Annotated in this window: 93 protein-coding genes and 2 pseudogenes; 56 read left to right on the forward strand and 39 right to left on the reverse strand. The window is 41.5% G+C overall.

Annotated elements, in window-relative coordinates; genetic code table 11:
* Positions 1-22 precede the first annotated feature (22 nt).
* The 6 genes from C9J12_RS10290 (at position 23) to C9J12_RS10315 (ending at position 7,973) form a co-directional block, all read left to right on the forward strand.
* Entirely contained in the window at positions 23-1,237 is a 1,215-nt protein-coding gene (locus C9J12_RS10290; protein ID WP_107242628.1) for an AAA family ATPase, read from the forward strand.
* Positions 1,238-1,245: 8 nt separating this feature from the next.
* Complete coding sequence (locus tag C9J12_RS10295) at positions 1,246-2,220, forward strand: ParB/RepB/Spo0J family partition protein (protein WP_107242629.1); 975 nt, start codon at positions 1,246-1,248, stop codon at positions 2,218-2,220.
* Positions 2,221-2,361: 141 nt separating this feature from the next.
* Positions 2,362-4,494, forward strand: coding sequence for a tRNA(Met) cytidine acetyltransferase TmcA (locus tag C9J12_RS10300; RefSeq protein ID WP_107242713.1), 2,133 nt, complete (start codon positions 2,362-2,364; stop codon positions 4,492-4,494).
* A gap of 12 nt (positions 4,495-4,506) precedes the next feature.
* Positions 4,507-5,247 carry a phosphatase gene (locus tag C9J12_RS10305; protein WP_107242630.1) on the forward strand — a complete coding sequence of 247 codons (741 nt, stop codon included), beginning with the start codon at positions 4,507-4,509 and terminating at the stop codon, positions 5,245-5,247.
* A gap of 260 nt (positions 5,248-5,507) precedes the next feature.
* Positions 5,508-5,903, forward strand: a complete 396-nt coding sequence (locus tag C9J12_RS10310) for a hypothetical protein (RefSeq protein ID WP_107242631.1) — start codon at positions 5,508-5,510, stop codon at positions 5,901-5,903.
* A 408-nt stretch (positions 5,904-6,311) separates the two neighbouring features.
* Complete coding sequence (locus C9J12_RS10315) at positions 6,312-7,973, forward strand: DUF342 domain-containing protein (RefSeq protein WP_107242632.1); 1,662 nt, start codon at positions 6,312-6,314, stop codon at positions 7,971-7,973.
* A 65-nt stretch (positions 7,974-8,038) separates the two neighbouring features.
* Here the strand turns inward: C9J12_RS10315 and C9J12_RS10320 are convergent, their stop codons facing one another.
* The 3 genes from C9J12_RS10320 to C9J12_RS10330 all read right to left on the reverse strand — a co-directional run bounded on the left by C9J12_RS10320 (position 8,039) and on the right by C9J12_RS10330 (position 13,612).
* A complete protein-coding gene (locus C9J12_RS10320; protein ID WP_227876323.1) occupies positions 8,039-10,021 on the reverse strand; it encodes a bifunctional diguanylate cyclase/phosphodiesterase in 1,983 nt (660 codons plus the stop codon).
* Positions 10,022-10,442: 421 nt separating this feature from the next.
* Positions 10,443-11,795, reverse strand: a complete 1,353-nt coding sequence (locus tag C9J12_RS10325; RefSeq protein WP_107242633.1) for a sigma-54-dependent transcriptional regulator — start codon at positions 11,793-11,795, stop codon at positions 10,443-10,445.
* Complete coding sequence (locus C9J12_RS10330) at positions 11,792-13,612, reverse strand: sensor histidine kinase (RefSeq protein WP_227876324.1); 1,821 nt, start codon at positions 13,610-13,612, stop codon at positions 11,792-11,794. The genes C9J12_RS10325 and C9J12_RS10330 overlap by 4 nt, the downstream gene beginning before the upstream one ends.
* A 214-nt stretch (positions 13,613-13,826) precedes the next feature.
* On the opposite strand from C9J12_RS10330, the gene pdxH reads away from it, so the two are divergent.
* Positions 13,827-14,462 (forward strand): pyridoxamine 5'-phosphate oxidase, encoded by a 636-nt coding sequence (gene pdxH / locus C9J12_RS10335; protein ID WP_107242634.1) that lies wholly within the window; start codon positions 13,827-13,829, stop codon positions 14,460-14,462.
* Between the two features lie 103 nt (positions 14,463-14,565).
* Here the strand turns inward: pdxH and C9J12_RS10340 are convergent, their stop codons facing one another.
* The 4 genes from C9J12_RS10340 to C9J12_RS10355 form a co-directional block, all read right to left on the reverse strand.
* Positions 14,566-14,733, reverse strand: a complete 168-nt coding sequence (locus tag C9J12_RS10340; RefSeq protein WP_107242635.1) for an addiction module component — start codon at positions 14,731-14,733, stop codon at positions 14,566-14,568.
* A gap of 203 nt (positions 14,734-14,936) precedes the next feature.
* Complete coding sequence (locus C9J12_RS10345) at positions 14,937-15,647, reverse strand: helix-turn-helix transcriptional regulator (RefSeq protein ID WP_107242636.1); 711 nt, start codon at positions 15,645-15,647, stop codon at positions 14,937-14,939.
* A 502-nt stretch (positions 15,648-16,149) separates the two neighbouring features.
* Positions 16,150-17,337 (reverse strand): putative manganese transporter, encoded by a 1,188-nt coding sequence (locus C9J12_RS10350; RefSeq protein WP_107242637.1) that lies wholly within the window; start codon positions 17,335-17,337, stop codon positions 16,150-16,152.
* A 129-nt stretch (positions 17,338-17,466) separates the two neighbouring features.
* On the reverse strand, positions 17,467-18,369 hold the full coding sequence (locus tag C9J12_RS10355) for a LysR family transcriptional regulator (RefSeq protein ID WP_107242638.1): 903 nt from the start codon (positions 18,367-18,369) through the stop codon (positions 17,467-17,469).
* 130 nt (positions 18,370-18,499) lie between these two features.
* Here C9J12_RS10355 and C9J12_RS10360 point away from each other — a divergent pair, with 130 nt between their 5' ends.
* From C9J12_RS10360 to C9J12_RS10370, 3 genes are all read left to right on the forward strand, one after another.
* Positions 18,500-18,913, forward strand: coding sequence for a VOC family protein (locus C9J12_RS10360; RefSeq protein ID WP_107242639.1), 414 nt, complete (start codon positions 18,500-18,502; stop codon positions 18,911-18,913).
* Positions 18,914-18,929: 16 nt separating this feature from the next.
* Complete coding sequence (locus C9J12_RS10365; RefSeq protein ID WP_107242640.1) at positions 18,930-19,451, forward strand: NADPH-dependent FMN reductase; 522 nt, start codon at positions 18,930-18,932, stop codon at positions 19,449-19,451.
* A 167-nt stretch (positions 19,452-19,618) separates the two neighbouring features.
* The gene (locus tag C9J12_RS10370; protein ID WP_107242641.1) at positions 19,619-21,043 is read left to right on the forward strand and encodes an MATE family efflux transporter; all 1,425 of its coding nucleotides are present in this window, start codon (positions 19,619-19,621) and stop codon (positions 21,041-21,043) included.
* A gap of 33 nt (positions 21,044-21,076) precedes the next feature.
* Here the strand turns inward: C9J12_RS10370 and C9J12_RS10375 are convergent, their stop codons facing one another.
* Positions 21,077-22,030 carry an AEC family transporter gene (locus C9J12_RS10375; RefSeq protein ID WP_107242642.1) on the reverse strand — a complete coding sequence of 318 codons (954 nt, stop codon included), beginning with the start codon at positions 22,028-22,030 and terminating at the stop codon, positions 21,077-21,079.
* Between the two features lie 927 nt (positions 22,031-22,957).
* On the opposite strand from C9J12_RS10375, the gene C9J12_RS10380 reads away from it, so the two are divergent.
* The 6 genes from C9J12_RS10380 (at position 22,958) to C9J12_RS10405 (ending at position 31,073) form a co-directional block, all read left to right on the forward strand.
* Positions 22,958-23,755 (forward strand): AraC family transcriptional regulator, encoded by a 798-nt coding sequence (locus C9J12_RS10380; RefSeq protein WP_107242643.1) that lies wholly within the window; start codon positions 22,958-22,960, stop codon positions 23,753-23,755.
* Between the two features lie 421 nt (positions 23,756-24,176).
* On the forward strand, positions 24,177-27,302 hold the full coding sequence (putA, locus tag C9J12_RS10385) for a bifunctional proline dehydrogenase/L-glutamate gamma-semialdehyde dehydrogenase PutA (RefSeq protein ID WP_107242644.1): 3,126 nt from the start codon (positions 24,177-24,179) through the stop codon (positions 27,300-27,302).
* 34 nt (positions 27,303-27,336) lie between these two features.
* A complete protein-coding gene (locus C9J12_RS10390) occupies positions 27,337-28,032 on the forward strand; it encodes an aldehyde dehydrogenase family protein (RefSeq protein WP_107242645.1) in 696 nt (231 codons plus the stop codon).
* A gap of 166 nt (positions 28,033-28,198) precedes the next feature.
* Complete coding sequence (putP, locus tag C9J12_RS10395) at positions 28,199-29,695, forward strand: sodium/proline symporter PutP (RefSeq protein ID WP_107242646.1); 1,497 nt, start codon at positions 28,199-28,201, stop codon at positions 29,693-29,695.
* 304 nt (positions 29,696-29,999) lie between these two features.
* Entirely contained in the window at positions 30,000-30,764 is a 765-nt protein-coding gene (locus C9J12_RS10400; protein ID WP_107242647.1) for a hypothetical protein, read from the forward strand.
* A 102-nt stretch (positions 30,765-30,866) separates the two neighbouring features.
* Entirely contained in the window at positions 30,867-31,073 is a 207-nt protein-coding gene (locus tag C9J12_RS10405) for a DUF3283 family protein (RefSeq protein ID WP_006228647.1), read from the forward strand.
* Positions 31,074-31,240: 167 nt separating this feature from the next.
* On the opposite strand, the gene C9J12_RS10410 is transcribed toward C9J12_RS10405, so the two are convergent.
* Positions 31,241-31,531, reverse strand: coding sequence for a DUF3303 domain-containing protein (locus tag C9J12_RS10410; RefSeq protein WP_107242648.1), 291 nt, complete (start codon positions 31,529-31,531; stop codon positions 31,241-31,243).
* A gap of 170 nt (positions 31,532-31,701) precedes the next feature.
* Here C9J12_RS10410 and C9J12_RS10415 point away from each other — a divergent pair, with 170 nt between their 5' ends.
* The 5 genes from C9J12_RS10415 (at position 31,702) to C9J12_RS10435 (ending at position 38,905) form a co-directional block, all read left to right on the forward strand.
* Complete coding sequence (locus C9J12_RS10415; protein WP_107242649.1) at positions 31,702-34,614, forward strand: hypothetical protein; 2,913 nt, start codon at positions 31,702-31,704, stop codon at positions 34,612-34,614.
* Between the two features lie 374 nt (positions 34,615-34,988).
* A complete protein-coding gene (locus C9J12_RS10420; protein WP_107242650.1) occupies positions 34,989-35,918 on the forward strand; it encodes an LpxL/LpxP family Kdo(2)-lipid IV(A) lauroyl/palmitoleoyl acyltransferase in 930 nt (309 codons plus the stop codon).
* A 188-nt stretch (positions 35,919-36,106) separates the two neighbouring features.
* On the forward strand, positions 36,107-37,249 hold the full coding sequence (locus tag C9J12_RS10425) for a glycosyltransferase family 4 protein (RefSeq protein ID WP_170111754.1): 1,143 nt from the start codon (positions 36,107-36,109) through the stop codon (positions 37,247-37,249).
* Between the two features lie 39 nt (positions 37,250-37,288).
* The gene (locus C9J12_RS10430) at positions 37,289-37,975 is read left to right on the forward strand and encodes an acyltransferase (RefSeq protein ID WP_107242652.1); all 687 of its coding nucleotides are present in this window, start codon (positions 37,289-37,291) and stop codon (positions 37,973-37,975) included.
* A 57-nt stretch (positions 37,976-38,032) separates the two neighbouring features.
* On the forward strand, positions 38,033-38,905 hold the full coding sequence (locus C9J12_RS10435) for a phytanoyl-CoA dioxygenase family protein (protein WP_107242653.1): 873 nt from the start codon (positions 38,033-38,035) through the stop codon (positions 38,903-38,905).
* Between the two features lie 90 nt (positions 38,906-38,995).
* Here C9J12_RS10435 and C9J12_RS10440 read toward each other — a convergent pair whose 3' ends face one another.
* The 5 genes from C9J12_RS10440 to C9J12_RS10460 form a co-directional block, all read right to left on the reverse strand.
* Positions 38,996-40,498: an efflux transporter outer membrane subunit gene (locus tag C9J12_RS10440; protein ID WP_107242654.1), complete on the reverse strand. Its 1,503-nt coding sequence runs from the start codon at positions 40,496-40,498 to the stop codon at positions 38,996-38,998.
* Positions 40,485-43,547 carry an efflux RND transporter permease subunit gene (locus C9J12_RS10445; protein ID WP_107242655.1) on the reverse strand — a complete coding sequence of 1,021 codons (3,063 nt, stop codon included), beginning with the start codon at positions 43,545-43,547 and terminating at the stop codon, positions 40,485-40,487. Before C9J12_RS10445 ends, C9J12_RS10440 begins: the two co-directional genes overlap by 14 nt.
* Before the next feature lie 10 nt (positions 43,548-43,557).
* Complete coding sequence (locus C9J12_RS10450; RefSeq protein ID WP_107242656.1) at positions 43,558-44,754, reverse strand: efflux RND transporter periplasmic adaptor subunit; 1,197 nt, start codon at positions 44,752-44,754, stop codon at positions 43,558-43,560.
* A gap of 98 nt (positions 44,755-44,852) precedes the next feature.
* Entirely contained in the window at positions 44,853-45,734 is an 882-nt protein-coding gene (locus C9J12_RS10455) for a LysR family transcriptional regulator (RefSeq protein ID WP_107242657.1), read from the reverse strand.
* A gap of 69 nt (positions 45,735-45,803) precedes the next feature.
* Entirely contained in the window at positions 45,804-47,234 is a 1,431-nt protein-coding gene (locus tag C9J12_RS10460; protein ID WP_227876325.1) for a sigma-54 interaction domain-containing protein, read from the reverse strand.
* A 283-nt stretch (positions 47,235-47,517) separates the two neighbouring features.
* Between C9J12_RS10460 and ddaH the strand changes: the two genes are divergently transcribed.
* Complete coding sequence (ddaH, locus tag C9J12_RS10465; RefSeq protein WP_107242658.1) at positions 47,518-48,282, forward strand: dimethylargininase; 765 nt, start codon at positions 47,518-47,520, stop codon at positions 48,280-48,282.
* Positions 48,283-48,329: 47 nt separating this feature from the next.
* Positions 48,330-49,751 carry a basic amino acid/polyamine antiporter gene (locus tag C9J12_RS10470; RefSeq protein ID WP_107242659.1) on the forward strand — a complete coding sequence of 474 codons (1,422 nt, stop codon included), beginning with the start codon at positions 48,330-48,332 and terminating at the stop codon, positions 49,749-49,751.
* Positions 49,752-49,857: 106 nt separating this feature from the next.
* On the opposite strand, the gene C9J12_RS10475 is transcribed toward C9J12_RS10470, so the two are convergent.
* Positions 49,858-50,250 (reverse strand): cystatin domain-containing protein, encoded by a 393-nt coding sequence (locus tag C9J12_RS10475; RefSeq protein WP_107242660.1) that lies wholly within the window; start codon positions 50,248-50,250, stop codon positions 49,858-49,860.
* A 344-nt stretch (positions 50,251-50,594) separates the two neighbouring features.
* On the opposite strand from C9J12_RS10475, the gene C9J12_RS10480 reads away from it, so the two are divergent.
* Complete coding sequence (locus tag C9J12_RS10480; protein WP_107242661.1) at positions 50,595-51,371, forward strand: AraC family transcriptional regulator; 777 nt, start codon at positions 50,595-50,597, stop codon at positions 51,369-51,371.
* A 49-nt stretch (positions 51,372-51,420) separates the two neighbouring features.
* Here the strand turns inward: C9J12_RS10480 and C9J12_RS10485 are convergent, their stop codons facing one another.
* A complete protein-coding gene (locus C9J12_RS10485; protein WP_107242662.1) occupies positions 51,421-52,200 on the reverse strand; it encodes an AraC family transcriptional regulator in 780 nt (259 codons plus the stop codon).
* Positions 52,201-52,282: 82 nt separating this feature from the next.
* Between C9J12_RS10485 and C9J12_RS10490 the strand changes: the two genes are divergently transcribed.
* Positions 52,283-53,284, forward strand: a complete 1,002-nt coding sequence (locus C9J12_RS10490) for a bile acid:sodium symporter family protein (RefSeq protein ID WP_107242663.1) — start codon at positions 52,283-52,285, stop codon at positions 53,282-53,284.
* A 1-nt stretch (position 53,285) separates the two neighbouring features.
* On the opposite strand, the gene C9J12_RS10495 is transcribed toward C9J12_RS10490, so the two are convergent.
* Together C9J12_RS10495 and C9J12_RS10500 are read right to left on the reverse strand one after the other, a co-directional pair.
* On the reverse strand, positions 53,286-54,218 hold the full coding sequence (locus C9J12_RS10495; RefSeq protein WP_107242664.1) for a lipase secretion chaperone: 933 nt from the start codon (positions 54,216-54,218) through the stop codon (positions 53,286-53,288).
* A 2-nt stretch (positions 54,219-54,220) separates the two neighbouring features.
* Positions 54,221-55,162, reverse strand: a complete 942-nt coding sequence (locus C9J12_RS10500; RefSeq protein ID WP_107242665.1) for a lipase family alpha/beta hydrolase — start codon at positions 55,160-55,162, stop codon at positions 54,221-54,223.
* A gap of 372 nt (positions 55,163-55,534) precedes the next feature.
* Between C9J12_RS10500 and C9J12_RS10505 the strand changes: the two genes are divergently transcribed.
* Positions 55,535-55,945 carry a winged helix-turn-helix domain-containing protein gene (locus C9J12_RS10505; RefSeq protein WP_107242666.1) on the forward strand — a complete coding sequence of 137 codons (411 nt, stop codon included), beginning with the start codon at positions 55,535-55,537 and terminating at the stop codon, positions 55,943-55,945.
* 187 nt (positions 55,946-56,132) lie between these two features.
* On the opposite strand, the gene C9J12_RS10510 is transcribed toward C9J12_RS10505, so the two are convergent.
* Positions 56,133-56,426 carry a hypothetical protein gene (locus tag C9J12_RS10510; RefSeq protein ID WP_407675677.1) on the reverse strand — a complete coding sequence of 98 codons (294 nt, stop codon included), beginning with the start codon at positions 56,424-56,426 and terminating at the stop codon, positions 56,133-56,135.
* On the opposite strand from C9J12_RS10510, the pseudogene C9J12_RS31070 reads away from it, so the two are divergent.
* Positions 56,410-56,607: pseudogene (locus C9J12_RS31070) on the forward strand (IS110 family transposase); the annotation flags it as partial. The gene C9J12_RS10510 and the pseudogene C9J12_RS31070 overlap by 17 nt on opposite strands.
* A gap of 15 nt (positions 56,608-56,622) precedes the next feature.
* On the opposite strand, the gene C9J12_RS10520 reads toward C9J12_RS31070, so the two are convergent.
* The 8 genes from C9J12_RS10520 to C9J12_RS10555 all read right to left on the reverse strand — a co-directional run bounded on the left by C9J12_RS10520 (position 56,623) and on the right by C9J12_RS10555 (position 66,363).
* A complete protein-coding gene (locus C9J12_RS10520; protein WP_107242668.1) occupies positions 56,623-56,784 on the reverse strand; it encodes a SirB2 family protein in 162 nt (53 codons plus the stop codon).
* Positions 56,785-56,843: 59 nt separating this feature from the next.
* Complete coding sequence (locus C9J12_RS10525; protein WP_107242669.1) at positions 56,844-58,349, reverse strand: hypothetical protein; 1,506 nt, start codon at positions 58,347-58,349, stop codon at positions 56,844-56,846.
* Between the two features lie 345 nt (positions 58,350-58,694).
* On the reverse strand, positions 58,695-61,790 hold the full coding sequence (locus C9J12_RS10530) for a beta-galactosidase (RefSeq protein ID WP_107242670.1): 3,096 nt from the start codon (positions 61,788-61,790) through the stop codon (positions 58,695-58,697).
* Between the two features lie 464 nt (positions 61,791-62,254).
* Entirely contained in the window at positions 62,255-62,464 is a 210-nt protein-coding gene (locus C9J12_RS10535; protein WP_107242671.1) for a hypothetical protein, read from the reverse strand.
* A 338-nt stretch (positions 62,465-62,802) separates the two neighbouring features.
* Positions 62,803-63,015: a transcription antiterminator/RNA stability regulator CspE gene (gene cspE, locus C9J12_RS10540; protein WP_006228716.1), complete on the reverse strand. Its 213-nt coding sequence runs from the start codon at positions 63,013-63,015 to the stop codon at positions 62,803-62,805.
* A 487-nt stretch (positions 63,016-63,502) separates the two neighbouring features.
* A complete protein-coding gene (locus C9J12_RS10545; protein WP_107242672.1) occupies positions 63,503-63,799 on the reverse strand; it encodes a PAAR domain-containing protein in 297 nt (98 codons plus the stop codon).
* A 9-nt stretch (positions 63,800-63,808) separates the two neighbouring features.
* On the reverse strand, positions 63,809-64,372 hold the full coding sequence (locus C9J12_RS10550) for a DUF6931 family protein (RefSeq protein ID WP_107242673.1): 564 nt from the start codon (positions 64,370-64,372) through the stop codon (positions 63,809-63,811).
* A complete protein-coding gene (locus tag C9J12_RS10555) occupies positions 64,372-66,363 on the reverse strand; it encodes a type VI secretion system Vgr family protein (RefSeq protein WP_107242716.1) in 1,992 nt (663 codons plus the stop codon). Before C9J12_RS10555 ends, C9J12_RS10550 begins: the two co-directional genes overlap by 1 nt.
* A gap of 683 nt (positions 66,364-67,046) precedes the next feature.
* On the opposite strand from C9J12_RS10555, the gene C9J12_RS10560 reads away from it, so the two are divergent.
* From C9J12_RS10560 to C9J12_RS10665, 22 genes are all read left to right on the forward strand, one after another.
* Positions 67,047-68,450 carry a type VI secretion system protein TssA gene (locus C9J12_RS10560; RefSeq protein ID WP_107242674.1) on the forward strand — a complete coding sequence of 468 codons (1,404 nt, stop codon included), beginning with the start codon at positions 67,047-67,049 and terminating at the stop codon, positions 68,448-68,450.
* 34 nt (positions 68,451-68,484) lie between these two features.
* On the forward strand, positions 68,485-69,018 hold the full coding sequence (locus tag C9J12_RS10565; RefSeq protein WP_107242675.1) for an Hcp family type VI secretion system effector: 534 nt from the start codon (positions 68,485-68,487) through the stop codon (positions 69,016-69,018).
* A gap of 71 nt (positions 69,019-69,089) precedes the next feature.
* A complete protein-coding gene (gene tssB, locus C9J12_RS10570; RefSeq protein ID WP_107242676.1) occupies positions 69,090-69,599 on the forward strand; it encodes a type VI secretion system contractile sheath small subunit in 510 nt (169 codons plus the stop codon).
* Positions 69,599-71,077 (forward strand): type VI secretion system contractile sheath large subunit, encoded by a 1,479-nt coding sequence (gene tssC, locus C9J12_RS10575; protein WP_107242677.1) that lies wholly within the window; start codon positions 69,599-69,601, stop codon positions 71,075-71,077. The genes tssB and tssC overlap by 1 nt, the downstream gene beginning before the upstream one ends.
* A gap of 48 nt (positions 71,078-71,125) precedes the next feature.
* Positions 71,126-72,487, forward strand: coding sequence for a type VI secretion system contractile sheath domain-containing protein (locus C9J12_RS10580; protein ID WP_107242678.1), 1,362 nt, complete (start codon positions 71,126-71,128; stop codon positions 72,485-72,487).
* A complete protein-coding gene (gene tssE, locus C9J12_RS10585) occupies positions 72,484-72,909 on the forward strand; it encodes a type VI secretion system baseplate subunit TssE (protein ID WP_107242679.1) in 426 nt (141 codons plus the stop codon). The genes C9J12_RS10580 and tssE overlap by 4 nt, the downstream gene beginning before the upstream one ends.
* The gene (gene tssF / locus C9J12_RS10590) at positions 72,902-74,680 is read left to right on the forward strand and encodes a type VI secretion system baseplate subunit TssF (protein ID WP_107242680.1); all 1,779 of its coding nucleotides are present in this window, start codon (positions 72,902-72,904) and stop codon (positions 74,678-74,680) included. The genes tssE and tssF overlap by 8 nt, the downstream gene beginning before the upstream one ends.
* The gene (locus C9J12_RS10595; protein ID WP_107242681.1) at positions 74,662-75,645 is read left to right on the forward strand and encodes a type VI secretion system baseplate subunit TssG; all 984 of its coding nucleotides are present in this window, start codon (positions 74,662-74,664) and stop codon (positions 75,643-75,645) included. Before tssF ends, C9J12_RS10595 begins: the two co-directional genes overlap by 19 nt.
* A gap of 8 nt (positions 75,646-75,653) precedes the next feature.
* Positions 75,654-78,266: a type VI secretion system ATPase TssH gene (gene tssH / locus C9J12_RS10600; RefSeq protein ID WP_107242682.1), complete on the forward strand. Its 2,613-nt coding sequence runs from the start codon at positions 75,654-75,656 to the stop codon at positions 78,264-78,266.
* A 154-nt stretch (positions 78,267-78,420) separates the two neighbouring features.
* Positions 78,421-79,575 carry a D-alanine--D-alanine ligase family protein gene (locus C9J12_RS10605; RefSeq protein WP_107242683.1) on the forward strand — a complete coding sequence of 385 codons (1,155 nt, stop codon included), beginning with the start codon at positions 78,421-78,423 and terminating at the stop codon, positions 79,573-79,575.
* Positions 79,576-79,583: 8 nt separating this feature from the next.
* Positions 79,584-81,782 (forward strand): MFS transporter, encoded by a 2,199-nt coding sequence (locus tag C9J12_RS10610; protein WP_107242717.1) that lies wholly within the window; start codon positions 79,584-79,586, stop codon positions 81,780-81,782.
* Entirely contained in the window at positions 81,779-82,927 is a 1,149-nt protein-coding gene (locus C9J12_RS10615) for an ABC transporter substrate binding protein (protein WP_107242684.1), read from the forward strand. The genes C9J12_RS10610 and C9J12_RS10615 overlap by 4 nt, the downstream gene beginning before the upstream one ends.
* Positions 82,924-83,691, forward strand: a complete 768-nt coding sequence (locus C9J12_RS10620; RefSeq protein WP_107242685.1) for a substrate-binding periplasmic protein — start codon at positions 82,924-82,926, stop codon at positions 83,689-83,691. The genes C9J12_RS10615 and C9J12_RS10620 overlap by 4 nt, the downstream gene beginning before the upstream one ends.
* A gap of 1 nt (position 83,692) precedes the next feature.
* A complete protein-coding gene (locus tag C9J12_RS10625; protein WP_107242686.1) occupies positions 83,693-84,673 on the forward strand; it encodes a type VI secretion system-associated FHA domain protein in 981 nt (326 codons plus the stop codon).
* Positions 84,670-85,134 (forward strand): type VI secretion system lipoprotein TssJ, encoded by a 465-nt coding sequence (gene tssJ / locus C9J12_RS10630; RefSeq protein ID WP_107242687.1) that lies wholly within the window; start codon positions 84,670-84,672, stop codon positions 85,132-85,134. The genes C9J12_RS10625 and tssJ overlap by 4 nt, the downstream gene beginning before the upstream one ends.
* A gap of 2 nt (positions 85,135-85,136) precedes the next feature.
* Positions 85,137-86,453, forward strand: coding sequence for a type VI secretion system baseplate subunit TssK (tssK, locus tag C9J12_RS10635; protein WP_107242688.1), 1,317 nt, complete (start codon positions 85,137-85,139; stop codon positions 86,451-86,453).
* A 7-nt stretch (positions 86,454-86,460) separates the two neighbouring features.
* Positions 86,461-87,603 (forward strand): type IVB secretion system protein IcmH/DotU, encoded by a 1,143-nt coding sequence (icmH, locus tag C9J12_RS10640; RefSeq protein ID WP_107242689.1) that lies wholly within the window; start codon positions 86,461-86,463, stop codon positions 87,601-87,603.
* Between the two features lies 1 nt (position 87,604).
* Positions 87,605-91,060, forward strand: a complete 3,456-nt coding sequence (gene tssM, locus C9J12_RS10645; protein ID WP_107242690.1) for a type VI secretion system membrane subunit TssM — start codon at positions 87,605-87,607, stop codon at positions 91,058-91,060.
* A 12-nt stretch (positions 91,061-91,072) separates the two neighbouring features.
* The gene (locus C9J12_RS10650; protein ID WP_107242691.1) at positions 91,073-91,696 is read left to right on the forward strand and encodes a protein kinase domain-containing protein; all 624 of its coding nucleotides are present in this window, start codon (positions 91,073-91,075) and stop codon (positions 91,694-91,696) included.
* Positions 91,697-91,748: 52 nt separating this feature from the next.
* The gene (locus C9J12_RS10655; protein ID WP_107242692.1) at positions 91,749-93,026 is read left to right on the forward strand and encodes a hypothetical protein; all 1,278 of its coding nucleotides are present in this window, start codon (positions 91,749-91,751) and stop codon (positions 93,024-93,026) included.
* A 140-nt stretch (positions 93,027-93,166) separates the two neighbouring features.
* The gene (locus C9J12_RS10660) at positions 93,167-93,829 is read left to right on the forward strand and encodes a hypothetical protein (protein ID WP_107242693.1); all 663 of its coding nucleotides are present in this window, start codon (positions 93,167-93,169) and stop codon (positions 93,827-93,829) included.
* A 73-nt stretch (positions 93,830-93,902) separates the two neighbouring features.
* On the forward strand, positions 93,903-94,841 hold the full coding sequence (locus C9J12_RS10665) for a hypothetical protein (RefSeq protein WP_107242694.1): 939 nt from the start codon (positions 93,903-93,905) through the stop codon (positions 94,839-94,841).
* A gap of 95 nt (positions 94,842-94,936) precedes the next feature.
* On the opposite strand, the gene C9J12_RS10670 is transcribed toward C9J12_RS10665, so the two are convergent.
* From C9J12_RS10670 to C9J12_RS10680, 4 genes and pseudogenes are all read right to left on the reverse strand, one after another.
* Entirely contained in the window at positions 94,937-96,973 is a 2,037-nt protein-coding gene (locus tag C9J12_RS10670; protein WP_107242695.1) for a methyl-accepting chemotaxis protein, read from the reverse strand.
* A 361-nt stretch (positions 96,974-97,334) separates the two neighbouring features.
* Positions 97,335-97,448 (reverse strand): annotated as a pseudogene (locus tag C9J12_RS30665) (GFA family protein); the annotation flags it as partial.
* 76 nt (positions 97,449-97,524) lie between these two features.
* Complete coding sequence (locus C9J12_RS10675) at positions 97,525-98,688, reverse strand: glutathionylspermidine synthase family protein (protein ID WP_107242696.1); 1,164 nt, start codon at positions 98,686-98,688, stop codon at positions 97,525-97,527.
* Positions 98,689-98,836: 148 nt separating this feature from the next.
* A complete protein-coding gene (locus tag C9J12_RS10680; RefSeq protein WP_107242697.1) occupies positions 98,837-99,445 on the reverse strand; it encodes a TetR/AcrR family transcriptional regulator in 609 nt (202 codons plus the stop codon).
* A gap of 108 nt (positions 99,446-99,553) precedes the next feature.
* Between C9J12_RS10680 and C9J12_RS10685 the strand changes: the two genes are divergently transcribed.
* Together C9J12_RS10685 and C9J12_RS10690 are read left to right on the forward strand one after the other, a co-directional pair.
* Positions 99,554-100,717 (forward strand): MBL fold metallo-hydrolase, encoded by a 1,164-nt coding sequence (locus C9J12_RS10685; protein WP_107242698.1) that lies wholly within the window; start codon positions 99,554-99,556, stop codon positions 100,715-100,717.
* Positions 100,718-100,818: 101 nt separating this feature from the next.
* Positions 100,819-101,247 carry a GNAT family N-acetyltransferase gene (locus C9J12_RS10690; RefSeq protein ID WP_006228723.1) on the forward strand — a complete coding sequence of 143 codons (429 nt, stop codon included), beginning with the start codon at positions 100,819-100,821 and terminating at the stop codon, positions 101,245-101,247.
* 98 nt (positions 101,248-101,345) lie between these two features.
* On the opposite strand, the gene C9J12_RS10695 is transcribed toward C9J12_RS10690, so the two are convergent.
* Positions 101,346-102,287, reverse strand: a complete 942-nt coding sequence (locus C9J12_RS10695) for a LysR family transcriptional regulator (protein WP_006228724.1) — start codon at positions 102,285-102,287, stop codon at positions 101,346-101,348.
* Positions 102,288-102,454: 167 nt separating this feature from the next.
* Between C9J12_RS10695 and C9J12_RS10700 the strand changes: the two genes are divergently transcribed.
* The 5 genes from C9J12_RS10700 (at position 102,455) to C9J12_RS10720 (ending at position 109,698) form a co-directional block, all read left to right on the forward strand.
* Positions 102,455-103,927, forward strand: a complete 1,473-nt coding sequence (locus C9J12_RS10700) for an aspartate ammonia-lyase (RefSeq protein WP_227876326.1) — start codon at positions 102,455-102,457, stop codon at positions 103,925-103,927.
* Positions 103,927-105,285, forward strand: coding sequence for an MmgE/PrpD family protein (locus C9J12_RS10705; protein ID WP_107242700.1), 1,359 nt, complete (start codon positions 103,927-103,929; stop codon positions 105,283-105,285). The genes C9J12_RS10700 and C9J12_RS10705 overlap by 1 nt, the downstream gene beginning before the upstream one ends.
* A gap of 25 nt (positions 105,286-105,310) precedes the next feature.
* Positions 105,311-106,615 carry an anaerobic C4-dicarboxylate transporter gene (locus C9J12_RS10710; protein WP_107242701.1) on the forward strand — a complete coding sequence of 435 codons (1,305 nt, stop codon included), beginning with the start codon at positions 105,311-105,313 and terminating at the stop codon, positions 106,613-106,615.
* 203 nt (positions 106,616-106,818) lie between these two features.
* Entirely contained in the window at positions 106,819-108,039 is a 1,221-nt protein-coding gene (locus C9J12_RS10715) for a hypothetical protein (RefSeq protein ID WP_107242702.1), read from the forward strand.
* A gap of 303 nt (positions 108,040-108,342) precedes the next feature.
* Positions 108,343-109,698, forward strand: a complete 1,356-nt coding sequence (locus tag C9J12_RS10720; RefSeq protein ID WP_227876327.1) for a cytochrome-c peroxidase — start codon at positions 108,343-108,345, stop codon at positions 109,696-109,698.
* Positions 109,699-109,758: 60 nt separating this feature from the next.
* Here the strand turns inward: C9J12_RS10720 and C9J12_RS10725 are convergent, their stop codons facing one another.
* The 7 genes from C9J12_RS10725 to C9J12_RS10755 form a co-directional block, all read right to left on the reverse strand.
* The gene (locus tag C9J12_RS10725; protein ID WP_107242704.1) at positions 109,759-110,382 is read right to left on the reverse strand and encodes a DUF1190 family protein; all 624 of its coding nucleotides are present in this window, start codon (positions 110,380-110,382) and stop codon (positions 109,759-109,761) included.
* An 11-nt stretch (positions 110,383-110,393) separates the two neighbouring features.
* Entirely contained in the window at positions 110,394-110,810 is a 417-nt protein-coding gene (locus C9J12_RS10730) for a DUF350 domain-containing protein (protein ID WP_107242705.1), read from the reverse strand.
* Positions 110,811-110,841: 31 nt separating this feature from the next.
* Complete coding sequence (locus C9J12_RS10735) at positions 110,842-111,477, reverse strand: YjfK family protein (protein ID WP_107242706.1); 636 nt, start codon at positions 111,475-111,477, stop codon at positions 110,842-110,844.
* Positions 111,478-111,520: 43 nt separating this feature from the next.
* Complete coding sequence (locus C9J12_RS10740; protein ID WP_107242707.1) at positions 111,521-112,546, reverse strand: potassium channel family protein; 1,026 nt, start codon at positions 112,544-112,546, stop codon at positions 111,521-111,523.
* 51 nt (positions 112,547-112,597) lie between these two features.
* The gene (locus C9J12_RS10745) at positions 112,598-113,284 is read right to left on the reverse strand and encodes a PspA/IM30 family protein (protein ID WP_107242708.1); all 687 of its coding nucleotides are present in this window, start codon (positions 113,282-113,284) and stop codon (positions 112,598-112,600) included.
* Positions 113,284-113,682, reverse strand: a complete 399-nt coding sequence (locus C9J12_RS10750) for a DUF2170 family protein (protein WP_107242709.1) — start codon at positions 113,680-113,682, stop codon at positions 113,284-113,286. The genes C9J12_RS10745 and C9J12_RS10750 overlap by 1 nt, the downstream gene beginning before the upstream one ends.
* A 471-nt stretch (positions 113,683-114,153) precedes the next feature.
* Positions 114,154-114,863 (reverse strand): transketolase-like TK C-terminal-containing protein (locus C9J12_RS10755; RefSeq protein WP_322348872.1); only part of this gene is annotated, 710 nt, incomplete at its 5' end.

The raw sequence follows: 114,863 nt of genomic DNA on the forward strand, positions 1-114,863 counted from the left end.
ACAGTAATGGCGAATAATAAAAATGAATAGGGAAAAGACGATACAGAATTTGCTCAATATTGCTGAGCAAACAAAACAGGTTCAAGCTGATCGAATTGAGATCGTATTAGAAGAACGCCGTGATGAACACTTCCCTCCAATGTCAAAAGCATTGATGGAAACGCGTTCTGGATTAACGCGCAGAAAGCTTGACGATGCAATTTCTCGTATGGAAGCAACGGGGCATCAATTTACAAAGAACAATGCCAATCATTATTCAATCACGTTAGATGAAGCGCATAAGTTAATGACGGCTGCTAAAAAGCCTGCTTTTCATGAACGTGAAGGTGCGGGAAGAAAGCCTTGGGTTGTTAACGTCCAAAACCAAAAAGGCGGTACCGGTAAATCAATGACTGCCGTTCATATTGCGGCTTGTTTGGCGCTTGATCTTGATAAGCGTTACCGTATCTGTTTAATTGACCTCGATCCACAGGGGTCATTGCGTCTATTTTTGAACCCATTAATCAGTGTTGGCAAGCAAGATACCATCTATTCTGCCGTCGATGTAATGCTTGGAAATGTGCCGGAAGGTCAAGAAATGGATAGGGATTTCTTGATGGATAATGTGGTATTACCTACCCAATATCCTAACTTAAAGACGATTGCAGCCTTCCCAGAAGATGCGATGTTTAATGCGGATGCATGGCAAGATCTGGCGGTAAATCAAGACTTAGATATCGTTCGTTTGCTAAAAGAGCGCATGCTCGATCCTATTGCTGATGAATTCGATATCATCATGATTGATACTGGCCCACACATTGATCCACTTGTTTGGAATGCGATGTATGCATCAAATGCACTGATTATTCCATGTGCAGCTAAACGTCTTGATTGGGCTTCAACTGTTAACTTTTTCCAGCATTTACCGACTGTTTATGAAATGTTTCCGGAAGAATGGCATGGCCTTGAGTTTATTCGACTTATGCCAACAATGTTTGAAGATGACAATAAAAAGCAAGTATCGGTATTAACCGAGATGAATTACCTGCTTCAAGAGCAAGTAATGATGGCGACAGTTCCTCGAAGCCGTGCTTTTGAAACATGTGCTGATACATATAGTACTGTTTTTGATCTAACAGCTGCTGAGTTTGAAGGGGGTAAGAAAACTCTTTCAACAGCACAAGATGCAATTCAGCGTGTTGGTTTGGAATTAGAGCGAGTGATGCATAGTCACTGGGCAAATTTAAACCAGGAGTAACATAACAGATGGCGATTAAAACCAAAGATCTTAATGCTCGTCTGTTTGGTAAAGCGGATAAACGCCGTGCAACCAATGTGACAGAAGCACAAACAGCTGCAAAAGATAAAGCCGCTGTGATTGAACTTGCGATTGCAGGTGAAGAAACGGTTGCTTTTGAGCTGATTAAAATTAATGCCGCAGAAGTAAAAACGAAAACACAGGTTTTTTCACAAAATGCACGTGAGCAAGCGTTTTTAACTGAGCATGCACTAGCCGATATTCTTACTACATTAAAAGATCGTGGTCAGCAGTATCCTGCTGTTGGTCGCTGGCTTGAAGATGGACAAATTGAAGTACTCGACGGTAGCCGTCGTCGTATGTCATGTATTTTAGCTGAAAAAGACTTTCTGATTTATGTCGCAAAAGGCATTAATACAGAACATGCTAAATTTCTATCTGATGTCGCAAATGCACATAAACCTTTGTCATTATTTGAACGCGGCAAAGAAATGCAGGTGCTGCTTGATAATGGCAAAGTCTCTGATCAAAAAGAGCTCGCTAAATATTGTCAGTGTAGTGAAGCATTGGTAAGTGGTGCATTAAAAGCGGCAAGTTTGCCAATGGAATTGTTACTGGCATATCCAAGTGTTGGTGAATTAGGTCGACCGACCATCGTTAAACTACACCGTATTTACTTTGGCCTTGCAGGGCAACAGCAGCAGCAGCTAATCGAACAATTAACGTCTGCTGACAGTGCGATGTGGAAACGAATTGATGCGCAGGGCATCACTCGAATTACGCGAGAAGTCACGATTCAACTTGAACAAATGGGGGACTCACTACAGCCCAAGCCTTTAGTTGAAAAGGCAAAAGCCCAAGAATTGGTTAAAGGAAAAGTGACCTTTACTCGTGATGGTGACAAGCTTCAACTTAAACTAAAAAAAATGAGTGATCGCCAAGTCGAAGATATTTTGGCTTATTTAAATGATTATTTAAAATAAGCTATTTTGATTTTTATTTAAAGCCACGTCAGTCGACGTGGCTTTTTTTATACCTGATATTTAACTAGATTAGATAGCGGTCTAGCTTGGGTATATCATCGGGTGCTATGATCAATAGGTTGTTGTTTTATGAGTATGACCATGTCTAATTTATTGCCTTTTTCATCACAATTAATAGCTCAAGCAAAGAACGCTAATTGCCGTCATTTAGTGGTATTAGCGGGTGACCTTGTGTGGGGAGCTGAATCTGCTAATTCCTTTACTTCAGGTTACCCAAGCTATTTTTGGGTGGGGGAGAATGCGCCTGAAAACGCTGACTCATTATCGATTAAAAAAGCAAAAAAGCTCTTAGGGCAAGAAACGCATTGTTTAGTCTTTAATGCGCACAACGGCTTTGACGCTGATGCATTTGGCGCACTTTCTGGCACTGTTATTGGGGGGGGCTTATTACTGTTATTAGTACCGAGTTGCTGGTTTGATGATACGCAAACACAATTGCCTTTTATTCAGCGCTTAGTTCGGTTGTTATCTCAACCTGAAGTTTTGCTTATTCAGCAGTCAGAGACTTGCCTTCCAGAACTTCCTGCTTCTTATTTTTCTAGAAATGATTATCAAGATTTACGCTTCAGTTGTTTAACTCAAGAGCAAACATTGGCGGTTGAAGCGATTAAAAAAGTGGTGACTGGACATAGAAAACGTCCTCTTGTTTTAACTGCTGATCGAGGCCGAGGGAAATCGTCTGCGTTAGGTATCGCTGCTGCAAGTTTAATGACAGAACGTAGAATTCGTATTGGGGTGACATCGCCAAGTTTTGCGAATGTGAATACTTTATTTACCAGAGCCGCAGATGCATTAGGTATCGATTATCATCAACAAAAGAGCCTATCGTTTGAATCTGGCAACATGGTTTTTTTCGCCCCTGATACATTACTGACAGCACTTCCCGACATAGATTTCCTGATTGTTGATGAAGCCGCCGCCATTCCAGCACCTTTACTTTCACAGATGTTGACGCATTATAATCGCGTGGCTTTTGCAAGTACGATTCATGGTTATGAAGGAACAGGGCGAGGTTTTGCAATTAAGTTCCGTCAACAACTTGATCTGCAAACACCACAATGGCGTCAGTTATCGATCACTCAGCCTATTCGTTGGGCGATTAACGACCCCCTAGAAAATTGGGTATTTAGTGCTTTATTACTCGATACTGATGTTATGCCAAGGCATCGCTTATCTACAAAAGCGAGTTCAGAAATTACGTATCGCACGGTGCCAACGAAAGAACTCATTGTTGATGAAGCTTTGTTATCTTCGTTGTTTGGGCTTTTAATTAATGCGCATTATCAAACGTCTCCTAATGATATTAGCCAACTGCTTGATGATGCCAATATACAGTTATTAGTGGCAGAGTTGAAGAATGACGTGGGTGATAGTGAACAGGCAGCAAGCATTGTTGGTTGTTGTTTAGTTTCTCTTGAAGGCGGTTTCGATATTGAATTAGCCCAGCAAGTTATGCTAGGCAAGCGGAGAGTAAAGGGACATTTATTAGCGCAATCAATTGCGGCTCATATAGGAATTCCTCAAGGGGCTACTCAGTATTGTGCACGTATACTTCGTATTGCTGTGCATCCTTTTTTACAACAACAAGGCATTGGTTCATCATTATTAGGCTTTACTCAAAAATGGGCTGGTCAACAACAGTTAGATTATATCGGAACCAGTTTTGCTGCTGCCCCTGAGTTGGTGTCTTTTTGGCGTAAAGCTGGTTTCTTACCTATTCGTTTAGGTGTCACCAAAGATGCTTCTAGCGGTACCCATTCTTTATTAGCTGTTCAACCAATATCTGACGCGGCGAAATCTTGGCAGCAATGTGCTGTTTCACTGTTTGCTGCAAACTTCTTAAGTCAACGAGTAGAGCAATTTAACAACCTTGAGAGTGAATTATTCATTTCTCTTTTTCAATACTCTTCTGCGCAGTTAGATATTGCGAAGTATATGCCGTTGCCATCATTGTTTCGTGACCTTCAATTAAGTTGTTATTGTCGAGGAGGGTTAGGGTATGATTTGGCTATCGCGAGTATTGAATCTTGGTTATCTGAATGGGTCACTTCAGACGATTTTATTCATGATCCTACTGCGGCTTTAGCTGTGGTTAAAGTGCTTCAGAAACAGAGTTGGAATACGGTTGTTGCGCAGTTTTCATTACCAAGCCGAAAACATGCAGAGCATGCTTTACGTTCTTATATTACCCAGCATTATCAATCTTCATTGTAGGAAAAGGACATTATGCAGTTTCTTGTTGATACACATACGCACACAATTTCTAGCGGCCATGCATATAGTACGGTATTGGAAAATGCCGCGGCAGCCTCGCAAAGAGGGTTGGAAATGTTCTGCGTGACAGATCATGCCCCGACGATGCCTGGAGCTCCGCATTTTTGGCATTTCGCAAACCAACGGGTTATCCCTCGTCTTCTTCATGGGGTTGCTGTTCTACGTGGCGTTGAAGCGAATATTTTAAACATTGAGGGAGAGATTGATTTAGATGAGCGCATTATCAATCAATTAGATTGGGTTATGGCGAGCTTTCATGAACCCGTGTTTAGGTACACCAATAAATCAGATCATACCCAAGCATTGTTAAACGTTATTCGATCTGGGCGTGTTGATGCGATTGGGCATCCTGGGAATCCCAATTACGATTTTGACTTTGAATCTGTTTTTAAAGAAGCGGCTAAGCACAACGTTGTGATGGAAGTAAATAATTCATCATTAAGTGGTTCACGTGTTGGTAGCGAAATCCGCTGTGAAGACATAGCAATGTATATAAAAGAAATTGGTGGTCGTATTACAACGGGATCTGATGCTCACTTCGCTGCTGATGTGGGTAACTTTGAAAGTGTTGAACCATTATTGAAAAAAGTTAACTTCCCAATCGAGAGTATTATAACTCGTCATCCTCGATCTTTTCTGAACTTCCTTGAAGAGAGAGGTAAAAGTACGATTTCAGAGTTGGCTCACCTCTAACGTGTTTCTATTTACAGTGTAAATTTTTATTCTATAAAATCTATTTACACTGTAAATCCTCCTCTCTTATTTTTAATACAACCAAATGTATTAACTGCAAAAAATTACTTTGTCGTCAATTTATAGTCTACAGTTAAGATCTTGAGGGTTGTTTTGACTAGCATTATGTCTTGCGAGAAACAGAACCTTTTTTAAATCATGTTTCATGCTTACAAGGGATTTCGAGATACAAAAGGAATCATTGTATTTAGGAGAGAGTCATGAGTTTAGTCAAAATTCAAAGTAAAGCGCTTAAGCAGCTATCGGACCCTATTCATTCGATAACTAGAGCAAACATTTCTTATACATTAAGCAATGGTGGTGTGGCTGCACGTTTATATAAACATGTGATGTTCACTGATTCACATGTATATGATGTGGGGCTTAAAGTATCGATTGTTCGTCTATGCCGTAATAGTATGATAATAGCTACTGACCGTGAATTAGATGTATTGGGATCTTACGAGCTGAGTTTGCAAGGCATTCATCAAATGAACGGTTATATTACAATGCAAGAAATGGCTAGTGATAGTGCTGATTCTTATACATATGAATTCCATCAAAATGACAGATTAACAGATCAAGAACTGAGTTTGCTGATTGCAGATCTAATCTAATTAAGCGGCTATATTGTTTGCTAACACGCCCTGAATAGTCAGGGTAATAAAATTCCTTCTTTACCTCTGCTTTATATGCATATGCCAATTCATTTAATGGTATTTTTAATTCGTTTATTTGTACCTAACACTACGATATACAAAGCATTACAAATGCTTCCTCTGTGGATCATGGGAATTATTAATGTTTATATTCTATATTTTTAGCTTCCCTACAGAACAGTGGTTTGAGTTATGACGATAGAGAGCCTTCAATGATATTCTCCATTGTCTCTCATCCCGAATTGTGACTCGTCTACTCCTGTTATACTGATTGTTAGGTTAATATGTAATAGTTGAAGTTTGACTGAATATCACGATTTATGGCTTTTAAACGAATGGATATAATTTAGAGTGAAGGATCCCGCTATGTCACAACAGCCTCTCCAGCTGTCTCAGCAAGGTCATACTGTCTCTTTACGTGTAGAGCCGTTGGATGATGCTGAAATGGAGGTGTCGAGAGGGGATGTATACGCTGCACTTTCAAATATTAATGCGAATCAATTTTTTATCTTTGAAAATGCTATTGATTCTGCACTTGAAGTTCTCAACAGTGACTCTGCATCGAATATTTCAGTTGAACCTAAAACCATTATTATTGCAGAAAAACGCTCTGCGACGCTAATTGTAAAAACATCGCCAGACCTAATGACAGCTTCAATGACTATAGTTGGTGCTTACGGTGGCAATCGGATGACTGCGAAAGAGCTACTTTCGGCACTGAAAGATAATCATATTATTAAAGGTATTCGCAAAGTTCAGCTGCAAGAGTTACTAACAAAAGGGCAATCACTTGTCTCTGGAGAGAAGCTGACTTTGACCGTTGCCTTTGGTAAACCAGCAGAAAATGGGACCGATAGCCAATTTAAGCCCTTAGTTGAAGATATCAGTCAGCGTGTATTACGACCGCAGCATAAGGCTGATGGTACCGTCGATATGCTTAACCTTGGTGAAATGGTAACGGTTACAATAAGCCAAGCAATTATGCGGCGTATGCCAGCAACGCCTGGTGTGGTCGGTTTTAATGTTATTGGTAATGATCTTGATTGTGTTGCTGGGCAAGAAGTGCCGTTTACGGTAGGTGACGGTACCGCTATTAGTGATAATAATGAAAATTTATTAGTCGCAACTAAATCAGGTATCCCTTTAATTACAAAGAATGGGATGCAAGTTGATGATGCCTTAATTGTTAAAGGTGTGAATGCCACAACTGGACACATTAATTTTGATGGTAGTGTTGTTGTACAGGGTGATGTTACGTCTGGGATGAAAGTGACAGCGACGGGTAATATTTCAGTGAGTGGCTTTGTTGAACTTGCTGAATTAAATGCTGGCGGTGATGTCGTCGTTATTAATGGTGTTATTGGGAAGCCGCAGCATAGTAATGATGGGCATCTAGCCTGTTATATTAAAGCAAAGGGTAAGGTAACCAGCAAATTTGCCCAATATGTTGATATTGATGCTGGAAGCAATGTGGAATTATCTCTCCATGCGCTACATTGTCATATCCGTTCTCAAGGCGAAGTCATTGTACTCGATCAGTTCAAACGCCATGGAACATTGAGTGGTGGGATTATCGAGGCGGCTTACAGTGTTAAAGCACTTAATATTGGTGCCTTGGCTGGTACACCGACAGAAATCTCAGCCTTTAGTAAATGCTATGATTTGCGTAACCAGTTAAATGATACTTTTAAGTTGCTTGAAGACGAACAAATTCAAAAGAATAAAATTCGTGAGGTCGAACTTAAATTGCTGCAGATACCGAGTACCAAAAGGCCAAGTGAACTTGTAACGAAGGTGATGGAGACGAAGGAGAAGCACGTAAATAAAATGTCCTCGTTAAAAGAACATTACCGAAGCCTTCAAAGCGAATATGAAGAGGTGCGTGGTGCTGTGTCTATTGCTGCGCTTAACCACTTCTTTTCTGGTGTAAGTTGCCGTTTAGAAAGATTAACAATGAATGTTAACGAAGAACACGGCCCCTGTAGTATTAAGTACTCAGCTAATAAACTAGAAATTATCCCTCTTTAATTGCCTAGTTTACACTGTAAATTCGCTTTTGATTATTTTGCTTTACACTGTAAATTGAAGTCTACTTATAGCACCTTAATACTATTAGGGGCTGTTGAACTACCAATCATATTTTTTTCAACCAATACTCCATTTCTTTTTTCGATAATATAGCCTTGAAATCCGTTAACAAATAATTCGGAAAGCCTTTCTAGCTGTGTTTCTGTCTCAACCCTTGTTGCGATTGTTTTGATATTTAATCGGTGAGCTGTTCGTGAAATAGAGGCTAACAAATCCGACTTAGTTTGATCATTTAATTGATGCGTATAAGCAAAATCGATTTTGACGTAATTAGGGCGGAATTCATTAAGGTAATCTAGTGATTTGAAATGACGTCCGTAGTTATCGACGCCAAACCCAAACCCATTAAACTGAATGGCTGAGCACAATAAACCGGTTGCATCGGGTTGTCTAATAAAACTGGATTCTGGTATTTCGAAATATAATCGCCCAGCAAGTGCTTTGTTATTTTGAAGTAGGCTGCCTAGCCATCTGATGAAGGTTGGATCACTTATACTGCTATAAGTCAGGTTTACAGCGAGGGGACCTAGCTTTCTGTTGTGATTTAATTTTTTAATAATATCTTGTATAACGTGTCGATCAAATAAGCTTCCAATCCCAAGATCTTCAAGTGCACCCAAAAACTGTCCTGCGCTAAATTCTTCTTTTCCCTTTTTTATCGATGTTAACACTTCAAAATGGTAAATATCTGCTTCTTTAAATATGACGGGCTGAAAATGAAATGCAAAGTAATTATTGGCAATGGATTCTAACAAGAGAGATTTCCATTGCTGTTTCCCCAGTGCTGTTTCAGTTTGAGATCCTTTAACTAACACCGCTGGCTGCTGAGGATCCTGTGCTGCTTTTGATAATGCATTGTCGAGCTGAGTGAGCAAAGTTCCTGCTGTGGTGGGTATATCGTTTAGTAGCAATCCAACACGGGTAGATTGCTCGTCTTGAATAGATGAATCAAGTTGTACCTTTTCGACAACACTTAATATTGTTTCACCCATTAATTTTAATTTTTCGACGGTAATGTTAGGCACTAAAATAGCAAATTCATCAATGGATAAACGAGCAAGAATTAAGTCTGAATAAATGATGGATTCATTAAGTTTAGATGCGATTTGTTTAACGAGGCTGTCGCCAGATTCATAACCGAAGTTGTGATAATTATCATCAATAAGGGTCGTCTTTATTATTGCCAGCCCGCCGTTATGTGATTTTTTAAGCCAAGAATTTAATTCGTTAATAAAAAAAGTACGATTCCCAAGCCCTGAAACTTCGTCACGGTACGCGCGCTCTCGTAATTTGACGGCTTCGTGAGCTTGCTCTTTGAAGTTAACTTCTAGATGGGCGTGCATCTGATTCATCATTTTGACAATTGTTCGTAAATCTTGCTGCGGTGGTAATGAGATTGACTGGTAAGGTAGTCGAGCAGAATATGCCGTGATTTTTTTTAATGCGCGCAAACCATAAGTAAGTAAAGGTATGGTCAAGAAAAGGCTAATGAAAAAAAGCACGAATGCTATGAATCCACTGTGTAATGTCTTTGACCACAGTTGCTGGTATGAATATGCTGAGTTGGTGGTAATCGTTAGTGTTACGAAAGGGTCTATTCGCTGCTTAGATACCGTTAATGAGTTAATCGGAAAGATGAATTTAAACCACGCTGGCATGCTAGCACGAGTGTTGTTTTGATTGTTATTCGTTAAATTTTTATCAAAAGAATTTGAATTTACTTGGAAACTCGCGCTACTGATCATAGGTTGATCTAGGAGGCTATTTAAGACTGACTCAATGAGTTGTGTTTTTTCTTTTTGGGGAATATCACGGTTTATTATTGATGTTAATACTGTGATATTTGACGATAGTATTTGTTCTATATAGTTTTCTTGTTGGTTCTTTAATACTGTAGTATTTGAGAAACACAGAACCATAAATAAAATTAAGCACACCGTAAAGCTACAAGCGATTGCACCTAAAGTAAGTTGTTTGTATAAAGTCATGCTATTTCAACCATCGTGATTAAGATTATTTTTAGCTGGCCGAATCTTGAAACGCCAATACGCCCTAGTATTGAATCGTTTTTCTCATACTAAAATTGAGATTAAATGATTGAATTGAAGGTAGTACGAGATAGATAAATATAATTTAGCAAATCTACTTCCAATCATTCACACAGTTTTTTCTAATGACGTCATTTTCGATATATGAGTCGAATACAAAATGTAAGAAGAGGCAGTTACATGTAAATTATGGGGTTATTTTAGGATTCTAGAGTGAACTGATAGGCTGTTGTTGTTTGAAGTTTCTAGGCTGGAAGTGCTGGGTTTATGAGGACTAATGAGCCATTAAGGATATTGGTAATACTACCGAGCGAACAGTATTACCCATTGCGAGTGAAGTAACGGCTAACGCCAGTATAATTTAATGCGTTACTTTAAAATCGTATTTATCAATACCGTGTTTCTTCATTTTGTCGTATAGCGTTTTTCTTGCTAGGCCGAGTTCTTCTTGCGCCTCTTTCAAACACCCATTATGGCGTTTTAACGCATCGCAAAGTAATGTGAATTCAAACCGGTTCACGCGATCGCTCAGGGTTAAATTAAATTGCTCATCACTTATCTCCCCCTCTTTGCTCAGGCTTACCGTGTCTCCCATTAAAACGAGGCGTTCAGCAAGGTTCCGTAATTCACGCACATTTCCCGGCCAGTCATATTCGAGCAGTTTAGTTTGTTGTTCTGGGCTAATTACTGGGTGCTCAATACCATAGCGTGTTGATGCCGTACGTGTGAAATTTTGAAATAAGATCAATAGGTCATCTTTTCTGTCGCGTAAAGGGGGAAGGTTCACACTCACAACATTTAGGTGATAATAAAGGTCTTGATTGAATTCACCCCGTTCACTCATCACTTTTAAGTCTTTCTTGGTTGCACTAACAAAGCGAATATCAAGATCCATCATTTGATTGATGGCTGAAGGTTCAACATTTCTATTCTCCAAAACGCGTAACAGTTTTTCTTGAAGAGGCGCAGGCATCGATTCAATTTCATTTAAGAAAAGTGTTCCTCCATTCGCATGCGCAAGCTTTCCTGAACGTTTTTTTTGTCCGCTCGAAAATATGCTGGATTCAAAACCAAATAATTCACTTTCGATCATCGTTTGCGGTATGGCGTTACAGTTGATTGTGATAAAAGGTTTATTTTGTCGGGCACTATGATCATGTAGGAAGCGGGCTACAAGCTCTTTTCCAGTTCCATTTTCACCCTGAATGATTACATCGGCAGCGGTATCTTTTATATGACTTAGAATTCGGCGTAATTGTTTTATTTGTGGGTTACTGCCTAGAATTCGGGGCCCAGGACCACTTTGTGCTTCTAATTCACGGCGCAGTTCTCTATTTTCTAAAATAAGCTCGCGCTTATCGCCTGCTCGTTTCACTACGTCGAGTAATGTCTCCGTTGAAAAAGGTTTTTCTAGAAAGTCATATGCGCCGATCCGCATGGCATCTACGGCCATGGTTATATCACCATGGCCAGTTAAAAGAATGATAGATAGTTCCGGATCTATGGCTAAGGCGCGCTTTAAGAAGGTTAAGCCATCAATACCTGGCATATTGATATCTGAAATGATTACGCCTGTATAATGATTATCGATAATATCTAATGCTGGTTTTGCACTTGAAAATAAATTTACATCGTAATCTTCGAGTTCTAATGTTTGCCCTAGTGCATCACGAATTGGCTTCTCATCATCAATGAAAATAACATGTTTGTTCATTGTACATCCTTAGTAATGCAAGGCAGGCTGATGATAAATTCTGCACCACCTTCACTATGATCTTGAATGATCAGGCTTCCAGAAAATGAATCGATGATCCTTTTCGAAATAGTGAGTCCCAAGCCTAATCCATCTTTTTTTGTGGTAAAGAAAGGGGTGAAAATACGTTGTTTCTGAGATTCATCGAGACCCGGACCGTTATCCCAGATACGAATTTCAACACTGTCACCTTGATCAGTTAACTGTATACCGATTTGAGGTGAGTACGTATGTTCTAGTGCTTGAATAGCATTGTGCAATAGGTTGATAAGCACCTGTTCTAATTGAACGGCATCTGCGTTAACTTGTATGTTATCTGGTAGTTCGCCTAAGCGTAAAATCACCCCGCCTTTGATCAGTTTATTGCGTAATAAACTAATAGATGAACGTATTGAGTTAGCAGCAACAGTACAACTATTGGTTTCTATTGATGTTTTTCGCGCAAAAATTTTAAATCGAGCAATGATTTCAGACACCATTATATTAAGCTTAATTATCTTATCGATGTTGTTCGCGACAGAATCATAGCGCTCTTTTATCAAAAGCTTGCGGCTATTTTCCGCATAGGTGCGCATTGCAGCTAATGGCTGATTGATTTCGTGGTTTATACTGGCAGAAAGCTCGCCGAGCATCGCTAATTTTGCGGCTTGTACTAATTCATTTTGAGTTTGTCTTAATTCTGCTTGGCTACGCTCGTATTGTTCAATAGTATCGCGTAGTTGTTGGTTGGTTTCTAATAAGTTATGTGTTCGTTCAATGACTAGCTGTTCTAATTTATCATTGAGTTGTGCTAATTCTTTTTTAGTCAGTATGGTTTGTAACCAAGACATAAGGGCAAAACATAGCAGCATATAAAAAGCAGTAAAGATGACGATAGCTTGCATAACATATAGATAGGCAGTATTGATTGGGCTAAATCCATAAATAATCCAACCCGCTTTATCCATGCTGTGGTGCGCAATAATATAGGCGTCTTCTTTTCCATTATCAGGCGTTTTTATACTGCTTATTTCTTGGCGATCAAAGGTCGCTAAATCTTGGTATTCACTGAGTGCATTGAGCTCTGTTTCACCATACTGGCGTGAAGCAACGACTTGTTTTCGCTGTTGGTCATCTAAAATAGTTAGTGAACGATATAACCAGTTATCTTCAGAGCTATAAAATATGACGCCTTGCTGATCGGCAATAGCATACTCAATTTGATCGTATTGCCAAATATCTTCTATTAAAGACAAATCGACTTTGATCACCAATACGCCAATAATGTTATCTTGCTCATAAACGGGGGCTGAAAAATAATAACCGCGTTTCTGCGAGCTGATGCCTAGAGCAAAATATTGACCAAGATTTCCAGCTATCGCCTCTTTGAAATAAGGTCGGTAGCCGTAGTTTTGAGCAACAAAGCTTTTGTCACTTTGCCAGTTACTGGCCGCAATCGTATTACCATCTTGGTTAATGAGGTAAATGGTATCTGCGTTTATATTATCAGCCCATGTTTGTAATAGACGGCTGGTTGTTTGATATTGCTGCGAAATAGGAATAGCCGATGTTTTATCTGAAATAAGCGGTGCTAATAGTCGTGGGTCGTTAGATAGCACCTCGGGTAATTGGCTATAACGCGATAGCTGGGCATCTAACTTTTCACCAAGTTGGTTTACATCATTGATAATTTTATCGGAAAGGTGTGTTTTTGCTTGCTGATAAGTCACATTGGCTATTAGTCCACTAAGCAGCAGCCCAATAATGATGAGTAAAGTGAGGTATTTTTTCTTTTGCACGTTAGCACCTAGCTTTTATTTAGAATGAAACGCTAACAAATTTTAGGTCTGGAAAACAAGAAGTCGCTTGCAGAGATCTAACATCATAGTATATATCAGGGATAAATTATTGAAGAAAAGAAGCAAAGGTTAGGCTGGTACTTGTTTTTCGTATTAGCAAAGCGCACAATTTCTATCATTGTATATAGGCTTGAGCCAATAAACGGAGATAACAATGGATTTGTCTGATATTCGTCGTGAGTATACGCGAGGTGGACTACGTCGTAATGATTTACCAGATGAACCACTACCTTTATTTGAGAAGTGGTTGCAGCAGGCGATAGATGCCAAAATTGCTGATCCAACGGCGATGACTGTTGCTACTGTCGATGAATCAGGTCAACCTTTTCAACGTATCGTTTTACTGAAACATTTTGATCGTGATGGCTTTATTTTTTATACCAACTTGGGTAGTCGTAAAGCACTTCATTTAAGCCATAATTCAAAGATAAGTCTGCATTTTCCATGGCATGCTATTGAACGCCAAGTTCATATTACAGGCGAGGTCGAAAAACTGTCTTCGTTAGAGGTTATGAAATATTTTACCTCTCGCCCTAAAGAAAGCCAAATAGCGGCTTGGGCAAGTAAGCAAAGTAATCGAATTTCTGCACGACAAGCATTAGAAGGCAAATATTTAGAATTGAAACAAAAATTTGCCCAAGGTGAAGTACCTGTACCTACTTTTTGGGGTGGGTATCGTGTGAAAATTAACTCGATTGAGTTTTGGCAAGGTGGAGAAAACCGTCTGCACGATCGTTTTATATATTCCCATGAATCATCACATTGGAATATTGATCGTCTAGCACCTTAAATGTAACTAAATGTTATAAAATAGAAGTGTAGTGAAATAACTACACTTCTATTTGTTTTATTTGAATATACTGCGCTTTATATTGATCAAAAATATTGTTAACTCAATACTGCTCATTTGAAGTCACGATGCTAACCCCTTCAGGGTGGCGTGTACTTAATGTCTCTTCCGCATTTTTGATCGAATCAATTTCAGAGGTCGCTGAAATGTTAAATTTAAACGGTATATTAAAGTGTGGATGTATTACGTAAGTAATTGTAAATTGTTTCATATTCTTCCCAATGATAATCAATAATCTGATGCACTAATTGTATTGCTTCAGCTTTTATTGCCATATTGTATGGCTGGCTCATGGGACGTATCTTAGCGTTATCTAAGTGAGTTAAATTTGATCTAATAATTGATTATTTAAAGGTATAGCTTCATTCAAGTAAACTTAGATTTATAGATTATGTGAAATATTTCTGTTTTTTATTATTCTTTAAGTATTACAGAGAGTTGGCGTTTTAACATGCTTTCTGGAATATGCGATCCAAAACCTAAATCTAATGCTAAATCGATTAATTCTGCTTTGGAGTTGGCGTTAAATTTTTCACGTAACCGCAGCACATAGTTTTCTACTGTTTTTACTGAGACATTAAGTACCTTTGCAATGTACTGAGGCTTTTTTCCGTAAAGTAATAAAAAAAGTACTTCAGATTCACGAGTATTAATGGCTACTTTTTGATTATGTAAATCTAAGCTAAATGAAGCCTGATCATTTTTACTAATACCTGCGGCTCGGCAAATCCAATGTCCGACTTCTAGAATCGCAGTATCTGTTAGTTCTACACCTGAAAAAATAGTACCAACCGTTTTATTCTCTTCATTCTTCCACGGTGTTTTTGTGAATAAGTGTGCACGCCAACTTCCGTCGGAATAAGGGTGTATATCAAGCACTCGCATGCGCAGACCAGATGTCATTACTTGCAAATCCTGTTCTTGAAATGACGGAGCATATTCAATGGTTGGGCTTGGCATGTCATAATCAGTGCGACCAATACAATCTAAATGATGCTCAACACCAATTATTTTCCCGTATTCTGAATTAGCGTAAACAAAGACAGAATCTTCATCTTTACACCCCCAGCAGCCAGGAAGTTGATTAAAAATATGGAGCAAGGATGGGTCAATGTTGTCTTTCACTGGTTTAGCCTAGCAGTATCAGGATTAAATTGAGAATGAGAGTTAGTCTAATAGATAGCAGAAATGTTACAACCAGAAGCAGAGTGTTTATTAAACAAAATCGTAAATAAAAGTAAAAAAAAGCCGGTCATAAGACCGGCAAAGACAAGAGCTTGACTCCGAAGAGCACAATCCTGTACGACGTGTAGAAGAGGTATCCAATAAAGTTCATATCTAAAATATGAGGGTATATATAAAAGTAAACTCTATTGGCATGTATCCAAAGTTGGATACTGCAGACCGAAAGCAGTGAAGTATGCTCCCTGTCTACGAAAGAAACTATAACCGAGAGAGAACCAACAAAGAAGGGGGGAAATCACCTATTGACACCTCGGCTAATATTTGTTTGTCGTATTTATATCTTAATTTTTGCTATTTTATTGCCTGAATATACGTATTTATTGACGGCTAATTGATTAACTTGCCGTGCAAAATACGTGAAAAATTCATATTTAGTGATTTCTTATTCGAAAAGGTAGTAATAGCCGTAAGCAACAATCACTGCTGGGATCGATGAATATATCGTTGCCATCAGGGCTGCTTTAGGTGCAAGTACAATCGCTGGAAACAAAGCATCACCGTCATTGCTGATTGAATTGCCCAACTGTGCAGACAGTGGCACTGCACCACTGATATAGAGGCTGGTGACTAATATTTGAGGACCACAACCTGGCAGTAAACCAATAACAACACCCATTAGGGGAATGTAAGCAGACCATTCTGTAAATGCTGATGCTAAATTGATTCCGGTCCAATACATCGTTAATTCAAATAATAAGAAAGCACAAATTACCCAGCTTGTTACAAAGTTGGTATCTTGGGCGACTCGTTGAAAAAGGGTATTGGTTTGCTCTTTGGGATCTTCGGATACCGCAGATTCATAATCTGTAATGTCTCGGCTTATCGCCCACAAAATAATAGAAACAATGGCCGCAGCTGCACCAATAATGTTGATCGTACCTGCTTCAAGATGAAAAAAATGATCAATGTTAATTTGGAATGACCCCATAATGGCAATAACCGAGGCTGGTATTAACAGCCACTTCCAAAAGTGACCTTGTAACTTTAGTGGGGGTTGATGTGCTTCCTTTTTATTAGCACAAGATGGGATAGGTGCGTCTTTAATGGCTGGTCGCATGAAATGCTCACCGTGAATAGCATCGACAATCCAACCAGAGAGCAAACCTACAACAAATCCTATGCTGATAACCAATAAGCCAGTTTTAGGTTGGGCTGCAAGCAATAAAAAGGCTGCATCTCCCATGGTTGCGGTGAGTACGGCAACAACGGAACCAAAACTGAGTCGACCTTTTACATATTGCGTAATAACAACAATCGCCCCCCCGCACCCTGGTAAAGCCCCCATAGAGGCAGAAAATAAAACCTGGAAATAAGCACTTCTATTGAGTAACCCAGTCAGCTTATTGGTATTACTTAATCGTGATGAAATCGCATGGTAGATAGCAAGGGTAGCTGCAACATAAGTTGCGACTTGCCAAAAAGCATCAGATAAAACAGAAATAGTGATCTCTCTGGTATTCGTCACCACGAGTAGAGCAAGCAAGACAATAGGAAGGATGAGGCGTTTATTTGTTAAGCGCCATTTTGTATGCTCTTGTAGCTGGCTTGGTTGTTTGATCTGCGATGCCATAAATAGCTCCGAAATGTTCAATCGCGAAAAAGAAAAGTATCGGTATATTTAAATGCAAATGAGAATTATTATCAAGTGTTTGTGGTGTGTTATTTGAGATGGGTTATCTGTTGTAAAGGCTAGGTAACCTTAATCCCCTAAATGTTCCATAATGAAATCTAAAAAACACCGTACTTTAGCAGACATATGCTTACGACTTGGATACACCATAAAAATATCAATCGGCAGGCGAGGAAAGTCAGTGAAAAGAGCAACTAGCTTTCCTTGTTCTACTTCATCGTGTAAGTGAAAATGCGGCAAGATTGTGATCCCTTGGCCTGCCATACACAATGCTAATTCCATGTAGGAATTATTGGTCACCACTTGGCTTTTAATGGGGATATGAATTGTTTGCCCGTCTTGGTCTATTAAATCCCAAGAGTTACCTTGGCGAATATAACTATAACTAATGGTTTTATGTTGTGATAATTCACTTGGGTGCTTGGGGGTACCGTGTTTTTGTAGGTAATCAGGAGAGGCAATAACAACAGCATAAGAACGCCTTATTCGGCGGCTAATCAAACTCGAATCATCAAGCTGCTTTGAGGCACGTATTGCGACATCGTATCCTTCAGCGACAATATCAATTTTTCTATCGTTTAAATCCAATTCTAAAACTATTTCAGGGTATTGCTCGGTAAATTGAGACAGAATTGGACGTAGATTTGATAAACCAAAGCTGACAGGACAACTGACTTTTAAACGCCCTTGCGGTTTTTCTTGTTGGCCTGTAATCGCATTCTCGGCGACTTGTGCATCTTCAATGAGCTGCAGGCATTGCTGAAAGTAGAGCTCACCTTCAGGGGTTAGGCTTAGAGTGCGCGTTGTACGATGAAGTAACCTTATTCCTAAACGGGCTTCTAGTTTATTAATCTCTTTGCTGATGTAAGATGTCGAATGACCACTGTTTAACGCAGCTTGTGTAAAGCTGCCACTGTTCACCACTTCTGTAAAAACCACCATGCCATCAAACAAAGCCGCGTTAAAAGCCATTGAATCTATCTCTTTATTTTTTATTAGAAGTCATATGGAAATAATCATTACACATTTAGGCTATTAATCAACATCTGTGTATAAAGTATAGTTAGTCCATGGAACAAACAGGCATAGAAAGGATCATATGATGAAACAGATTACCCGCATTAATCATATTGGCTTACGTGTTCGTAATTTTGAAATCGCGCGAGATTTCTATGCCAAGTTAGGGTTTGAATATATTACGGGTCCTAGCGGTTCAGAGCCTGTTGCGATTGTTGAACACCCTGCAGGTATCAATATTAACTTTATTCTTAATGTGGATCAGAATGATGATGTTAATCAGCTGATGGATATTGAGACCAAACATACAGGGTATACCCATGTTGCGATAGAAGTCGACAGTATGGTGGATACCTTAGCTGAACTTAGCAAGCTGGATATACCTTTAAGTGGTCAAGCAATGAAGCACCCTACAGGCGTATCTTGTTTTATCCGAGACCCAGATAAAAATGTTATTGAGTTCATTGAATATATCGGACTGAATGCGTTTAAAAAATAAATATAAAGGAATCATCATGAAAGTATTAGCTTTAGCGGCAAGCAGCAGCTCAACATCTATCAACAAACAATTGGCAACTTACGCAGCAAGCTTAGTTGAAAATGCAGAAGTAGAAGTCTTGGATTTAAATGATTTTGACATGCCAATTTTCAGTGAAGATAGAGAAAAAGAACTGGGACAGCCAGAGCCTGCACAACGTTTCTACAAGAAACTAGGCGAAGCTGATGCCATCATTATTTCTTATGCCGAGCACAATGGTTCATATACAGCAGCATTTAAAAATGTGTTTGATTGGACGTCTCGTATCGACATGAAAGTCTACCAAGGTAAGCCTGTTATTATGCTAGCAACATCGCCGGGTCCTGGTGGTGCATCGTCTGTATTGGCGGCGGCGACAGGTTCAGCGCCGTATTTTGCGGCCGACGTGAAAGGCTCTTTATCGATACCTAGTTTTTACGATAACTTCGATATGGCACAAGGCAAGCTAACGAATGCTGAACTGCAAGATAAGCTAGCAACAGTAGTTGCTCAGTTATAGCTGAAGCGGCATGTTTTATTAAAAGCATTTTAGCTGAATAACCGACTGTTTAGTTAACACTGCAAGGGCGTATTTTACGATTCTAGTGCCAACAAAGATCGTATAAATACGCCCTTTTTGTATCTGAAATAGAAAAGCAAGTAATAGAAACATAGAGAGAGGGCACCATGGATACGGGACTTCTAAATAAACCAGTAAAAAAGACATTGATATCAATGGCGGCGCCCGCAGCGTTTGGGATGTTAATGACCTTTCTCTTTCAACTGGTTGATACCTACTTCATTGGTCAGCTTGGCACGAAAGAACTTGCCGCGATTAGCTTTTCTTATCCGATCTATATCTTTATTGTCAGTTTCTTCATGGGAACGGCTGCTGGCGTGTCTTCTGTGGTAGGCAAGGCGTTAGGAGAAGGGGATTCAAGCAAAGCACAATCACTAACAACCCTTTCAATTCTTGTCTTTATGCTTTTCAGTGTATTACTTGCTGTGGTGGGAACCTTCACGATTCAGCCTACTTTTTCATTGCTTGGTGCGACAGCTGAAACCATCGCGATGATTTCAAGCTACATGTTGCCACTGTATATTGGCATGTTTGCATTAGTCGGTACTTTAATTGGCAATGCCGCGCTGATGTCAAAAGGCATCATGATTCAAACAACCGTTATTATGGCGATTGGTGGGATCATCAATGTTATTTTTGATTACTTTTTGATTTTTGGTATTGGATTATTTCCTGCTTTAGGCTTGCAAGGGGCTGCGGTAGCGACACTCATCTCTTGGGTGAGTATTTTTGTGTTAATGCTTTTAGTATTGATTAAAGAAGGTTTGTTTTCTCTATCATCACTGCATTCTTTTTCGCAAGCGAAAGTCTATTTTAAAGAAATTATGCTCATCGCATCCCCCGCGATTGCTGCACAGATTCTAAACCCAATAGCCATTGCGGTGATCACTCGCATGGTCTCTCAATATGGTGATAATGCCATTGCAGCTTATGGGATTGTAACGCGCATTGAATCACTTATCTTAACTGGAATACTGGCGTTGAGTGTTATCGTAACGCCACTTGTTGCCCAGAATTATGGTGCTAAAGCGTACAAGAGATTAGATCAAGTGATTGCGTATTCCGGCAGAATGACGGTCTATTGGGGATTATTCTTTTTTGCCATTATGGTGCTATTTTCTCAGCCTATTATTGGTATTTTTACAGACAGCAAAGAAATTATTGAATATGGGCAACTGTACTTCAATCTTGTGGGTTTATCTTTTCCTGCTTTTGGATTGGCGCTTATCACGACATCATTTTTTAATGGGGTTCAGCAAGCAAACTTGTCGCTACGTTTAACCTTAGTGAAAGCCATCATCTTTACTCTTCCCCTTGCGGTTGTAGGAGCTTGGATAGGGCTCACATTTATTTGGATTGGGATCGCAATAGCGAACGTACTGGCTGCTGTTTATGCGAAAAGATTACTAAATGGGTGGTTGGAAGCAAATCATTCTGAGCTCTTAATGGCTTCTCCTTGCAGTGATTACCTTAACGACATTAAATCATTGTGGTCGAAGCGTCGCTTTAGCCAAAAGTCACAAGCGAAATGATCAAAGAGAATAAGCGTTAATAATCACACTGGTTTATAGGTTGAAACTGTTGAGAATAGTTATTCCTAAGCTGCACGAAAGCAGTGATCCTACCGTTGTAAGGGCAATAATATTGGCGGCTAGCTTAGCGTTTGCCCCCATTGAACGTGCCATTACATAACTTGCTGCTGCAGTTGGTGCGGCACTCATCAAGAAAATAACCCCTAGCTCTAATCCTCTAAAGCCCAATATATAGCCAGCAAGCGAAATTAATCCCGGAGCGATGATCAAGCGCCCGTAGGTTGAATATTTTGCATGAGTAGAATCTTGGCGCAGTTGTTTCAGATCCAAGCTTGCCCCAGTGCACAGTAGCGCCAAGGGCAGTGTCATATCAGCAAAATAGCTCCCTGATTTAAGGAACACCTCTGGAATGTTGATATTTAAATAGGAAAAGGGAACGGCAGCACAAATGCCGATAATTAAAGGATTTTTTACAATAGAACGTAATAAATAGCCAGTATTCAGTGATTGGTTGCCAGGGGAAGATCGCGTTAGCGTTATTACGGCAAGAATATTGTAAAGTACCGTTATTACAGCAACATATAATGAGCCAACCACTAAGCCATTTTCGCCATAGGCATTGGAAACATATGCCAGACCAATTATTCCGGTATTTGCACGAAATGCCCCCTGAACAATTACGCCTCTTTCTGCTTTATCTTTTACTAACCAATGCGCTAAACACTCAAAAATGATGAAAGTAGCGGTGTTTGCCGCTAAAGCAAATAGCAATAGGTTGATATTTCCCACTTGCGCTAAGTCTGCTTTTACCACACTTAAAAATAATAGCGCTGGCAGCGTGACGGTAAAGACGAGTTTCGACCCCGTTTCAATGAACTTTTCTTCAATGATCCCCCAGCGTCTAAGAGCAATACCGAGACCGAGCATGATAAAAATAGGTCCAGTGACAGAAAATGAGTATTGCAGTTGGATCCAGAATTCGTTCATTTCAATATCCTTATTAATCGAACTATTTGTAACACAAAAAGAGCGACGAATGGATATTTCAATCTATAATGTATTGATATTTTGGCTAAGCATTTGTTTTTAAAAGCTTATGTTGGAGTTTGAATTATTGTTGAGTACTCTGTTTGCTTACGGAACAATGATCAAGTAGCGCGAATTAACGGGGGGTGTCATTTCAATTGGAACGATGATCAAGAAGGATCCTATGTTTAGATCGTTAACGATTCGGATCAATGATCAAGGGCAGATCTTATTTTCATCTCAAGTTTAGAGCTCTTCTTTCTTATGCCACTAAAAAGCTGGAACGATGATCAAGTATGTAATCTATTTAAGTTATTGATTTTACTTATCTATGTGAATTTTAGGTACATTTTACGGTATTTTATCGATATGCTTTCGAGTGAGGCATAATGACCAGTGAGCCCTTGTAGCATAAGGGAATAAGCGCGATCGTTGAAATTGAAATCACACTGCCCGTAAAGAATGCTATCTTGATCACTTTTCCGGTGTGTTTACGTGGCGAAAGCACTATACCCAAGCTACCTCAAGATGCTCGTTTCAGCGAGAATTTGTTGGGCTCTAGGTAAGGCACTTATTTATAGACCTAGTGGTTCTACGTTGAAAATAAGTAACACCGCATAGAGCCCAACAAAACTCGCCCTTCGGGAGTGATTCAGCGTATCTACTTCTGTGTCAAATGTGTTGCACTTATTGTATTACTCCAGCGGAATGCCATTCCTACACACATTTTCCTTGAGTTAAATACGCTGATATCACTCTGAATCCTGCATCTTGAGGTCGCTTGGGTATATATTTAGAAGAGAGATTGTTCATTAAGAGAAAAGAAACTAGAGTGTAGGCACGGTTACTGAGACAATGGTTTATTCATTATTGGTTTATTTGTTATAGATGAATACTAAGTTTAGACATTCAGAAATTGTCATACTGCCAGAACAGATGGAACACCATAATCATGGTTATAACCAAGTTGTGATTGGTCTATCTGGACAGACAGAATTTGATATCGAAGGCTATGGTAATCTTGTTTGCCCTGGTCAGGGGTGTTTAGTGACCGCCGATTCTGAACACGCATTCTCTGGTTTAGGTCGAAATGAAATTCTGGTCCTGAATATACCCGTATCTCAACACTCGTTTGAAGAAACCTACGGTTATTTACAACCTTCTTATGCAATGGATCGTGTCGAGCGCTTATTTGATCAGTCGAGCTATTTTCATCTTGATACCCAAGCTCAAAATCTTATTAACGCACTCACCGTTGAAATGACAGCACATCCTGATGATCTGTTATTAAGTAAAGCATGTACCGATACACTGATGTGCGTATTGCAGCGACATTTTAAGCCGTTAGCATCTGATCGCCATAGTGCACGTTTGAATATGGATATTGTCGATCAATATATTATTCAGCATCTAACGCGTAAAATTTCTGTAACACAATTGGCGGGACAGGTTTTTTTAGGTGAAAGCCAATTTCATTTATTGTTCAAGAATCAAACAGGTGTAACACCCCATCAGTATGTTTTAAAAAAGCGTCTCGAAACGGCAAAACAATTGATGGAAGAATCACAGTTAAGTTTAGCTCAGGTGGCACAAAGCTGTGGATTCTCGGGTCAGAGTAGCTTTACCCAAGCGTTTTCACGTTTATACGGCATGCCCCCCGCGCGTTTTAAAAAAAATAACGTATAACATCATCTATTAGATTAATAGTACGGCAGTTTTTATATTTCATTTAATTCAAAAGCTTAGTTAAAAATTTCGCTCTTTTTATTGCTTACATTCAGTATTTATTTAGCTCTTCTCAGTATCTCTTCTTATCTAGCCTCTTTCGTTATCATATTCATACTTACGTAGGAATATTCACTGTTTTTACGTAAATTTTCATGTTCATTTTTTGCAGGTATTTTACTTTAATCTGTATGAAACAAGGTTTTTTGATGATGTTTTGTGTCTAATTTTGTTAAAAAACGGACTTTTTCTAAAAATTAACGGAGAATATGACAAGACTAGAAGAGCCGTGGAAAATAGAATCCCCTCAATAGTAACACTGGTGTAACATTTATCCTGAGGGTATCGATAAACTTCAGGATTCATTATTGAGGGAATGATTATGTTCAATGCGGCAGATGTACTTCAGCCATCCTTTATTGAGCGTCCGTTAAACGAAATCTGGACACTGATTTCGCCGCTCTATTCTGTTGATGAGTCGTTATGGCTAGAGCAGCTATTACCTTTGGCTGAGCCGTCAGATGTAGAACGTAAACACACGACAGACAATGCTGCTGAACTTATTCAGCGCGTACGTGCTGATAAAAATGCGATTCAAATGATTGATGCATTGTTATTGGAGTACAGCCTAGATACCAAAGAAGGTATTTTGCTGATGTGTTTAGCAGAAGCCTTGATGCGTATTCCTGATGCCGCAACGGCTGATGCCCTTATTCGTGACAAGCTAAGTGTTGCTGATTGGAAATCCCACCTTAAAAATTCTGATTCTCTGTTTGTTAATGCCTCTACTTGGGGTCTGATGCTGACGGGGAAAGTGGTCACAATGGATGCCAAAGAAGACGGTAAACCATCTCATGTGATTAATCGCTTAGTTAATAAAATGTCTGAGCCTGTGATTCGTCAAGCGATGAATCAGGCGATGAAGATCATGGGTCACCAGTTTGTACTGGGGCGTACGATTTCAGAAGCAATGAAAAATGGTAAGAGTAACCGTGACAAAGGTTTCACTTATTCATTTGATATGCTGGGCGAAGCGGCATTAACGGCACAAGATGCTCAAAAGTATTTTAAAGATTACATCATGGCGGTTGAATCTGTTGGTCGTGATGGGTATGCAAGCCAAAAAGGCAGCAATCAACAATCGCCGGATCCAACCGTTTCTATCAAGCTATCTGCTTTGCACCCGCGTTACGATGTAGCGAATGAAGCCCGCGTATTAGATGAAATGTATGAATCAGTGCTTACATTACTTTCACGAGCGCGTGAATTGAATGTGGGTATTACGATTGATGCAGAAGAAGCCGATCGTCTTGAGTTGTCATTAAAGTTATTTGCAAAGCTATACCGTTCAGATGCAGTAAAAGGCTGGGGTCGATTTGGTATCGTTGTTCAGTCTTACTCTAAGCGTGCACTACCTGTATTGGCATGGTTAGCGGCCTTAAGCAAAGAGCAAGGCGATGTTATTCCTTTACGCTTGGTGAAAGGCGCCTATTGGGACAGTGAATTAAAGCTTTCTCAGCAAAGCGGTTTTAGTGACTACCCAGTATTTACCCGTAAAGAGTCAACAGATAGCGCATACCTTGCGTGTGCTCGTTTCTTATTGTCTGAACATTTACGTGGTGTGATTTATCCGCAGTTTGCGAGCCATAACGCACATACAATTTCAGCTATTGTAGCGATGACTGATCACCGCGATTTTGAATTCCAACGTCTGCATGGCATGGGTGATGCGCTTTATAATCATGCAATGGACATGTACCAAGCGAATGTACGTATTTATGCGCCTGTTGGCAGCCATAAAGATTTACTTCCTTACCTTGTACGTCGTTTACTTGAGAACGGTGCTAACAGCTCGTTTGTTCATCGTTTGGTTGATGCCGATTGCCCGATTGAATCATTAACAGAGCATCCGGTAGATACCTTGCGCTCTCGCCCTTCGTTAAATAACAGCCTTATTCCACTGCCCCCACAGATTTTTGGTAAGAGCCGCAAAAACTCTGCCAGCATCAATATTGATATTGAATCTGAGTGGACACCGTTCAATGCTGCTATTCAGGCATTTAGTCAGCATCAATGGCAGGCTGGTCCTATCGTAAATGGCGTAACGCTTGATGGCGAACAACACGCCATTACCGCTCCTTATAATCGTGCTGAAAGTGTAGGACAGGTTGCATTTTCCAGTGCAAGCCAAGTTGCTCAAGCAATTGATGTAGCAAGTGAAGCCTATCCAGAATGGTCACAAGTTGCTGCTTCAGAACGTGGTGAGTGCTTACAGCGTTTAGCTGATTTGCTTGAACTTCATACCGGTGAGCTGGTTGCCCTTTGTCATCGAGAAGCGGGTAAAACAATTCAAGATAGCATTGATGAAATTCGTGAGGCCGTGGATTTCTGTCGCTTCTATGGTGAACAGGCATCATCTGAATTAGCCAGTGCAAAATCAATTAAAAGTTTTGATGGTTCAACCAAACAGCTGAGCTATCAAGGCCGTGGTGTATTTGCGTGCATTAGCCCATGGAATTTCCCTCTAGCGATTTTCTTAGGGCAAGTGTCTGCTGCATTGGCTGCAGGTAATACTGTTGTTGCTAAGCCTGCTGAACAAACCTCGTTGATTGCTTACCGTGCGATTGAATTAATGCTAGAAGCGGGTATTCCTGCTGGCGCAATTCAATTATTACCAGGTACGGGTGCTGAAGTGGGCGCAACACTCACAACGGATGTGCGTATTGCTGGCGTGGCGTTTACCGGTTCAACAGAAACAGCCCAACGTATTAACCGTTCTTTAGTCGCACGCGATTGTGAAGCGGTTCCGTTTATTGCTGAAACTGGCGGGCAGAATGCGATGATTGTTGATAGTACCGCGTTGCCAGAGCAAGTGGTGCGTGATGTGGTGCGATCTGCATTTGCGTCTGCTGGGCAGCGTTGTTCTGCGTTACGGGTGTTATTTGTTCAAGCCGATATTGCGGATCGCATAATTACTCTTATCAAAGGTGCGATGGCTGAGCTATCTGTCGGACGCCCTGAGTTACACAGTACTGATGTCGGCCCTGTTATTGATATCGCGGCAAAAGAAAAGCTGTTAACTCACATTGAGGCATTAAAAAGTCAATCGAAACTAGTGGCTCAAGCTCAGCTGAGCGATGAATGTAAGTTGGGTGACTTTGTTGCACCAACAGCATTTGAAATTAGCAGTATTGATATTTTGAAAAATGAAAACTTCGGCCCAATTCTTCACATTGTTCGTTTTAAAGCGAATGAAATCGATCAGGTTGTTGATCAGATTAATCACACAGGGTTTGGTCTAACGCTGGGTGTTCACAGCCGTAACGAGCGTACTTATTGCCGTATCGAGCAACGCGCTCGGGTGGGTAACTGCTACATCAATCGTGATCAAGTCGGTGCTGTGGTGGGTGTTCAGCCGTTTGGCGGACAAGGCCTATCGGGCACAGGTCCAAAAGCGGGTGGCCCACACTACCTATACCGCTTCACGAAAGATGTACTGAGTGCGTAATAGCCGCTGTGTCTGAATTGAGAAGGAAGAAGTTATGACTACAAATATTCAAACCATGGTGGATAGCAGCCTATCAACATGGGAAAGCTGGAATGGTTTAGGTTACAGCGAGCGTACTGCCATTTTAACGCAGTGGGCTAGCCAGCTAGAAGCCAATGCGAAATCGATGGTGGAGTTTCAATGCCGCAATGCGTTAGAGCATGTGGGGGAAACACTATTAATGCCAGGGCCAACAGGTGAAACCAACGAACTGTACAGTGCAGGTCGTGGTGCATTTGTGGTAACGGCTGATATTGATGCACCTGTTACGGCAATTGTCGGGCAAATTACAGCGGTATTAGTGACAGGCAATACCCTGTTTATATGCTTGCCAACTGGCAGTGCGTTATCAGGCAAAGAACTGGTATCACAGCTTGAAAAAGCAGGCTGTCCGCACGGTGTTACCGTCGCGGTAGATTGTGATCAACTCGCTGATTTGGCCAGCCATACTGCAATCGCGGGTGTGGCTTATGCGGGTGAGTTATCAACTTCACAAGCTTTGGCTCGTCAGTTAGCTGCACGTGATGGTTTATTAGCCCAGCTAGTAACAGAAACAGATTGTGAGTTGTTACCTGTTATTGGTAGCCCAACGTACATCTTGCGTTTTGTTACAGAAAGAACACGCACCATTAATATTACCGCTGTAGGAGGTAATGCAACACTGCTTGAACTGGGCAGTGGTGAACATTAATTTTTAGTGGTTGGCTGGCTTATGGTTATTTCCCTCAATTATGTCGTGTGACTGAAGGAAATAGTGATAGGCCGATTAATCAAGTAAACATGCTGAATAGAATATTCAGTAAATAAATAAAATACCCGCAATGAATGGGTATTTAAATAAGTGAGGGAACTCGACAATGATTGAAAACAGCTTTGCTATTACAGGTACGTTTATCGTTTATCTGATAGCTATGATGGCAATTGGTTATATCGCCTATAAACGTACATCTAACTCATCTGATTATTTCTTAGGGGGCCGTTCGTTAGGTCCATGGCCGGCTGCGTTATCGGCTGGTGCTTCTGATATGAGTGGTTGGTTACTACTGGGACTACCGGGTTATGCTTATGCTGCTGGTATCGAATCTCTTTGGTTGGCTGGTGGCTTGCTACTGGGTACATGGCTGAACTGGTTAATTTGTGCGAAGCGTCTTCGTACTTACAGTATTACTGCTGATAACTCACTAACACTTCCTGAGTTTCTAGCGCGCCGTTTTGATGATAAATCTAAACTGATCCAAACTATCTCAGCATTCTTTATTTTGCTGTTTTTCCTTTTCTACACCAGTTCAGGTTTAGTTGCAGGCGGTAAATTATTTGAAACAGTATTCGGTCTTGATTACAGCATTGCGGTTATTGTCGGTACCGTTTGTGTTGTGTCTTACACCTTGTTTGGTGGTTTCTTAGCCGTATCATGGACTGACCTTGTACAAGGTCTATTGATGTCTGCTGCATTGGTTATTGTACCTATTGCGGCCATGAGTGGTGGTGTTGGTGATCTTACTGCAGCACTTGAGCTGAAAAACCCAGAGCTAATGACTCTGTTCAATGATGTGAAAGGCCAACCGTTATCTGCCATTGCTATTATTTCTCTAGCGGCATGGGGTTTAGGTTACTTTGGTCAGCCCCACATTCTTGCCCGTTTTAAAGCAACGCGTAGCAATGCTGATATTACAACAGCACGCCGTATTGCGGTTATCTGGACTGCAATATCAATGGTTGGTGCGGTACTTGTAGGCTTGGTTGGTATTCTTTATGTTGATAACCAATTGGCAGGCGAGCTAGCCGATGGTGAGAAGATCTTCATGTTACTTGTGAACTCAATCTTCCACCCTGTGGTTGCGGGTATTCTATTGGCAGCGATTCTTGCGGCTATCATGAGTACTGCAGATTCACAGTTATTAGTATCGTCTTCTGCATTGGCAGAAGATTTCTATAAGCAAGTATTCCGCCCTGATGCTTCATCAGAAGAAATCGTAATGGTAGGTCGTGTTGCTGTTATCGGGCTTTCTATTGTTGCACTGGTGTTGGCAATGAACCCTGATAGTACGGTACTTGGTTTAGTCTCTTATGCGTGGGCTGGATTTGGTGCTGCATTTGGTCCTGTACTGTTACTTAGTCTTTACTGGAAGCGTATGAACCGTAATGGTGCGCTAGTCGGTATTATTGTCGGTGCATTAACGGTTGTTATCTGGAAGCAGATTACTGGTGGTATCTTCGATATCTATGAAATCGTACCTGGCTTTATTTTAGCGACATTGTCAGTCGTGATTGTGAGCCTGACAACAGGTGAGCCATCAGATAAAATCCAAAAGCAATTCGACCAATATGAGAAGAATCTTGTAGAGTTTGATTAATGCCTAATTAGTTTTAATTGAAAATAAAATGCCAGTCGTATGACTGGCATTTTTTTTGTCTGGTGCATATGTCCTAGTAGAGTGTTCGAACTAAACTAAATGAGATTAGTTTTTAACGTTAGTGATTTTTTCTGACTCTTAATAGCGATGCAGTGGATGATGAAAAGTAAAATGGTATAAAAAATTATCAAGCTAGGAGGTAAGTCAAAGTTAATGATCAAGAAGGTTATTATGATGAAGAGGAACTAAAGTCGATTAGTTTTTGAGTTTTACTTAACTTTTCAGTGTATTAAGAGAGGGTACTATGACAAATTATCAGCACTATTTGGCGACTGTTGAACGCGTGTACCCTGTCGTATTCGCAGAGCTTGCAAGTACATGGTGTGTCGAGTGTTCAGAAGGTAGTGGTAATCAAATTAAGTTGGTTGCGGCTAATGGAACGGTTTATCACCGCCTTGATGTCGCGCCAATCAATGCCCCGGATATGTGGACAGATAAACAACCGATCTCAGATGCATTTATTGAATATATTGCACGTGGATTTGCGCGGGTTACACCATTACGGCAGTCTGTTTATCGCAATAATATGAGCCATTGGTTAGAGCGTGGCTTGCAAGGGTTACAGTCTGTATTTTCAGAACGAGAAGGGTTATTACAGGCGGTTAGTCAAGTTGATTACCCGTATCCAAGTAAAGTGAAATTAGATGGTGATTATTTTCCGTGTTGGGTGCTGGGTGAAAAAGACAACCAGATCATGGTATCGGTTATTGACCGTCGATGCGGCACATTGATGAAGTCGTTGCCTGTTGTGGGTGAACAACTGGTCGATACCGAACACTGGTTCAGCGCGCAGGTAATCGATTCAAGTGAAGAAGCGATCGAGACTGCCCACTATCATATTGCTGATTTAGTTACAGCACCGATAGATCGCACGGAAGATGAGCCAAAGCTTGCCGATGTTATTACCAACCCATGCGCATCAACCATTAGCCCCGTTGTGAGCGTAATGTTGATGATGGCTGTGGTTGTGGCTTTCTTTGTTATTCTTAAAATTGTACTGGGCTTTTAGCGTAGGTAAAGATCTTAGTGGGCTGGGGGAAATGATTCGATTGGTATTACAGCTAAAATCTTATAAGATCGGCTATTAATCGTAATGCTGTAGAGATCAATTATGCAAAACCTATCGCTTCTATCCCAAACAGAGAGAAATCGCATCGAGTTAGATAAGCAGGCAGCTTATACCGTGTGGAAAGTGAAGAATGCCAAAGCGGGTTATGAAGCATTTGCAGAGTTGAGCAATAATATTTCAGACGATGATGACCGTGATTTATTTGAACGTGCAGTCAGTAAATACAAGGTGCAAATGGGTGTGAAATAGCCGTGATTAATTAATGGTAGCTGGGTATATACTATAAATTGTGCCTTTCGTACTTGAACTGTAGAGCGCTCATCAATAACGAAAGGCATCAGTAGTACTTACACTTTGCGGCGCTTAGATAAAGCAAATTTTCACCGTTATCCAGATAAAGGCTATTGAACTGAGCCTTATAACAATAAGCTTTCTCCTAGTTTTTTCGCCGCTGCATCATCCACGACTACTTGCACTGAGATATCCATATCATTATTCCATTTCAGCGCATACGCTGATATAGCTGCAGCGCTATCAGATTCACAGATTGCGACGCCTGTGCCACTGACCAAATCATGCCATCGCCCAATCATCTTAAGCTCATCCCCCATCATTGCTGTGTCTTGCTCGTCGGAAAGTTGAGAAAAGTGTGCCAATATCGGGTGAAGTTTGCCCTGATGGATCTGCCATGTGATTAAAAAAGTCATCGTTAATACCTCATAGAAGCAGAGGTATTAAGTATAGGTTGCTAGCCATCACTTAAACAATGGCAGCGCATAAAGAGCTCTGGTGGCACCTCCATCTCAAGTGTGCCATCCTATAATATTATTCAATGTAATGATGATTCTGCATCGGATTAATCGAATAAGGAACCTTGATGAGTGTAAAGGGAAGTACTCTCAAAAGAACCGTTTATATTGGTACACATATATGTCTATTAGTCGGCATATTACTTTGTGTCGGCTTAATTCTTCCTAGTGCCATGGCAGCACAATCCGTTTCTTGGGATAGCCAAAATCAAACATGGTTAAGCCAGCAATCTGAACATTTTACCATTCACTTTCGTGACGGGCATCAATCACAAGCCGCTAAATCATTAGATATTGCAGAACGTGTTCACAGCGAGCTGCTGCCATTTTTTATTCATGCTCCAGAAAACCGTACCGAAATTGTATTAGTCGATGATTTTGATTTTTCTAATGGCTGGGCAACGCCGTTTCCTTTTGCACAAATCCGTTTATTCATGAGCCCCCCAGAAGATGCTAATGGCCTTGAGGCGAATGATGAATGGTTACACATGCTTATTCGTCATGAATACGCGCACATCATGCACATGGAGCTAGGTGCAGGGGCTGTAAAAGGTGTCCGAAAGGTACTTGGTCGTAATGGCTTGTTATTTCCTCATGCCTTAACGCCTTCGATGCTTATTGAAGGATTAGCTGTTTACTTAGAAACAAATAAAGCACTGGGCTATGGTCGATTGCAAGGCAGTATTTATGACATGCAAATGCGGATGGAAGTAGCTAGCGGTAAGTTTAACGATCTTGAACAGGTTGTCGTGGCTTCGCGTGAATGGCCGCTAGGATCGCAATATTTGTATGGTGCATATTTTATTGAATACCTTGTGGCAACGTATGGTGAAGAAAAACTGGCGCTTTTTCTACAGGATTACAGCCGAAAATTACTCCCCTATTTTTTATTAAATGGCTCTGCTGAAACAGTATTTGGTAAAGGCTTTTTCCAATTGTGGGATGACTTTCAACAGGATTTTGAAATACGTTATGACACACAAATAAGAGAACTTGCTCAGCAGGCAGTAACTGGGCGTGATATTGCTATCAACCCGTATTTACAAGTAACCGCACCGGGTAATCATGGGCTGTTAGTTGCCCGTGAAAATGGTGAAGGTCGTGCGGTTATTTCTCGGCTCAATAATAGCGACCAGTCTGAAGGGAAATGGCAAAATATCGCTAATACCAAAGGTATCACAGCGTTAGATCTGCATCCTACTGGCGGGTTAGTTGTATCACGGATTGTTAATTATACTGATGGTCGACAAATTAATGATTTATTTCTCTATCAAGATAATGGCTGGATAAGACTGACAGAAAGACTGCGTTTTCGCAAAGTACGCTGGATGTTAAACGGCCGGCAGTTATTAGCGAGTCGTAATATCGATGGATTAAGTGAACTGTGGTTAATTGATGCGGGAAATTCACATACATCCTTAGTGTGGCGCGGTGAGCAAGGTGATGTGTTAGGTAGTTTTGACATTTCACCGACAGGGGACTTTGTCGTTGCGTCAATGAAACGACCGCATCAAGGGTGGAATTTAGCACGCCTGCCTATTACTTCTCTTCAAACTGATAATCTTTTAGATATAGATTGGCTGCCCCTTACCGATACAAAGGCAACTGAAAATAGTCCAGTCTATTTACCCGATGGGCGCATTGCATACAGTGCTGATTATAAGGGGATATATAATATTTTTGTTATCGCCCCCAACTCTGGTGAAGTAACGCAATGGACGCGTGAAATCGGAGGGGCATTTCAGCCACAGTGGCAGCCTTATTTAGGGTTAGCCTATCAAGCGTATGGTACTGATGGGTATCACTTGAAGGTTATTGAGCAGCCTAAGCCATTAACAACATTTACGGTGAGCAGCCAGCAAGGTCGTTATGATTACCCGCCAGTTGTGGTTAATACCAGTGATAAATCGGCAGTTGAACCTTATACACCATGGTCAAGTTTACGCCCACGAACATGGTTGCCATTACTTTTTATTGATGATAACTCAACGGAAGTTGGGTTTGTTACCTCGGGCTCTGATGCATTAAGTCGGTACAATTATTGGGTTTCAAGTACTTGGGATTTTGACAATGATGTCGCCAATTTTAATATGGGTTATCGTTATGACAATCGTTGGTTACTTGCTTATGAACGTAGCCATAATTTTGAAACGTTTATACAAAACACCTCGGCAGGTAATGAGATTACAGGCAGGCGTATTACTCAAGATGACAATATATTATTGCAACGTAATAACATGTTCACGGCGTGGGAAGATGATTTAGCGTTACATGCTGGTGTTACTTGGGAAAAAGAATCACTGGTATCAGAACCTAGCTTGTCTAGCCTTCCGCCATATCGTACTGCTGATGAATCATTGTTCGGCTTTGCGTTTACGTTCGATAACCGCGAAACATATTTAAATGTGCCCGGTATTGGTTGGGGGCACTATGCGGATTTTATTGCGGAAACAAATGCGTTATTTGATGGGGATTATAGCGGCGAAAAATATCAAGGTCAGTGGCGAGGAACATGGGATCTGCCAGGAAGAACCACGTTAACTGGGCGATTAGGGTTTGGTTATGCCGATGATAGCGCGAAGCCATTCCGATTAGGAGGAACCGATCTTCTTGAAGAATCGCGTTTATTTGGACGAGATACCCAAGCACTACGTGGCTACGATGAATCGGTACAGCGAGGTCATCGCTACGCTACTCAACGGCTAGAGATAGAAACGTGGTTGGGTCGATTAGAGCGAAACTGGGGGCTGTATCCCGTTGGTATTGGCGATATTTCAGGTTCAGTGTTTATTGACTCAGGTGCTGCGTGGAAGGAGAGTAATAATATTCAACAGTTAACGGGGGCTGGTGTACAAATAACCATTGAAGCAAAGTTAGGATATGGTTTAACGCTACCGATTACCTTGGGTTATGCACATGGGTTCGATGACGAATTTGGGAAAGAGCAGTTTTATCTCAATGTTTCAGGAAATTTTTGGTAATACAGAGAAAGTGATGAATTCACATTGGATTTAGCAATCTAAGATTCCAAGAGGGAGTGGGCAGATGACTGACTGAATAGTCACTTTTCAGCTTTTATTCAGAAATGAAATGATATTATTGTGAAGTATATTATACGGCAGTAGCACAATGTATTGCTGGGTATATCTATCAATCAATACAGTGTTATTCAATAACGTACAGTCTTTAAATTTATGGCTATACTTCATGATTTCCCGGTCAAACTATTTTTTTTGTGAACATCTACTAGGAAAACATTAGGCTTAAGTTATTAAAACTGGCTATAATACACTGTTTTTTATTGTGAGTGCCAAGCGTTCTTTATGTGCAATGAATAAGGAATTAATTCCAAATTATGAGTAAGTTTATCCCCCCTACGTTTAAGAAAGCTTTTTTACATCCACGCTATTGGCCGACGTTAATGATGATATCGATTTTATATCTGATTAGCTGGCTTCCTTATTTTATTCAATTCCGCATGGGGCAAGGTGTCGGTTGGTTAGCTTTCCGCCTTGCATCCCGTCGTAGAGAAACAGTTAAGCGCAATCTAGAGCTGTGTTTTCCTGATATGTCTGAACCAGAGCGCGATGCCTTGATTCATAAGAATCAGGAAAATACAGGTTTAGCGTTATTTGAAACTGGAATGGCATGGTTTTGGCCTGACCTGCGTGTGCAACGTCATGTTGAAGTTGAAGGTATAGAGCATATCAAAAAACTGCAGGCTGAAGGTAAGGGCGTTTTACTGATAGCTATTCACTCGATGAATTTGGAGTTAGGTGCACGTGCGTTTGGTTTAAGCACCCCTGGTGTTGGTGTTTATCGCCCGAATAACAATCCTTGTTTTGATTATTTTCAATATAAAGGTCGCTCGCGCTCGAACAAAGACATGATTGATCGTAAAGATGTAAAAGGCATGCTGCGTGCTTTACGTAAGGGCGAGCTGGTCTGGTACGCGCCTGATCATGATTATGGTCGTCGTCGTTCGACATTTGCACCGCTATTTGCAGTTGAAAATGCCTGTACAACAACAGGTACAAGCCTATTGGTTGATGCATCTGGTTGTGCGGCTGTGCCATTTGCCATGATTAGAAATAGCGATTCAGGAAAATACACATTAAAGATTTTCCCACCATTAGATGCCTTTCCGCATAAAGATCTTGATGCTGCTGCCGCTTACGTTAATAAGGCTGTTGAGCGCTCCATCATGGAAGCCCCAGAGCAGTACTTGTGGTTACATCGTCGCTTTAAAACACGCCCAGAGGGTGAACCATCACTGTATAAGTAAATCATGAAGAAGAGGGCTTTTTAGCCCTCTTTTTTTATATGTTTTTTTCTACCTGCTTTATGATTTTCTCATTAGCATCCGAATGTTTTTCTTCATATTCTCACAGCCTCATTCATAGTAAGAACGTTCCCTTATACCAAAGACCCCTTATATACGTGGCATGCTTTATGTATGTGTATTTACAGTGGGTGCTATTTGAAATTAAAGCGTTATTTGAAACGGAAGGTTTGAATTTAGTGAGTGTTCGTGAGAGGTATGAAATGAAAACGATATACCTTGTTTGTGATATTACTTTGCATAAGGGAACAAGTTTTTTTGATTATTTGTATCAGTTAGAAACGACAGAATATCACTTTGTGCTCGTTACGCCAGATATTACAAGAGATGCTAGGAATGCATTGGAAAACAAAGGATATAAATACGAACGCGTGTCGAATGTAGTTCAGTTGATGCTTCTGCTGCGAGGAAGTCCTGCAAATATGATTCACTTCCATTTTTACGGTATAGGGCATTTGTACTTATTGTGTTCAAGACTACTTTGTTCGAATATCATTTTGACTGCGCATCAATCGTTACCCAAAGAAAAACAGCCTCTTAACGTGAAATGTCGGTCAATAATACAATCTGCTTTGATGAAGGTGAAACGTAGAATACTTATTCTTTTTTTAAGGCGTACAGTGGCGGTTTCATCGTTTATTTATCGTTGGCTTATAAGCGATATTCCAAGTTACTCTGTGGTTAGAATCGATAATGGTATTAATTTACAGCGTTTTTCTTATGCTGAGCTATCGCCTGTTTCTACTACGTTAAATTGTTTTTTTGTTGGTCATTTATCTGAAGAAAAAGGTGTTTGCAAATTACTGTATTTATTCTCTGATTCTGAAATATCAAAGATTGCCAATATCAGTATTATTGGTGATGGCCCTATGCAAGAAGAGGTCAAACAGGCGGCAAAGAAATTTTCATCCATTACCTACCTTGGTCCTTCAGAGTGTGTTGAACAAGACTTAACAGGTGCACACCTTTTGCTTGTTCCATCCCAATGGCAAGAAGCATTTGGCTATGTAGCTGTTGAAAGTATGGCGATGGGACGTCCTGTTCTTGCCCAGCCTACAGGTGGATTAGGTGAGTTGTTTTCACATAGTAACCATAGCTGGTATGTTGATTTTAATGATAAAGGTGCCGTTGAAAATGTACTTAAAGCATTATTGTCTCAGCCTGAATTAATAAGAATAACAGGCATTAAAGCGCACTGGTGGGTTCATGAACACTATTCTTTAACACGTCAAATAAATCAAACTCATGCACTCTATTCTGAGCTGCTTAATTAACGTAATGAGTAGGGTTTATCTTTGATAAAGGAGCGACATATGATTAATACACTCAGACGGAATATAAAAAAACAAGATTCATTAGTGAGTAAGCTTCTTTATCGTATTGTGAAATTTGTAAAACACGGACAGCTACCATCACTCACAATACTCTATAAACCTATTTATATATGTTACACGTTGATGGGTATTATTTTTCACCGTTGTATGAATTTATTTATTTATATTCCTATGATGCAATCACGATTAACTCAATACGCAAACGGTTTGCAACTTGAAAATGGCATGCCACTCATTGCTGGCCCTGTCTCTATCTCTATTGGTAATAATACGTGCCTTAATGGTGCGATGAGTATTCATGGTCACCCTGATAATGAACAGTGCGAGCTAGTGATTGGGAATGATTGCCATATCGGCTGGCAAACCGGTATTACCGTTGGTACAAAAGTCATTATTGGTAATAACGTGATGATTGCAGGTAGAACGATGATAAGTGGTCATAGCGGTCATGGTGTGAGCATTGATGAACGTGATAACCCTAAAATGGCAGATTTAGTGATAGAAGATGATGTGTGGTTATGTACCAATTGTCATATTGTACGGCCGGTTCATATTGGTAGAGGCTCTGTTATAGCTGCCGGATGTATTGTGACGAAAGATGTTCCTGAAAATGTATTGTTTGGCGGTAATCCTGGAAAAATCATTCGCTATTTAAATAGTGAATAATATGTATTAACGCTTTTTTTATTGGCTTCTGAATCGCGAATGGTTATAGGGGATTTAATGATGCAATTGCATGAAAATCTGTTCTCACAATTGAAAGATCAAGGTGTCGTAGTACTGCCTGATTTGATAATAAGTGAACAATTAAGTGCAATAAGATATGCATTTGAATGCCAGCTACAACAGCCTAGTTTTAATGCGTGGCAAGGGTATCATCAAACAGATCGTCGCCGTTTGATGGTTGATCAATTATTGACGGTTGAACAAGGTTTTGTGGATGTAGTCTTGCTTTCGTTATTGCAGATTTTAGTAAAACGTTATTTAGGTGAATCGGCTTGTTTACAAGAAGCAAAAGGGTGGCAAAGTTTACCTTTTAAGGATGATTTTCACCCCCTTCACCGAGATGAATGGTATTGTCGCGATCACTATAATGAGCAGAAAAAGCCGATGTCATTGAAGCTCGGCTTGTATCTTGATGACGTTGATTCGGGGGCTTTTGCTTATATTCCAGGTTCACACAGAGATGTGAGAGATGAACATGGCATTATTGACGAGCAATCACCTCCAACACTGGTCACAGGAAAAGCAGGCACGGTGTTCTTGTTTGATCCTGAAGGATTACATCAACAAAGTTTTCCAAATTTTAAAAAGCGCAATGCAGCCTTTTTCCATTTTTTTACCAGCGATATTGTATTATCACAAAACTTTATCCGTTGGGGGCGCTTTCGTCAGTTATTAATTGAATCCAGTTATTTACATTCATGCACGCCAGAGCAATTAGCTTTTCTTGGTATTGGTCGGCAGCCATCAACTCACCCTATTGAGATTCAGCATTTTCGCTGGGCGCGTCGCTCAATAAATGGTTTAGTGCGTGGAATAAATGAAGGGCAATATTGGTTTCAGCGTGTGCAAGCACGGCTTAACCGTCGTTAAAAGGGTAGTACGAACTTTCGGTCATTCAATGTCGTTAGAGTGGGAGTCAAACAACATCTCATTTCAAAAGCCCGTACTACATATTCATTTCTACTGTGTCATATTGGAATTGAGTTGCCAGTTACCGCCAAGAGCCTTGTGCAAACCCACCGCAACCTGAGCCGTCTGTAAGCGTGCGGTAACAACTCTATCTTGTAATAAGTGCTGCTGACGCTGTGCATCTAGCATTGATAAATAATCCACTAAACCGGCTTCATATAACGATTCAGCTTTTGATACAGCACGATCTGTTTGCTGCTTAGATTCTAATACTAGCGATTGATATTCCTGACTATTACCATAGCCTTGTAGCAAAGTTTCTACTTCGCCAATCGCATTGTTGACTGCGTATTGATAGCTGAGTGCACTATTTTTAAAACGGGCTTCTTGAATATCGACCATGGCATCGCTGCGCCCACCATCAAAAATATTCCAACTAACCCCTACACTGGCAATCCATGCGGTTGAACTACTGCTAAATACGTCATCGAAATCACTCGCCACAAGACCAGGTGCGCCAGTTAAGAAAAATTTCGGATATTTAGCCGCAATCGCTGCGCCTAATTCCTCATTTATCGCTGCCATTTCGCGCTCTGCAATGCGTAAATCAGGGCGGCGTTGCAGCAGGTCTGACGGTAATCCTACTGGGATCAAGCCTGTCATATCTGGCATTTTGTTTACCGAGGTTTGTTTGAGCCTCTGGTGCATTTGTGACGGTGTGTCACCAAGTAAAATAGCGAGTCGTTGGCGGTGCACATTTTCAGCTGTTGCCAGCTGTGGCACGACGGCTTTCGATGCGGCTAACATGGCTTTCGCGCGTGCCAAATCCAACTCAGAACCGTACCCGCTCGCGAGTACTTTATTCACTAATGCAAGTGTGGTTTTTTGATCGTTCACCGTTTGTATTGCTATGGATTTTCGCTCTTGTGCCCCTCGCATTTGCAGGTAGTTATGAATCACATCGGCAGTGATAGCGGTATTTAAGCCTTCACGAAAAATGATGGCTTGTTCTTTACGTATAAAAGCGGCTTGAGCTTGGCTATCGATACGACCAAATAAGTCCACTTCCCAAGCAATGGTTGCACCAGCGAAAAAGCCACTTTGTTGAGCATCCATTAATGGCACACCCAGTGGGTTATTGGCTGAAACAACTGGGCCTAATAGTGGACCATTGTCACTGAACTGAGCCGTACTGTAGCCAGCACCTAGACTGACGGTTGGTACTTTAAATGATTCTATGGCTTGTTGGTAAGCCTGCGCCGCTTTAATGCGTTCCGCTGCCATTTTTAAGGGGATGTTCTGTTGTTGGGTATCTGCTACCAACTGATTCAAAACAGCATCATCGAACTGATACCACCATGGCGTACTATTCTGTTGAATATTGACTTGAGATTGAACATTGTGCAGACCATCTTGTACGGTACCGTTTGTATCTTGGTATAAGTACTCAGTGTCAATCGTATGCTCTGGCTTTTGATAATCAGGCCCTACAGCACAACCCGTTAGCGTCAATGTAAGTACAAGTGCAATCGGAGACCACTTAAGCGTTTTCATATTGACTCTCCTCTGCTTGAGCTTTTGTTTTCGGGCGATAGAACAAACGATACAACGCGGGCATCACAAACAGTGACAGTACCGTTGCTGCGGCTAAGCCTCCGATGATCGTGGCGGCCATTTGGTCGAATAAGCGATCAGATAATAATGGAATCATACCCAGAGCGGTGGTGAGTGCGCCCATTGAGATTGCCATGGTTCGGTTGAGTGTGGCTTCTTTAATGGCCTCATCAAGTTCACGGCCATTAGCCCGCTCCAATTCGATTTGATCCATCAGCATAATGCCATTTTTGATGATCATGCCCGATAGTGTGATAGCGCCAATGAGTGCCATAAATCCAAAGGGTTTATCCAATAATAACAAGGTCCATGTTGCGCCAGTAGCTGCAAGAGGAAGTGTGATTAAGATAATAACGGGCTGTTTAAAACCATTAAACAAGGCAACCATAATGATGACCATAATAAGCATCGCTTTAGGCATTTGCTTTAAAGTGTCAGTGATAGAACGGTGCTCATCGTAGTATTCACCTCCCCACTCAAACTGATAGCCAGCAGGTAATGCAATAGATTCAATCGATTGAGCCAGTTGCTTACGCACATCAGATGCAGTTGCACCACTGACATCGGCTTGTACCGTGATTGCAGGTAAGCGATTACGTCGCCAAATCATGCTCTGCTCTGTCTTAAGCTCAAAGCCATCAACCACTTGCCCTAAAGGTACGCTGTGCATGCCGATAAGCGAACGAACGGGCAGTGTTTCCATCGATCCTATATTGGCTTCGGCACTTCGTAGTTTGATAGGGATAAGTTCATCCCCTTGATGAAGCTGGCTTAACGTGACGCCATCGGTTGCACGTTTCATCGCAAGCGCAATATCGGTGCGGTTTATACCTGCACGACGGGCTTGCTCTTGATTGATGATCGGTACAATGACTTTGCTCGGTTGACGCCAATCATCACGGATATATTTGGTATGAGGGTTAGCCGCCATAATAGCTTGGGCCTGTGTTGATAATTGCTGCAATACCTCAGGGTCTGGGCCAATAAAGCGCGCCTCAATACTGTATTTATCTTTGGTTGCGAGCTTTAAAGGACGAAAACGTGGTTCTGCATACGGGAACTCAGCTTTAAGCCATGCATCACCTCGAAGAGTTAATGCCGTGATAGCTTCATAGTCTGTAGTGTTAATAACAATTTGACCATAGCTTGGATCATAAGGTTCTGGTTCAACGGTAACCGAGAAACGAGGCGCACTCGCCCCGACATAAGCTGAAATGGTCGTGACTTCTGGCTGTTTGATTAGCCATTGTTCTATACGCTGCATATCTGTCGAGGTTTGCTCTATTTTGGCACCGTTTGGCAGCCAGTAATCAAGAAATACCATTGGGCGATCAGAGCTAGGAATAAAGTTAATTGCTACCTTGGGTACTGCAATACCAGTAGCAACCAATAATGGGATCAATAATGCTAATGTTTTTAGCGGATTCGTGACAGTCCAAGATACAGCGCGATAGTAAGTTGAGGCTTTCGGATCTGATAATGCTCCTTCTTTGACTTTTTTGGGTTTAATCCATAACCAACACATAAGCGGTGTCACTGTCATGGCAATGAGCCAAGAAAACAGTAGCGATGAGCAGACAATTAGAAAGACGGAACTGGCAAATTCAGCAGAATCTGTTTTTGAAAATAGAACAGGGCTCGAGCCCATAATCGCAATAACGGTAGCACCTAGTAGAGGTACGCCAGCCCTTTTCACTGATTCAATTGCCGCCTTAGTGCGATCTACGCCTTTATTGAGTTTAACAATGAACATATCGGTGATGACGATGGCATTATCAACCAACATCCCGAGCGCTAAGATGAATGTGCCAAGCGAGACTCGTTGCAAGTCGATACCTGCGACATACATGTAAATTAAGGTGAGGAGTATGGTCAGCAATAAGCTTGAACCGACAATGACAGCGCTTTTAAAGCCCATAAAAATCAGTAGAACAATAACAACAATCGCGACACTTTCGATAAGGTTAGTCACAAAGTTATTGATTGATTTACTGACTTCATCAGGTTGAAAAGCAATGGTGCCAATCTCGACCCCAATAGGCAATGTTTGCTGATATACATTAATGATGCTGGTGATTGAATCGCCCAAAGACACGACGTTAACACCACTAATCGGGCTAACAGCAAGGGTGATGGCATCGTAACCATTGAAACGACTTTCTGATAATGCCGGGGTTTGGTAACCCATCGAAACATGGGCAATATCACCAAGACGGATCAAGCCTGTACTGAATTTACTTACACCGCCTTTAATCATTAAATTGCGAATATCATCGAGCGATTTAAATGCGCTGCTTTGATCAATTCGAATACGCTCAACGCCTGCAGTGTAACTGCCCGCATCGAACGTCATATTTTGACTGGTCAGTTGGTTAACAACTTGCGCGGCTGAAATCCCGTATTCCGCTAAACGCTCGTCAGGTAAATCGATATTAACCACTTGATTACGGACACCATGAAGCTCAATTTTCTTTATACCGTCAACGGTTTTTAAACGACGTTGAAGTTCTTTGGCGTACAAACGTAATTCTGATGGTTCGATACCGTCACCATAAACAGAAAACAACATGCCATACACTTCAGAAAATTCATCTTGCACAATACTGATTTGTGCAGTGGCTGGCAGGGTCAGTTTTACGTCATTCACTTTACGACGCAGTAAATCCCACTGTTGTGGCAGATCTTTAGAGTTGGTTGCTTCTTGCAAATCAATAAAAATCATCGAACTACCCGGACGAGATAATGAACGCAGTTTCCATACTGAGCCCATTTCTTGTAATCGAGTTTCAATTTTATCGGTGACTTGTTGTTCTACTTCTTGCGCTGATGCCCCTGGGTAGAGTGTTACTACCACGGCGCTTTTTACGGTAAAAGAAGGGTCTTCTAATTTGCCGAGTTTAAAATATGAACCAATACCTGTAATCACACACAATACGCAGAAAAAAACCACGAAAGTACGTTGCTTAATAGCAAATTCCGCCAAATTCATTGTTCTGTTCCTATTGGGTGATGTTTATTGTTTCAGTTTTGCCAACCTGAATACCAGTTTCTAAAAAATGCACACCCGCAGTCACTACTTTGTCGCCTGCTTGTAGTTCGCCTGTAATACAGGCTTTATTTGCATTGAGGGCATTAACTGATACTGGCGTTTGTACTGCAATATTGTCTTTAACGAGAAAAACAGACTGCTGATCATTGCTTGATATCAGCGAGGAATATGGCACGCAATATTGGTTGTTCATTTGCTGAAAAGGCACATCAAGCTGAATGGCTTTACCGGCCAATAAGTTATCGTCAGTCTGGCTTAATAAAAAGGTGACGGTGAAGGTTTGTTTGATCGGATCAGGAATGGTACTGATTTCTTTTAAGGTTGCAGGAATCGATTGTTGGCTGCCGTACCAGCTTACGTTTATTTGTTGCTGGCTAGTGTGTTCTGTTTGTTGAAGGTTGCTATTACCTTGGCTTTGGCGCTGCTGAATTTGAGCTCTTTTCATCGAAATAAATTGATTGGCTAGATTCTCTGGTACATCAATCACCGCTTGTAATTGGTTAGGCTGATGCAAGGTAAAAGCTGGAATGCCAGGGGCTGCTTGTTCAAATTGGTCAAAGAAACGATGACCAATCACACCATCAAACGGGGCTTTTAGCTCGGTATAAGACAACGCATCTTGGGCTTTTTTCAGATTTTGCTGTACGACTTGTACCATGGCTTTACTGCGTTCGTAGCCACTGATTGCACGATCTAAATTGACTTCAGCAATGGCGTTATCTCTCGTTGCTTGTTTCACGCGTTTTAGTTCAATGGTGGCGAGTTTATGGGCTGCTTTTGCTTCTGCTAAACGGGCGTCTAATTCTAATACTGTAACTTGGTAATCATTCGGATCGAGGCGGGCAATAACCTGACCTTGCTGAATAGTGTCACCCGCATTAAATAATATCTCGGTAATGGTACCCGGAACACGAAAAGCCAGATTGGCAGAATCAGCAGATTCAAGCACACCTGAAAAGCGTTTAACACTGGTGCTATCGAGCGCATTTAATTGTATTACTTGAATTGGGCGAGGGGATTTATCTGCCGTCATGGCAGGTGCATCAGTACAACCTGATAAGATAGCCGCTGTAATTGGCGCGATGAGGCATAAGGCGAGTTTCTTTTTAAATCTACTTTCTTGTTTTATAAGCGATAAGTTTTTCATTATTGACTCCCACTGTCATTATGGGGGTCAGTCTAATCGGTTCATTGCAATAGATAATCATGCCAACGCATGAATAACTGTCTCGATAATCATGACAATTAAAGTTTCTTTGGTAACTCTTGTAATAGTAAATCAATCAATAAACGGGTGGCTCGACTGATACCGTGACGATCTGGATACAATAACCACACGTCATCTGCACGAGATTGATATTGAGGTAAAACGCGAACCAAAGCTCCACTTTCCATAGAGGAAAGTGCAAGCAGTGGAGGTAAAATACCAATTCCCCGTCCATCTAGCATGGCTCGGCGTATAAAGCCGATATTATTACTGGCGAGGCGAGATTTAACTTTTACTTCTTCATCAATCAAGTCCCAATTATCTTCTAATGTGCCATCTGGCCAGCGATAACAAATGCATTGATGAGTGGCGAGTTCAGCCAATGTACTGGGCATGCCGTATTGTTCGATATAACTTGGGCTGGCTAAGAGCATTCGGCCGAGTTGAGCGATATGACGGGCAACAAAGCTAGAGTCATGAAGTTTTCCTGCATGAATAGCAAGATCTAACCCTTGCTCATACATATCGGTATAACAGCTGTTGGTCGAGCGAATGTCTAGATCAATTTCAGGATACATATCTTGGAATTGGTAGAGAATATGCTGAATGGCTTCGTCACTTTCAGGTAATAACCCCAGCTTCACTTTACCGACCGGACGATCATCAAGCTTAAGTAACGTATCATTGGCTTTTTGATAAGCTTCTAAAACGGTTAAGACTTCTTTGTAATAAGCTTCACCATGCTGACTTAAGCGCAATTTTCGAGTGGTGCGAAAAAAAAGTTGAGCATTGAGTGATTTTTCAAGCTCACCAATTCGGCGACTCACATTGGCACGTGGTAAATCCATGGCATTTGCAGCAGCCGTAAAACTACCCAGTTGCACCACAGTTGTGAACAGTTTTAGATCATCAATACGCATGATATTCACTTAAAGCGACGACAGATAAAACATCATTTTGAAGCAGTCTGGTTAACGGAGCAAATAAGATCATGTTGTTATCCCATATTTCCGTAGTTTACTTTGCAGTGTTGTTCTGGGTATTTTCAGTTGTCTCGCCACTTCGCTATGGTTGTTTTTATATCGCGCCATTGCATTCGATAATAATTGTTTTTCATAGCTCGCAAGGTGTTCGGTGAGTGATTCAGGGATTTCTCTATTTTTTATCGGCGACTTTTCTTGATAATGCGTTATGGGCTCTATCGCGGTGAAAGGCTGCGTTAATGTGTCGAGGTGATATTGATTCAGTGCATCATCATTGGTCTGTGAACACATTAACATGCTACGGAGTACTACATTTTCTAGCATCCTTACATTTCCAGGCCATGGCTGTGCTTCAAGAGATCGAATAAAGTCCGGTGTATAGCCATTAATGTGAGTATTTAACAATGGATTATGTTTACGGATAAAGAATTCAACCAAGTGCGGAATATCATCTAACCTATCTTGCAACGGGGGGAGTTCAACCATACAAACACTGAGACGATAGAATAGATCTGAGCGTAATTGTTTTTTTTGAATCGCAACCTCTGGTTGTTCATTCATCGCGACGATATAACGAATGGTTACTTTTTTTTCATTATTCCCCCCCAAAGGTCGGAAATAACCATCTTGAACAACTCGCAGTAGTTTACTTTGTACTTCAATAGGCATTGAGTTGATTTCATCGAGCAACAGCGTACTGCCATTTGCTAATTCTAATAGTCCTTTTTTATTGTCTGCCCCGGTAAACGCGCCTTTTATTGTTCCAAATAGTGTACTTTCAATTAAGGTTGACGGGATAGCACCACAGTTGATAGTTACCATCGTATTATCTTTTGTCGCGCTGTTCTGGTGAATATACCGAGCCACTAATTCCTTTCCCGTGCCCGTTTCACCCGCGATCAAGACTGGGAGCGGTGTTTTAGCGAAACATTTCGCATCTTTGAGTAACCGTTTGAAGAGTTTATTTTGCGTTACAATCTGTAGATTTTGATTAGAAAGAGAACGCGTTTCCTTTAAGGTTTCAGTCAAATGGATAACGTGGTCGGTTAACTCCCTTAAGTTACTGATATCATGAACAACTTCTATGACAAACATTATCGTATTATCAGCGTTAACAATGGGGAATGTTGACGAGGTTAGAGTCATCACTTTAGCTGCAGGTGTTTGGTAGCTCTGTGCTTTGTTCCAGATAGGCACATTGCTATTTAGTACCATAATCATTGAGCTTGAGCTTCTTGTCAGGCTGGGAAAAGCATCTAGCAATTTTCTATGGAGTATATTTTCTACCTCTACACCATCAAGTTTCGCACTCATCTCGTTGTAGGCAATAATCGTTTCTGTCGCATCGATAATAATGTACGAGCTGGACATGTGATCGAATACTGCCATTATTTGGGAAAGAAAAGGCAGTAAAGGTGTTGAGACTTTCTCTATCATTACCATGCTCCAAGCTGACGAAATATCGTCATATTAAATCATTATTTTACGGCCAATATCGCGAAGCGATTCACAGTAATGTCTTATTAATCAATAACATTTTCATTAGGTGCTGAAATTTCATCACTGACGATATTTCGGCATAGCATTAATTGTTGTTTTTCTGTGTTTATCGGTATAACTCATTGAATTTTAATGTGTTAAATGTTTAATTTCATTGTGGCACAGTTCTCGCTTATAAGTAATTACTTAGCGTTAAAAACGGATAATAAAAGGACTGATTATGTTTAATTACATTATTGCGCGTACCCCTTGTAAAGCTCTTATCGATGGTATTTCATCAGCAGATGATGGTAAACCAAACTACGAGCTAGCGATGAAACAGCATCTAGCCTATTTAGATGCGCTCAGAATGTGCGGTGTTGAAATATTGTTACTTCCTCCCCTCGAAAATTATCCAGATTCTGTTTTTGTTGAAGATCCTGCGTTATGTACCAAGCATTGCGGTATCGTGACTCGTCCAGGGGCGGATAGTCGTCGTGGGGAAATTGATTCAATTGAACCTGCTCTTCGTCGTTTCTATGGTGATAACGTCGAGCGAATTGAAGCCCCTGGTACGCTTGATGCCGGTGATGTCATGATGGTCGGAGACACCTTTTATATTGGTCTATCGGCACGTACTAATGCTGAAGGTGCTAGCCAATTGGTAGCCATACTTGAAAAGCACGGTCTAACTGGCCGTTTAGTCACAATGGAGAAGGTGTTACACCTGAAAACAGGGTTGGCCTACCTTGAAGATGGCAATTTACTGGCTGCCGGTGAATTTGTTGATAAGCCTGAATTCTCACACCTTAATATTATCGAAATTCCTGAAGACGAAAGCTACGCAGCTAACTGTATTTGGGTGAATGGCAACGTCATTATGCCAAGTGGCTATCCGATTTCAGAGAGCAAGATCCGTGATCTGGGATATAACGTAGTGACTGTCGATACTTCAGAGTACCGAAAAGTTGATGGCGGCGTCAGCTGTATGTCACTACGGTTCTAGACCATCACAAAGAGGGGCGGGATGCCCCTTTTTAAGGGAGAAGAAAGATGGCTCGACAGAGTGAGAGTAAATTAGGGTTGTTGGCAATGACAGCTCTTGTAACTGGAGCGATTGTGGGGAGTGGGATCTTCAGTCTGCCGCAAAATATGGCTGAAGGTGCGGGAGCTGGCGCGATTATTATTGCTTGGATTATCACTTTCTTTGGCATGTTAACCTTGGCAAAAATATTTCAATGGTTGTCGATCAACCGTTCAGATATTGATGATGGTGTTTATGGTTACGTTCGAGAGGGATTCGGTGATTACCTTGGTTTCAATGCCGCATGGGGATATTGGATTTCGGTTTGGGTTGGTAACGTTGGTTACCTTGTCGTCATTTACAGTGCACTCGGTTCATTTCAAGCTTTTGACTTCTTTGGTGACGGCAGTACTTTTCCCGCTATGATTTGCGGCATCATTACGTTGTGGGTATTGCATTTTTTCGTGTTACGCGGTGTTCAATCAGCAACGACACTGAATATTATAGTGACTATCGCAAAAATAATTCCCATTCTGTTATTTATTTTACTCGTTGCATTAGCATTTAAAATTGAAACGTTCCAAATCGATTTTTGGGGATCACCTGAACTTGGTTCTGTGACTAGTCAGGTTAAAAACACCATGCTTTACACTGTGTGGGTATTTTTAGGTATTGAGTGTGCCACGGTTTATGCATCCCGCGCTCAAAATATGCAGGTTGTAAGCCGGGCAACGATCTTAGGGTTTCTTATTACAATCACTCTACTTATCTGTGTTTCTTTACTTTCACTCGGTGTAGTACCACAAGCAGAGCTTGCGGGAATGAAAAACCCATCAATGGCGCAAGTTCTTGAATTTGCAGTTGGCCCTTGGGGAGGCGTACTGATTAATATCGGGTTGATTGTCTCTGTTGGTGGGGCATTACTGGCGTGGACAATGATTTCCAGTGAAATGCTCTTTCTTGCAGCTAGAGGGTCTAAAAATACCGCACCATCTATTTTTGGTAAACTTAACAGCAAACAAGTACCTGCCAATGCAATGTGGCTGACTAATAGCCTTATCTCGCTATTTTTAGTCATTAATTATGTTAATGATGCTGGTTATAATATCTTGATTCAACTGGCCTCATCGATGGCGCTAATACCATACTTGTTGTGTGCTAGTTTTGGATTGAAGCTCGCGCTTAAGAATAAACAACATGCGGTCTCTTTACTGCTGATGACATCAATTGGCTCTGTCTACGGTTTATGGCTGATCTACGCTGGTGGGTTAGACTACCTATTATTGTCGCTATTACTTTATTCGTGTGGATTACCATTCTTCTTCCGTTCAAGAAAAGAACGCGGGCTAAGTTTTCTTATTAGTCCAATTGAAAAGGTTTTAGCTGCGATGGTTATCGGAGGAGCTCTTACTGCTTTGTATTTGATTCTTTCAGGTACTTTGTCACTTTAGCTGTTAGCTATGTATTCTATATTACATATAGGCAGTATTTAAAACGATAAGGTTGCCACAAGGGCGACCTTATCGGTATTAACCTCAACGCCAGCTTAGATAAAAATTACTGGCAATCTTGCGTCATGCTGCCAAGTACTGCTGGTTGTGTCATGGCGTATTCACCCTTAAGACTTCGGTATACACGCGTATTCCACACTTCACCATTAGCTAACTCAAAATCAATCGCATAGTTTATGCCGTTTACAACTTGCGTTTTTACATCCAAAATTTTGGATAATTGTGCAGAAGTATTCATCATGGCTAACACACTGTCTACCGCTGCTGTTGCTTCTGGTGTTACAGCTGAATCTTGCCACCCGCCTGCCATACCAGCTTCGGTATTACAAAGTGGGTTGATGCTTTTCTCTTTTACTGTCGTTGCTTGCGTCGATTCTTGTGAGCATCCAACCGCAGTTAGAACACAGAATGATAAAACCAAGGCTAATCGTTTTTGCATGCGAGTGACTCTCCATAATTCATATACAGCAAGGTAAATACACTTGCTTGTTATATGTAATATATTTGTTTAATAAATCATCGTTCAAATAATTTATAAAATGCACTTTTAATTTCAGCGTTGTATTCTAAAGGCTGATAGTCATGGAATTGTCATGGTTACGGTGACAGTATCATTATTTTTTATGATGTTAGTTATATTTACATGCTATGCCGTACCGTACTAAGGAAACTGTTGGATAGCTGTTGTCGCTACAAGCCCGTTTAGAGTAAGCCTGTATAGTGTAAGTAAACCTGTCCGTTTATAATCATAAAAAGTAGAACATCAAAAATTGGACTTAAATGATGATTATTGACCATGACTCTAGATTTAATGTCGATGATATAGATACGCCGATTATTGGCATTGCTGCCGATGTTGGTCGTCACGATTCGGGTATGCACCAACATCAAAAAGCACAACTTTTGTATGCTCCAGCGGGGTGTATGACGATTACATTAGATAATAAGCAGTGCGTGTTACCGCCAACCAGAGCCGCTTGGATACCTGCGGGTACTGCTCATTGTGCTCAAATGCGTAACGTTGTCGCGTATCGTTCAGTGTATTTTGATGTGGCGGCCTTTCCAGCCTTGCCAAGTAAAATGAAAATTATTGGGGTTAATACATTGCTACAGGCGCTTATCGAAAGAATGGCGATGTGGGAGTGGGATATGCCAGCTCAACTGCAAAATAATATTTCTGCGTTATTTATTGAAGAGTTAGCAGCAGCGCCCGAGCAATCATTACAGTTAGTATTACCGACTGATGGGCGATTGACTCAGTGGTTAGTTTCATTGCAATCGGGTAATAAAAATCCTCAGCAGTTGAACCAAATGGCACACGAGATAGGTGCTAGCGAGAAAACCATTACCCGTATTTTTACCAAGCAAACAGGTATGTCTTATCAAGCGTGGCGACAGCAATGGCGGTTACATGGCGCGATAGAGCAATTAGCGGAAGGTAAGAGTGTCTCTGATGTGGCTTTTGCGTTGGATTTTTCGAGTGACAGTGCTTTTATCAGCTTTTTTAAACAACACTTAGGTGACACGCCAAGCCAGTTCATGCGATCGAAAACAGAATAAGGTATTCATTGAGTACGTGGCCTATTAATAATCATTTTTTGATAAACAGCTAAAAATATTTCCCCGGTGTTTCGCCAAACTGTTTTCCAAACGCAGCAACAAAAGCAGATAAAGATTCATATCCGCACTCCATGGCGACTTGGGTAACGGGCATCGCTTGTTCTAATAAATTTAATGCAGAAAGTAGCCGTAAGCGTTGTCGCCATTGTTGAAAGGTTAAACCTGTTTCTTGTTTGAATAACCGGCTGACGCTACGCCCAGATAGCCCCACTTTATGACCAATCTGATCAATATTAATCTGTTCACCAGTGTGAACTTGTAGGTAATCAAAAATAGCCAATAAACGCTTATCACTTGGCATCGGTAATTGTGTTTGTGCTTGGGGTAAATCATCAAGTGTATCTAATAGTACATTTGCGAGGCGATTTTCTTTTCCATTAAGTTTGTACTCACTATCAAAACAACCAAAGCGCAATACGAGTTCTTTTGCCAAAGAACTGACTTCACAAACACATGCGTTGTACCAACATAAATTTATTAAACTCCCCGTTCGTATATATAAACTGCGCATTTGAGCAGCACCGCTTGAAATAACTTGGTGCTCAACCCCTTCAGGCACCCAAATGGCGTATTGCGGTGGTGCAACAAAACGACCCGCGTGAGTATGCACAACCAGCACGCCTTTTATTGCGTAAGACCATTGCCCCCATGCGTGCGAATGCCACAGTGTTTGCGTTCCTGAGTGATCCCAGTTTTCACTGCGAGCATACACCGGGCGTGGTAACTGTGTTAATGCGGGAATAGAGCGATGTTGTCTTTTATTCGACATTTACTAGCAACTTATCGATAGCGAGAAATAATGATATTAGTATCCTACTTATAGAAAGTCATCACTATCGAAAGGATATAATATGGGATCTGCCTGTATTCAATACATAAAAAAAGAATGGTTCTTAATGGGAATGTTAGCTGCAATTGCATTGGCTGCTATCTTACCGTCATTAGGGCAATCGGGCGGTTTATTGCATCTTGATACCATTACAGGTTTAGGTATCGCTTTAATTTTCTTTTTACACGGTGTTGGCTTATCGCCAAAAGCAATAAAACAGGGTATTAGCAATTGGCGTTTGCATATCTTTGTGCAAAGCGCGACGTTTATTGTGTACCCCTTATTATGGTTGTTATTAGGTCCTGCCTTTCAAGCTGTTATGCCATCGGCATTGGCTTTTGGTTTTTGCTATTTGTTTGTCTTGCCGAGTACAATTTCTTCATCTGTCGCAATGACCAGTGTTGCCAAAGGAAACGTGCCTGCGGCGATATTCAATGCATCGTTATCGAGTTTGCTAGGCGTTTTAATAACGCCGTTTCTCATTCAACTATTCATGGGGATGGAAGGGGTTAAGCTCGATATTCTCGATACCGTATTATCCATTTCAAAATTGCTGTTATTACCGATGGTTGTAGGGCAGCTTTGTCGACCTATTGCATTAAAAGTGCTGGAAAAAAGAAAAACAATTATTAATAAAATTGATAAATGGGTTATTTTACTGATTGTCTATAATGCCTTCAGTGATTCTGTTGCAGATGGTATTTGGCATGATTTTGAATGGCAAACATTGGGCGTTGCGTTAATCGCTGCCACGTTGGTTTTATTGCTGATGGTTCACAGTATTACATGGGCTGCTCGCCGTGCTGGTTTTAGCCGTGAAGATGAGATAACCGCTGTTTTTTGTGGCACCAAGAAAACACTGGCAGCTGGGGTGCCAATGGCGAAAGTGATATTCGGTGCAAACCCAATGTTAGGTATGATCTTGTTACCGATTATGTTTTATCACCAGATTCAAATATTATATTGCGCAATACTGGCGAACCGTTATGCCAAGGAAGCTGAGTTGGTAATAGAAAAACAGTAATCTATTGGGTTACTTGTTGATCATGAATATTTTCTAGTGCTTGAATCCGGCGGTATTGGCTGGATTCAAACATGAGTTCTCGCAGTGTTTGTATGGCTAGTAGTTTGTCATCTTGGTTATTGTTTTCGTTTTGCAAAATCTTTTCTCGTACTACTAAGTACTCATCGACTTGCCGCTTGAAGCTTTCTCGCTGCTGATCTAAATTTGTGAGTCGCATGGCTGCTTCACTGCCCACGAGCTCTTCTCGTATTAGGAACTGGCTTTGCGTATCCATATCTTTGGTTAATTCTAATTGGTTGAGTAGGTTAGCGTTGCGATAGCTTTCTTGTAAGTTGGGGGGTAACTGGTTTACTTCATCTTGCCAAAGTTGTTGGTAGTCTGCGGGTGATTGCGCTTGGTGTTTGAGTTCTTGTTGCTTTAAAGCAAGTTCGCGTAGTTGGTTTTCTTCCCCAAATAAAGCTTGTTGCTGCTCGGGAGTGAAAAATTGTTGTTGTATCTCTAATAACTGCTGATGCATTGCCGAAAGCTGAGAGTTTACCGAGGCAGCACCGTTACTCGTAGAACGTTCTAAGGCAAATAATGCCGCCTTATAGTCGATATATTGTTGAAACAGTGCCTCATCGATTTTAACTGTGCGGTTTTGCTGTTCATTAAATGCGTTGAAATTTTTCTTTAGAGTATCAATGTCTTTTTCGCCTAAACCAGAGAGAAAATATTCGAAGGTATCTCGGTTAGAATCAACATCAACATTGGTATCGTTTTGCGATGCGGTTTTGATTGCTAAAGGTGTCTGCATAGATGCTGACGTCGTTGATAAAAAGGCTGCTTTATCTGTGCTAAACAGGTGCAAGTTGAATATGACCGCGGCAAAAATACAGATACCAGTAATACAGGTAGCAAAAACGATAGATATTTTTAACGCGGTCTTTTTCATGATTACAATCCTTGTAGCTGTAGGCGGTTAGCGTGCTGGCGATAAAGGGTTTTAGGATCCGTTTCAAATAAGTGATGAATACCTAGTAAACCGTTAATTTCATCAAGGTGATTCATTTTATAATCATCGCGAATAACCTTCCCAAGGTGCGAACTACACTGACCTACTAGACCATCATTCGGTTCATCGAATGCGAAGCCTAAAATCAACATTGCAGGATCAATAGGGTCGAGTATGTTGGTGTAGTTTGAAGTGCCCGTCCATGAGTAATAATACACCCCATTATCGGCAACCCAATCACCGTCGCCACAGTCTGATGTTGGGATCCCTTCAGGATATTTCTGATTAAACGCTAAAGAACCTGCAGTGGTTAAGGCTTCAAGTGATGCCAGTGGATCTTGAGGTAAGTCACTACCACCAGAAAGTAGGCCAATGAGTGTAGTTAATCCTCCAGCCAATTTAACCGCAATCCCTTCTGGTAATGAGCCTTCAGGAATGGTTCCTCGCATGATATCGGCAACAGTTGAACCTTTATTTACACCGCCAATACTGGTTACTGAAGCGACATATTGCGGGGCGACGGATGCGACATAACGTGCTGTTGGTCCGCCATGGCTATGCCCAATAAGATTTACTTTTTCAGCGCCTGTTACAGCAAGTACTTCTTCAACTTGTAAAAGCAGTTGTTCGCCACGTAGCTCTGAGCTATTTGTGGCAGATATTTGGGCGACATAAACTTTAGCACCACTTTTACTGAGTTCTTGAGGGATACCGTAAAAGTAATCAAACCCTGCAAGTGAATCAAAACCAAATAACCCGTGCACTAAAACGATGGGATATTGGGTTTCTGTGTAGCCTTTTTGGGTTGCATTATTCGCACTGGTTGATGCTTGGCATGTGGCTGCTGCGAAGCAAAGAGTGAGTAGAACAATTAATTGTTTCATTTATTCTTCCTTGTCTGACCTCCGATGAGTAATTGATGGTAGTTAATGGAAATATACTTTCCGGAAATAATTTATAAACTGTGATCTTGTGTTGAAAAAATCATTCTTTTTGTGAATACAATGATTCTTTCATGCTTATTAATTGCGTTTATTATTCATTGCTTTAACTGGTTTTATATATATCTGTATATATGCAGGTCACCATGACTTATTATTCATTAATACAGTGAATACAGTGAATGCAGTTGGAGGGATCACTGTATTAAGTTGGTTACTGAAAATAAATGCAGAATATTGTATTACTCCAACGGGAACTCACGATGCGTTTTGAGTATAATTCGACAGCGTTTAAATACTGGTTTAGTGATATATATGCTTGAGCTACCTGTAGTAACAGCCCAAAACTACATTATCGAATGTATTATTAATAGGGTTTATGCTGACGGCTTTTTTTTACCAAATCAGAAAGAGCTGTCTGAAATTCTTGGTGTTAGTCTTTGTACTTTAAGAAATGCCCTTAAAATACTAGAAGCCGAAGGGTGGATAAAAATAGAACACGGCAAAGGATCACTTGTTCTTCCTTTTATGTCATATGCCAGCTTGGCGACAGCAACATCTCGTATAATGCACATGAAAGGTGATGAGTTAAGTAAGAAAATATATCAAGACGCAACAGATATAAAACAGCGCCTTGTGCAAAAAATAGACCATTGTAATCTTGTACATCAATTATTCCTGAATGATTTAAAAAGAATAACATCAGCGATTGATGTGAGTACTTAAGACTACAACCGAAATATGCATAATGACCATCCTTGGTTTAATAACAAAGGATCAGATCGCTATATTAAAATGAAGTTCAAAAAATCCCCAGTTTTTAAGCTGGGGATTTGTGTATAAAAGACAGGCCACTGGCGGCCTTTGTTGTCTCTGGGCGTTACACGATCGCGCACGTTCATCACCAATTCAACTAAAGATCCCGCATTAGAGTTTCATACTCTTCTCTGGCGCTATTAATTAGCGTGGTGAGTTCTTTGGCATCATTACTAGAAAGATCAACATGCCAACGTTTATGCTTTGATTTGCCATGTTTAATACAAACTAATCCTGTTGTTTTGCCATTGCTCTCAAAGAGTAAATCCTCGAAATTAGCTTTAAGTTTTCTGTGTTCCTCTACAATGTCGATGTACAGAACTCCTAAAGGGTTTACCGTAAGATGAGCATGACGATGCACGATTGTCATGTAATCGTGTGGAGGAGCCAACTACTGGGCCCGTGTTTTCCAACAATCTGGGCATACAGTGAAACTCATTAGCCCTCAGTTCGTAAAACCGTTTGTTAAAACAAACAAAAATGACGCTAACGATGCCGCAGCCATCACGGAGGCTGCCAGTAGACCATCAATGCATTTCGTCCCCATCAAGCAAGTCGAACAACAAGATATGCTCATACATTTCAACTCACTCTGAGTGACGAAAAAGTATAAATTTTTCATCAAGCATGGCAAAGTCGACATAGGCCACTAACAACACTAACTTTTCGGTTAACCATGTATCTACAAACGGGTATTGGCTGCTCAAAAAGCAAAGGATCAGGGAACTAACTAATATGGTTAATATCATGATCTTGTACTCATCCACTGGTGTCCATACCTGTGGATGGCAAAAGGTACCTGAGTGTATTAAGGCAGTATCAAGGTTGGTTTGGCTTCGAGAGAAAGGGCAAAGGTGATCTCCCAGTTCATGCCATCCATGTTTAAACGACCATTTGGCACGCCAAGAAGACCTGGGCTACCTGTATCGGCCACCTCCCATTGCTGTTTTCTCGGATCGCTGACATTACTGAAGTTATCGCCTTGATCGGCATCATCTAAGGTGTATATGTAACGGCGGCCATCAAACTCAGAGGCACCGTATACCCGTACACTATGCCCTCCCTGCCATTCGCCTTGGAAATCATACCAACTGTAAATAATAGTGACGGCCCGGCCCAGTTGTAATTGCTCGAACATCCATTCCCATGTCGGTTCGATGCCATCGCGTACCGAAACCATACCACCTAATAACATGGTCTCTGTATCGCAATCTGCCCCATTATCTCCTAATTCCAGAGAGCCACTGCCTTGGTGGCGCACTGTTGTGATGGCTTGATCACCCGATTGTGTTAGGTAACCCAATACTCCACGAATCAGCCCACACAGGCTGGTATAGCCACCACTGTCGAGACCATGCACACCGTTGCGTCGGCCAAACGTATCTACATTGGCAACCAAGCTATTTTCGGGTATGGGTTCCCAAAAAAGAACATCACCTGCTGCACCTATACGACCAATACCGCGAATATGAAATTCAGGTAAGCGCCACACTAGAGGTAAGTTATCGTAGCGATCTTCGAGGTATTGTAAGGCGTTAGCATTTGCCATTGGCACGCATTGGTTTCTTGCTGCATCCAGGTTTTGGTCGCTGGCTTGAATGACTTGTATTGGAAACAGGAGATTGTCAGGCAGTGTTGAACTGGGTTCAATGGCCTGTGGAGGAAAACCTAAAGCCAATGAGCGAGGCGCTGATGAGCGTTGAGGGGTTGTTCGCATTCGGCCGTCGATTTCACCTGCACCTTCAGCATTGATATGCGTAGGTAATACGGTAAAGCGCGATGAGGGAAAGCGTTGCGCCAACAGTGCGATATCAATAATAGTCGGTAGCGGTTGGGTTGAAAATAAGACCGTCGCATTCACTCGTTTTTTTATCCCACTGCCTGTTTGTCCTGGTCGTAAATCAAAGTAAGAAGCGACCACTGCTGGCGATGAATTCGATGGTGAGTCTGTGTACTGCTTGTACCGTTTATGTTGTTCAGGCGCGGAAGGAACAAAAAGATTGTTGATGACCCAGCTGTTATCTTGTCGCCGCCCATTAAGAAAAACGTTGATGTAGCCAGCACCCAAGGGGGCGCTATATCGATCGTAGAGTTGGTCGGGTATGACTTTAAATTGTCCCCAGTCGCTATTTCGAATAGTACCGACTTCGAGGTTGAAGGTGACTTGTTCAAATGTGATTGCGGGTGATGATGGAGTCAATAAGGTTAAAGGAAGCCGCTCGCGAGGAGGAGCGTGTTGGTATGAAGCATATGCGAATGATGTAAAAAAGAGTGAAATCAAGAAAGCCATGATTGCAGCTTGAATGCATTTCATGATCGTCGCCTTTTATCAGACAATGTTACGCGCAGTGCTTTGTCGCTATAGTCTGCGTCTATTTAACATCTGGATTAGTATCGTATTTCAAATCAAATTGAAATTCTTTCGATGACTTGAAATATCAGCATGTGCAATACAGTCAGGGCTCCTGATTTATTGCTTATTGAAAGTATAGTTAGCAGTACAGATTTCAAATTACACGAATTAAGAAAGAGAGGTATTTGTCTAGAGCCCAATAAATTCCTCTAAATCGAAGTTGGGAGTACAAGCACAATATTTTATAGTGGAATGAAAAATCCCCAAGCCGGCTTGGGGATTAATTATACTTTTAGTCGATGGTACTTAGTTGTGTTGGGGCTTTAGCATAATACTGAAACGGTATGCATTATCCGTTAGTTGGAATTCTTTGTGCACGCTTGGGCTCCAAGAATCATCACCACCAACCCCCATATGCTGGTGATCGATGCGTATATAAATTTTATCTTCTAGCGTCAACTCGTTGGTGTGCTTCGTTTCTGTCAATTGTTGCTGGCTGTATCGACTCACACTGAATAAGAAGTCACCAGTAAATTCCACATTACCCACATTGAGCCATTGAGTACCACTGCGTAGACCGCTATCAGTCGGGAATATGTATGGGGTATGCATTGCGTCGAGGCTCTGGGTATGTTGCCCAAATCTTGCTGCAGCTAAACGATCTGGATAGTTCTCAAAAGGCCCCAAACCTTGCCAAGTTACTGTCGTATTATCGCTTGGTAGCGGTAATGCCAGCTCCAGACCGATACGTGGCATTGGAGGCAAGTGATCCGCCAATTTTACATCCACATCGATATGCATTTCACCTTGGTTACCCAGCGTGTAAGTCCAAACAGTAATCGCTTGAACGCCTCCGTTGTGATGGTAAGCAAAGGTTGACGTCACTTTCACCGCTTGGCTCAATGATTCACTGGTACAGCTGACGCATTCTCGTTCCCAGCGACCAATACCTGCCACATCCCAACGGCATACCCACGCGTTGGGATCGATATTATCGATTTCACTTACGCCAATGTCATTGTCGAGTGGTGCGCGGAAGAAGTTATCTTCTGGTGCGTGAAGTAGTTGAGATTGTCCGTCAACCATCCAGCTTGTTAGCAAACCACTTTTTATGTTCCATTGCCATTGGTGTTTCTTATCTAGGCTAGAGACGAAAATGTCACAGCCTTGCTCGCTCAATTGAGGCGTGGGCAAAGTACTGATTTGTGGCAGCGTTAGGCTACTGGTATTGCTTAGCGCAAATTGCTCTGTGGCTGACACATGCCCCGCTTGTGCCCAAGGCGTTGCGCTGATCAAGCAAATATCTGTGTTGAGGTGATATTTAGCGTCTGCTTTGGGTTGGAAATACAAAGCAATATCGATAGTTTGTTGGTTACCAGCATCAATCGCTAATGTGCATTGGCCGGATTGAATCTCAACACCGTTTTCTAGCAAGCTCCAATTGAGTTGCTCGTTGTCTGTGCTGCGGAACAAGTATTCATTGGTTACCGTTAAGCTGCATTGCTGTTTGTCTTGTTGCGTTAAAGCAACCGTGATCATGCGCTGACAGAATTTAACTTCTTCTAACGTTGGGTGCGGTGTTCGATCTGGGAAGATTAATCCGTTGATACAAAACTGACGATCGTTGATGGTGTCGCCGAAGTCACCGCCGTATGCCCAGAAGTGTTTGCCGTCGTTATCCCACTGGCTTAACCCTTGATCTACCCAATCCCAAATAAAACCACCTTGTAGGCGAGGGAATTCGCGGAACGCATCCCAGTATTCGTTAAAGCTACCTAGGCTGTTACCCATTGCATGAGCGTATTCACACAAAATCAAAGGGCGTTGCTCATTCGGTAAAGAGATCCATTTTTTGATTGGCCACTTAGGCACGGCTTCATCTTCAATGGTTGTATTCACGCGCGCATACATTGGGCAAATAATATCTGTTGCGGGTGTATTTGCGCCGCCACCTTCGTACTGAACAGGGCGTGATGGGTCGAATTGCTTTGACCAAGCGTACATTGCGTTGTGGCTGCTACCGTGACCTGATTCATTACCCAAAGACCAAATGATGATCGATGGGTGGTTTTTGTCGCGCATTACCATTTGCGTATAACGGCTCATGTACGCGTGTGCCCACTGCGGATCTGCAGACAGACGATTCATCGGTATCATGCCATGCGTTTCGATATTCGCTTCGTCACAAACATACAAACCATATTGGTCACACAGTTCATACCAACGAGGGTGGTTAGGGTAGTGCGCGGTACGTACTGCATTGAAGTTGTACTGCTTCATCAAGCAAATATCGCGGACCATATCTTCTTCGGTCATTACATGACCCAGCTCTGGGTGATGCTCGTGGCGGTTTACACCGCGAATAAGCAGCGGCTTACCGTTGAGTTGTAGCTGACCATCTTTGACTTCCACTTTACGAAAACCAACTTGATACGCTTCACTCTCTAAATGGTTACCCTCTGCATCGAGCAGCGATAACACTACACGATAAAGGTTTGGTGTTTCTGCCGTCCATTGCTGTGGTTCATGAACATGTAGCGTGTGGAATACGACATCATCGTAACTGCCGCGTTCATCGATACGACGGTTGTGTGGGCGAGCAATAGAAGGTTCTGTGACTGCTTGATCACCGTCGAACAATTGCACATGAACTTGGCTGGTTTCTGGTGCAGAAATGTGGGTAACGATCGACAAGCTACCGTCACGGTAACATGCATCAAGGTCGGGCGTTATAAATACATCTTCAATGCAGTGTTTTGGTTTTGCTAGCAAAGTCACATCGCGAAAAATGCCGCTTAGCCACCACATATCTTGGTCTTCTAGATAGCTGCCGTCGCTCCAACGGATCACCATTACAGCCAATGTGTTTTCACCCGCAGTTAAATATTTGGAGAGGTCAAATTCTGCTGGTAAGCGGCTATCTTGGCTATAACCTACCCAGTTGCCGTTACACCATAAATGGAAAGCCGAGTTCACGCCGTCGAAGATAATGCGCTGGGTGTTTTCGAGATCGGATTCTGTCAGAATAAGATAAGTACGGTAGCAACCCGTTGGGTTATCTGCTGGCACATAAGGAGGGTTAACTTCAAACGGATATTTAACGTTGGCATAAATCGGCTTATCGTAGCCTTGAAGTTGCCAGTTGGAAGGAACCGTAATATTTCCCCATGCTAAATCATTGAATTGCACGTCAATGAACTCATCTTCTACTTGTTCTGGCGCGTCAAACAGTTTGAATTTCCATTGACCGTTCAGTGACTGACGCTGAGTGTGAATACCATCACGGGCATGGTTAATATCACGGTAACTTGCAAGCGGACTGTGAGCCTTAAGGCAGTGAATATTCACTGACTGAGGGTTTTCCCAGTCGCGTCGTTGGATAATGTCTGAAATTGCTTTCATGGTTTTCCTACTTTTATTTATATATTTTTTATTGTTGAGTCCTAATTCTATACAGAGTGTAAATAACGAATGGAAACGTTTCCAAGGTGGGGCCAGCGTTTTTACTGTAATGAAGGTATCATTGCTACTTTATGTGAAATAGATCTCTTTAAACTCGAGTTTTGAGTAGAAAATGATAAGTTTGGGTAAGGGCTTTGTTGGCAGCGTTTACTTTTTAGCGGAGTTTGTTACACGATAAATGACATGCGCACGGATGTTTGTTTTGAATGTTATATCAACCTACATAACATGTCGCGACTATTGCTGCAGACAGGTGAATTATAATGTAGATTAGATTTGAAATCTATGTCAATGTCTGCATTCATGCAGTAAAGATAACGACGAGATAACTATTAAATAGGTTTATTTTTTATAATTTTCATTCTGAAAATCTAATTAATAATTATGCCAATTATCGAATGGTATTAGAAAGAAATAGAAAAGTTACCAATCAGTTGATTGTTGCTATTCGTGATACTTCCTTCACATGTTTCTTCACAATATGAAAGTTTAAGATTAATATCATCTACATTGCCTTTCATTAAAATGTGACGCAATAAAATATCACCATTCAATTGGTGGATTAATGCTTTCCAAGAGATTCCACCGTTTAAAATATTAAAGTTTACTATCATTTATTCACCTTTATTTTTGTTGTGCTATTTTCTTCACGAGATTGTTGGTACCAAAATCTTTTGCGACCGATTGAACGAGACATAAGCATCCTTAGCTTTATTATCTGCATGGCAAATCACAATAAGTACAAACCTAAATATGATCTTAAGCCATTGATATTTAATGTTAATGTTTTTAATTATTATAATATAACGAAGTGAATAAGAAACGTAACGACATATACAAAAAGCAGATGTTTGAAATGTTAATATTTTCGAAGATACGATATAAATTATTGATTAATAATGGTAAAAAGTGACGTAAATGATAATTAAACCATTTACGTCGACTTTCGAAATTAAAGCGCTACTACGTTAGCTGCTTGAGGACCTTTTTGGCCCTGCTCTACTTCGAAAGATACTTTTTGGCCTTCAGCTAGCGTTTTAAAGCCTTCTGAAGCGATTGCACGGAAGTGAACAAATACGTCAGCGCCGCCGTTGTCTTGAGTAATGAAACCAAAACCTTTATCTTCGTTAAACCATTTTACTAGACCAGTTGTTGTATTAGACATGTAGTGTCCCTTAATATTTAAATTCATAAATTATCACGATAGTGTGATGTGCTGAGAGCTTGAATTATTGAATGTTACGATGAAGCTAAGGGAAACACTGAGGATAACAACACTAACGAAGAAATTCTGAGGTTTTACTTTTACTTGATGTTTCATTAATAACTCTGAACAACAGAGCGAGATGGATAATATCTTAATGTCGAATATTGTAAAGGTTTATTTTGAAATATAAAAAATTGAATCTAACATTGGAGAGCGGCGTTCCCACATTAACCAAGGTTACTCCAAGTTACCTCAAGCTGCCCATTTCAACAAAAATCGCAGAGAACACTTATGCCCCTGAAATCATATTTTAGTGCCTTCGTTAGTATGGTTCACCTTACATCCAATGAGTTGCGTTGTTATCAACGTATTCGCACAGAAGCTCGATGAAACATTGGATTTCTATTTCTTACACAAAGATTCTTGTGTGATGTTACCGAATTTATTAACCGCCGATTAACACTGTTGGCATCCCCATAATTATAGTGCCGCCATGCGCAGTTAAATCGCCCATACGAGCGGCTGGTTTGTTGTTAACAAGAACCGTAGCGCTTCCTTTTACTACGCTATCAGGTGGGCCAACGCAGATGCATATTTGCCCCACGGTAGCTGCTGGTAAATTACCAATTAGCACTGTTGTTGGTAGAGGTAAAAGAGGGCCGCCAACGTGTGGAATAGGCACGATGGCAGGGGTTTGCATTGGACACATATGCATGTCAGTTGCTCTTGCTGCTGGTAACATTTAAGCCTCCTAAACCTTACCATTACCACCTTTGGCAATGTCTATACCAATATCGATAAATACTTTATAACGCTCTTTTGCTTCTTCGCCATCAGGGAGAACCGCCGTCAGGTTAATGCAGCCCGCGACAGCTTGTGCGTATAAATACTCTGGAGGCGGAACAATAGGATCGCTAGGGCTAGTCATACTTCCACCACTCCAAAATGCGGCTTGCGCAGCCCAGCCAGCTCCCGAATCTAACCCTGATATTTCAGCCATATTCTCTGCGAATCGACGATTGGTTTCATCGGGAGTATGTACCCATGATTTGGCTGATTGGATGGCATTTTCTTCCGCCTCATTCCAATCGTGACGACTTGAAGCGCAACAGCTTGCCCACCAAATAGATTCACGGACAGGCAGCGCATGAGCGAGGTATGTTACCGCTTCAGAAAATAATTCATCGTCAAGAGCCGCATATATGAGGTCGTAAGGTAAATGGTGCTCTTCAGCGAGTGGTAATAGGGCCGCACTTGCTTCAAAAAGCACTAAAATTTGCTTTGCATCAGTGTAAGGTATTTTTAATAGTTTCATCAGTTAACTTTGGCTATTGCCCCTTGTATTTGTACCATTGCACCAGCTTTTACTTGTGTCATGGCACTGCCATTCAAAGTAACGAGAGTGCCCTTTACATCTGTTTTGCCTTTACCCTCAATGCTCACCATTGCTGCTTTTATTTCAGTTTTTCCTTTTCCATTTATTGAAATTTGAGGGGCATCTAATTTGATCCCACTTGCGGATATTTCAATTTTACTCGCACCAACTTTTAGCTCTATTTTACTTTTTCCGGTAATGGAAATTTTACTGCCATCGACAATGACGGATGATTTTGCTTTCAGCTCAGAATTAGCACCAGATTCTAGTTGAAGATCTTTGTCACTTTTAGCGGACAAATTTTCTTTGCTGTTCATAAGCAACTGCTTTTCTGTCGTGATGCTAATGTTTTCTTTTGCGATGAGTTCGGCAGATTTTTCGATGGTTGATGTAACTTTGCCTTTCACGGTTGTCGTTAAGTCATTGTTTGTATCAATCAATAGATCTTTCTCCGCATGAAGGTAGATATGTTCTTTGTCTTTTTGATCTTCAAACCGTAGCTCGTTACCTTGCTTGCTGCTGCCTTTTGGCGTTGTTCGAGTTTTGATTCCACTTTGAGATGCCGATGAATAGGCGGGAGTATTAGTCTTATTATAAATTGAACCCATAATTACCGGACGGTTTGGATTCCCATCTATATATTGGATGAGAACCTCGTCGCCAACACGAGGTAGAAAATGGACTCCAAATCCTTTACTGGCAATGCCTTGAGAAACCGGTATCCAGCATGAGGTGTTTTCATCATTTTTGCCGACTAAATCCCAATGGAATTGCACCTTAATACGGCCAAGTTTATCTCTATAAATTTCTTCGTTTTTTGGTCCTGTAACGGTTGCGGTATGTATTTGTTGTGCAATTGGGTAATGGATATACGCTGGTCTGTAGGGTGTTTTGACATCACAGCATTGAAAATGATTTTCGTAACAAACATTTCGCCCAGATTCGTCAGTGGTAATATAGTGGGTAATCTGAGTGACCAGGTATTCTTGGTTTAGGCTAGGCACTGGGTGCTTATCTAGTTTGAATTTTGCACCACAAGATAAATTACTAATGGTCGATGTGGCGGAAGCAACAACCTTACGCCCATCTATCGCTTCCATTTGGCGTTTTACAGCATTGCGAATGTCACTTTTGTCTTCAAAGCCTTGTCCATAATGATAGCTAGAAAGAGCAGCAGGAGATTCGTTGCGTGCACTTTTGCGTATTCCAGTATCAAATACTTCAGCTAATTCTTGATTGTGATCGGCTAAAGTCAGTTTTGCGGTGCCGACTTTGGTTTTTACTTTCCAGTTAGAAAGTTGATAGTTTGATGATTGACTGCCATCTCGAAAATATAACTTCTCGTTGTCTATAGATTTAAACGTTTGATTTGAATCACCTATGACAATCGTCGGCTTATTACCTGAACTATCGAGGTGATAATGCCACCCTTCTTCCGCAAGTAATCGTTGGACAAAACACAAATCACTTTCATCCAACTGAATACAATAATCATGTTTTTTACCTGCACCAGAAACTGAAAACTTAAAGAAACTACTAAAGCTTGAATCACCAAATAGTGAGTTTAAGATTTGTTTGGTTGTCATATTTTGGAACACTTGCCGATTCATACGAAAGTGCAATAGGCTGAGAGGATCTTGGGCTTCTATTTCATAAAAATATAACGATTTCTCAATATTGTAGCCAGAGAGTTCGATGCTGGTGGCTAAACCTACGAATACACGGGTGCTACTCTCTTGCTTATAAGAAATAGTGATGTTTTTTCCCAATATACTTGAGTCGATTTCATCATTCGCCGCTACAGATAATGTCATTTGAGAGCCTTGCGAAAGGCTATTTTTAGATTCAAATTTTGAAGCGACATAAATTTGACTATTTGACAGTTTAACCTGAAGCGGACGAGTGTTATAAGACAATTCATCGTTGATCATAATTGTCATTAATCCTTATAAATCCCAAGTGAAATTAAACACTATTTAATTGCTATGATTTGGCTGTGTATCCAGAGGTTTTGTTGCTAGTAAATCATCAAGTAATTTCAACCACAATGCAATATAACCTCTATTTAATTTGAATGATATTTATATTAACATTCTCTAATTAACACGTGTGGTATGAAGGGGTTTTAATTAATCACAAAAGCTGAGTAATCGCTCTAAAATAACATTCATGATACAACGCCACTTATTTTTATGAGACTATGTTTATAATATTTATACAAAAACATTTACTCACAAACTGGTTGGATGAGAACTCCTTTAAAAGGCTGCTTTTATTTATTATAATGTAAAACAATAACTTACTGTATTTATTGTAAGGTTGAATTGTGATTTCTCTTCAATCTTCTAAGTTTCTAGTTAGAAAGTGTATAAATAATCGGGCATTATGTATGCTGTTTGGTTATAATCCTCACCAATGATTTTGAGTTTAAGTTTATTTATAGAATAAATAGTTTTCATGTAATTTATAAAATTTAATGTCGTTAGATTTATTATGCAATCAATTTTGTCGCGATTGAATGGACACTACAACATTTAAGTGTCAATTTTCTAGTGCGTGTTTTATATGAAAAAGAACTTGTAAAGTCGGGAAATTAAATCAAATTTGGATTGAAATGCTGCTTTCTTTTAAAAATGCTTCACAGTTAATCGAGCCTATATCTGAAAACTTGCCGTGTGGGGAATATTTAAAAAATAATAAAAACTCCTTCCGCCCATTACGTAACGAATTTAATGTTGCGCAAACGTCGCTACGTAAATTAAGCCAAAACCCGAGCCTCGAAGATCTTGATGGACTGAAAGAAGAAAATTACCAAAATTGGCTTATGTTGTCAGAGTCTTTGTTTGGATGTTTTTCGAATGTTAGTCGAGATATTGAACTCATAGGTTGGTTTTTCACGTCACAAATATTACTCGACTCATCATTAAGTAGTGCTGCAAATACGCTGAATTGGCTTGCTGATTTGGTTGAGCATCAATGGACATCGCTAAATCCGGTTGTTGCGACAGAAAAATTGAAAAGTGATACCGAAGCAGGGCAAGTTGCTGAGCAAACACAAGCGAAAGTTAAAGCATTTTTTCAGATGGTTGGTGACAGCGAACAAAGTAGTCTGGTTTACGCACCATTACTTTTACAGCCTTTGGTTGGTGGCGTTACATTTTTTGAATATCAGAGTTCAGAACAAAAAGGTCTTATTAGCCAATTAAAACAGCAAGTATTATCTAATGTTGCGCATGAGCGTGCTGCTGTACTTCAAAAGCTTGAAAACATTCATCGATGCTTAACTGAATTGGAACGTTTAAGAAAAACGACCTTATCCCATTCTCAATCCTCTGGCGTAAGTGCTCCCAATTTTGGTTTTCTGAAAAATTTATTCACTAAATATGATTACGCTTTGCAGCAATTGACCAATATGAAATATGAGCCGAAAAAGAACGCGATAGCTCAAGAGAAGCAAGATACCAATGTAAATAGTGAGGTTACTCAGCTAGAGGCGCAACCTTCGGAGCAGGCGAGTGATCAGAAGGCGTTAATGAATTCTGAGCAAAACTCATTAATTTTAAGTTCGAGTAATCTAGCTGAAACAGCTTCAAACAACAGCATGAATCGTGATTTGGCGTTTCATTTACTACGCGAAGTCTCGGATTATTTTCGTCAAAGCGAACCTCATAGCCCTGTCTCCTTTTTACTCGAAAAGGCGATCCGTTGGGGGTACTTATCTCTACCTGAATTGCTGCAAGAAATGATGGAAGAGCAAGATGGAACCAGTTTGAATAAAATTTTTAATGCCGCAGGTTTGAACCATCTTGATCAGGTTTTGCTACCGGATGTAGAGGTACCCAATGTCGACATTAAAAAACCTTCAGCTTTTACAGCCTCTTCACCAAACGTGACTCCTGTAAAAATGGAAACTGTAAAAACTGAAGATTTCGTATCAGAAGCTTCCACTGCTGATACTCAATTACCAAGAAAGAATGAAGTCCGAGCACAATCTAATACAACAGCACTAGATTGGTAAGGTAAAGGGCTCTCACTAATAAGGAAGAATGATCATGGCAAGTATATACATGCGCGTTGAAGGCCTAGATGTAAAAGGTGGCGCGACAATTACTGATGTTAAAGCTTTAGAAGGGAAAGATGAGGGTTGGTTTGCAATCTCTTCATATTCTTGGGGAGCGGTACGTAATGTAGCTATGGATATCGGTAATAGTAACAACGCCGATTCAGGCATGGTTGCGATGAGCGAAGTTAACGTTTCTAAGCAAGTTGACGGTGCATCAGAAGATCTACTTTCTTACCTATTTAATCCAGGTAAAGAAGGGAAAACAGTCGAAATTGCATTCACCAAACCTCAACATGATGGTCAAGGTGCAGAAGTATATTTCCAAATTAAACTAACGAAAGCACGCTTAGTTTCTTACAACGTAAGTGGCTCTGATGGTTCTCAACCGTACGAAAGTTTAGCTCTTTCTTACATCGAAATTTCTCAAAAACATAATTATGAGAAAGACGGCGGTGACATGGTTTCTGGTGGGATTGTGACTTACAACCTACCTATTGGCAAAATGACGTCTGGCGCGAAGTAATTATTACTAGGTGTCTTACCTTAGGTAGGGCACTTAATTACGATCATACAATGATCTATTAGGACCCATCTATGGCATTAAATTCACAGCACAAACGTGTGAGCAAAAACCGTGTCAGCATCACTTATGATGTTGAAACAAATGGCGCAGTAGAAACCAAAGAATTGCCTTTTGTCGTCGGTGTTATTGGTGACTTTTCAGGGCATAAGCCTGAAGCGGACAAAGTGGAATTGGAAGAACGTGAATTTACTGGCGTTGATAAAGATAACTTCGATACGGTAATGGAACAGATTCATCCAACGCTTTCTTATAAAGTCGATAACAAGCTAGCGAATGATGACAGCCAATTTGAAGTCAGCATGAGCTTCCGCTCAATGAAAGACTTTCATCCAGAGAAATTGGTTGAGCAAATTGATCCACTAAAACAGTTGGTTGAAACACGTAATCAGTTGAAAGTGCTTTTAAGCAAAGCTGACCGTTCTCGTGATTTAGAAAAACTATTGAAAGAAGTGCTGCAAAGTACGGACGCAATTCAAGGTTTAGCTGAAGAATTAGGGCTCAACAACGAGGGAGCAGAATAATGTCTACTGAACAACAAACTCTCGAACAAGCGAATGTTGAGACTGAAACAGCGAGCTTTTTGGATCGAGCCATAACAGCAACAGCACAAACACCTGTAGATACAACCAAAGAATTGCTGGGTATTTTAACCTCTCAAGCACTTGAAGGTACGGTAACGTGGGATAACAATCTAACGTTAACGATTGAAAAGGCCATCAGCGCTATTGATAGCAAGATCTCGCAACAGCTGTCGATCGTAATGAAAAATAGCGACTTCCAAAAATTGGAAGGAACATGGCTTGGTCTACAAAAATTAGTAAAAAATAGCGAACTTGGTCCTGATTTAAAGATCAAATTGGCTGATTACACAAAAGATGAACTGCTTGAGCAATTCGAAGATGCACCAGCAATCGATCGCAGCCGTTTCTTTACCATGGTTTACCAAGAAGAATTTGGTACTGCTGGTGGTCAACCGTACGGCGCTTTAATTGGTGACTACGAATTTGGTTACGGTGATGAAGACGTTGCATTGATGCGTTATATGGGCGAAGTAGCTTCGGCTTCACATTCACCATTTATTGCGGCTGCAAACGCAAGCATGTTTGATTTCAGCTCATTTGCAAGATTTGCAGATGGCAAGCCTGTCGCAGCTGGTTTTGATTCTCCAGCTTATGCGAGTTGGAACGCTTTCCGTGAAAGTGACGATTCTCGCTACGTGGCATTAACACTGCCAAAGACAATGGCTCGCCAACCATATGGTGCGGCCACAGTACCCGTTAAGTCATTCGAATTCGAAGAGCTAAATACGCGCGATAATGGTCAACAAATTGTAGAGAATGATTCAGATTTTGTATGGAGCAATGCTGCTTATGAATTCGGTCTTCTAATGACTCAAGCGTACACACAATACGGTTGGTGCACTGCAATTCGTGGAACAGAGAATGGCGGTAAAGTTCAGAACTTACCTAATTTTACTCATTACTCAAATGCGGGTGATTTAATTCAGCAATGTCCTACTGAAGTGAACCTAACGGATGAACGTGAGAAAGAGCTAAGTGATCTTGGTTTCCTTCCTCTAGTTCATTATAAAAATACCAATTTCGCGGTATTTATGGGCGCACAGACGACACATAAACCTAAGACATATGTTGATCCTGATGCGACGGCTAATGCGGCAATTTCAGCACGTCTTCCTTACACGATGGCGAGTAGCCGTATTGCTCAATACTTAAAAGTAATGGGTCGTGATCGTATTGGTTCAAACCTAGATCCAAGCGATGTAGAGAAAGATCTCAACACATGGATTCATCAATATGTGAACCCAAATGCAATCGGTAATGATGCGAAAGCACATCACCCGCTTGTAGAAGCAAAAGTAACAGTTGAAGAGCAAGCAGGGCGACCTGGTGCATATTCAGCGGTTGCATACCTTCGTCCTTGGTTACAAATGGAAGAGTTATCGACCTCGCTACGCATGGTTGCAAACATTCCGGGTTAACCCGATTCGGGGATGAAAATCTCCGGATAGCTTTGAATTGGACAGTCGATGAAAACTCATAATAAAACAACAGTGTCCCCCCTTCTATCTGCTGATTTACCGTGGCAGAAGCTATTAAAGCTTGCTCAAGGCGAGGCGACTGTCCAATTCAAAGCTTTATTAATTCAAGTAATAACAAGCTTAGATGACTTAATCAGCCAACAACTCAATGAGGTGATGATTCATCCACATTTTAAGCAACTGGAATCAAGTTGGTTAGGGTTGCAGACGTTGACACACCTGCCTGTATCGAATCGCCGCGTAAAGATCCGTCTTCTCGATTTTAGTTGGGAAATGGTCTCTAACGATCTCAATTACTCCTTCGATATAAAACAGACAGCGCTGTTTAAGAAGTTGTATTCCAATGAATTTGATACCGCAGGCGGAACGCCATATGGAATGGTGGTCGTTGATCACCGCGTTACATCTGATTATGGCGATGACGGTGAGTATGATGATCTTTACACATTACAGCTGTTAGCTGAATTGGCCGAACGCTCGTTATGCCCAGTGGTATTAGGTGTTGATGAAGATTTTTTTGGTGATGATATCAATCGCCAATTACACGATAGTTCACGTGCTAAGCGTATTTTAGACAGCCGTGATTTTATTTCATGGCAACTATTACGTGATAACCCAGCATCACGTTTTTTGCATCTTGCTCTGCCTGAATATTTGCAACGCGAACCTTATCATCATTGTGTGGCTGGCTTTATTTATAACCAGCCAAACACAAGGCTGCATTCGTTGTGGGGCAATAGTGCGTACTTGTTAGCGATGAATGTTATTCGTGAATTTGATCGAATTAGTTGGTTTGGTTTTTTACGTTCATATAACGAAACGGGTTTATATGGTGCGATTGCTCAAATGGATCAGCCCTTGTGCGGCAAGGTTGATATTTATGCTGAAGACGATGGTTTTTGGGCTGAACAAGGTTTTGTCCCTTTGTCGAGCTTGTATCTCACCGAGCAAAAAGGATTCTTTAGCAATCAGTCTGTTTGGAAAGCTAAAAACGATACGGAGCGAATGCTTGGTATGTTGCAAACCAATTTAATGGCATGCCGATTTGGTCACTATATAAAAGCTCAAATTCGTGATCAGGTTGGGCGTTACGACAGTGCTGAAGATTGTAAGCGTAGTTTAGAGCGTTGGTTGCAGAATTACATCAGTGAAGTTGATTATGGTGAAGACTCCATTATGGCGCGATTTCCGCTAAAAGCTTGTGAAGTTCGCATTGAGCAAGATCCACGAGACAACACAAGGTACCAATGTCAGATCATGCTTCAACCTCAATACCAGTATGAAATGATGGACGCGCAAGTTGTACTTAAAGCGTCAGTATCGAGCCAAGAAGTTGGAGAGTCGGCATGAGCCTAATGGCAAAACTTGATGGTAGCTGGCAAGACGATATTGATGGGCTGCGCGATGCCATTATAGAAAATGTATGTGCATTGATTTCTAGTCGAGCTCCGATTTGGTCTTCTGTTGAAGGCGAAGCAAATCTAGTGGAAGGTTCGATCGTGCATATAGGTCTAAGCAATACCACTCGTTCACAAAGCAAATCAAATAGTGATGTGTTGGTCGCTGATATCGCTGAACTGATCCGTTTATATGAACCACGATTGGCTCAGGTCGATATTGAACTTAATGAACAATCAGCAGGAACTAATCAACTGCAATTTCGAATTTCCGCAATTATGCACTCACAGCAAGGCGATGAAGCGATTGTTCTGGATTCTTTGCTAGATTTCAGTCGAAATAAACTTGATGTAAGGAAGTCGAACCTTGTCTGATTCATTGCTGCAATACTTTGAACAAGAGCTGAGTTTTATTCGTGGCGAAGCAACTCAGTTTGCAGATCGTCATCCTAGTTCTGCTCGCGCTTTAGGTATTACAAAGGATGGTGTTGACGATCCACAAATAACGCGCTTAATCGAAAGTGTGGCTCTGTTAAATGGTCGTTTACAAAAGCGATTAGATGAGTCGTTCCCTGAATTAACCGATAGTTTAATTCGCTTGCTCTTTCCACACTATTTACGCCCAGTTCCATCATACAGTGTGCTCAATTTTGATGTGACTAGCGACGCCAGTGCAACACACAGTATTCCGGCAGGCACAGAATTTGAAATTGGTGATACCAGCAATAAAGCACTGTTTCGTACCACCAAAGATGTTGATTTATTTCCAGTTGAAATTGAAACAGTAAAGGTCGCATTCGCACCATTTGAAACGGTAAAACCAGCAGGGGCCGAACAAGCGAAGGCTTTGATTGAAATCACTATTTCAGCAGTCGATGAAGGCATTGATATTTCTTTGCTCGCGATGGAAAGCCTTAACTTGACTCTAAAAGGTGAAAGCAGTTTTGCTCTAAAGCTGTATGACTTATTGGTTCATGGTACTTCTCAAGTTTGTATTCGAACCCAAAAGAGTACTCATATTCTGGGTAAGCAATCAATCCAACCTATTGGCTTTGATGTGGATGACACGATATTGCCTTATCAGGCTGCCAGCTTCGGTGGTTTTAAATTATTGACTGAATTTTTTGTATTTTCAGACCGGTTCAATGGTTTTACCGTGCAGCTTAATCAGGCATTAAAGGATTGTGTGAGTAACCGTTTTACCCTGCAAATTTACGTTGATGAATTAAGTGTCGATGTTGCACGAAGCCTATCTACTGAGCACTTTTCTCTGTTTTCAACCCCGATCGTTAACTTGCATCACATGGTAGCAGATCCTGTTGAAATAGATTTTTTACAAAAAGACTATCCGATAGTTCTTGATGCGACACAAGTTCAAGACTTAGAGCTTTTTTCAATAGATGAAGTTATCGACGTTACAACGTCTGATCTCGTCACTATCCCTCAAATATACGGCGAAAAATACAGTGGTTCACAAAGCGGTTTACGCTGGCAGTTAGTGCAAAAGTTACATGAAAGCGGCGAGCTAGAGAGTGCATTGAAGGTTGCCGATCTCGAACATAGCAGTCTAAAAAGCGAAAAACAAACTTGGCTAGTTAACGCGACAGTGACCAACGGTAGCAGAGTGGGCTCTTTGCCGATAAATAGTTCAGTCGAGTGTATGGAATCGATCACGATCCCCGCTGAGATGAGCTTGCTTCGTCGCCCTTCGCTGCCCATTCGTAGTAAGGATAACAGCACTAATGTGTGGTCATTATTGTGCCATCTTCACTTTAATTATCACGCCATTCTGGGCAGTGACGATCCAAAATCAACCTTAAAAAATGTATTTGAACTGTATAACCACAACCACAGTTCACAAAACCAGCTCTATATCGAATCTTTAGTTGCAATAGATCAAGAGCAAGTGGTGGCGCCGATCCGAGTTTCAGGTCGAACGTGTTTTGCCTATGGAACCAAAATTACAGTGACACTCGATCCGACCAATGTTAACGGCGGAATTACCATGTTTAGCCATCTACTTGATCACTTTTTTGCTTTCTTTGCGGGCTTTAACAGCTTTACCCAAGTGGATATCAAATTTGAAGGCCAAGATGCGTTGTATATCACCTTCCCGAGGAGAACCGGATGCAAGAGTCTCCTCTAGTGCGTTTTGATGCAATGCAAAACCGTTCGGATCTTGAGCGGGTATGGCAATGGTTCAAGCACAAGGCGGATCATTTAGGTGTTCGTCCTAATGTTAGGTTCAGTGTTGAGCAGCTACCCGCTCATTATCATAGCCAAGTTACGCAAGTGTATGCGGATCGCGCTAATCATTATGTGGTGAAGACTTCTCTATCTGGCCTTTCTGGTAGCCAAGCCAGCATGCCTCGTTCCATGTATCAACAGGCACTAGTGACCAAATTTGACTTGGGTAATGAAGCGGCGGTTGAGTTTTTTGACACATTCAATAATCGCTATTTTCGCCTCTATTGCCAAGCGCAGTTAAAGCACGACTTAACCAGTCAAATGGAAGAAGAAACGTTTGCTTGGAATCGTCATCAACATTCGCTGACGTCTATGCTGGCGAGCTTATGTGGTGTGGCAGAGAATAGTGAGTTTTTACCGCAACAGCATCTTATTCAGTACACCGGATTGCTTGGGTTGAAGCTCACTTGTCCTATCTCGATGAAGGCACTGCTAGAAGACTATTTTGAAGCGGAGTTTCAAATTGATCATAGCGAACTTGAGTATCAGCCGTTGACACCATGTTCGTTAAGTAAGTTAGGGAAGTCTGGTCAGAATACACGACTGGGAATGGGAGCGTTGCTGGGTAAAACGACGCCAATGTTAGGTCAAAAATTGAGTATAAAAATTCGCCCGAAAGATTATCGCCACTACTTGGCTATCCGCCAAGATAGGAAAATGATCAAAGCTATTGATCATTTAGTGCGCAGTTACATGGGTATCAACATCAAATACAACTTATACATGAGCGTAAATAGCCAGTATTTACCCCGAGTCAAGCTTACTAGCATTGCAGAGGAAGGGGTAAGGATAGGGCAGTCGGCTTGGATGAATAGTCGAGAAAACAAAAAGCAATATGTAGATATGCCACTCACGATTAGTTAGGACAAATAATGATAAACATTGAATTACAAAGTCTGGTAAAGCGACTTGCACCAAACGTGAAGGCATCGTTAGAGTCTGCTGCTGGCGATTGTGTAAAACAAGGGCATTATGCAGTTGAATTAGAACATTGGTTCATTCAATTGTTACAACAGTCGTCTCAAGGTTGGTCTGCTGCAGTAGATAAAGCCGCGATAGCGAAAGAGCGCTTAATTGAGCAGTTACAAGACAACTTATCTACATTCGGTCGTGGTAATGATGCATCACCCGCTTTATCGCCACAGTTAGTCGAAATGATTAAAGACGCGTGGATGATCGCATCGCTAAATCACGCTCAATTAATGGTAAATGAATATCACCTACTGTTGGTTCTTAAGCAACGCATTGAGCAAGGGGCTTATAACGGCCCATTAAGCCAATGGCTAAAAGTATTGTCGTCTGAGTGGTTAAAAACTCAAGCGAAGGTCGCTACAACCCCCAGTAACCTTGAGTCGACGTCGGCCCAAAGCATGGAGCAATCACTTAACGCCGCAGGCACGCCAGCGCTGGATAAGTACTCGCAAAATTTAACCGAGGCAGCTCGAAATGGTCAGCTAGACCCTATTTCTGGCCGTGGTGACGAAATTCGCAAGTCTATCGATATCTTGTGTCGTCGTCGTCAAAATAGCCCGATTTTAGTTGGCGATCCAGGGGTTGGAAAAACGGCTATCGTGGAAGGGTTAGCGCAACAAATTGTCGACGGCAACGTGCCGCCTGCGTTGCAAAATGTAGAATTAAGAAGCCTTGATCTGTCACTACTACAAGCCGGCGCAAGCATAAAGGGTGAGTTTGAAAACCGCTTGAAAGACGTTATCAATGAAATTAAGCAATCAACAACGCCAATCATCATGTTTATTGATGAAGCTCATACCCTCATTGGAGCTGGTGGCGCTGCCGGACAAAATGATGCTGCGAACATTCTAAAACCAGCTCTTGCGCGTGGTGAGTTTCGTTCACTTGCTGCTACAACGTGGGCTGAATATAAGCAATATTTTGAATCTGATGCTGCGTTGACTCGCCGTTTTCAAGTCGTTGCCATTGATGAACCCAGCGAAAATAACGCAGTACATATGCTACGTGGCGTTAAAAAGAGCTTAGAAAAACATCACAATGTGAAAGTGATGCAAGAAGCCATTGATGCTGCGGTATCACTCTCTGTTCGTTATCTACCGGAAAGAAAGCTCCCTGATAAAGCCATTAGCCTGTTAGACACCGCGTGTTCACGGATTGGTTTAAGTCAAAGTGCAACCCCAAGTCTACTGGATGCGATTGAAGAGCAAATTCAGTACACCAGAAATGAGATCGAGACCTTACTTCATGAAGCGGCTTTATGGTCGATTGAAGATGGTCGCATTGATATTGCGCAGACTCATTTAGTAGAACTAGAGCTGCGTCGAGAAGGATTAGCTGGTCGCTGGGATCAAGAGAAGCAGTTAGTTGAGCATATCATTGAGCTGCAAAATGAACTTGATGGACTGTACGTTGAAGGAAACGACATCGCTTTGCACCCGAGCAAAGCCCTGCTAGCCGAAAAAATGGCGGAACTGCGTAACATTCAGGGTGAGCAGCCATTGGTGTTACCACAAGTATCGCAACAAACTATTGCTGAAGTGATTGCACTTTGGACTGGTGTTCCTGTTGGTAACATGCTGGCTGAAGAAGTGGATTGCCTCATGCACCTTGAAAGCCACATTGGTGAACGTGTGATTGGTCAAGTCACGCCTATTGCCGAAATATCTCAAGCGATTCGTATGTCTCGTGCTGGCTTAACCGATCCTCGTAAACCTGTCGGTGTATTCCTGATGTGCGGGCCGAGTGGGGTGGGTAAAACTGAAACCGCTTTGGCGTTAACCGACATTTTATATGGTGGTGAGCGCAATATTACCACTATCAACATGACTGAATTTAAAGAAGAACACAAAGTTTCGATGTTGCTAGGTTCTCCTGCTGGTTACGTTGGCTATGGCAAAGGCGGCGTGTTGACAGAAGCCGTGCGTAAAAATCCTTACTCAGTTCTGTTGCTTGATGAAATGGAAAAAGCACATCCAGGTGTTCACGATATTTTCTATCAAATTTTTGATAAGGGTTCTATTTCTGATAGCGAAGGTCGAAATGTTGATTTTCGTAACACCATTATCATCATGACATCGAACGCGGCAGACAGTGCCGTCGTTAATGCTTGTGTGAATGAAAGACCTGCAGTTCCTGAACTCACGCAGGCAATCTTCCCTGAATTACAGCGTTTCTTTAAACCGGCATTCTTAGGTCGAGCGACGATTGTTCCTTATTTTCCTCTTGATGATGAAGAGATGGCGAAAATCGCGCAATTATCACTACGACGCATAGAGAAGCGTGTGACAGCTCATTACAACGCGACGTTTACTTACGAACCACAAGTCATTGATTTATTAATCTCGATGAATCAGTCGCCGGAAACTGGTGCTCGTGCGATTGAACAGTTGATCAATCGACAACTTATGCCTGAACTCGCGAATCAGTGCATCGTAAAAATGAGCCAAGGTGAACTTATCAACTCAGTCAATATCAGTATCGATAATCATCAGTTCCAAATAGATATTGAGTAAATACAGTCACTCTAACAATGAGTGATACGAGATGGATGGGTCCGTAAGTGGTCTGCCATTTATAACGATTATAAAGATAACTTTTTTGCTATTCGACTATTCACTTGCTTTGGCAATTTTGGTCTTTGAATGGCGCTTGTTGTAGGTAAATAAAATGCAAAACGAAGTATTTTCACTCACTCAGTTAGAGTGGATCCGTAATAACCTTAAGATTGCTGTGATTCACGGTGGTGATAAGTCGCAAACACAAAGCTATATTTTTGAGAATTTGAGCCCTCGTTCGACGAAGACTTATGCGCCTGTGGCGCATGATATCGCCAATGCGTTACGTGAATCTGGCTTCGGTTCAGTTGAAGTTTTAGCGGAAGACATTCACTTAGCTAAGCAACTAGAAAGTAAAAAAATCGATTTAGTGATCACTAATAGTGGTGGACTGCAAGGTTTTGATGCTATGTGCCACTTGCCGTCGACATTAGAAATGTTAGGTGTACCTTATGTCGGTCATTCGCCAATGACTGCTGGCATTTTAGATAATAAACACCTGTTTAAACATGAAATTAAAGCGGCAGGCCTGCCAACGGCACCATTTATCACTATCGGCATTGATGAAGATTTTGATAGCGAAAGTAACCAGCAAGCACTTGATGATATTTCGAGTAATTTCCCGCATGGATTTGTGGTTAAACCCGTTTCTGGCCGTGCTTCGATACACGTTTATCCGGTATTCGATCGCGCAGACCTTAAAGCAGTCGTAAGCAAGGTGAAAAACGCGACTAATAACATCGTGATGATCGAACCATTTCTGCCAGGTCGAGAGTTTGTGGTTGCCGTTGCTGGGGAATATATTTTTAAAAATGGCGAATTGACTCAATCGACAACGCCATTAGCCTTCTCAATTACAGAGCGCATATTAGAAGCTGACGAACCTATTTTTACCTCGATGGATGTAAAACCCATTACTCAAGATCGCTTAGTGGCGGTCAATGAGCCAGCCTTACGTGCACAGTTAGCGGATATTGGACAAAAAATTTATCGGCAATTGGGATTGCAAACATTAGTACGCGTCGATTTACGTATGGACGAAGTAGGCAACTTGTATGTTCTAGAAACCAACCCTAAACCTGATCTTAAACGACCTGAAGGCAGTAAGGTTAGCTTAGTCTGTCATGATTTGGCACGCGAAGGGATGAATTACTCTGATCTTATCCAATCATTGGTTTTCAACCGTTTGTCATTTTTAAAGTCAAAACGTCCAATGGCGCTCAAACACTGTTTTAACTTACAGTTTGATCAAATGGCTGGCGTTTAAACGTGAGTTTGCAGACTTTGAGACAACATAGCCGATTGATTTTAGGCGCTTTATTGGTTTTCGTTTCGTTATCACTTATTTTTGTGGTTGGTTATGCGCAAGCATTGAAAGGTTACCAACAACAAAGCCGCGACGCCGTATTGGCACAAACAGAAGCGGCGCGAATTGGTTTAGAGCAAATCTTAAGTTCTGGCGTACCCCTACAAGATATTGCTGGGTTAGAGAAAGTGCTGTCGCCGATTGTAGATGCGGATCGTTCCGTGGTAGATATTCGCGTTATCTCTGGTCAGCAAGAGCTCTATCGTTATACCACCGATAATTTTGAGGCCAGTCGAATATCGATACCTCTACGTAATAAGTTTACTCAGGTAGGCTCGCTAGAGGTTTTACTCAGTGACGTAGAAGTGACAAAAGCTATCAACGAAAGTTTTGCTCCGATGGCGTGGTTAATCGCTATTTCAGTCGCATTATTTGTCTTTATGGTTCTGCAAAGCCAACAAGCAAAAATCTATTTTACAGCGTTTGGTGTCGTGTTCATCGCGATGTCGTTCAGCGTCATTTTGATGGTAGGGGCTTTATATAAATCAGGCTTAGAAAATAAAGCCAATTCAATGGCTAATATTGTTACTCATCGTTTATCCCCAGTGCTTAATCTCGGTATCGATCCTGAACGAGTGAGCGGCATGGATGAGATGTTGGCAAGTTTTCGACAGGCGAATGATGAAGTCTCCAGTATTACTGTCGAGCACCAATCTCAGGTTATTGCTCGTAGCGCCACTGACGGTGAAATGATGGGAGCCGAGAGTGTGGCTCAGTTCCCTATTTCAGATTCGATGGGTAATCAAGTAACGATCTCATTTCATCCTAAAGTGCTGTTGTCTCAGTTGATTAATATTCTGAAGAATTTTGCGATTCTTTTTGCTGGGTGTGCGTTTATTTGTTTTGCTTTTATCCGACTACTCAGCCGTTCAGATAATGACAGTCAGGCGGAAGTGGTATTGGCACAAGTGAAGCCATTACTGTTAGTGACGGTATTAATGGAGTCGTTAATGGCTCCAGTATTACCTCAATATCTGGCGGATGTAGCGCTAGCAAATGGCTTAGATGCGGGGTGGACCTCTTATTTCTTTACCCTGTACTTTGTGGGTTTTGCTTGTTCTCTACTACCAGTATCGAGATTGGTGGAGCAATTTGATATTCGCCGCGTATTAGCGAGTGGCATCGTGCTATCTAGCTTTGGCTGCTTGTTGTTAATGTACGAGGAGTACCTAGCGCTTATTTTGCTTGCTCGCTTTATTTCAGGCGTCGGCCAGGCAACGATTTTTGTGGCGATTCAAGCGTATATTTTACGATTTAGCGATAAAACCAATAAAACTCAAGCTGCCGGAATCATTGTGTTTTGTTTTAATGCGGGCTTTATTTCTGGTGCGGGTATTGGCGCTTTGTTAGCGGATGCGCTTGGTATCAACGGAATCTTCTTATTATCGGCATTGGTCGGTGGTTTGATGTTTGTGTTTAGCATGGTGTTACCTTCAATGGTTCCTGATAAGCAGATGGGTGGAAGTTTACGCGACTCTCTTCAGTCTATGTTAAGTGGGTGTGCTGCTTTACTTCGTGTCCCTTCGTTTATGCGCACCATGGTGTTGGTCGGTATTCCAACCAAGATGATGCTGACTGGCGTAGTGTTTTTTGCAGTGCCTATTTTACTTAGCGAAAAAGGCGTGACGAAAGAGAGCATTGGCCAAGTATTAATGGCTTATGCTTTCGCTGTTTTGTTTGTTAGTGGCAAAGTTGCCCCGATGATTGACCGCATTGGTTCAACTAAATGGGCGTTGTGTCTTGGTAATCTTATTGCGTCTATCTCTCTGGCTATGCTTGGCACCGTCTTCTTAGTACAAGATAGTGCTTACGCGGTTCTAATCGCGACAGGATCAATGCTGGTTATGGGGTTAGCTCACGGTTTTGTAAACGCCCCTGTCGTCACCCATGTTGTGAATACCACCAGTGACAATGATGCCAACATGGTTGCGACCACGTATCGATTTTTAGAAAGACTCGGTCATGTATTAGGCGCAATTGTGGTAGGGCAACTTTTGATGCTTGTCGGTAACAGTGCAACATTTTGGGTGCTAAGTGTTTTCTTCTTAGTGGCGAGTGGTTCGCTTTGGTTATTTGACCGACCAAGCAAGCAAGGAGCCAGCGCATGAGAATTCGCCTTCTAATATCGATGTTAAGTGTGCTTGTGCTGCCGTTGATATCTTTCCCAGTATCGGCTGATATTCCCGACTGGTTAGGTGCTGATTTAGAGGTGTCGACCCAACTCGCGTGGGAAACGACAACTAACGAGCAATATGTCGATTTTATTCCGCGTAATAAATATCCGAAAGTGTGGGTATTGGTTTCACGTAAAGCCAATTCGTATGACACGGCATTAGCCACCATGCTCAATGTATTTAGACGTGAGTTAGGTAATGCGACTTTTCGAGTATTCCTGCTTCCCGCAACAGACGATGCGATCATGCGATGGACAAAACTGGCGGAAAGTAAGGCCGATTTGATTTATACCGTTGGTTCTAAGGCAACCGTACAGCTGCATGAATTGTACGCGGGCCAGCGACTACCAGTGGTATCAGTCAATGCAAAAGATCCGGTTTTACTTGGATTAACGAATAATTATCTCAGCAGCAATAACAACTTTGCGTTTACGTCATTAAACCTTCCTGCGGATATTACGTTGAATTTTCTGCTTAAATTCAAACCTGAATTAAGCCAAATTGGTGTGTTGTACGCGAAGAAAAATACCAGTGCTTATCTCACTCAATATTTACCGTTAAAGAAAGAAGCACAAAAACGAGGAATTGAAGTCGTCACCTTCGAAGTCGATGAAAGCCAAGCGGATTCTTCATTAAAAATGGTCATGCAATCCCAAGTGAAGCAAATGCAGCTCTTAGATCCAAACCAATCAATCTTATGGCTAACCGGTAGTTCAAGCCTTTTGGACCGAATTGACGAAATTAATCAATTGGCCGAAGGCATACCGCTTCTGACTGTCGTACCTGATGCGGTGAACAACACTGAGCAAAGTGCATTGATGTCTGTTGGTGTCAGCTTTGAGAATAACGCGCATCAAGCGGCTCTCTATGGGGTCAGAATTTTGCGAGATGGCGTCTTGCCGCGAGATCTGCCTGTGGGCGTATTATCGCCACCAGATATCTCGATCAACTTTAAGCAAGCTGAAGCAATTAAAGCGCAGATCCCATTCGTGTTAATCGAAATGGCAAGCGATCTTTATGCCCCAGATGGTAATGCTATTCGCGCTGCGGGCATGACAATGCGGGGAGAAATTCAATGATTGGTTTACATAATCTAGTTCGATGTTCGCTACCTATTTATTTAGCCAAATGGCTGAACCGCAATATTGTCATCATTTTTGCCTTGTTAGGATTGTTCAGTTATTCACAACTGGCTTTCGCTTATGGAAAACCAGAACGTTTACTGCTCGCTACGCAGGAATGGTTCCCTTATCAATACCAAGAAAATGGTGTGATGAAAGGACCAGGAATAGACAAAATTAAGTGCGTAATGCGTGCGATGAAACAGCCTTATCAAATAACAATGACAAGTTGGGATAGAGCTCAGCTATTGACAGAAGTGGGTGCTCAACATGGGTTCTTCTTAGCGTCTCATAATGTTAAGCGAGACGAATATGCTATCTACTCAGACCAAATTGAACAACAAAATTGGAGCTGGTTCTCTTTATCTGATGCCACGGATGTTGATAGTGCGATGTTTAAAAGCCAAGTTGAAGTCGTTGCCCTATTTGGGTCAAACAAATGGTTTTGGCTGCAGAAAAATGGTTATCGCGCATCGATGAAACCACGCAGTGCCAAAGCGATGATTGACCTGATGTTAAAAGGGGAGGTCGGCGCAATTTTAGGCAATGACGCAGTGATAGAAGAGACCATTAAACAGATGGGAATTAGCTATCGAGCGATCTCAAAAACACGGGTGAAATCGCAACCGTTAGGCGCATATTTTTCAAAGTCATTTGTAAAAGAATATCCACAATTTGTTGATGAATTTAACCGTGCTACACAACAGTGTAAGGGGAACTAACATGCCATTATCAATAAGAATTATCAGCTCTCCAGACGGTGAAAGTATTGCAGAATGGAATAAAGCATTTCCTGAAGAAGGCGGCGATATTGGCCGCGCTTACGGAGTAACAATGCAGCTCGGTGATGCAAGGCGTGAAGTATCAAGCAAACACGTAGTGATCAACAAAACACATCGTGGCTATCAGGTAGCAGACAACAGTACCAACGGCTTGTTTATCAATGGGTCAAGTAACGCGCTCGGCAAGGGTAACCAATCTGTGCTTAATGATGGTGATGTACTTGATGTTGGCCGTTACCGATTATTAGTGTCGTGCTTTATTCCCGATCAAGCCCGCGCCCAAGAGTTTAATGAGCTTTCTCTGGAGAATGGTGCCTTTGGTGATGACCCATTTAGTAGTGGTAATGATCTCGACATGGGTCAACGTTTCGAGCCTCATGCATCCCAAGCGACTGCATATATTTCGACAACACGCGAAAAGCCAGTTGAAGTAGAAATGCGACATTCTGATGTGGTTGAAGATGACCCGTTTCAAGTTGCTACTACACATAAAAAAATACAACGAAATGATTTTAATATGAACTTTAGTGCGTTGGATGATGATCCATTAGCCGAGTCTGACTTTCAGTCGACTTTTCTCGTCAGTTCAAAAAATGATATTTCACCGCCGATTTCATCTTCTTCGCAAGATCGTTCTGTGACTCAATTCCGTTCGAGTGAAGATCGAATGCAGCAACAGATGGATAAAGCATTAGAGATGGCTCTTAATCGTCTGTTGACTGATATTTCACCACAAGGGCTTGAGTCTATGTTTGATGACTTAATGGCGCCGCGCTTTTGGCAAAGTAAACCTAAGTATTGGGATATGTATAAGCGCTATTTTAGTCGTCAGATGGACAATCGTGATTGGCAAATCAAGTTTCATGCGTACTTTCAAGATGCGATGCGCTTGCAAAGAAACCTGGAAGGAGAAAATCAATGAACCGACTGATTATTGTCGTGATGATTACATTGCTCTCAGGCTGTAGTTTTTGGGGACAAGAAGATACTACCCCTCAGCTGTTTTTGAAGATTAAAGCGGCATCCAATATCAACCCGAATGTTGAAGGTAAACCATCACCGATAGAAATTCGAGTCTATCAATTGAGTGACAGCCAAGCGTTTGAACAAGCTGAATTTATTCAATTATATAACGATGCGCAAGGCGTACTTAAAGCAGAAGTTCTGTTAACTCGTGAACTGGCAAGTCTTCTGCCTGGTGAAGAGCGAAATGAGGCTTTTCCCTTAGCTTCTGAGGCTAAATATATCGGCGTTATTGCTGGGTTTGCCGACTATCGTGAAGCAAAAAACAAAGCCATTTATCAACCCTTAGTATTGGGTTCATCAGCAATCAATATCGTGCTAGATGGCATCAACCTGTCTATATCGGGTGAAGAGGAATAATTATGGATAAGAACAAAGTGGTTTGGAGTGAAGGCATGTTTCTTTCACCACAGCATTTTCAGCAGCAAGAACGGTACATTGAGAACTTTACTCGTGAATATGCGGGTCAAATGACGGCGCAATGTTTTGGTCTTACTCTGTTAGAGCTAGATCGTTCAATATTGAATATTGGTAAAGTGTCTGTTCGTAAAGCGAAGGGTATTTTTCCTGATGGCACACCATTCGAAATTAAGCGTGGGCTGGTTTTAGATGTGCCGAAAAACACCGCTCATAAAAAAGTCTATCTGGCTCTTCCTCTTTCTATGCCTGGTGTTGTTGATGTTGGCGAAGGACAGCGTTTAAGAAACGCGCCACTTGAGCATCGCGTATTTGATAGCAGTCGAGAACATAGCGAACCGGTACAGCTAGAGTTAGCCGAACTTAATATTGAGCTCAAATTGGAAGGGCAAGAGCTGCAAGATTACACCCTGATTGCAGTCGCTGATATTAGTGAGCATAAGTCTGAAGGTGCGGTGATATTGAATCAAGCATTTGTGCCTCAGTGTTTGCATTTTGGGCAATCTAATTACTTAAAAGATTGCGTGGCGGATGTATTTTCACAGGTGCAATACCGCGCACGTACAATTTCAACAAGGTTACAAAAAGAACATAGCAGTAAAAGCTACCAAGCTCTAATGCGTGATTACCTATGGTTACAAGCATTGGGTGCTTGGATGCCTAAATTGCAGCAATGGAATGAAGATCCAACGTTGCTGACTAAGTATTTGTATTTGGAATGCACCTCAATGGCAGGGCAACTGCAAGGGCTTGAAGGTAAGATGCCAAAAACGTTTATGCCTTGGGATCAAAATGACCTGTATGGCGTATTTTCAGCGGTCTTTTCAGAGTTGTTCGTGCTGTTGCGTGAAGTTCAAATTGATAACGTAACTACCCTCAAATGGGACACTCAGCTATTTACGAGTCGTCGCCTGCTGCGCACGATTGTTCAAGATCGAAGCCTATACAACGAAGGTCGCTTTATTCTGGTGGCAACGTCAATTATTGGCGCTTCTCGTTTGAGTGAAGAGTTTCCTCAGGCTACGAAGCTTGCGGGCAATAGCGATATTGCAGGCTTGGTGCGTAATGCACTTTCTGGCGTCTCTTTACGTAATTTGCCTTACGCTCCAGCGGAACTGAAATCGAAGAACGATGCCGCCTATTTTGAGCTCGATACCAAGTCTGAACTTTGGCAATCGCTAGTGAAAAAAGATGAACCGATCGCCTTGCATATCGACGAAAGAATTGAAGATATTCAAGTCGAGTTTCATGTAATTAGGTAGGCATTCGATGACTGGATTATTTAACGAAGAACCAACGATAGTCGTGCAGCGTAAAGCGGCTGAAACTATCCGTAATACAAATGAACTTAGTACGCTGACGGCTGAACTATCCGGTACAGAGCGATTAATTGAGAACTTTGCCGTATACGAAAGCTCATTACTCAATGCTGCGACAGAGCTGTTAGGTATGTTGGTTACTTTGCCTCGTCAAACGAGCCCAAGAGATGTCGAACGCTTTAGGCAACGTGTGCTTGATGCCATTGTGGCTTTTCGTCAGCGTGGTCTTTATCTTGATTATCACCCGAGCATTATCGAGAAAAGCTGCTTTGTATTATGCGCAGCTTTTGATGAAGCCATTCTTTATACCTCTTGGGGTGAACAAGCGCGTTGGGAAAATCACTCTTTATTGAGTAAAGTTTTTTCGCAACGTAATGGTGGAGAAGCATTTTTTGTGTTGCTTGATAAAGCGAGCCAACAACCCGCCAAATTAGTGGATTTTCTTGAGCTGCAATATGTGCTTTTGATGCTTAATTTTAAAGGTCGTTATCGTCATGAAGATGAAAATCAACTGCACGAAATCAAGTCGAACGTGTATGGCATCATTCGTCATTACCGCGCTGAAAACACATTACTGATCCCTAAAACGCCAGAATTGGTTATTGGTAAACAGCCATGGCGAATGCTCAGTTTTGGCAAAATGATGGGTTTAGTTTTTCTTTTTTTTGGTATGAGTTATGGCGCATCAGAGTATTGGTATTCGAACCGAAGTCAGCCTATTTTGCATCAATTTAGCGCTATCGATATGTCTGGTGTCAGCCTGAAAAGTGAAAATAATGATCTCGTTTACATCAGTACCGATGCCGATATCGATCAAGTTGAACTGAATCCGATCAGTAATGAAACACCGAAACCAAAAGTGGCGGTTATCCAATGGGAAGTGGTCTTAGCCGTTTTCACTCGTTCATCCGATGCCGTGCGAATGTCGGCTGAATTGCAGCAAGCGGGTTATGAAGCGTTTACCCGCGAAACTGAGCACGGGATCGAGCTATTTTTACGCGCTGGTGACAACTTGACGGTGATCCGTAAATTGAAAAATGAGCTTAATGTTCGTTTTGGTTTGAACGCCATGATTAGAAGAGCGCAGAAGTAATATGATTAAGACATTCCTCACCACATTATTGGTGATTACCCTTTTAGCTGGGATCACATGTGTATGGCTGTTATTACCAACAGTACAGTGGTTGTGGCTACAGGTTAGCATCACTGTGGTTAGCGTGATTGTGTTGTCCGTTATAGCGGTATATCTGTATAAATGGAGACAAAAACAACGCGATAATCAAGATGTACATGAACAACATATTTTGCTTAAGCAAGATACTAAAGTTATTCAGCAGCTGTTTAAATTAGCGACAAAAAAAATCCGTGGTCATGGAACGAATAAGCTCGACAGCCTTTATAGCTTGCCTTGGTATATCGTTTTAGGTGGTGAAAAAGAAGCCAAAAGCGCGCTATTGCAACAAAACGGATTAGAACCTGTTCTAGATAAACACCTTCAAGATAGTGATAGTGAACAGTATTTAAAATTTTGGAGCAACGATCATGCGGTCGTTATCGAAATTGGTCATCGTATTTTTGATAGTGAAGGTGTTGATGAAACGTTGTGGAACATTGTCGCGCAGCAACTATTAAAATATCGCCCTAGACAAGGTTTGAATGGTATTGCCGCGGTGATCGGTTGTGATCGTTTATTACAAGGTGATCGTAAAGAGCGTCAAAAAATCAGTTCAAACTATCAAGAAGCGACGCTCTCTATGAGCGGTTTATTGGGCCTCACATTACCAGTGTATTGCCTGTTCTCTAAAGCCGATACCATCGCTGATTTTGTCGAATTTTTTGAAAGCTTTTCTGGGTGTGATGTTGAGAATCCATTCGGGGTGACATTCCCTTGCGATACATCAAAACGCTTCGATAAGTACAAATTTGAAGAACTACGCAAAGGGTTATTGAAATCTTTGGCGACTCAACAGTTCGAGCTTTTGAGAAATATAAGCAGTGAAAAGTCGGGTTCTGTTATTGCTTTACCATATCAGTTACGCATCTTTTTTGATCGTGTTGAAGAATTATTAACTGATATTGGTCGAGAAAACCGAGTGCGTGAAGCGGTATGGATCCGAGGCTCTTACTTACTCTCGTCTGGTCAAAAGGGAAATGAATTCGATTTATTGACTCAAACCGTTGCAGAACGTGCTGAGTTCAATTCCTTGCTAACTCGAGAGCAAACTCCAGGACGCCGCAGTTACTTTTCATCACGTTTATTTAGCCATGTCATTCTGCCTGAAAAGGGCATTGTAGGGGTGAATGAATGGCGTCATGCTGGCTATCTTGTAGCGCGCAGCGCCACACTGTTATTCGTGCTTTCTGCGGTTTCTATGGTCGGCTTAGTCCTGAAAGACAATTGGAATCAAGACGAGCAGTGGCGTGCGGATGCAATGACACAACTACGCTTGTATGTAAGTGATATTCAACGACTTGAAAGTAACTATTCTTGGTCGGATATGATTGCCATTCTTAATGAATTACGCGTAGTGGCTGATGCTGGGATCATGCCTAAAGCTTGGTACCAGCAAGTCAGCATTAAGCAAGGCGATACTGCCGATCGTATTTATACAACTTATCAAGAGCAGCTTAATCTTATCTTGTTACCAAAACTTGAAGAGCTAATTAGTAGTGAGCTATATGTCTACGTTAGCTTGGGTAACCCGAGTAAAATCTTTGAAATACTTCGTTATTACCAAATGCTTTTTGATAAGCAATATCTTGATGTGGATGAGATACAAACATATTTGCTCGATAATCTAAAAGATCAAGGTGACGTTTCATCAACTGACATCAATACACTATCAGTGCTTATTGAAGACTTATTTAATAGCAACTACAGCGGAAGTATTGCGCCTAACAAAGAGCTGATTGCGGTTGCGACGAATAATCTTGACGGCTTATCTCCTGAACGATTGATCTATGCGCGCATTAAAAGCCTGCCTGAATACCGTAAACAAGTGGATATTCGCCGACAGTTAGGTGAAAAATTTGACTCAATGTTTGAATTTTCTGATGGCTTTCATGGTTATTTAGTGCCAGAAATTTTCACAAAACAAGGTTATAGCCAAATTGATCTTACCGCCAAATCGGAATTACTTCGTAGACAACTGAGTGACTTTAAAGCGATTCAAGGCGATTCGTCAGGAACGTCAATTACCGAAATAACAGATTTAAGTAAACAGATACAAAGGCTGTATTTTTCTGATTATGTCTATCACTGGAAAGATCTCCTGAATAACATCCATATTAAGAAATTAGGCTCAAGTTCTGATTTCGCGTATGCATTAAAAAATGCGCGTGAGCCAGCAACCAGCCCTATTTTAGACGTACTTGGTGCCTTGGTTGTGAATACGACCTTGGCGGTAGAAGAGCAGCCCGATACTAAAGGTAATAAACGTATTGCTTCTCAGCTTGGCTTAAAGAAAGTCGCTAAAGGGCTGAAAAAGGCAGACAGAATCAACCGAGCGGTAGGTGACAAGTTACTAAGATTACAACCTTCATATGCCGTCAATGAAGCTTTTATCAACTACGCAAATTACGTTAATGGTACAGGAAAGAAAGGGGGTCCAATCCCTATTGATGCACTGATTAAAGAGTTTGATGCACTCAATCTTTATTTTGATAGTGCACTCAGTAGTTCAAATCCTGGAAAAGCTTTTCATGCTTATTCTCTTGCGCATGCAGAAGGAAGCCAAGACGCAATCGAATTGTTTAAACGTCAGGGAAGTCAATCTCCTAGCCAGGTAGCTAAGTGGACTAAAAGCATTGCAGAACAATCTTGGAAGCAGGTCGTTTCTGGGAGTATTGGCTACTTGAATAAGCAGTGGAATGAGCAAGTTTATCAATTTTACGCTGCGGCAGTTGAAGGACGTTTTCCGTTTTCAGTTCAAGGTCGAGGAGAAGTCGATCTCAATGATTTTGTGCAGTTCTTTAAACCTCAAGGTCGAATTGACCAGTATGTCGATACATTACTCAAACCTTTTGTGTATTGGGATAACGGAACTCTAAAGCTCAATGAAGTGGATGGGGTAACACTGCCAATTAGTGCAATAACAAGAAAGCAATTACGCCAGGCCCGCCAACTGCGTAAAACCTTTTTTGGCCCAACTGGTCAGGAGTTAGCACTTAAATTCGCCTTCCGCCCAAGCTCTATGAGTACTTCAGTAACGGCGTATCAAATTCGCGAGTCAGAAAGCGTATTTAGTTATCGCCATGGACCAAGAGTGTGGACTGAGCTTACTTGGCCTTCTACCGCGGTGGATGGATATCTAACAACCAATTTCTATCAAGGCGAGAACCGAGTAGCAACGCGATCTTATACTGGCCAATGGGCGCTTTTTAGAGCCTTATTTGATGGTAATTCGAGTAAAACTGCGACTCGCCTTGTACGTAAATGGAATTACAAGCTGAACGATAACAGCATCGTGATTGACTACACCTTACGTGACTCAGATGAAACATTGGATAAGTCTTTGTTTACTTCGTTTTCTTTACCTTCAAAACTGTAAAAGGTGAAAGGAATGGTGTCATCAACTAGCAAAAATGCGAGTACTCACTTTGTTGTTAATGAGTTGGTTAATTGGGATGAAGTTGGGAAATCTTATGCCATAGAAAAAGATTTTCAACGTGAGCACTCCGCTCTTATGGATTGTAAAGGTTCTTATATCCAGGAGTTAGTGCGTGTAGATAACGGTAACAAATATTTGTTTTGCAAATATTATAGAAATGCAATTCCTTTGAGTAAATTTGCAATAGAGCAAATCAGCCAATTTTTGGATGTGTTGCCTGCAATCATTAGAGCAATTGACCATTGCCATCGCAGAGGCTGGGTTCATGGTGATATAAAGCCATCAAACATTTTGTTTATACCTGAAACCGGCTCTATTCGACTAATTGATTTTGGTGCGAGCTTTCCTTTAGGAACAAATAGGCAAGGATTAGATTGCTGGCAGGTGTCAAAGGGGTATTCACCTGAAAATAAACTAAAAGGGTTAGGTGAAGTTACTGTTAGTGATGATTGGTACGCTTTATCAAAAATGATCGAGCAGACCATAAGTTTTATTTCGGACAAAAAAATACGGAGTCGAGCCATTTCCATTAAGTGCTCACTAACACATTGGTTCAATACAACATTAATTCAATAAGAAATAGTTGAATGAACCGAATACTACATAATGATAATAAATAGGAGGCACTATGCCTGTTTCGATTGCTGAAGTACTTAAACATACAGATATGGAAGGCTGGAAAGCTCAAGAAAAGCTAGCCTATGAAGGAAGAGTAACCATAATAAACTATTTATCAAGTTTAAAGGTTGAAAGAGCACCTACGGTTGGCTTAGACCTTATCGGGAACTTTGTGATGGACACGACAGCAGTTACTGATGCCTGTGGGACTGCAAAAAGGTTGATTAAGGAACAGGTTAGCGACATCTTGCAGAAATCTCAAGTATTGTTAAAAGTGACTAAAGTAGCGGAGAGCGTAAGCACTGCAATTCATCAAAGCAGACCTGTCAAATTTTTCAAATCAATTGGAACGTCAATTAAAGAAAAAGTAATATCGACCAAAGACAGTTTAATTGCGAAGCTCGAAAAGTTGATTCAACGCTTTTGTAGTAATATTCTAGATAAACTTAAAAAAGCTTATAAAGATATTAAATGGGTCACTAATTATTTGGTAGATATTTCGTTGTGGCTAGTCTCATCAATAGTGGGTGATTTGAGCTCCCTTATTCCAGGCTTAGGTTATGTGCAAAATGCCGCGGACATATATAAAGGAGCAAAGAAAGCGGTTACAGGGTTAACAAGTTATTTCTCGCTTAAACTATCAGGTCGTGGTGTACGATTGAATGATGGGTATCCAGATATAATTGCATATGACATCTCTTCTCACATGGCTTGTAAAGGGTTTCTTGGTATAAAAGATGTTGGTGTGAAAATTGGTCAGATCGCGGTACAAGCCGCTGGTGATGCCGTTGCAGCAGTCGGAAGTGTTGTTAATTATGTAATAAATGTACTGGGGCGAATTGCTACCGCTATTGATTATATAATTCAAAGAGTTAATTTATACCGCGTAAAGAAAAAAGCTAAAATTGAAAGAGATAAATTACTTCATTCCAATAGTTTAGCTCTTAACGCAGATTCATTTAATGAATGGTTTGCTGAATCTATGGCTTTGAGCCCTATTTTGACAGCTCTTTTGATGCATTCGAATACTATTGCTCATCCTATGGTGTTCTTGTCTCTCTTAGATCGGTATGGTCGCTTAAAAGGTTACTCTCAGTCAAACTTCGACAAAGGCACCGTTCATATTAATAATATCAAGAATCAAGCATTAGGTTACATTAAAGAGTATTCAGACCAATACTCTGTAAAATTTGAACCTGGTTTACAAATGCACAAGGACCTGCTGGATATGGCTATGTCACCTACGAAAATAATTCACAGTGTGTTGGAGAACCCATATAAGAAATGATAGAGAGTAAATATTTATCTCTATAGAAGCTATGTGAACCAGAAAACATAATTAGTGAAGGTCGCTTTGACTATATTTAGTCAGCGATCATAAAAGGCCAATTCTGTATTGATTGGCCTTAACTTTATGCAGGTACAAATATGAATCAAGAAAAGAAAGCAATGCTGGAAAAAGCGTTGTATTTGTACAAGATTGAATTTGTAAAGGCGGCAGAAAAAAGCCGAGCTGAAATCAACTACCTTGGCCAGCATTCACTCTTGTGGGGTACTATGGGGGCAAATGGGATTAGCCCTGCGTTTTGGTTTGGTGTGTGTGCAGGCTTGGCGATTGAGTGGACTAAGTATCGAGTAGTCGGAAATAGTTTCGTTAGCACGTTAGATAGTGCAAGGTCGGAAGCTTTCATCACTCCTGAAAAAGAGCGAAAGATTATCGCCAGTTTGAAAGCTGACATTGAACGCTCGCATCGCTTACAAGATCAACTTACTCTCGCGTTGAAAGGTACTTGCAAACCGACGGGAAAAGTCTACACCAGTGTTTACCCATTCAATAATGCGTATTCTTCTCTTAAAGAAGGCAATTATTATTACGTGTCGAGTGGCTCTCATGCGACAGCTATGTATGTGGGTAGGAAAGGAAAAATTGATTTTTATGATCCGAATATTGGTGAAGCGTTAGGTATGTCAAAGCCAGCATTGCAAGGCTATTCGAGAGCTGCAGCAGAGTCTTCATGCAAAGTCGAAGGTGTTGATTTTTCGAAACTTAAAACGAAAAAACTAACAATAACGGAATTTCAACCTATTTAGTCAGCCAAAATTTAGTGTGCGAGTATAAATACGTAACTAACGTAATATAAAAATTATAGCGTGAGAGAAGTGAATGAAAATTAGCCTAAACGTAGCAAAATTAAAATCAATCGTTGCAGGGGCTGCATCAGCCACTACTTTTGCAAAAATAGCCCAAGAATTGATTAGTTTAGCTGAGAGTCGAGATTTTAAAATCAGTTATTGCGAGGCTCCAAACCCGAATGCAATGCCGCTGTATGATGCTGTATCTAAAAAGTTAATCGGAGCGCATGTAACATATCGAAAAAATGATATGCCAAACTTCATTCACGAAATGACTCACGCGAGTGTATTGAAATCATATCAATGTGATTTGATTAATTACTATTGTGGTACAACAAATACGGTACCGTTGGAATACGGTTCAACGAAAATTGATGGTTCTTATGACAACACGGTTTCAGCGCTAGGAGTCAGCTTAATCAGCCGTCGAAAGGCTTGGTATCGAAGTGATTGCGAAAGAACATTACAAGGGAACTTGCAAGGTTTGATGAGAGTGGCGGAAAGCGGTAATTATGTTCAGTCGCCAGAACCTTATATGTCGGTAGATGAGAAAAAACGACTAAAAGAGCTCAAAGGAAATGGCGATATTCGATTGTTGGACTTTTTAGAAGATATGAACGAACGTGGTTTAGTCGTAAAGTCTAATAAGTTTTTAAAAGCATCAGAAATCAATAAAATACAAATAGAGATGGAATTAACAAGGCGAAAAAAGTGGATAAAAGATCGTATCAATTACGGTTTAAACGGGATGAGTGGCTTGGGCGATGTTCATTTTGAATACGATACTGTTGTGAACCAAATGCTGACTCAAATGCATTTGTGGGGTTATGATTCTCGCTATGAATTGTTCAGAGCAATAGACCAAGTGGCTTTAGAGGCTTATGAGCGTCGTGTAAGTGCTCTTGAAATCCAGAAGCTGGGAGGAATCACACGCCCAGTGATTGCTATACCTCGCAATATTACTTTTTAAGCACGGCTATAACGTAATGTATTAATTCGTTAGTTCTAAAAAAAGAGGCCCAAAGGCCTCCTGATATTTGATGAAAATTACATGTTCAAGCGTAATTAATGGAAGTAGTTCACCTGTTGTTTCAAGTCGCCCGACAAACCTTGCAATGTGGCTGCGCTGTTTGATGTTTTAGCGACAACATCACGACTCTGCTGATTAAGATTACTTATCTCCGTCGCGTTTGCTGCAATTTCTTGTGACACATGCGCTTGTTCTTCAGAGGTCGCAGCAATCACTTCTGATTGCGCCGCAATGGCCGTCACTTGCATTGTGATACTTTCTAGCGCTAATCCCGCTTGAGTGGCTTGCTCTGTCACTCGTTGACCTTTCGTTTGACTCTCTGACATCATGGTCACAGCACTGTTGGTACACAAACGTAACTGATCAATGATGGCAACAACCTCTTTCACAGATTCTTGCGTACGGTGCGCCAACGTACGCACTTCATCAGCAACCACCGCGAACCCACGTCCTTGCTCACCAGCACGCGCAGCTTCAATGGCTGCATTCAATGCCAACAAGTTCGTTTGTCCTGCTATCTCATCAATCATACGTGTCACGGCCTGAATGTTGTCACTTTCAAGGCTAACTTTATCGATCGCCTCTGCCGACTGACGTAACTGTTCATTGAGATTCGCAATTTCGACACTGACCTGCCCCACCAACTCAGAACCCGAGACACTATCTTCATTGGCTGATCGTACACTGGATGCTATTTCTTCTACTTGCTGCGCCACAGATTGCGCCGACGATGCCATTTCTTCGATGGCAGTGACCACTTGTTCCACTTGATCCTGTTGCTTTTCAGACTGCGATAAACAGGCACTGGCATCACTTGAAACGCTATCAGCTTGCGTTTGAACTGCATCACTGGTGGTGCGAATTTGACTAACAAGCTCATTAAGATTGTGTGCCATATGACGCACACCATAAGTTAGGCGCTCAATTTCATTGTGAGACTGCGCTTCTCCGCCCGACATAGACAGACTAACTTCGCCTTCCCCCAGACGATCCATATAACCAGAAAGCTCCGTCAGTGGGCGGGTCATTTTATTGAGTAAAATACTCAAACAAACAAATGTTACTGTGCCGACCACCACAGAAATCATGATGATCAAATTCAACAGATCTTGGCTAGCTTTGGTTACTTCACTGACAAATGTGCCACCCAGCAGCTTCCAGTTCCAGCCTGGTACTTCGGTGTACACCACATATTTTTCGCCAATCACACCTTGATATTCAAAGGGGTAAAATAACACCCCACTTGTCTGTTCAAAGATCTGACCAAACGGTTTATCACCATTGTAATCGCTAATAGCTATAATCGACTTATTACCCACTGGCTGAGTAGGGTGGTAAAGGTATACCCCAAGTCGGTTAGGATCATTATCTGTTACGAATGTATACCCAGTGTCACCCCAAGAGATATTGCCTAGATTTGCAAAAATAGCTTTCGTTGCGGCTTCAATCGGTAATCCAATGAAAGAGATACCTTGAACCTGACCATGAGTATCTTTGATCGGGGAATAATATGTTAAGTAAGCATGCCCAAACAGCGTAACTTTTGCGTAGTACGGTTTACCACTTCTCAAAGCGGCATAGCCAGGGTGGTTTTTCCCTAATAAAGTGCCTACCGCACGCTCTCCACTTTGAGTTTTTAGTGAGGTGGCTACTCGTAAGAAGTCACCTTGTGAGGCAAGGAATAAAGTTGCTACAGCACCGGTGTCTTGAGTGAAGCGATCAATCGTTGTTATGTTCCCCACCAAAGATTGACCATTGATAAAGGCATTAACGACCTGTTGGCCTTGATACTGGGTTAGCTCACCATTAAACGTAATTCCATGCAAATAACCATTACGAAAAGCACTTTCTAACTGCTTGGCATTGTCTAAATATATATCAAATTGACTCGCAATCGTGTCAGCCAGCGCATTAAGTTTTGATTGATGTTCTTCCATGGTTTCTTTCAACAACACATCAGAAGCGTTTTGATACACCATGGTTGCGATTGAAGAAAATGAAATAATCAAAAAGAGGCTAATCACCAACCGTAACTGGACGCTAATACTGCTATTTTTTATCTTTTTCCACATGTACATTCAGAGTAAGTCATAGTGACTTCTCCTCCACCGATAAATTTGAAAAAGAATGATGCATAGAATTTTTTGATGTGTAAATTACCAGACATGCATAAATCAAATAGAAATACAGTTACCTTGATCTAAGTTAGCTTAATGTGTGCCAATTTGGGTGATTTACGTGCGAGATGTAAAAAAATCCCCCATTCAATTATAACTAATTACCTTATATATAAGCTACTTAGCGCATATTGATTGTTTGATTAATAGGGGGGCTCTTTAGGAGAAGAACGTTTTACTGCAGGGTTTAATGGGCAATTTCGTCAATTGACGTAAGCAGATCTGTTTCATGAAACCATGAATCGAATTGTTTACTCTATTTGCTCTGTGATTGACGATCTGCTGGGTGATTCACACCATCACTAACCGGCACTTCACCTAATTCATACGGGTTAATACCCTCTAAACATCCCACATTGGTCCCGAATTTCACGGCACCGCAATGGCATTGCCCGGTATGAATAGGTTTGAGATCCATTTCTTTTGTATTCCCTTGTTTGTGCTAACTACAAAATAATGTGTGGCAAATAACGCGACATATCTTGAGTGACTTTTGATTTGTCTTCTCTTATCGAGATCCCTCCCGGTTTGTCGTTAACCAGCCAACTGCCAATTAGGGTGTAATAATCACCAAATTTAGGTAAAGGGTGGTATGCCTGATAGATCACCCCTTCATCACCGTAAGGACCGTCAACACGCAAGGTTTGCTTGCCATTTTGGACGATGGAAATGTTGGCACCTTCACGTGCAAATAACGGCTTGATAACGTAGTCCCGCAAGCTACTAAGCCCTTTGTCATCCGGGAAGTAGGCGGGCAATAGATTGGGGTGATTATGAAATTTTTGCCATAAAAGGGGTAACAGTGCTTTATTACTAATGACTGATTTCCACATCGGTTCTAACCAGTTTACTTTGGCATCGGCTAAGTTTTCTGCATAGTTTTCGCGGAACATAAACTCCCAAGGGTACAGTTTGAACATCCAACGAATAGGGCGACTTGCCATATCGGTGAATTCCCCTTTATTGTTCAAACCAATATCTTCGATGTGAACAAAGGAAGTAGATAGTCCGGCTTCTTTTGCACAATCTTCCATGTATTGCACGGTGCCGCGATCTTCTTCTGTGTCATGACAACAAGAAAAGTGCAGTGTTTGACCAGGCTGAGAATGCGCTAACTCTTTAAAGCGATTGATCAGCAGCTCTTGCAGTAAGTTAAATTGGTCGGCATCACGGCGAATAGCCCCGCTTTTTACTTGGTCTTCAAGCCACAACCATTGCCAGAACCCAGTTTCGAAAAGAGACGTTGGCGTATCCGCATTGTTTTCATATAGCTTCGCATGCCCTGTACCGTCATAGGAAAAATCTAAGCGAGAATAAAGTGAGGGTTCTTTACGTTGCCATGAATCTAATACGTTTTGCCACATGGCTTCTGGTATTTGGAATTTACGTAACCAATATTCATCTCGTACGACAGTATCTACCACATCAAGACACATCTGGTGTATCTCTTCGGTTGGATCCTCGATATCACGTTCAATTTGCTCTAACGTGAATTGATAATAAGCGGTCTCATCCCAATAAGGGTCTTCATACATCGAGTGAAAGCCAAAGCCATATTCGGCGGCTAATTCACGCCAATGTTTACGTTCCTTACTGTCAATTCTGAGCATTCGTGATTGTCCTTACTGCATACAAAGGGTGCTAAAGCGTTAACGTCACCCAGAATATGACACTTTTCAGTGTGATAGCCAAACTGAGTCTGCGAGTACGGTACTCATCCAAAAGGTTGGTCACCGATTTTTAACTGATTTTAAATCATTATTCTTTTAGGTAAGTACATAAAAATTGTGTAACCGATGTTTCAATCGCTATTTGTTGTTCTTCTGCAGTAGCTGGTGGAAGGTGTACCAGTATCTGAGGCCAGAAAACGATAGCTTTGATTGAAGCAAAAAATTGTTCAGAAGCCACTTCAGGGTAAGCGACATCCAGTTTATCGGCGGCAATACCTGCCTCTATCCATCGAGTTAATCCAATGCACCCTTCTAAATCTTGAACTTTTTCTTGCATGATAGTTGCAGATTTACTTGAGCGCATACACTCAGATAAAACCATACGTGCTAGTGACAAAAAGTCATCACTACAGAGTAACTTTACTTCTGTTTCTGCTATCGCGGTAAGCTGAGATTTTACTGATGTTGTGGTATTAAATTGAACGTCAGTAATGGCATGAATGTTTGAGAATAGGCGTTCAATAATCATGCTAAATAGACTTTCTTTCGTTGGATAATATTTATAAAGCGTTCGTTTAGAGACTTCTGCTTTTTTGGAGATCGCCTCCATACTGGTTTGCTCCAACCCTTTTTCAGTGAAAAGGGCTATAGCAGCCAGAATAATATTTTCTTGTTTTATTTCAGCAACCTTAACCATATATCACTCAATATTAAAAATAAAAGTAAACGCATGTGTTTACTTTTTATTGGTTCACGTTATTATTAAAAGTATACACCGTCGTTTACTTTTGAGGCTAGCATAAATATGAATACCAAGTTGAAAACATCGTTGATACCTTTAATGAGTGTACTTGGATTAGCTGCCTGTAATGATAATGTGATTACGGGGGAGCATGTTCTGAGTGCTGACTTACGTAACACGCGTATTGAACAATCTGCTCAATTCTTTGATGGCAAAGTTATTTCTCGTATTCCACAGGTTGAAAACCAAGAGGGTATTGTAGAAACGCTATGGAAATTTTTTGCCCAACGTAGCCAATATAAGCCTTCACAAGCATTACCGTATCAAGATGTTGATATTACACGATTACAAAACCCTAGTGAGCAATTACGTGTGACTTGGCTCGGGCATTCGTCATTATTTATAGAAGCCGACAAAACACGTATTTTAATTGATCCTGTATTTGAATATGCAGCCCCTGCTTTTTTTGCCCGAATGTTTCAGCGTAATGTTGCGGCCCCTGTAAGCCGTGAAGATTTACCATTACCTGATGTGATTGTGATTTCGCATGATCATTATGACCATTTAGAAGAAAATACAGCCCGATTTTATGCCAACAAAGATGTGATGTTTTTTGTGCCGCTAGGGGTTGGACGTCACCTTGAAAAATGGGGTGTTCCACCAACAAATATTAAAGAATTTGATTGGTGGGAAAGTCAGAAAATAAATTCGGTAACCATTACTGCGGCACCAGCCAACCACAATTCAGGTAGAGGGCTGTTTGATTCAAACAAAACGCTATGGGCTTCTTGGGCAATTCAGGCTGATACTGGTAGTGTGTTTTTTAGTGGCGATACTGCTTATGGTGAGCATTTTAAGCAAATAGGCGAACGCTTAGGTCCGTTCGATTTGGCTTTTATTGAAGTTGCAGCCAACTTAAAAGAAGACAGTGGTTATCCTGTTGAAGGCTGGGGGCATATGCAAGCATCTCATACCATGCAGGCACATTTAGATGTTCAAGCTGATAAATTGTTTCCTGTCCATTGGTCAACGTATGAACTTTTTATTCATCAGTGGGATGAGCCTGTAAATGATTTGATTGCAGAAGCGGCTAAATATGATGTTGAGTTAGTGACACCGATGGTAGGTGCTTCTATTGATCTGCCTTTAGCAGAGAAAACGGCGTATTGGTGGCAAGATGTTTATGACAAAGGTGCAGCAATTCCATTGGTGTTTAACTCACAATAATAAGTAACGCTGAAATTGAGATAACAGATTCATTAAAACGTCAGAAACTGTAATTATGATAGTTGGTCTTATTGGTCTTATGAAATTGACTGGAGGGAATCATGGAAGTACATATTGCTAAAACCCAACAAGAATTAGAAAGGGCTGCCACTGTTCTTGTGCAATTACGCCCTGCATTTAATATTGCTTCATTGTGTGAACAAATTATTCAACAGCAAAAGCAGGGATATCAAGTCGCTTACGTCGAACTCGATGGGCGAGTTGTTTGTGTGGCAGGCTTTACAGTTAACCTAAAATTGGCGTGGGGTAAATCAATATACGTTGATGATTTGGTTACCGATTCAGACACACGATCTGTTGGGGCGGGAAAGCACATGATTGAATGGCTAAAGATGTACGCTAAAAACGAAGGATGTAGAGAAATACATTTAGATTCAGGCGTACAGCGTTATGGTGCTCATCGCTTTTATCTTCGTGAAGGCTTTAATATAACATCTCATCATTTTATGCTGAACAACGTCAGTGACTGATTGTTAAGTGCTGGTTTGGTTGAAACGGTAAAGATAGCATTCAATAATTCCGATGAGGAGAAGCTTGTTGACCGTTCTTCTTTATTTCATTATTGGCGCTAAAGCCCTTCGACGTTAATCCAATTCCAGCGCCTTTGCACTTCTTGTACTTTCTGGTTGAGAACAATATTCCTAATATCCTCAACAAATTCTTCAATCAAGCTGCCAAATTCCCCCTTTCGGCTGATGACGGCTAACTGTCGGGTGATGCCAGGAGCAGGTAATGGCTGGCATTCCAGTTTATCCAGTAGCTCAAGCTGTCGAGCCAAAAACGTGGGTGAGGAAAGCGACCACCCCAATCCTTCTGCCACCATCCCCAGCACGTTATCGGCGCGATCAAGAGAGAATTGACTCTGTGGCTTGTAGTTACGCCAGCGTAGCCAATTGTTGGTTTGGGTTCCTGTCGGTGTCCAGTTTTCATAGGCGATATAAGGCTTGTTTCTTGCCAGCCATTGGATGTCTTTCGTTTCCCAGTTTGCAGGGGTAACAACGACGTATTGCTCTCCCAATAGTGGGAACATGGCGAGATCCTGTGGGATATCCTGATTAGCCATACTGATGATGATATCGGTTTTGCCTGACTGAAGTGAGGTTAGCAATTCTGGTGCGGTGCCAGTTATCTGGTTGATATGGGCAACTTTGGGTTGGAGATATTTGAGTAACTCTATACCCGCAATTTGGGTAACTGAATCGACCATGCCAATACGCAATCGGGGTAGCTTGCCTTTTTCTATCGAGTGCATCCAGTCTTGCAGTTTGCGCGATTCAGCCAGTAGTTTGCTGCCCTGCTCGTACAGTTCACGTCCAGCCAGTGTCAGTTTGATTGGACGCTTACTTCTGTCTAACAGTTTGCTGTCAAGTATCTGCTCTAGGCTCTGAACCAGCTGTGAAACCGCAGATTGGGTTTGATTAAGCTGTTGGGCCGCTTTGCTAAATGAGCCGGTCTCGACCACTGTAATGAAGGTTCTGAGTTGGCGAAGATCAAAGGCAATATTGTCCATATGTGGTTATATTATAAGTTTAACTAATACTCTGTATTATATTCTCCACTGCTAGCTAAGTTCGGAGCTACGTCAAGAAATCAAGAAAAGCCATGGCATAGAATCCTAGTTATTCCGAAAGTACTTAAAAAGTATTTCCAAAATATCTAAAAATGCAGGGCTTAGCGATGAGAAAAGAAACTGATGTATTAGGCGAGATGATGTTACCCGATGAGGTTTACTACGGTATTCAGACTGTTCGTGCCCGTGATAACTTTGCTGTATCTGGTCGTACGGCAGTAGATGTACCACATTATTTGTGGGCCGTAGCGGCTATCAAGCAAGCTGCAGCTAAAGCTAACTGCAAAATTGGTGCGCTAGACGCCACTGTGGCTAAAGCGATTGTACAGGCTTCACAGGAAATGATGGATCACCGTTTCGATGATCAGTTCCCGATTGATATTTTTCAAGGTGGCGGCGGAACCTCGACCAATATGAACGCCAACGAGGTGATAGCAAATCGCGCTAACGAAATTCTTACCGGAAAGAAAGGCTATGATGTTGTACATCCCAATACTCACGTCAATATGGGGCAGTCAACTAACGATGTGATCCCTGCAGCGATGAAGATGACTTGCCGTATTAATTTACATGCGCTGATCGCAGAGGTCGCTGCACTTGAAGTCATGCTGGAAGAGAAAACCCAAGCATTTGATCACGTGGTGAAGCTGGCGAGAACCTGCCTGCAAGATGCGGTGCCGATTACTCTTGGCCAGCAATTCAGCGGCTATTTACATCAAGTTCGCCGTCTGCATCAATCGTTGAAAACAGCAAGCGAACAAACACTTGATTTACCGTTAGGTGCTACGGCGGTTGGTACGGGCTTGTCTACACATGAGGGCTACCTAGAGCAGGTATATATCGAGCTTCGGGAAATATCGGGTGAACAGTTTATTGCTGAAGATAACTTCTTCGACGGTTTGCAAAATGGCGATACCTACCTTGAAGTTGCAGCCCAACTGAAAAAGTTGGCTGCATTTTTATCTAAGATGGCAACTGATTTTCGTCTTCAGGGAAGTGGTCCGCGTGCTGGTTTCAACGAATTATTCTTACCCGCTGTTCAGCCAGGCTCTTCAATTATGCCGGGCAAAATTAACCCTGTGATGCCAGAACTGATCAATCAAATTGCCTATCAGGTAATTGGTAATGATGTGACTATCACGATGGCGGTTGAAGGTGGCGAGCTGGATCTCAATGTCTGGGAACCGGTTATTATCAAGGCACTATTTGAGTCGTGTAACTTACTAACTAATGCTATTCCATTGTTTGTTGAAAAATGTCTGAAAGACTTGTTACCCAACGAGCCTGTTTGCCGTGAATATGCGGAGAAAAGCACTGCATTAGCCACGGTGATAGCGACGCTGTTTGGCTACAAAGTAGGATGCCGTATTGCTGCGAAAGCCTTCGAACAGAACCTACGTGTGCGAGATGTAGTATTAGACGAGCAGTTGCTAACGCCAGAGCAGGCTGACTATTTGTTGGATCCGATGGTTATGACTGATCCCAAAGCCAGTGCGGCGGCAGTCACTCGTTATCAACAGGAAATAGCGACTCCTCAGAAAAACTTGAACTCTGAGGTTAATACTAAGGAGCCGGCATAATGGCTGACTCCTTAATACTGCAAATCGCACGTTGGTGCGTGGGTCTTCGGTTTGAAGATATTCCTGATGAAGTTATCGATATCGCCAAAACAGCATTGACCGATTATGTTGCTGTCACTATTGCCGGTAGCGATATGCCAGTTGCCAAAAATCTTCAACAGTTTGCCATTCAGCGTGCGCCACAGGGTAATTGTAATGTGTTTGGCACTGAACAAAAAAGCAATATGGCTTATGCCAGTTATGCGAATGGGGCTGCATCTCACGCCCTTGATTTTGATGATGTGAGCTGGGCGACGATTGGTCACCCAACTGTGACTGTCGCTCCTGTGGCCTTTGCTGTAGCCGAAGAGCGGAAGTTGGATGGTGCGAGCATTTTACGAGCTTATATCGCAGGCGTTGAAGCTCAACATCAGATAGCAAGATGGGTCATGCCGCAGTTGTCTGAGCAGGGCTGGCATACCACCCCGACGATTGGTGTTTTTGGATCAACTGTTGCTGCTGGGATCCTGCTTGATCTTGATGAAGATACCTTAGCTCATGCGCTGGCGATTGCCGCGTCGTCGGCATCCGGCGTTCGGGGCAACTTCGGTAGTCAAACCAAAGCGATGCATGCAGGGTTGGCAGCGTTTAACGGTATCAATGCCGTTGAGTTGGCAATGATTGGCGTAACAGGGAAGCCCAATGTGATTGAGTCTGCTGATGGTTTCGCTCAGTGTTTCACCGGTATTACTACCCTCGAAGGGGCTGAGGTGACATTGGGTAAATACTGGGATCTGAAAGAAAATGGTCTGGTTTTCAAGCAATATCCGTGTTGTAGCGGCAGCCATCCTGCCATTGATTGTTGGGATGCTTTTTTGCAAGAAAGGTCACTAGGTGCTGATGACATTGAGTATTTACAGGTTGGCGTGAGCTTATTGGGGCCAAGAGAGCTGGTGTGTAATTGCCCCCAAAATGCCATTGAGGCTAAGTTTTCAATGCCATATGCCCTTGCTGCTCGATTGATTCATGGTGGGGTGGGTTTGACTGAATTTACCGATGAAGCGGTATTGGATCAGCGTATTCAGGCGCTGATGCCGAAGATTCAGATGCGTATTGATCCCGAACTCGAAGAACTGGGATTTATCGGTACGGCTCCTGTCAAAATCAGGGTTTATCTAAAAAATGGCGAGATGATCAGCCTCGATAACGATCTCGCGAAAGGTAACCCAGAAAAGCCCTTTTTACAGGAAGAAATAGACCGGAAGTTTATGGCCTGTGTTGTAGCCAAATATGGCGAAAATCGATGCCTGTACTGGCTGACAGTATTAGCGCATTTAGAAACTGCAACGTATGAAGAACTTAACCAACTCCTGAATTAATAACGGGAGTGGAAGGAGGTATCCAATGATTATATTTCAAATAGTATTGTTATTAAGCGCGATTATTCTTGCTGCTCGTTTAGGTGGTATCGGGGTAGGGCTGGCGGGTGGTTTAGGAATGGCGATTGCTGTTTTTGGGCTTGGCTTACCACCGGGAGATATTCCGGTCTCGGTGATTTTGATCATTATGTCCGTGATCTTGGCGCTGTCGGTGATGCAGCAAGCGGGCGGTATGAATTACATGGTAAATTGCGCTGAAAAAATGCTGCGTAATAACCCTAAGTACATCAATATTCTGGCTCCGGCCACTACTTTTGTGCTGACGACACTTGCAGGTACGGGCTATACGGCAATGTCGGTATTGAATGTTATCCAGCAAGTCGCCAAGGAAAACGGGGTTCGTCCTAGCCAGCCGCTAAGCTCGGCAGTTGTTGCCTCTCAAATCGCGATTACCGCTTCGCCGATTTCGGCAGCGACCGCTGCGATGTACGTCGTGGTTGAAACGATGGGGGTAAGTTTTGGCACTGCGCTAAGCGTGATCATGCCTGCTGCCTTGTTTGGTACTGTTGTTGCCTCATTCGTAGCAAGTCGGCAGGGGTGTGAGCTGAAAGATGATCCAATCTTCAAAGAACGTGTCGAGAAAGGGTTGGTAAACTTTACGCCGGAAGAGCAGAAACAGATTGAACCGACGATTGAAGCCAAGCGTTCGGTGTGGCTGTTCCTTGGCGGTGTGTTATTTATTGTCGCCTTGTTGTTGTTTAAACCGCTGCTAGGTCATGCCTTGGGTTCTCGTGACATCATCGTTATTGTGATGCTGCTAACCAGCTTTATTATGGCAATGGTGTGTAAGGTTCAGCTTACTTCAATCAAGAAAGCGCCGATTTTTGCTGATGGTGCAGAAAGCTTAGTTGTGATCCTCGGTATTGTTTGGTTGAGCTCGACCATTATTGGGGTGCATATTCCTGAGATAAAAATACTGGCGGGTGATGTACTGAATGAGTATCCGGCGCTGCTGGCGGTCGTCTTCTTTTGCACATCGGCTTTGCTGTTTAGCCAAGGGGCAACCAGTGCTTTGTTGGTACCAATTGCAGCGTCGCTAAATGTTGACCCGGCTACAATCTTAGGCAGCTTTGTTGCGGTGAGCGCGCTGTATATGACCAATATTTACCCAACAACGGCTTTCGCCATTGCAACGGATGATACAGGATCTTTCCTCAGCAGTCGGTGGAATGGCTCCTACATTATCAACCATCCGTTCTTCTTGCCTGGCATGTTGGGTATCGTGGCAGCTGTACCGTTTGGTTTTGTACTGGCGAATATTTTTGTCTAACAGGCTCAAATGATGGTATTTGGCGTTATTGCCTTTGTAAGGCTGGTTATGATAATTAAACCCAGCCTTATATTCGTGGTAATGAAATATTGAACGTTATCTGAGCGCTTTAAAAAAGCCATCAATGCAAGTTTCGCTTACGACTTTTTTCTTATGTATTAATCTTATCATACTCGAATTATTTTTAGGCTGAGAGTAAATACATGCTGAGATCTATGAGTATGACTGGCGAACGAATTGAATGGTTTAGCGTTAAGCTTTTGCTAATAATTACCTTATTTTTTTCGTTTGTTGGACATGCAGAAGATCGTGATCTTCGTGCTTTTCAGCATGGCTTAGATATTCTGCCGTTACCGAATGGTCAGTATGTGTCAATTTGGTCTTCTGTTGTATCTGAGAAATTACAATTAACAAATAATGATGAAGAATGGAGCCATAACGTATATATGGCTTCATTTTCCAATGCCTCTACGCGACTCTCTCCTGAATTATTAATCTCTGCACCTGATCATACTGCTCAAGAGCCCGCGAGTTCTGCTATAAGCCGTGATGGTCATATCATGGTGACTATGGAAGATGCTTATCAGGCTAAGCATGAATTAATGCAATCTTATGCCGTATTTGATACTCAATTTAAATCGATAGCCCCTTACCAACAAGTTGCTTTTGATGGCGGGCATTCGGGGCATGTTGCTGCTGTTGATAATCACTTTGTTATCTTTTTTTCAGAAGGTTGGGTAGACGGCGGTGGAGTTGATGATCTTGGTTCGGGTGATGATGTATTGCTTAAAACCTATAATTCAATAGGAAAAGAACTAGGGCAGCTTTCGGTATCTGTTGATAAACAGCATCGTGATTGGTGGCCATTATTAGCGGGTTCTCAGCACGTTGCACTATTAGTATGGCAGCGATTTATTGATGACAAAACGAATGCACAATTAATGTATTCAATTTACGACCCAATAAAAAACACTTTGATTAAGCAACCAATAGCACTTCGTGGTGATGTTCAGTACTACACGTATGATGTGCAATTTTTGCCTACCGTGAATCGATTCTTAATTACTGGCACGACGGAAAATAATACAGGTTTCGCATACTTAATTGATGAGCAAGGGTTAGTTGTAAATACACTCAATACGTTACCCCCTTTTGTTCGTGAAGCTCAGCCTGCGATTATTGGTTACCAAAATGAAGTAGAGCCACATAAGGTAGTGGAAAGAGTTGTCTATCCCATTGCCCCGTCGGGTTTGGTTGTACTTGATGTGAATAAAACCAGTATTAACATCAAGCAGCGATTATACGATCCTTATTTATGGCAATACATCGGTACTGATGGGGTGTTTTTAGATGAGCAAACCGTTTATTTTCACACATTGTCGCAATATGGATTAAAAGAGATGCGTTGGCATATTCAAAAATAAAGCTTTGTTGATGAGGTGTTGATTCTTAGTTCTTTTTATCGTTCTGCTTTTCATCTGACATAGATATATCGCTTACAATTAGTGTCCACAGATATTAGCAACATATTGATACTGCTTTGACTATCTCATTAATCAGAATTAAGACCTGCCATTTAAATGTAACCTGATCTATAGGGTAGCTATAGTAATAAATATAAGCATTTTTGACTGCTTTACAGTTAACAAAGAATATACGACTTATCCTTGTTGAGATAGATACCTGTATAAATTAATAATAATGAGTTTGCTAGGTTTTGGTATCTTATGACTACTTCCAATGTATTGGTTATGGTCGTTGTTTTGACTGCTGTTGTTGCCTGTAATGATAGTTCTGATGACACATTGAATAACGACGAGCTAAACAATGAAACTCCCACTGTCGTTTCCGATAGTACTGTAAATGCAGAAGAAAGCACTGAAAATGCTGAGGAAAATAATACCTCTCCTCCTGATGATATTATCGAATCTCCTGACGATACTATCGAACCACCACCAGTACAGCTATTCGATAAGGATGGTTTACCACTGCCAGATTTGAGTATTAACCACGATTACGAAGCATATTTAAATGCGAGACCAAGCTATTACATGGATGCAGGCGCTCGTTTTGGTAATGTGATCGATCAAGATAACACGCCAGCGGACAATAAAGTTACAAATGCCGGAGCAGTGCTTGGTCGAGTGCTTTTCTATGATATTCGTTTGTCGGCTAACAATACTGTTGCTTGTGCATCTTGCCATATTCAGCGGCATGGATTCTCCGATCCTGAAGTGCTGAGTAATGGCTTTGATGGTGGTAAAACAGGTCGTCATTCTATGGGGTTAACCAATGCCACCTATTATTCTAGAGGTCGTTTCTTCTGGGATGAACGAGCGGGTACGCTAGAAGAGCAGGTATTAATGCCCATTCAAGATAGTGTTGAAATGGGAATGAATTTATTCGACCTTGAAGTTAAGTTGGGACTTACCAGTTTTTATGCTCCTCTATTTTTAGCTGCATTCAGTGACGAGGCCATTACCAGCGATCGTATATCAAGATCACTAGCGCAGTTTATTCGCTCTATGGTGAGTTACGGTTCTAAATATGATCAAGCTTTTACGGCAGGAGGCTCTGATACTCCGGATTTTAGTGCTGTTTTTTCTGAGCAAGAATTATTAGGCTTAAGTTTATTTTCTGGTGTACCGGGTGATAATTCAGATTCACTTGGCTGTGATTCTTGTCATCATACATCAGCGCACTCGGCCGATAATAAACACGTGAACGGGTTAGATGCCAATACAAGTGCAGATCAAGGCGTGGGAGGTGGTTTCTTTAAAGTGCCTTCATTGCGTAATATCGCGGTAAGAGCCCCTTATATGCATGATGGTCGTTTTAGTAGCTTAGCTGAAGTGATTGAATTTTATAATAGCGGTGTTCAGGCGCACCCTAATTTAGCCCCTGCGCTAAGGCGAAGAAATTCTTCTAATGGCCGTCCGGTGCAGTTTAATCTTAATCAAGCAGAGAAAGAGGCGTTAGTGGTGTTTCTTGAAGCATTAACAGACGAAGCGTTTTTAGTGAACCCTATCTTTAGTAATCCTTTTCCTGAGGTTATTAATGAAGAAAGCGAGCCTGAATCATAAATGATAACTCGGCTCGCTAGTGTAAATTGGTGCTGCAAAGGTGCTTTGGTAAGGGAGGATTTATCCGCCCCATCCTTTACTACCTGATGATGATTTACTGCTGTTCCAGCTCGACTTCGCTGAAACCGTTGAGCCAAACCCACCACGAGAGATCGTACGGTTGACTGTTGCCTTGGGTTTCATCTGATCTTTGGAGACTCGGACTTTGGTTTTTTTATAGCTACTACGGCCGTAATCATTACCATCTGCCGTCGTCCAGCGATCATAAAAAATACTACCAGGGTATGATGAGCGGAACATCGGCTGTGAATAATACCCACGGTTGTTGTTGCTAATCATCCGGCTGAACATGAAGCCCGCCATTGCAGGCATAAACCAATTGTTCTGTTGTGATTGTACACAGGCATTGTTACCAAACTCGGCTGAACAGTCGTATTGTGTTTGATATTTCGGTGCTGTGCGTTCTGCTTCTGCTAGTGCGTTTTGATAGGCAGCTTGGCATTCACTGGTGTAACTAGGGTTGTCATCGACACAATCGTTTAACCCTTGATAAATGGATGCTTCACTACTGTTATCAGTACACCCAGATAAAATACCCGCAAAAGCCACAGTGACTGGTGCAACAGAATATGTGCGCCAATTCTTTCGCATACTGGCTAGTACAACCTGATTACTTCGTTTCATTTTGGCTGCTCCTAGTAAGTCATACAAGCGGCATTCAGTAGACCAACAGATACAGAGGTTGCTGCCATAAGAATACCTGCTGGTACTTCGCCGGCTTCAATACGCTCAACAATTTTTGGCATGAAACCAAAGCGTACAATAACGAAAGCAATAAGTTGAGCAAGCAAAGCCACAATACCCCAAACGGCAAAGTCGATTAAGTTAACCGAGTTACTGGCAGCACTTGCAATCGCAATGCTGTAACCAATAATTGAACCTGCTAACGCGATTGCCGCCGCGATATTTTTGTCTTCTTTGACCAGTTTCCATTCGTCGTGTGGCGTAATACGCACATAGACAAATTTAAACAACATCAAGAAAGCCAGTGACATTAAGAAATATAGAAAAAAAGAGCCAAGGCCTGCCAGTGAATTTGCTAAAACATCCATGTGGATTCCTAAATAAGTAAGTAATTACAAACTAGCCAATGAGCTTAAAGTCTGTAGGGGATAGATTAATACCAGTGCTCGTGGATAAGCAGCGTTCGGCACGGTTGTGGATTATCTTTTCTTCGCCTGACACCAAAACCGATTCATAAATGTCATTGCCCACTTCACGCTCATAGATCATAACAAATTGATCCGTTTCGCTAATTGAACCATTTTCGAGCCATGTTTTTTCTGTCATCGCGACAGGTTTACTGTTGTCCCATACTTTATCAAATGTATGGCCTTCGAGCTCCCACGTTGGCTGTACAATTTGGTTATGGAGTAAATGCTTCCACTCCGATTCCGTATCAATCGGTTTGGTATCGTAGAAGTAATACAGTTTTACTTCACTGACATCGGCTTCTGTTTCACCTTGGGTTAACACTTGAATAAAGCCTTCGTCATCCGTGTAATAACGGATTAAACGCGTTTGCTCATCAAGTTGAACGACACCAACGGCTTTGATCAGCTGAGTACGTGATGCCCCCTCGATAACAAGATCGGGTTCAATAAGACGAAGTTTAAGATCATCAAGTTCAAACGCCCCACCAAGCCTTAATCCTAAGATTTCTGGGCTTTTAGGTACGCTAACTTCAGGCGTTGTTTTCTTTTTAAACCAATTAAACATGTTGGTTCCTAAACGGTTTCAGAAGAAGGTCAAAAGAGATTTATTATTTCCAATTGAACTGGTTAATACGTTCATCAGAGATATAAAAAAGTTTAGCCTCAGGTGGTACTTCACGCTGTAGCGAAGGGTTTAGCTCTACGCCATCCCCCGTATCAATCGCAATGAGAGTCGCATCGTGTTCTTGCTTAAAGAGCGTGAATAAAATATCGATAGTCGTAATGGCTGAACCACTTGGGTAAGTGACCGAGTATTGAGTCATGCCTTGATCCGTACTCAGTAATTCGTGGTGTAACTCGCTTGAGCCTGGGTCGACAGCTGCTTTTGCTAGCATCTCTACTGCGACAGAAGGAATGCATTCAGCATTCGGGCAATGCTGCTTAAGCAACTGGCTTAAGGATTCGTCATTGAAATAGGCAAGTAGGTGTGCGGTAGGGTTCTTATTGGCACAGTATAAGGCTGCCGATAGCGTGACGTCGTCTTCGGGGTTATCAATCACAATACAGCTTGCTTGTTCAATGCTTGCTCGTGCCATACCTTCATTATCGGTAAAGCTAGCTACACGGACAAATTCAACTTCACCCGGTAATGGGTTTTCTATTTCAGGGCGCACGCATAATACGATAGGGCGGTTGCCTTTTTCTTCATGTTGCAACATTTTTATCAGATGCAAGGTGCGTTGCGCATTCCAGCCAAGCACTAAAATATGATTGTCCACTTTAAGACTCCGTCTTCCCAACAGGCCACTTTTCCAATAAGAAATGAAACCCCCTGCAATACGCCCAATACCGAGTGCAAATAACCCAAGACCACCGGGAATAATGAATAAAGAAACGACCCACTTACCCATTACCGTTGTGGGTGACATGTCACCATAGCCAACGGTTGATGCTGTTACGAATAGATAATAAACAAAATCGGTAAGTGAGTGCGTAAGTGCACGCTCACCGGCTATCACAAGTAATAGCCAGCTTATTGCACTATAACCAAGCAAGGTAAGTAAAAGGTTTCGTCCATTCAACTGCCCTAAGTTTTTTACGGCCCAACGTTGAAAGAGAATCCATATCGACATTAATTACCTCCTTGTCGCTATCCTTCAATATTATAACGAAGGATAGTCTAATTACTTACCTAAAATACGCGCAAGTTCATCTTCTGCCGATGATTTTCCGCCTGCTGTGATACCAGCTTCAGCCAGTTTCTTATCAAGGCTACCACCCGATTGCTCTTCAGCCATTTCTGCTGCAGCTTCAAGTTGTGCTGATTTCTCTGTTTGGCGTTGTTTAATACGCTCTAGTGATTCAACCGCAGTGTGCATTTTAGCATTGGCACCTACGTTAGTTGCCGATACTGCTGATTGTGCTTTTTGTACCGCTTCGTTAGCTTTAACGATATCAACTTGTTGCTCTAGCTGGCGTAGTTTGTCTTTTGCTTGTGCAATATTAGTGCGCATGCTTTGTTCTGATTTAATAAACTGATCAAGGTATGTTTGCTCAGCTTGCTGTTCACTACGCAGTGCCGCCACTTTATGTGCACATTCAAGAGCCAGTTCTTGCTGACCTTTTTCCATTGCGCCACGTGCATGGCCTTCATATTCTGTAATGCCGTTGTTGAATGCTTCCACTTTCTGTTGTGACATTTTACGCTTTGCAACAATGCTAACAAGTGCTTCGTCTGAACGGCGAAGTTCCTGTTTTGCTTCACGGATTTCTTGATCAAGAATACGCAGTGCCTGACCATCAGCTACAGATTCTGCTGCGTCGTTTGCTCCGCCTTTAATTGCGGTAAATAATTTTTTCCAAACGCTCATTATACTGTCTCCGCTAGGTGTTCTTGGTAAAGTTCGATAAATGCTTCTACATTTCGGAATAAAGTTGCTACTTCAATAACAACACTTTGTGCATTGGATTGAGAAGATAAAGAACCAAATGCAATGTAATAGCTGTGACCATCAATGGTATTAAGACCAATGGTAGATAATGGGAACATCATGTGCGTGCGTAAGATCTCATCGTTTAACGCATTCACATCTTTTACTTGGTCTTGAGGAAATAATAATACTTCAACAAGAATCTGCTCACCCGCAACGGCAAGGTACGCTTCGATGTTATCTTCATTACGTAGAACAAGCGTTTGCTCATTGGTTTCAATCTGCCAACCGTCATGCTCGCTTAGAATCGGAAGAAGATCTGATAATTGCAACGTCATAGTCGATACCTTATATATGAGTAGTAAAACTTACTTTACGTCTTTTTGCCTGTACATAGGCATAATAACAAGCTGTTTTATTAGGTTCGTTAAATACGTAAATGTTCAATCTGATATTCAATATACCTGAAAGATGTAGAGCATATCCTACAGTATGAATTTATAGGGTTAAAAATCAGAGTATTTTTGCAATTTTGATGGTTTTTTTGTGACCAAATGTGAACTGTGAGTTGAATGGAAAATATAATTTTGTTCGTTAGGAGGTTACTGATATATACATCATCATTTTTCTTGGCTTGTTGAATGCCATTTCCTGAGTGAATGTATGTGATGAGCATAGCCGGAGAAGAACGGAGTGTAGGCGGTATAACGGGGATGAAAAAAAACCGAGAATACACTCGGTTTTTATAAAAAATTGGTTTTCATTGAGAAAGATACAAACAGTTCTCTCTACGCTGATTTATTCAACAATTAAGCTAAAAGCTCTTTTGCTGTATCAACAACGTTTTCAACCGTAAAACCAAACATCTTGAATAGCTCGCCTGCAGGTGCAGACTCACCAAATGTTGTCATACCGATGATGCGACCATCGAAACCAACGAACTTGTACCAGAAGTCAGCAATACCCGCTTCAACTGCAATACGTGCAGTCACATCAGACGGTAATACTGATTCACGGTAAGCAGCATCTTGCTTATCGTATGTGTCTGTTGCTGGCATAGAAACAACGCGAACCTTACGGCCTTCAGCAGTTAGCTGTGCGTAAGCTTCTGTTACTAGCTCAACTTCAGAACCTGTCGCGATAAGAATAAGTTCAGGCTTGCCTTCACAATCTTTCAGGATGTAACCACCCTTCGCGATATTAGCCACTTGAGCGTCAGTACGTGCTTGTTGTGCTAGGTTCTGACGCGAGAAGATGAGCGCTGTAGGGCCATCTTTACGTTCGATTGCCAGTTTCCAAGCAACAGCAGATTCAACCTGATCACATGGACGCCATGTGCTCATGTTAGGTGTTAGACGCAGTGAAGCAATTTGCTCTACTGGCTGGTGCGTCGGACCATCTTCACCCAGACCGATTGAGTCGTGCGTGTACACTTGGATGTTCTGAATTTTCATCAGTGCAGCCATACGCATTGCGTTACGTGCGTATTCCATAAACATCAGGAATGTTGCACCGTAAG

The sequence above is a fragment of the Photobacterium frigidiphilum genome (assembly GCF_003025615.1).
GTDB lineage: Bacteria > Pseudomonadota > Gammaproteobacteria > Enterobacterales > Vibrionaceae > Photobacterium > Photobacterium frigidiphilum.

Coding starts and splice junctions, on each gene's coding strand:
- C9J12_RS10290 (WP_107242628.1), top strand. CDS start 23: ATGAATAGGGAAAAGACGATACAGAATTTGCTCAATATTGCTGAGCAA.
- C9J12_RS10295 (WP_107242629.1), top strand. CDS start 1,246: ATGGCGATTAAAACCAAAGATCTTAATGCTCGTCTGTTTGGTAAAGCG.
- C9J12_RS10300 (WP_107242713.1), top strand. CDS start 2,362: ATGTCTAATTTATTGCCTTTTTCATCACAATTAATAGCTCAAGCAAAG.
- C9J12_RS10305 (WP_107242630.1), top strand. CDS start 4,507: ATGCAGTTTCTTGTTGATACACATACGCACACAATTTCTAGCGGCCAT.
- C9J12_RS10310 (WP_107242631.1), top strand. CDS start 5,508: ATGAGTTTAGTCAAAATTCAAAGTAAAGCGCTTAAGCAGCTATCGGAC.
- C9J12_RS10315 (WP_107242632.1), top strand. CDS start 6,312: ATGTCACAACAGCCTCTCCAGCTGTCTCAGCAAGGTCATACTGTCTCT.
- C9J12_RS10320 (WP_227876323.1), bottom strand. CDS start 10,021: ATGACTTTATACAAACAACTTACTTTAGGTGCAATCGCTTGTAGCTTT.
- C9J12_RS10325 (WP_107242633.1), bottom strand. CDS start 11,795: ATGAACAAACATGTTATTTTCATTGATGATGAGAAGCCAATTCGTGAT.
- pdxH (WP_107242634.1), top strand. CDS start 13,827: ATGGATTTGTCTGATATTCGTCGTGAGTATACGCGAGGTGGACTACGT.
- C9J12_RS10340 (WP_107242635.1), bottom strand. CDS start 14,733: ATGAAACAATTTACAATTACTTACGTAATACATCCACACTTTAATATA.
- C9J12_RS10350 (WP_107242637.1), bottom strand. CDS start 17,337: ATGGCATCGCAGATCAAACAACCAAGCCAGCTACAAGAGCATACAAAA.
- C9J12_RS10355 (WP_107242638.1), bottom strand. CDS start 18,369: ATGGCTTTTAACGCGGCTTTGTTTGATGGCATGGTGGTTTTTACAGAA.
- C9J12_RS10360 (WP_107242639.1), top strand. CDS start 18,500: ATGAAACAGATTACCCGCATTAATCATATTGGCTTACGTGTTCGTAAT.
- C9J12_RS10365 (WP_107242640.1), top strand. CDS start 18,930: ATGAAAGTATTAGCTTTAGCGGCAAGCAGCAGCTCAACATCTATCAAC.
- C9J12_RS10370 (WP_107242641.1), top strand. CDS start 19,619: ATGGATACGGGACTTCTAAATAAACCAGTAAAAAAGACATTGATATCA.
- C9J12_RS10375 (WP_107242642.1), bottom strand. CDS start 22,030: ATGAACGAATTCTGGATCCAACTGCAATACTCATTTTCTGTCACTGGA.
- C9J12_RS10380 (WP_107242643.1), top strand. CDS start 22,958: ATGAATACTAAGTTTAGACATTCAGAAATTGTCATACTGCCAGAACAG.
- putA (WP_107242644.1), top strand. CDS start 24,177: ATGTTCAATGCGGCAGATGTACTTCAGCCATCCTTTATTGAGCGTCCG.
- C9J12_RS10390 (WP_107242645.1), top strand. CDS start 27,337: ATGACTACAAATATTCAAACCATGGTGGATAGCAGCCTATCAACATGG.
- putP (WP_107242646.1), top strand. CDS start 28,199: ATGATTGAAAACAGCTTTGCTATTACAGGTACGTTTATCGTTTATCTG.
- C9J12_RS10400 (WP_107242647.1), top strand. CDS start 30,000: ATGACAAATTATCAGCACTATTTGGCGACTGTTGAACGCGTGTACCCT.
- C9J12_RS10405 (WP_006228647.1), top strand. CDS start 30,867: ATGCAAAACCTATCGCTTCTATCCCAAACAGAGAGAAATCGCATCGAG.
- C9J12_RS10410 (WP_107242648.1), bottom strand. CDS start 31,531: ATGACTTTTTTAATCACATGGCAGATCCATCAGGGCAAACTTCACCCG.
- C9J12_RS10415 (WP_107242649.1), top strand. CDS start 31,702: ATGAGTGTAAAGGGAAGTACTCTCAAAAGAACCGTTTATATTGGTACA.
- C9J12_RS10420 (WP_107242650.1), top strand. CDS start 34,989: ATGAGTAAGTTTATCCCCCCTACGTTTAAGAAAGCTTTTTTACATCCA.
- C9J12_RS10430 (WP_107242652.1), top strand. CDS start 37,289: ATGATTAATACACTCAGACGGAATATAAAAAAACAAGATTCATTAGTG.
- C9J12_RS10435 (WP_107242653.1), top strand. CDS start 38,033: ATGATGCAATTGCATGAAAATCTGTTCTCACAATTGAAAGATCAAGGT.
- C9J12_RS10440 (WP_107242654.1), bottom strand. CDS start 40,498: ATGAAAACGCTTAAGTGGTCTCCGATTGCACTTGTACTTACATTGACG.
- C9J12_RS10445 (WP_107242655.1), bottom strand. CDS start 43,547: ATGAATTTGGCGGAATTTGCTATTAAGCAACGTACTTTCGTGGTTTTT.
- C9J12_RS10450 (WP_107242656.1), bottom strand. CDS start 44,754: ATGAAAAACTTATCGCTTATAAAACAAGAAAGTAGATTTAAAAAGAAA.
- C9J12_RS10455 (WP_107242657.1), bottom strand. CDS start 45,734: ATGCGTATTGATGATCTAAAACTGTTCACAACTGTGGTGCAACTGGGT.
- C9J12_RS10460 (WP_227876325.1), bottom strand. CDS start 47,234: ATGATAGAGAAAGTCTCAACACCTTTACTGCCTTTTCTTTCCCAAATA.
- ddaH (WP_107242658.1), top strand. CDS start 47,518: ATGTTTAATTACATTATTGCGCGTACCCCTTGTAAAGCTCTTATCGAT.
- C9J12_RS10470 (WP_107242659.1), top strand. CDS start 48,330: ATGGCTCGACAGAGTGAGAGTAAATTAGGGTTGTTGGCAATGACAGCT.
- C9J12_RS10475 (WP_107242660.1), bottom strand. CDS start 50,250: ATGCAAAAACGATTAGCCTTGGTTTTATCATTCTGTGTTCTAACTGCG.
- C9J12_RS10480 (WP_107242661.1), top strand. CDS start 50,595: ATGATTATTGACCATGACTCTAGATTTAATGTCGATGATATAGATACG.
- C9J12_RS10485 (WP_107242662.1), bottom strand. CDS start 52,200: ATGTCGAATAAAAGACAACATCGCTCTATTCCCGCATTAACACAGTTA.
- C9J12_RS10490 (WP_107242663.1), top strand. CDS start 52,283: ATGGGATCTGCCTGTATTCAATACATAAAAAAAGAATGGTTCTTAATG.
- C9J12_RS10495 (WP_107242664.1), bottom strand. CDS start 54,218: ATGAAAAAGACCGCGTTAAAAATATCTATCGTTTTTGCTACCTGTATT.
- C9J12_RS10500 (WP_107242665.1), bottom strand. CDS start 55,162: ATGAAACAATTAATTGTTCTACTCACTCTTTGCTTCGCAGCAGCCACA.
- C9J12_RS10505 (WP_107242666.1), top strand. CDS start 55,535: ATGCTTGAGCTACCTGTAGTAACAGCCCAAAACTACATTATCGAATGT.
- C9J12_RS10520 (WP_107242668.1), bottom strand. CDS start 56,784: ATGATATTAACCATATTAGTTAGTTCCCTGATCCTTTGCTTTTTGAGC.
- C9J12_RS10525 (WP_107242669.1), bottom strand. CDS start 58,349: ATGAAATGCATTCAAGCTGCAATCATGGCTTTCTTGATTTCACTCTTT.
- C9J12_RS10530 (WP_107242670.1), bottom strand. CDS start 61,790: ATGAAAGCAATTTCAGACATTATCCAACGACGCGACTGGGAAAACCCT.
- C9J12_RS10535 (WP_107242671.1), bottom strand. CDS start 62,464: ATGATAGTAAACTTTAATATTTTAAACGGTGGAATCTCTTGGAAAGCA.
- cspE (WP_006228716.1), bottom strand. CDS start 63,015: ATGTCTAATACAACAACTGGTCTAGTAAAATGGTTTAACGAAGATAAA.
- C9J12_RS10545 (WP_107242672.1), bottom strand. CDS start 63,799: ATGTTACCAGCAGCAAGAGCAACTGACATGCATATGTGTCCAATGCAA.
- C9J12_RS10550 (WP_107242673.1), bottom strand. CDS start 64,372: ATGAAACTATTAAAAATACCTTACACTGATGCAAAGCAAATTTTAGTG.
- C9J12_RS10555 (WP_107242716.1), bottom strand. CDS start 66,363: ATGATCAACGATGAATTGTCTTATAACACTCGTCCGCTTCAGGTTAAA.
- C9J12_RS10560 (WP_107242674.1), top strand. CDS start 67,047: ATGCTGCTTTCTTTTAAAAATGCTTCACAGTTAATCGAGCCTATATCT.
- C9J12_RS10565 (WP_107242675.1), top strand. CDS start 68,485: ATGGCAAGTATATACATGCGCGTTGAAGGCCTAGATGTAAAAGGTGGC.
- tssB (WP_107242676.1), top strand. CDS start 69,090: ATGGCATTAAATTCACAGCACAAACGTGTGAGCAAAAACCGTGTCAGC.
- tssC (WP_107242677.1), top strand. CDS start 69,599: ATGTCTACTGAACAACAAACTCTCGAACAAGCGAATGTTGAGACTGAA.
- C9J12_RS10580 (WP_107242678.1), top strand. CDS start 71,126: ATGAAAACTCATAATAAAACAACAGTGTCCCCCCTTCTATCTGCTGAT.
- tssE (WP_107242679.1), top strand. CDS start 72,484: ATGAGCCTAATGGCAAAACTTGATGGTAGCTGGCAAGACGATATTGAT.
- C9J12_RS10595 (WP_107242681.1), top strand. CDS start 74,662: ATGCAAGAGTCTCCTCTAGTGCGTTTTGATGCAATGCAAAACCGTTCG.
- tssH (WP_107242682.1), top strand. CDS start 75,654: ATGATAAACATTGAATTACAAAGTCTGGTAAAGCGACTTGCACCAAAC.
- C9J12_RS10605 (WP_107242683.1), top strand. CDS start 78,421: ATGCAAAACGAAGTATTTTCACTCACTCAGTTAGAGTGGATCCGTAAT.
- C9J12_RS10615 (WP_107242684.1), top strand. CDS start 81,779: ATGAGAATTCGCCTTCTAATATCGATGTTAAGTGTGCTTGTGCTGCCG.
- C9J12_RS10620 (WP_107242685.1), top strand. CDS start 82,924: ATGATTGGTTTACATAATCTAGTTCGATGTTCGCTACCTATTTATTTA.
- C9J12_RS10625 (WP_107242686.1), top strand. CDS start 83,693: ATGCCATTATCAATAAGAATTATCAGCTCTCCAGACGGTGAAAGTATT.
- tssJ (WP_107242687.1), top strand. CDS start 84,670: ATGAACCGACTGATTATTGTCGTGATGATTACATTGCTCTCAGGCTGT.
- tssK (WP_107242688.1), top strand. CDS start 85,137: ATGGATAAGAACAAAGTGGTTTGGAGTGAAGGCATGTTTCTTTCACCA.
- icmH (WP_107242689.1), top strand. CDS start 86,461: ATGACTGGATTATTTAACGAAGAACCAACGATAGTCGTGCAGCGTAAA.
- tssM (WP_107242690.1), top strand. CDS start 87,605: ATGATTAAGACATTCCTCACCACATTATTGGTGATTACCCTTTTAGCT.
- C9J12_RS10650 (WP_107242691.1), top strand. CDS start 91,073: ATGGTGTCATCAACTAGCAAAAATGCGAGTACTCACTTTGTTGTTAAT.
- C9J12_RS10655 (WP_107242692.1), top strand. CDS start 91,749: ATGCCTGTTTCGATTGCTGAAGTACTTAAACATACAGATATGGAAGGC.
- C9J12_RS10660 (WP_107242693.1), top strand. CDS start 93,167: ATGAATCAAGAAAAGAAAGCAATGCTGGAAAAAGCGTTGTATTTGTAC.
- C9J12_RS10665 (WP_107242694.1), top strand. CDS start 93,903: ATGAAAATTAGCCTAAACGTAGCAAAATTAAAATCAATCGTTGCAGGG.
- C9J12_RS10670 (WP_107242695.1), bottom strand. CDS start 96,973: ATGTGGAAAAAGATAAAAAATAGCAGTATTAGCGTCCAGTTACGGTTG.
- C9J12_RS10675 (WP_107242696.1), bottom strand. CDS start 98,688: ATGCTCAGAATTGACAGTAAGGAACGTAAACATTGGCGTGAATTAGCC.
- C9J12_RS10680 (WP_107242697.1), bottom strand. CDS start 99,445: ATGGTTAAGGTTGCTGAAATAAAACAAGAAAATATTATTCTGGCTGCT.
- C9J12_RS10685 (WP_107242698.1), top strand. CDS start 99,554: ATGAATACCAAGTTGAAAACATCGTTGATACCTTTAATGAGTGTACTT.
- C9J12_RS10690 (WP_006228723.1), top strand. CDS start 100,819: ATGGAAGTACATATTGCTAAAACCCAACAAGAATTAGAAAGGGCTGCC.
- C9J12_RS10695 (WP_006228724.1), bottom strand. CDS start 102,287: ATGGACAATATTGCCTTTGATCTTCGCCAACTCAGAACCTTCATTACA.
- C9J12_RS10700 (WP_227876326.1), top strand. CDS start 102,455: ATGAGAAAAGAAACTGATGTATTAGGCGAGATGATGTTACCCGATGAG.
- C9J12_RS10705 (WP_107242700.1), top strand. CDS start 103,927: ATGGCTGACTCCTTAATACTGCAAATCGCACGTTGGTGCGTGGGTCTT.
- C9J12_RS10710 (WP_107242701.1), top strand. CDS start 105,311: ATGATTATATTTCAAATAGTATTGTTATTAAGCGCGATTATTCTTGCT.
- C9J12_RS10715 (WP_107242702.1), top strand. CDS start 106,819: ATGCTGAGATCTATGAGTATGACTGGCGAACGAATTGAATGGTTTAGC.
- C9J12_RS10720 (WP_227876327.1), top strand. CDS start 108,343: ATGACTACTTCCAATGTATTGGTTATGGTCGTTGTTTTGACTGCTGTT.
- C9J12_RS10725 (WP_107242704.1), bottom strand. CDS start 110,382: ATGAAACGAAGTAATCAGGTTGTACTAGCCAGTATGCGAAAGAATTGG.
- C9J12_RS10730 (WP_107242705.1), bottom strand. CDS start 110,810: ATGGATGTTTTAGCAAATTCACTGGCAGGCCTTGGCTCTTTTTTTCTA.
- C9J12_RS10735 (WP_107242706.1), bottom strand. CDS start 111,477: ATGTTTAATTGGTTTAAAAAGAAAACAACGCCTGAAGTTAGCGTACCT.
- C9J12_RS10740 (WP_107242707.1), bottom strand. CDS start 112,546: ATGTCGATATGGATTCTCTTTCAACGTTGGGCCGTAAAAAACTTAGGG.
- C9J12_RS10745 (WP_107242708.1), bottom strand. CDS start 113,284: ATGAGCGTTTGGAAAAAATTATTTACCGCAATTAAAGGCGGAGCAAAC.
- C9J12_RS10750 (WP_107242709.1), bottom strand. CDS start 113,682: ATGACGTTGCAATTATCAGATCTTCTTCCGATTCTAAGCGAGCATGAC.